113 protein-coding genes and 17 pseudogenes (1 of these 130 running past the window's edge) are annotated in these 112610 nt (G+C 60.2%); 62 read left to right on the top strand and 68 right to left on the bottom strand.

The features are described from left to right. From BLW71_RS37910 to BLW71_RS37880, 7 genes and pseudogenes are all read left to right on the top strand, one after another. Positions 1 to 543, top strand: partial view of a ParA family protein gene (locus tag BLW71_RS37910; protein ID WP_218157157.1) — the 3' portion only. Its footprint begins 390 nt before the window's first position; the window shows 543 of its 933 coding nt (coding positions 391–933); its start codon lies beyond the left edge, outside the window; the stop codon is at positions 541 to 543. After that, entirely contained in the window at positions 536 to 1417 is an 882-nt protein-coding gene (locus BLW71_RS37905; RefSeq protein ID WP_091809563.1) for a ParB/RepB/Spo0J family partition protein, read from the top strand. Before BLW71_RS37910 ends, BLW71_RS37905 begins: the two co-directional genes overlap by 8 nt. Before the next feature lie 560 nt (positions 1418 to 1977). Continuing rightward, positions 1978 to 2253, top strand: coding sequence for a hypothetical protein (locus BLW71_RS37900; RefSeq protein ID WP_502686870.1), 276 nt, complete (start codon positions 1978 to 1980; stop codon positions 2251 to 2253). 568 nt (positions 2254 to 2821) lie between these two features. After that, a pseudogene (locus BLW71_RS42575) lies at positions 2822 to 3011 on the top strand (type II toxin-antitoxin system ParD family antitoxin); the annotation flags it as partial. 452 nt (positions 3012 to 3463) lie between these two features. After that, positions 3464 to 3736, top strand: coding sequence for a type II toxin-antitoxin system ParD family antitoxin (locus BLW71_RS37890; protein ID WP_091809561.1), 273 nt, complete (start codon positions 3464 to 3466; stop codon positions 3734 to 3736). Then, positions 3733 to 4032, top strand: a complete 300-nt coding sequence (locus BLW71_RS37885) for a type II toxin-antitoxin system RelE/ParE family toxin (RefSeq protein ID WP_091809559.1) — start codon at positions 3733 to 3735, stop codon at positions 4030 to 4032. The genes BLW71_RS37890 and BLW71_RS37885 overlap by 4 nt, the downstream gene beginning before the upstream one ends. 125 nt (positions 4033 to 4157) lie before the next feature. Further along, positions 4158 to 6062 (top strand): site-specific integrase, encoded by a 1905-nt coding sequence (locus BLW71_RS37880; protein WP_091809557.1) that lies wholly within the window; start codon positions 4158 to 4160, stop codon positions 6060 to 6062. A gap of 442 nt (positions 6063 to 6504) precedes the next feature. On the opposite strand, the gene BLW71_RS43040 is transcribed toward BLW71_RS37880, so the two are convergent. Then, positions 6505 to 6660 (bottom strand): hypothetical protein, encoded by a 156-nt coding sequence (locus BLW71_RS43040; RefSeq protein WP_177205219.1) that lies wholly within the window; start codon positions 6658 to 6660, stop codon positions 6505 to 6507. Here BLW71_RS43040 and BLW71_RS42570 point away from each other — a divergent pair. Together BLW71_RS42570 and BLW71_RS42565 are read left to right on the top strand one after the other, a co-directional pair. Further along, positions 6596 to 6781, top strand: a pseudogene (locus BLW71_RS42570) (IS630 family transposase); the annotation flags it as partial. The gene BLW71_RS43040 and the pseudogene BLW71_RS42570 sit on opposite strands and share 65 nt — an antisense overlap. A gap of 164 nt (positions 6782 to 6945) precedes the next feature. Continuing rightward, positions 6946 to 7531 (top strand): annotated as a pseudogene (locus tag BLW71_RS42565) (glutathione S-transferase family protein). Between the two features lie 123 nt (positions 7532 to 7654). On the opposite strand, the gene BLW71_RS41880 reads toward BLW71_RS42565, so the two are convergent. From BLW71_RS41880 to BLW71_RS37855, 3 genes are all read right to left on the bottom strand, one after another. Beyond that, positions 7655 to 7801 (bottom strand): hypothetical protein, encoded by a 147-nt coding sequence (locus BLW71_RS41880; protein ID WP_177205217.1) that lies wholly within the window; start codon positions 7799 to 7801, stop codon positions 7655 to 7657. Between the two features lie 197 nt (positions 7802 to 7998). Then, positions 7999 to 8319 (bottom strand): helix-turn-helix domain-containing protein, encoded by a 321-nt coding sequence (locus BLW71_RS37860; RefSeq protein ID WP_091809555.1) that lies wholly within the window; start codon positions 8317 to 8319, stop codon positions 7999 to 8001. Next, positions 8309 to 8677 carry a type II toxin-antitoxin system RelE/ParE family toxin gene (locus tag BLW71_RS37855; protein ID WP_091809553.1) on the bottom strand — a complete coding sequence of 123 codons (369 nt, stop codon included), beginning with the start codon at positions 8675 to 8677 and terminating at the stop codon, positions 8309 to 8311. The genes BLW71_RS37860 and BLW71_RS37855 overlap by 11 nt, the downstream gene beginning before the upstream one ends. 631 nt (positions 8678 to 9308) lie before the next feature. Between BLW71_RS37855 and BLW71_RS37850 the strand changes: the two genes are divergently transcribed. The 4 genes and pseudogenes from BLW71_RS37850 (at position 9309) to BLW71_RS37835 (ending at position 11713) form a co-directional block, all read left to right on the top strand. Continuing rightward, the gene (locus BLW71_RS37850) at positions 9309 to 9587 is read left to right on the top strand and encodes a type II toxin-antitoxin system RelE/ParE family toxin (protein ID WP_091809550.1); all 279 of its coding nucleotides are present in this window, start codon (positions 9309 to 9311) and stop codon (positions 9585 to 9587) included. Positions 9588 to 9598: 11 nt separating this feature from the next. Then, entirely contained in the window at positions 9599 to 9901 is a 303-nt protein-coding gene (locus BLW71_RS37845) for a HigA family addiction module antitoxin (RefSeq protein WP_091809547.1), read from the top strand. Between the two features lie 81 nt (positions 9902 to 9982). Next, positions 9983 to 10745: pseudogene (locus tag BLW71_RS37840) on the top strand (IS110 family RNA-guided transposase); the annotation flags it as partial. A 656-nt stretch (positions 10746 to 11401) separates the two neighbouring features. Continuing rightward, positions 11402 to 11713, top strand: coding sequence for a DUF4148 domain-containing protein (locus BLW71_RS37835; protein ID WP_091809544.1), 312 nt, complete (start codon positions 11402 to 11404; stop codon positions 11711 to 11713). A 503-nt stretch (positions 11714 to 12216) separates the two neighbouring features. Here the strand turns inward: BLW71_RS37835 and BLW71_RS37830 are convergent. Continuing rightward, complete coding sequence (locus BLW71_RS37830; RefSeq protein WP_091809541.1) at positions 12217 to 12738, bottom strand: AAA family ATPase; 522 nt, start codon at positions 12736 to 12738, stop codon at positions 12217 to 12219. Next, positions 12702 to 13031, bottom strand: a complete 330-nt coding sequence (locus BLW71_RS37825; protein WP_177205216.1) for a ParA family protein — start codon at positions 13029 to 13031, stop codon at positions 12702 to 12704. Before BLW71_RS37825 ends, BLW71_RS37830 begins: the two co-directional genes overlap by 37 nt. Before the next feature lie 592 nt (positions 13032 to 13623). Here BLW71_RS37825 and BLW71_RS37820 point away from each other — a divergent pair. Then, complete coding sequence (locus BLW71_RS37820; RefSeq protein WP_091809535.1) at positions 13624 to 14376, top strand: replication initiation protein; 753 nt, start codon at positions 13624 to 13626, stop codon at positions 14374 to 14376. 559 nt (positions 14377 to 14935) lie between these two features. Further along, positions 14936 to 15556 (top strand): DUF2442 domain-containing protein, encoded by a 621-nt coding sequence (locus BLW71_RS37815; protein ID WP_091809532.1) that lies wholly within the window; start codon positions 14936 to 14938, stop codon positions 15554 to 15556. A gap of 74 nt (positions 15557 to 15630) precedes the next feature. Here the strand turns inward: BLW71_RS37815 and BLW71_RS42835 are convergent. Together BLW71_RS42835 and BLW71_RS37805 are read right to left on the bottom strand one after the other, a co-directional pair. After that, a pseudogene (locus tag BLW71_RS42835) lies at positions 15631 to 15741 on the bottom strand (type II toxin-antitoxin system mRNA interferase toxin, RelE/StbE family); the annotation flags it as partial. Continuing rightward, on the bottom strand, positions 15716 to 16186 hold the full coding sequence (locus tag BLW71_RS37805; RefSeq protein ID WP_091809529.1) for an antitoxin PaaA2 family protein: 471 nt from the start codon (positions 16184 to 16186) through the stop codon (positions 15716 to 15718). The pseudogene BLW71_RS42835 and the gene BLW71_RS37805, both read right to left, overlap by 26 nt. A 965-nt stretch (positions 16187 to 17151) precedes the next feature. Between BLW71_RS37805 and BLW71_RS43035 the strand changes: the two are divergent. The 3 genes and pseudogenes from BLW71_RS43035 to BLW71_RS37790 form a co-directional block, all read left to right on the top strand. Then, positions 17152 to 17274, top strand: a pseudogene (locus BLW71_RS43035) (SEC-C metal-binding domain-containing protein); the annotation flags it as partial. Next, entirely contained in the window at positions 17271 to 17528 is a 258-nt protein-coding gene (locus BLW71_RS37795) for a DUF8583 domain-containing protein (RefSeq protein WP_091809523.1), read from the top strand. The pseudogene BLW71_RS43035 and the gene BLW71_RS37795, both read left to right, overlap by 4 nt. Before the next feature lie 6 nt (positions 17529 to 17534). After that, a complete protein-coding gene (locus tag BLW71_RS37790; RefSeq protein ID WP_091809521.1) occupies positions 17535 to 18032 on the top strand; it encodes a DUF6933 domain-containing protein in 498 nt (165 codons plus the stop codon). A 276-nt stretch (positions 18033 to 18308) separates the two neighbouring features. Here BLW71_RS37790 and BLW71_RS37785 read toward each other — a convergent pair whose 3' ends face one another. The 5 genes from BLW71_RS37785 to BLW71_RS43030 all read right to left on the bottom strand — a co-directional run bounded on the left by BLW71_RS37785 (position 18309) and on the right by BLW71_RS43030 (position 20047). Then, a complete protein-coding gene (locus BLW71_RS37785; protein WP_091809519.1) occupies positions 18309 to 18557 on the bottom strand; it encodes a hypothetical protein in 249 nt (82 codons plus the stop codon). A gap of 89 nt (positions 18558 to 18646) precedes the next feature. Beyond that, entirely contained in the window at positions 18647 to 18928 is a 282-nt protein-coding gene (locus tag BLW71_RS37780; protein ID WP_091809516.1) for a type II toxin-antitoxin system RelE/ParE family toxin, read from the bottom strand. Next, positions 18925 to 19431 carry a ParC-related protein gene (locus BLW71_RS37775; protein WP_286162257.1) on the bottom strand — a complete coding sequence of 169 codons (507 nt, stop codon included), beginning with the start codon at positions 19429 to 19431 and terminating at the stop codon, positions 18925 to 18927. The genes BLW71_RS37780 and BLW71_RS37775 overlap by 4 nt, the downstream gene beginning before the upstream one ends. Before the next feature lie 17 nt (positions 19432 to 19448). Further along, positions 19449 to 19724 (bottom strand): hypothetical protein, encoded by a 276-nt coding sequence (locus BLW71_RS37770; RefSeq protein WP_091809514.1) that lies wholly within the window; start codon positions 19722 to 19724, stop codon positions 19449 to 19451. Beyond that, positions 19721 to 20047, bottom strand: coding sequence for a DUF7673 family protein (locus tag BLW71_RS43030; protein WP_091809512.1), 327 nt, complete (start codon positions 20045 to 20047; stop codon positions 19721 to 19723). The genes BLW71_RS37770 and BLW71_RS43030 overlap by 4 nt, the downstream gene beginning before the upstream one ends. Before the next feature lie 442 nt (positions 20048 to 20489). On the opposite strand from BLW71_RS43030, the gene BLW71_RS37760 reads away from it, so the two are divergent. Beyond that, on the top strand, positions 20490 to 21404 hold the full coding sequence (locus BLW71_RS37760; protein ID WP_091809510.1) for an ArdC family protein: 915 nt from the start codon (positions 20490 to 20492) through the stop codon (positions 21402 to 21404). Next, positions 21401 to 21880, top strand: a complete 480-nt coding sequence (locus BLW71_RS37755; RefSeq protein ID WP_091809508.1) for a hypothetical protein — start codon at positions 21401 to 21403, stop codon at positions 21878 to 21880. Before BLW71_RS37760 ends, BLW71_RS37755 begins: the two co-directional genes overlap by 4 nt. 129 nt (positions 21881 to 22009) lie before the next feature. On the opposite strand, the gene BLW71_RS37750 is transcribed toward BLW71_RS37755, so the two are convergent. Beyond that, on the bottom strand, positions 22010 to 22330 hold the full coding sequence (locus BLW71_RS37750; protein WP_091809505.1) for a DUF4148 domain-containing protein: 321 nt from the start codon (positions 22328 to 22330) through the stop codon (positions 22010 to 22012). A gap of 952 nt (positions 22331 to 23282) precedes the next feature. Continuing rightward, the gene (locus BLW71_RS37745; protein ID WP_091809503.1) at positions 23283 to 23534 is read right to left on the bottom strand and encodes a ribosome modulation factor; all 252 of its coding nucleotides are present in this window, start codon (positions 23532 to 23534) and stop codon (positions 23283 to 23285) included. Between the two features lie 236 nt (positions 23535 to 23770). Here BLW71_RS37745 and BLW71_RS37740 point away from each other — a divergent pair, with 236 nt between their 5' ends. Then, on the top strand, positions 23771 to 24406 hold the full coding sequence (locus BLW71_RS37740; RefSeq protein ID WP_091809501.1) for a tyrosine-type recombinase/integrase: 636 nt from the start codon (positions 23771 to 23773) through the stop codon (positions 24404 to 24406). A gap of 238 nt (positions 24407 to 24644) precedes the next feature. Here the strand turns inward: BLW71_RS37740 and BLW71_RS37735 are convergent, their stop codons facing one another. The 4 genes from BLW71_RS37735 to BLW71_RS37725 form a co-directional block, all read right to left on the bottom strand. After that, positions 24645 to 24839 carry a hypothetical protein gene (locus BLW71_RS37735; protein ID WP_091809500.1) on the bottom strand — a complete coding sequence of 65 codons (195 nt, stop codon included), beginning with the start codon at positions 24837 to 24839 and terminating at the stop codon, positions 24645 to 24647. An 826-nt stretch (positions 24840 to 25665) separates the two neighbouring features. Beyond that, positions 25666 to 26007 (bottom strand): hypothetical protein, encoded by a 342-nt coding sequence (locus BLW71_RS37730; RefSeq protein WP_091809498.1) that lies wholly within the window; start codon positions 26005 to 26007, stop codon positions 25666 to 25668. Between the two features lie 888 nt (positions 26008 to 26895). Then, the gene (locus BLW71_RS41875; protein ID WP_177205215.1) at positions 26896 to 27033 is read right to left on the bottom strand and encodes a hypothetical protein; all 138 of its coding nucleotides are present in this window, start codon (positions 27031 to 27033) and stop codon (positions 26896 to 26898) included. 870 nt (positions 27034 to 27903) lie between these two features. Further along, positions 27904 to 28125: a hypothetical protein gene (locus BLW71_RS37725; RefSeq protein ID WP_091809496.1), complete on the bottom strand. Its 222-nt coding sequence runs from the start codon at positions 28123 to 28125 to the stop codon at positions 27904 to 27906. Positions 28126 to 28411: 286 nt separating this feature from the next. Here BLW71_RS37725 and BLW71_RS37720 point away from each other — a divergent pair, with 286 nt between their 5' ends. Then, complete coding sequence (locus tag BLW71_RS37720) at positions 28412 to 28651, top strand: DUF4148 domain-containing protein (protein ID WP_091809494.1); 240 nt, start codon at positions 28412 to 28414, stop codon at positions 28649 to 28651. Between the two features lie 874 nt (positions 28652 to 29525). Here the strand turns inward: BLW71_RS37720 and istB are convergent. The 6 genes and pseudogenes from istB to BLW71_RS37685 form a co-directional block, all read right to left on the bottom strand. Next, on the bottom strand, positions 29526 to 30284 hold the full coding sequence (gene istB / locus BLW71_RS37715) for an IS21-like element helper ATPase IstB (protein WP_091809491.1): 759 nt from the start codon (positions 30282 to 30284) through the stop codon (positions 29526 to 29528). Positions 30285 to 30531: 247 nt separating this feature from the next. After that, positions 30532 to 31023: a hypothetical protein gene (locus BLW71_RS37705; RefSeq protein ID WP_091809489.1), complete on the bottom strand. Its 492-nt coding sequence runs from the start codon at positions 31021 to 31023 to the stop codon at positions 30532 to 30534. Positions 31024 to 31037: 14 nt separating this feature from the next. Beyond that, positions 31038 to 32522, bottom strand: a complete 1485-nt coding sequence (tnpC, locus tag BLW71_RS37700; protein WP_177205214.1) for an IS66 family transposase — start codon at positions 32520 to 32522, stop codon at positions 31038 to 31040. 105 nt (positions 32523 to 32627) lie between these two features. Then, positions 32628 to 32975 (bottom strand): IS66 family insertion sequence element accessory protein TnpB, encoded by a 348-nt coding sequence (gene tnpB / locus BLW71_RS37695; protein WP_179707317.1) that lies wholly within the window; start codon positions 32973 to 32975, stop codon positions 32628 to 32630. Then, positions 32969 to 33382: an IS66 family insertion sequence element accessory protein TnpA gene (gene tnpA / locus BLW71_RS37690; protein WP_091809487.1), complete on the bottom strand. Its 414-nt coding sequence runs from the start codon at positions 33380 to 33382 to the stop codon at positions 32969 to 32971. The genes tnpB (BLW71_RS37695) and tnpA (BLW71_RS37690) overlap by 7 nt, the downstream gene beginning before the upstream one ends. An 80-nt stretch (positions 33383 to 33462) precedes the next feature. Further along, positions 33463 to 34053 (bottom strand): annotated as a pseudogene (locus BLW71_RS37685) (Mu transposase domain-containing protein); the annotation flags it as partial. A 53-nt stretch (positions 34054 to 34106) separates the two neighbouring features. Between BLW71_RS37685 and BLW71_RS37680 the strand changes: the two are divergent. From BLW71_RS37680 to BLW71_RS37670, 3 genes are all read left to right on the top strand, one after another. Next, the gene (locus BLW71_RS37680; RefSeq protein WP_091809484.1) at positions 34107 to 34367 is read left to right on the top strand and encodes a DUF5372 family protein; all 261 of its coding nucleotides are present in this window, start codon (positions 34107 to 34109) and stop codon (positions 34365 to 34367) included. A gap of 176 nt (positions 34368 to 34543) precedes the next feature. Then, positions 34544 to 34996, top strand: coding sequence for a helix-turn-helix domain-containing protein (locus tag BLW71_RS37675; protein ID WP_177205213.1), 453 nt, complete (start codon positions 34544 to 34546; stop codon positions 34994 to 34996). Positions 34997 to 35272: 276 nt separating this feature from the next. Further along, the gene (locus tag BLW71_RS37670) at positions 35273 to 37357 is read left to right on the top strand and encodes a recombinase family protein (protein ID WP_091809481.1); all 2085 of its coding nucleotides are present in this window, start codon (positions 35273 to 35275) and stop codon (positions 37355 to 37357) included. 6 nt (positions 37358 to 37363) lie between these two features. On the opposite strand, the pseudogene istA reads toward BLW71_RS37670, so the two are convergent. Then, positions 37364 to 38128, bottom strand: a pseudogene (gene istA, locus BLW71_RS37665) (IS21 family transposase); the annotation flags it as partial. Positions 38129 to 39275: 1147 nt separating this feature from the next. Here istA and BLW71_RS37655 point away from each other — a divergent pair. Together BLW71_RS37655 and BLW71_RS37650 are read left to right on the top strand one after the other, a co-directional pair. Beyond that, positions 39276 to 39551: a plasmid mobilization protein gene (locus BLW71_RS37655; protein ID WP_091809679.1), complete on the top strand. Its 276-nt coding sequence runs from the start codon at positions 39276 to 39278 to the stop codon at positions 39549 to 39551. After that, the gene (locus BLW71_RS37650) at positions 39551 to 39799 is read left to right on the top strand and encodes a hypothetical protein (RefSeq protein ID WP_091809476.1); all 249 of its coding nucleotides are present in this window, start codon (positions 39551 to 39553) and stop codon (positions 39797 to 39799) included. The genes BLW71_RS37655 and BLW71_RS37650 overlap by 1 nt, the downstream gene beginning before the upstream one ends. Positions 39800 to 39811: 12 nt before the next feature. On the opposite strand, the pseudogene BLW71_RS37645 reads toward BLW71_RS37650, so the two are convergent. The 5 genes and pseudogenes from BLW71_RS37645 to BLW71_RS37625 all read right to left on the bottom strand — a co-directional run. Beyond that, positions 39812 to 40294 (bottom strand): annotated as a pseudogene (locus tag BLW71_RS37645) (IS66 family transposase); the annotation flags it as partial. A 130-nt stretch (positions 40295 to 40424) separates the two neighbouring features. Further along, on the bottom strand, positions 40425 to 41402 hold the full coding sequence (locus tag BLW71_RS37640) for an IS5 family transposase (protein ID WP_091796501.1): 978 nt from the start codon (positions 41400 to 41402) through the stop codon (positions 40425 to 40427). Between the two features lie 52 nt (positions 41403 to 41454). Continuing rightward, a pseudogene (gene tnpC, locus BLW71_RS37635) lies at positions 41455 to 42561 on the bottom strand (IS66 family transposase); the annotation flags it as partial. 30 nt (positions 42562 to 42591) lie between these two features. Beyond that, entirely contained in the window at positions 42592 to 42945 is a 354-nt protein-coding gene (tnpB, locus tag BLW71_RS37630; RefSeq protein WP_086381291.1) for an IS66 family insertion sequence element accessory protein TnpB, read from the bottom strand. Then, positions 42921 to 43382, bottom strand: coding sequence for a transposase (locus BLW71_RS37625; RefSeq protein WP_286162250.1), 462 nt, complete (start codon positions 43380 to 43382; stop codon positions 42921 to 42923). Before BLW71_RS37625 ends, tnpB (BLW71_RS37630) begins: the two co-directional genes overlap by 25 nt. 21 nt (positions 43383 to 43403) lie before the next feature. Between BLW71_RS37625 and BLW71_RS37620 the strand changes: the two genes are divergently transcribed. The 3 genes and pseudogenes from BLW71_RS37620 to tnpC (BLW71_RS37610) form a co-directional block, all read left to right on the top strand. Beyond that, positions 43404 to 43967 carry a transposase gene (locus BLW71_RS37620; RefSeq protein ID WP_091809472.1) on the top strand — a complete coding sequence of 188 codons (564 nt, stop codon included), beginning with the start codon at positions 43404 to 43406 and terminating at the stop codon, positions 43965 to 43967. Then, entirely contained in the window at positions 43943 to 44299 is a 357-nt protein-coding gene (gene tnpB / locus BLW71_RS37615) for an IS66 family insertion sequence element accessory protein TnpB (protein WP_007182524.1), read from the top strand. Before BLW71_RS37620 ends, tnpB (BLW71_RS37615) begins: the two co-directional genes overlap by 25 nt. Positions 44300 to 44329: 30 nt before the next feature. Beyond that, positions 44330 to 45712 (top strand): annotated as a pseudogene (tnpC, locus tag BLW71_RS37610) (IS66 family transposase); the annotation flags it as partial. On the opposite strand, the gene BLW71_RS37605 reads toward tnpC (BLW71_RS37610), so the two are convergent. Continuing rightward, on the bottom strand, positions 45713 to 47812 hold the full coding sequence (locus BLW71_RS37605; protein ID WP_286162249.1) for a recombinase family protein: 2100 nt from the start codon (positions 47810 to 47812) through the stop codon (positions 45713 to 45715). Next, positions 47793 to 47981: a hypothetical protein gene (locus BLW71_RS41870; RefSeq protein WP_091809467.1), complete on the bottom strand. Its 189-nt coding sequence runs from the start codon at positions 47979 to 47981 to the stop codon at positions 47793 to 47795. The genes BLW71_RS37605 and BLW71_RS41870 overlap by 20 nt, the downstream gene beginning before the upstream one ends. Positions 47982 to 48287: 306 nt before the next feature. On the opposite strand from BLW71_RS41870, the pseudogene BLW71_RS37590 reads away from it, so the two are divergent. Then, positions 48288 to 48506, top strand: a pseudogene (locus BLW71_RS37590) (transposase domain-containing protein); the annotation flags it as partial. A 237-nt stretch (positions 48507 to 48743) separates the two neighbouring features. On the opposite strand, the gene BLW71_RS37585 reads toward BLW71_RS37590, so the two are convergent. The 6 genes from BLW71_RS37585 to BLW71_RS37560 form a co-directional block, all read right to left on the bottom strand. Then, complete coding sequence (locus BLW71_RS37585; RefSeq protein WP_091809461.1) at positions 48744 to 49493, bottom strand: helix-turn-helix domain-containing protein; 750 nt, start codon at positions 49491 to 49493, stop codon at positions 48744 to 48746. 412 nt (positions 49494 to 49905) lie between these two features. Then, positions 49906 to 50205, bottom strand: a complete 300-nt coding sequence (locus BLW71_RS37580; RefSeq protein ID WP_091809458.1) for a hypothetical protein — start codon at positions 50203 to 50205, stop codon at positions 49906 to 49908. A 669-nt stretch (positions 50206 to 50874) separates the two neighbouring features. After that, entirely contained in the window at positions 50875 to 52464 is a 1590-nt protein-coding gene (tnpC, locus tag BLW71_RS37575; RefSeq protein ID WP_091809455.1) for an IS66 family transposase, read from the bottom strand. A 53-nt stretch (positions 52465 to 52517) separates the two neighbouring features. After that, a complete protein-coding gene (gene tnpB / locus BLW71_RS37570; RefSeq protein WP_177205212.1) occupies positions 52518 to 52871 on the bottom strand; it encodes an IS66 family insertion sequence element accessory protein TnpB in 354 nt (117 codons plus the stop codon). Continuing rightward, the gene (gene tnpA, locus BLW71_RS37565; RefSeq protein ID WP_091809451.1) at positions 52871 to 53338 is read right to left on the bottom strand and encodes an IS66-like element accessory protein TnpA; all 468 of its coding nucleotides are present in this window, start codon (positions 53336 to 53338) and stop codon (positions 52871 to 52873) included. Before tnpA (BLW71_RS37565) ends, tnpB (BLW71_RS37570) begins: the two co-directional genes overlap by 1 nt. A 364-nt stretch (positions 53339 to 53702) precedes the next feature. Next, entirely contained in the window at positions 53703 to 55475 is a 1773-nt protein-coding gene (locus tag BLW71_RS37560; RefSeq protein ID WP_286162248.1) for a type IV secretory system conjugative DNA transfer family protein, read from the bottom strand. Between the two features lie 1758 nt (positions 55476 to 57233). Between BLW71_RS37560 and BLW71_RS37555 the strand changes: the two genes are divergently transcribed. Both BLW71_RS37555 and BLW71_RS37550 read left to right on the top strand, forming a co-directional pair. Next, complete coding sequence (locus tag BLW71_RS37555) at positions 57234 to 57947, top strand: hypothetical protein (protein ID WP_091809449.1); 714 nt, start codon at positions 57234 to 57236, stop codon at positions 57945 to 57947. Between the two features lie 12 nt (positions 57948 to 57959). Further along, on the top strand, positions 57960 to 58313 hold the full coding sequence (locus BLW71_RS37550; RefSeq protein WP_091809447.1) for a hypothetical protein: 354 nt from the start codon (positions 57960 to 57962) through the stop codon (positions 58311 to 58313). 33 nt (positions 58314 to 58346) lie between these two features. Here BLW71_RS37550 and BLW71_RS37545 read toward each other — a convergent pair whose 3' ends face one another. The 3 genes from BLW71_RS37545 to BLW71_RS41310 form a co-directional block, all read right to left on the bottom strand. Next, positions 58347 to 58760 (bottom strand): type II toxin-antitoxin system VapC family toxin, encoded by a 414-nt coding sequence (locus BLW71_RS37545; RefSeq protein ID WP_091809444.1) that lies wholly within the window; start codon positions 58758 to 58760, stop codon positions 58347 to 58349. Further along, a complete protein-coding gene (locus BLW71_RS37540; protein WP_286162247.1) occupies positions 58760 to 59002 on the bottom strand; it encodes an antitoxin in 243 nt (80 codons plus the stop codon). The genes BLW71_RS37545 and BLW71_RS37540 overlap by 1 nt, the downstream gene beginning before the upstream one ends. A 1285-nt stretch (positions 59003 to 60287) precedes the next feature. Continuing rightward, on the bottom strand, positions 60288 to 60608 hold the full coding sequence (locus tag BLW71_RS41310; protein WP_143048436.1) for a hypothetical protein: 321 nt from the start codon (positions 60606 to 60608) through the stop codon (positions 60288 to 60290). 265 nt (positions 60609 to 60873) lie between these two features. Between BLW71_RS41310 and BLW71_RS41305 the strand changes: the two genes are divergently transcribed. Both BLW71_RS41305 and BLW71_RS37530 read left to right on the top strand, forming a co-directional pair. Continuing rightward, positions 60874 to 61188: a hypothetical protein gene (locus tag BLW71_RS41305; RefSeq protein ID WP_143048435.1), complete on the top strand. Its 315-nt coding sequence runs from the start codon at positions 60874 to 60876 to the stop codon at positions 61186 to 61188. Continuing rightward, positions 61182 to 61631 carry a hypothetical protein gene (locus BLW71_RS37530; RefSeq protein WP_091809440.1) on the top strand — a complete coding sequence of 150 codons (450 nt, stop codon included), beginning with the start codon at positions 61182 to 61184 and terminating at the stop codon, positions 61629 to 61631. The genes BLW71_RS41305 and BLW71_RS37530 overlap by 7 nt, the downstream gene beginning before the upstream one ends. A 171-nt stretch (positions 61632 to 61802) precedes the next feature. Here the strand turns inward: BLW71_RS37530 and BLW71_RS37525 are convergent, their stop codons facing one another. Then, a complete protein-coding gene (locus tag BLW71_RS37525) occupies positions 61803 to 62108 on the bottom strand; it encodes a TrbM/KikA/MpfK family conjugal transfer protein (protein WP_091809438.1) in 306 nt (101 codons plus the stop codon). Positions 62109 to 62482: 374 nt separating this feature from the next. Next, a complete protein-coding gene (locus tag BLW71_RS37515; protein WP_218157156.1) occupies positions 62483 to 62803 on the bottom strand; it encodes an H-NS histone family protein in 321 nt (106 codons plus the stop codon). A gap of 19 nt (positions 62804 to 62822) precedes the next feature. Between BLW71_RS37515 and BLW71_RS37510 the strand changes: the two genes are divergently transcribed. The 18 genes and pseudogenes from BLW71_RS37510 to BLW71_RS37430 form a co-directional block, all read left to right on the top strand. Further along, the gene (locus BLW71_RS37510; RefSeq protein WP_091809432.1) at positions 62823 to 63698 is read left to right on the top strand and encodes a lytic transglycosylase domain-containing protein; all 876 of its coding nucleotides are present in this window, start codon (positions 62823 to 62825) and stop codon (positions 63696 to 63698) included. Next, positions 63695 to 64000, top strand: coding sequence for a KorA family transcriptional regulator (gene korA, locus BLW71_RS37505; protein WP_091809431.1), 306 nt, complete (start codon positions 63695 to 63697; stop codon positions 63998 to 64000). The genes BLW71_RS37510 and korA overlap by 4 nt, the downstream gene beginning before the upstream one ends. 7 nt (positions 64001 to 64007) lie before the next feature. Next, positions 64008 to 64286 carry a TrbC/VirB2 family protein gene (locus tag BLW71_RS37500; RefSeq protein ID WP_091809429.1) on the top strand — a complete coding sequence of 93 codons (279 nt, stop codon included), beginning with the start codon at positions 64008 to 64010 and terminating at the stop codon, positions 64284 to 64286. Then, a complete protein-coding gene (locus BLW71_RS42550) occupies positions 64286 to 64795 on the top strand; it encodes a VirB3 family type IV secretion system protein (RefSeq protein ID WP_286162246.1) in 510 nt (169 codons plus the stop codon). The genes BLW71_RS37500 and BLW71_RS42550 overlap by 1 nt, the downstream gene beginning before the upstream one ends. Continuing rightward, positions 64680 to 67286, top strand: coding sequence for a VirB4 family type IV secretion/conjugal transfer ATPase (locus tag BLW71_RS37490; protein WP_286162245.1), 2607 nt, complete (start codon positions 64680 to 64682; stop codon positions 67284 to 67286). The genes BLW71_RS42550 and BLW71_RS37490 overlap by 116 nt, the downstream gene beginning before the upstream one ends. Positions 67287 to 67296: 10 nt before the next feature. After that, on the top strand, positions 67297 to 68004 hold the full coding sequence (locus BLW71_RS37485) for a TrbJ/VirB5 family protein (protein ID WP_091809425.1): 708 nt from the start codon (positions 67297 to 67299) through the stop codon (positions 68002 to 68004). Between the two features lie 11 nt (positions 68005 to 68015). Then, positions 68016 to 68279 (top strand): EexN family lipoprotein, encoded by a 264-nt coding sequence (locus tag BLW71_RS37480; protein ID WP_091809423.1) that lies wholly within the window; start codon positions 68016 to 68018, stop codon positions 68277 to 68279. 9 nt (positions 68280 to 68288) lie between these two features. Continuing rightward, positions 68289 to 69422: a TrbL/VirB6 family protein gene (locus BLW71_RS37475; protein WP_091809421.1), complete on the top strand. Its 1134-nt coding sequence runs from the start codon at positions 68289 to 68291 to the stop codon at positions 69420 to 69422. 22 nt (positions 69423 to 69444) lie between these two features. Further along, positions 69445 to 69636: a hypothetical protein gene (locus tag BLW71_RS41300; RefSeq protein ID WP_143048434.1), complete on the top strand. Its 192-nt coding sequence runs from the start codon at positions 69445 to 69447 to the stop codon at positions 69634 to 69636. Then, positions 69633 to 70364, top strand: coding sequence for a VirB8 family type IV secretion system protein (locus tag BLW71_RS37470; protein WP_218157155.1), 732 nt, complete (start codon positions 69633 to 69635; stop codon positions 70362 to 70364). Before BLW71_RS41300 ends, BLW71_RS37470 begins: the two co-directional genes overlap by 4 nt. Before the next feature lie 2 nt (positions 70365 to 70366). After that, complete coding sequence (locus BLW71_RS37465) at positions 70367 to 71260, top strand: TrbG/VirB9 family P-type conjugative transfer protein (RefSeq protein WP_177205210.1); 894 nt, start codon at positions 70367 to 70369, stop codon at positions 71258 to 71260. Then, positions 71257 to 72402: a type IV secretion system protein VirB10 gene (gene virB10, locus BLW71_RS37460; RefSeq protein WP_091809419.1), complete on the top strand. Its 1146-nt coding sequence runs from the start codon at positions 71257 to 71259 to the stop codon at positions 72400 to 72402. The genes BLW71_RS37465 and virB10 overlap by 4 nt, the downstream gene beginning before the upstream one ends. Beyond that, positions 72399 to 73430: an ATPase, T2SS/T4P/T4SS family gene (locus tag BLW71_RS37455; RefSeq protein WP_091809417.1), complete on the top strand. Its 1032-nt coding sequence runs from the start codon at positions 72399 to 72401 to the stop codon at positions 73428 to 73430. The genes virB10 and BLW71_RS37455 overlap by 4 nt, the downstream gene beginning before the upstream one ends. Further along, a complete protein-coding gene (locus BLW71_RS37450) occupies positions 73427 to 73909 on the top strand; it encodes a hypothetical protein (RefSeq protein WP_091809415.1) in 483 nt (160 codons plus the stop codon). Before BLW71_RS37455 ends, BLW71_RS37450 begins: the two co-directional genes overlap by 4 nt. Positions 73910 to 73923: 14 nt before the next feature. After that, positions 73924 to 74181 carry a DUF2274 domain-containing protein gene (locus tag BLW71_RS37445; RefSeq protein ID WP_091809413.1) on the top strand — a complete coding sequence of 86 codons (258 nt, stop codon included), beginning with the start codon at positions 73924 to 73926 and terminating at the stop codon, positions 74179 to 74181. Between the two features lie 74 nt (positions 74182 to 74255). After that, the gene (locus BLW71_RS37440; protein WP_143048433.1) at positions 74256 to 74489 is read left to right on the top strand and encodes a hypothetical protein; all 234 of its coding nucleotides are present in this window, start codon (positions 74256 to 74258) and stop codon (positions 74487 to 74489) included. 485 nt (positions 74490 to 74974) lie between these two features. Next, positions 74975 to 75985, top strand: coding sequence for a phosphatase PAP2 family protein (locus BLW71_RS37435; protein ID WP_091809409.1), 1011 nt, complete (start codon positions 74975 to 74977; stop codon positions 75983 to 75985). 84 nt (positions 75986 to 76069) lie between these two features. Further along, positions 76070 to 76561 (top strand): annotated as a pseudogene (locus BLW71_RS37430) (IS5 family transposase); the annotation flags it as partial. Positions 76562 to 76737: 176 nt separating this feature from the next. Here BLW71_RS37430 and BLW71_RS37425 read toward each other — a convergent pair. From BLW71_RS37425 to BLW71_RS41295, 16 genes are all read right to left on the bottom strand, one after another. Continuing rightward, positions 76738 to 77079, bottom strand: a complete 342-nt coding sequence (locus tag BLW71_RS37425; protein ID WP_091809406.1) for a hypothetical protein — start codon at positions 77077 to 77079, stop codon at positions 76738 to 76740. Then, a complete protein-coding gene (locus BLW71_RS37420; RefSeq protein WP_091809404.1) occupies positions 77079 to 77315 on the bottom strand; it encodes a BrxR family helix-turn-helix transcriptional regulator in 237 nt (78 codons plus the stop codon). The genes BLW71_RS37425 and BLW71_RS37420 overlap by 1 nt, the downstream gene beginning before the upstream one ends. Positions 77316 to 77584: 269 nt before the next feature. Next, a complete protein-coding gene (locus BLW71_RS37410; RefSeq protein WP_286162244.1) occupies positions 77585 to 79384 on the bottom strand; it encodes a TadE/TadG family type IV pilus assembly protein in 1800 nt (599 codons plus the stop codon). Between the two features lie 50 nt (positions 79385 to 79434). Further along, positions 79435 to 80118, bottom strand: coding sequence for a TadE/TadG family type IV pilus assembly protein (locus BLW71_RS37405; RefSeq protein WP_286162243.1), 684 nt, complete (start codon positions 80116 to 80118; stop codon positions 79435 to 79437). Beyond that, positions 80115 to 80594, bottom strand: coding sequence for a TadE/TadG family type IV pilus assembly protein (locus tag BLW71_RS37400; RefSeq protein ID WP_091809400.1), 480 nt, complete (start codon positions 80592 to 80594; stop codon positions 80115 to 80117). The genes BLW71_RS37405 and BLW71_RS37400 overlap by 4 nt, the downstream gene beginning before the upstream one ends. Positions 80595 to 80623: 29 nt before the next feature. After that, positions 80624 to 81343 carry a tetratricopeptide repeat protein gene (locus BLW71_RS37395; RefSeq protein ID WP_286162242.1) on the bottom strand — a complete coding sequence of 240 codons (720 nt, stop codon included), beginning with the start codon at positions 81341 to 81343 and terminating at the stop codon, positions 80624 to 80626. A gap of 188 nt (positions 81344 to 81531) precedes the next feature. Further along, positions 81532 to 82494, bottom strand: a complete 963-nt coding sequence (locus tag BLW71_RS37390; RefSeq protein WP_091809396.1) for a type II secretion system F family protein — start codon at positions 82492 to 82494, stop codon at positions 81532 to 81534. After that, positions 82491 to 83465, bottom strand: a complete 975-nt coding sequence (locus BLW71_RS37385) for a type II secretion system F family protein (protein ID WP_091809393.1) — start codon at positions 83463 to 83465, stop codon at positions 82491 to 82493. Before BLW71_RS37385 ends, BLW71_RS37390 begins: the two co-directional genes overlap by 4 nt. Further along, entirely contained in the window at positions 83462 to 84853 is a 1392-nt protein-coding gene (locus BLW71_RS37380) for a TadA family conjugal transfer-associated ATPase (protein ID WP_091809390.1), read from the bottom strand. Before BLW71_RS37380 ends, BLW71_RS37385 begins: the two co-directional genes overlap by 4 nt. Beyond that, positions 84853 to 86073 (bottom strand): CpaE/TadZ family protein, encoded by a 1221-nt coding sequence (locus BLW71_RS37375; RefSeq protein WP_091809387.1) that lies wholly within the window; start codon positions 86071 to 86073, stop codon positions 84853 to 84855. The genes BLW71_RS37380 and BLW71_RS37375 overlap by 1 nt, the downstream gene beginning before the upstream one ends. 27 nt (positions 86074 to 86100) lie before the next feature. Further along, complete coding sequence (locus BLW71_RS37370) at positions 86101 to 86475, bottom strand: CpaD family pilus assembly lipoprotein (RefSeq protein WP_091809384.1); 375 nt, start codon at positions 86473 to 86475, stop codon at positions 86101 to 86103. Positions 86476 to 86497: 22 nt separating this feature from the next. Continuing rightward, the gene (locus BLW71_RS37365) at positions 86498 to 88003 is read right to left on the bottom strand and encodes a type II and III secretion system protein family protein (protein ID WP_502686869.1); all 1506 of its coding nucleotides are present in this window, start codon (positions 88001 to 88003) and stop codon (positions 86498 to 86500) included. A 52-nt stretch (positions 88004 to 88055) separates the two neighbouring features. Next, positions 88056 to 89003: a Flp pilus assembly protein CpaB gene (cpaB, locus tag BLW71_RS37360; protein ID WP_091809382.1), complete on the bottom strand. Its 948-nt coding sequence runs from the start codon at positions 89001 to 89003 to the stop codon at positions 88056 to 88058. 12 nt (positions 89004 to 89015) lie between these two features. Continuing rightward, entirely contained in the window at positions 89016 to 89576 is a 561-nt protein-coding gene (locus tag BLW71_RS37355) for an A24 family peptidase (RefSeq protein ID WP_286162241.1), read from the bottom strand. Between the two features lie 24 nt (positions 89577 to 89600). Next, positions 89601 to 89780: a Flp family type IVb pilin gene (locus tag BLW71_RS37350; RefSeq protein WP_091809377.1), complete on the bottom strand. Its 180-nt coding sequence runs from the start codon at positions 89778 to 89780 to the stop codon at positions 89601 to 89603. Positions 89781 to 91097: 1317 nt separating this feature from the next. Continuing rightward, the gene (locus BLW71_RS41295; protein WP_143048432.1) at positions 91098 to 91373 is read right to left on the bottom strand and encodes a hypothetical protein; all 276 of its coding nucleotides are present in this window, start codon (positions 91371 to 91373) and stop codon (positions 91098 to 91100) included. A gap of 226 nt (positions 91374 to 91599) precedes the next feature. Here BLW71_RS41295 and BLW71_RS41865 point away from each other — a divergent pair, with 226 nt between their 5' ends. Then, on the top strand, positions 91600 to 91776 hold the full coding sequence (locus tag BLW71_RS41865) for a hypothetical protein (RefSeq protein ID WP_177205209.1): 177 nt from the start codon (positions 91600 to 91602) through the stop codon (positions 91774 to 91776). Between the two features lie 253 nt (positions 91777 to 92029). On the opposite strand, the pseudogene BLW71_RS42540 reads toward BLW71_RS41865, so the two are convergent. The 4 genes and pseudogenes from BLW71_RS42540 to BLW71_RS37320 form a co-directional block, all read right to left on the bottom strand. Continuing rightward, a pseudogene (locus tag BLW71_RS42540) lies at positions 92030 to 92164 on the bottom strand (IS66-like element accessory protein TnpA); the annotation flags it as partial. A 522-nt stretch (positions 92165 to 92686) separates the two neighbouring features. Then, positions 92687 to 93398, bottom strand: a pseudogene (locus BLW71_RS37330) (OmpA family protein). Between the two features lie 58 nt (positions 93399 to 93456). Further along, positions 93457 to 94221: a flagellar motor protein gene (locus BLW71_RS37325; RefSeq protein ID WP_091809371.1), complete on the bottom strand. Its 765-nt coding sequence runs from the start codon at positions 94219 to 94221 to the stop codon at positions 93457 to 93459. 69 nt (positions 94222 to 94290) lie between these two features. Further along, positions 94291 to 95535, bottom strand: coding sequence for a Crp/Fnr family transcriptional regulator (locus tag BLW71_RS37320; RefSeq protein ID WP_091809369.1), 1245 nt, complete (start codon positions 95533 to 95535; stop codon positions 94291 to 94293). Between the two features lie 828 nt (positions 95536 to 96363). Here BLW71_RS37320 and iscB point away from each other — a divergent pair. The 4 genes from iscB to BLW71_RS37300 all read left to right on the top strand — a co-directional run bounded on the left by iscB (position 96364) and on the right by BLW71_RS37300 (position 101590). Then, complete coding sequence (gene iscB / locus BLW71_RS37315) at positions 96364 to 97650, top strand: RNA-guided endonuclease IscB (RefSeq protein ID WP_091809368.1); 1287 nt, start codon at positions 96364 to 96366, stop codon at positions 97648 to 97650. A gap of 235 nt (positions 97651 to 97885) precedes the next feature. Next, positions 97886 to 99295 (top strand): flagellin, encoded by a 1410-nt coding sequence (locus tag BLW71_RS37310; protein WP_091809365.1) that lies wholly within the window; start codon positions 97886 to 97888, stop codon positions 99293 to 99295. A gap of 147 nt (positions 99296 to 99442) precedes the next feature. Continuing rightward, positions 99443 to 101272 (top strand): flagellar filament capping protein FliD, encoded by a 1830-nt coding sequence (gene fliD / locus BLW71_RS37305; protein WP_091809363.1) that lies wholly within the window; start codon positions 99443 to 99445, stop codon positions 101270 to 101272. A gap of 18 nt (positions 101273 to 101290) precedes the next feature. Next, positions 101291 to 101590 carry a flagellar protein FliT gene (locus tag BLW71_RS37300; protein ID WP_091809361.1) on the top strand — a complete coding sequence of 100 codons (300 nt, stop codon included), beginning with the start codon at positions 101291 to 101293 and terminating at the stop codon, positions 101588 to 101590. Between the two features lie 116 nt (positions 101591 to 101706). Here the strand turns inward: BLW71_RS37300 and BLW71_RS37295 are convergent. Continuing rightward, positions 101707 to 102076: pseudogene (locus BLW71_RS37295) on the bottom strand (IS110 family transposase); the annotation flags it as partial. A gap of 250 nt (positions 102077 to 102326) precedes the next feature. After that, positions 102327 to 102491, bottom strand: a complete 165-nt coding sequence (locus tag BLW71_RS42060) for a hypothetical protein (protein WP_218157154.1) — start codon at positions 102489 to 102491, stop codon at positions 102327 to 102329. A 161-nt stretch (positions 102492 to 102652) separates the two neighbouring features. On the opposite strand from BLW71_RS42060, the pseudogene BLW71_RS37285 reads away from it, so the two are divergent. From BLW71_RS37285 to BLW71_RS37275, 4 genes and pseudogenes are all read left to right on the top strand, one after another. Next, positions 102653 to 102844, top strand: a pseudogene (locus BLW71_RS37285) (IS5/IS1182 family transposase); the annotation flags it as partial. A gap of 82 nt (positions 102845 to 102926) precedes the next feature. After that, on the top strand, positions 102927 to 103229 hold the full coding sequence (locus BLW71_RS41290; protein WP_143048431.1) for a hypothetical protein: 303 nt from the start codon (positions 102927 to 102929) through the stop codon (positions 103227 to 103229). A gap of 17 nt (positions 103230 to 103246) precedes the next feature. After that, a complete protein-coding gene (locus BLW71_RS37280; protein WP_143048430.1) occupies positions 103247 to 107563 on the top strand; it encodes a beta strand repeat-containing protein in 4317 nt (1438 codons plus the stop codon). 217 nt (positions 107564 to 107780) lie between these two features. Next, a complete protein-coding gene (locus BLW71_RS37275; protein ID WP_091809665.1) occupies positions 107781 to 109595 on the top strand; it encodes an O-linked N-acetylglucosamine transferase, SPINDLY family protein in 1815 nt (604 codons plus the stop codon). A gap of 51 nt (positions 109596 to 109646) precedes the next feature. Here BLW71_RS37275 and BLW71_RS37270 read toward each other — a convergent pair whose 3' ends face one another. Both BLW71_RS37270 and BLW71_RS37265 read right to left on the bottom strand, forming a co-directional pair. Then, on the bottom strand, positions 109647 to 110303 hold the full coding sequence (locus BLW71_RS37270; RefSeq protein WP_091809359.1) for a glycosyltransferase family protein: 657 nt from the start codon (positions 110301 to 110303) through the stop codon (positions 109647 to 109649). A gap of 1072 nt (positions 110304 to 111375) precedes the next feature. Further along, on the bottom strand, positions 111376 to 112155 hold the full coding sequence (locus BLW71_RS37265) for a glycosyltransferase family 2 protein (RefSeq protein ID WP_091809357.1): 780 nt from the start codon (positions 112153 to 112155) through the stop codon (positions 111376 to 111378). Positions 112156 to 112610 lie beyond the last annotated feature (455 nt).

Below are 112610 nucleotides of genomic sequence, written 5' to 3'. Positions count from 1 at the left end.
TATGGCTCACTCGCGCTCGGCAAAGCCGAAGACGAACTGAAGGACGTGACTCCCCGGCCATCTGAAGAACTGCGTAGCAAGCTTGAGCCCGCCGATGGGATCTATGACGTTATCCTGATCGATTGCCCGCCGAGCCTCAAGCTTCTTACAAGCAACGCGATGGCAAGTGCGACGCACATTATCGTGCCTGTCGAGTCCGGCTCCCAGTACGGACTGTACGGTGCGGACGATCTGTTAAAGCACATCGACAAGATCAAACGCATCAATCCGTCAGTAAGGCTGCTCGGAGCACTTCTCATCAAGCACGACGAGCGGCAGACGGTGTGCAAGCTTCTGGAAAGTACCGCTCTCAAGACATTTGGCCACATTCTGCCTGTCAAGATCTCCACCAGTACGAAAGTGAATCAGGCCGCTGTGATGCAGCAGAGCCTTCATGCGCTTGACCGCAGTTCGAAAGTGGCACGCGAGTTCCGTCAGCTGGCCGCCAGCCTGGCGCAGACCCTGGAGCTCAGCGCCGCAGAGGAGGCAGGAAAAAATGAGTAAGAGCCTGAAGGCACTGCTGGCACAGAAGGCGGAGGAAAACACGCAACGCCATCGCGAAGCAAACTATCGCGACGACTTCGATGTCGGTCGCCAGCACATCAAGCTCCCTCTCGACAGGATCGATCCCAATCCGTATCAGCCACGGACCAGTTTTCCAGAAGAAGAAATCCGCGAACTGGCCGTTTCCATTAGCGCGGTAGGCTTGCTGCAGCCCATCAGCGTACGCGCCGTGGGTGAACGGTATGAGTTGATAGCAGGGGAAAGGCGCCTGCGTGCGCACAAGCTTCTGACCAGACCAACGATCGAAGCGCTGGTCATATCAGCTGACGAGGCCACCAGTGCAACCCTTGCGCTTGCAGAGAACATTGAACGGGAAGACCTGTCGGATTTTGAGATAGGGGAGAGCATCAAACGGCTCGAAGAACATTTTCCCAAGCGAACGAAGCTGGCTGAGTCGCTAGGTATTCAACGATCCGACCTCTATCGTTACCTGTCGTTTTCCAGTCTTCCTGACAGTATCCGTAAGCGGTTGGCAGCCCGGCCGAAGCTCCTCTCCCGTTCTGCCGCGGCGGACATAGTCAGGGTCCTCAAGGAAGCGGGCGACGACGAAGCCATCAGCAGGAGACTCGAGGAGGCGTGGGCACTGCTGGAGAGTGGCAAGCTCGACCAGACGAAGTTAGCGAGCTTTCTGTGTAACAGTGCAGCAACTACCTCAGGGATGCGGCAGAAACCGACTCATATCATGAAGCAGGGCGCAAAGGTTGGCACGTTTTCACAGACCCCCCATGAATTCGTAATGAAAGTCGCCAACAACGTGCTGACGGACGAACAAAAGCTGAAGATTCAACAGTTCGTGCTGGAGCTTCTGGCTTAGCGTAGCGCTTGTCCAAACTTTGGACGTTTATGGAGCGTCACCCCGGCAGGGTGACTTCGGTCGCTAGGGCAGCCAGTACCAGCTGATGGCACCGGCACCTGTTTGTGGTATCTCACGGACAGGAGGGCGCAAAGGTTGGCACGTTTTCACAGACCTCTATGAATTCTTAATGAAAGGTGGCCAACAGCGTGCTGATGGAGAACGAAGGCTGAAGATTCAGCAGTTCGTGCTGGAGCTCCTGGCTTAGCGTACCGCCTGTCCAAACTTTGGACGTTTCTGGAGCGTCATCCCGGGAAGGTGACTGTTCTATCGCCAAGGGAGTCAGTACCAGCTGATGGCACCGGCACCTGATTGTGGTATTTCATAGGCGATCTGCGCTTACCGCGCCCCGAAGTGACACAGGCTGGACCTCCTACCAACGGGAGATAACTGGTGCAGCCCGGAAAGCGGTCGCCTGCCGGCTGTGGCCGAAGTGACCAAGTGGTGATTTTTTGAGAAAACGGGTCGTCAGGAGTAGGATCCGCCACTCTCAGGTGAGTGGATTCAGGAACAACAAGGATATGGTACAACTGGCAATCAAAGGGGCGGCAGGCGGAATGAGCCTACTGACGCAACACGAAGTGGAGACGGGGCGACTCTCCCGTTCATTAGGCCTGCGCGCCAGCGAGGATGGTAAAAGCGTGCGACTGGTTGAATCAGTCGCGCGCAAGACCGGAGTTCCGCACGAATACCAGTTTGAAATCACTACTGGCGAACTGATTGCGCTGATTCGCACGCACGGCGCGCTGGTGTCTGAGGAAAAACGCGGTAATCCTGTTCCAGCCAACCCGGACTGATCCGAAGGTGGGCGTACGCTACCTGCGGCTTGCGCAGTCCCACCGCTTGCCGGCTTCCGTTGGGAGCGCTTTGGATCGCTAACCGGAGGTACGGGTACCGCCGGGCACCTCCGTACGCGACACCGCTTTTCGAGAAATTCCGGAGGCACTTCCGGCCCGGCCTTGTCTGCCATTTATGACTGGCGGACCGGCCCTGCGGGCCGGCGAAACAGCGACTATGATGTAGATGTGGTCCGGGCTCACAGCCCGTGACTACCAACGGAGCAGCGGCGGGGCTGGCGGGCAAACTGGCCGCCCGTCGCTGCTCCGCCACGAACCGGTCCGCGCTCACACAACTGAAGCGGGCCGTTTTTTTTCCCTGTTCAGTGGTGGTAACCAGTATTGGCGGCCAAGGAATCCGTCCTGCTGCCACCCGGGCACCGCGTCTGCGCCGTCGCGCCGGCGGTGCGACACGCCGCGCGTCGTGGAAAGGGGGGATCGCCGGGCTGACGCCGCTTTGGTCAAGGTGGCCCCTCCGTGCGATACCCAACTTTGGTATCGATGGACGCGTTTGAGAAGAGGGCCACCCATGTCACGCAACACATCGGTTTCCTTCGACGACCACTTCGCCGAGTTCGTTGACGCGCAGGTGCTGTCCGGCCGGTATGGTCGGTCAGCGATGTCGTGCGCGCCGGCCTGCGCCTGCTCGAATTGCATGAAACGCTGGCGCCCTGCAGGAAGCCCTGAAGGCCGGCGAGGCTTCGGGGGCGCCGGGTCCTGCACCAGCGGATGGACGTTGGGCGTCACCTGTAGGCATCGGCGAAGACGAACCTCAATGCTGCGCGGCCGGCGCGGGAACCCGGCCGGGAGCCGCGTGGCCAGTGAGGCCAGATCGACCGGCCTGCCGCCCGGTTTTTCCCGGTCGATCAATGCCACCTGCCGCCGGCGCATGCTGCCCAGGACAAATCTGCCTAGGTCGTCAACGTCACAGACCTTTGCTAACCGCTCTTCACCACGCCCCACTCGCCGCTGTAGCGATCCCCGTCGCCCTGTGTGCGGTGCATTTTCTGATGCGGTCAATGGTGATAACTGTTATTAGCACCATGCGATTTAATCGGTAGAATACGCGGAAACGGCGTTATGCCCCAAAAATCAGGGGCGTACCGTCCCAACTTGATAACTGTTATCAAGTCGCGTAGGGTGGAGGCGTGGCTATTGTGAGGAGATCACCATGATCAGTGCTGACCTGGGGCAGCAACTGGAAGGCTATGTCGCGCGGCTCGTCGAGACCGGGCGCTACCGCTCGAAAAGCGAGGTCCTGCGCGAAGGCGTGCGGCTCATTCAGGACCGCGAGACGCAGCTTGCTGCGCTCGACACTGTGATCGAACGCGGCCTCGCCGATTCCGACGCGGGCCGGGGCACCCCGGCCGACGAGGTGTTCGACCGGCTCGAAGCGAAGTACCAGGCGATGGCCAGGCAGGCGACGGACCAGCGCGACTCATGATCGTCCGGATTCTGCCCGCTGCAGAGGCCGAACTCGAGGCGATCGGCGATTACATCGCCCGGGACAATCCGTCCCGGGCTGTGAGCTTCGTGCGGGAACTGCGCGAGCGCTGCCTCGGCCTTGCTGACATGCCGCTCGCGTTCCCACTCGTGCCGCGCTACGAAGCGCGCGGCGTGCGGCACCGGGTGCACGGCCATTACCAGATTTTCTATCGCGTCGTCGGTCAGCCCGCGGAGCGGGTCGACGTCATTCACGTGCTGCACAGCGCGCGCAACACCGCCGCGATCCTTTTCTGAGCGACAGTCATGCGATAGCGTGACCGCCCGTTTGCCCGCCCTCCCGCCCATGTCCGTTGCGCCCGGCCCCGCGCCGTGACGGACGTACGTCGGGCAGGCGCGTATCAGGAACTCAGGAGCGCAACATGGCGAACCGTCCTCAACAGCTGACGCTGCCCCTGCCGCGCAGCTATACGCGCACCGATTTCGCAGCGCTGCGCGCGTTCGTGCAGCGCGTGCCGCTGCCGGCCATCGCACGGCTGTACTTCGATCCGGACACCGCGCCGCATGCGGCGGGCGCCGACGCGCTCGAGCGCTACCTGCGCACGATGCGCGATGACCTGGTGCACCTCGCAACCCTGCACGGCTCGTCGGTCCTGGCCGACCACCTGAAAGCGTCGACCCGGCACCACGGCAGCGCGAAGCTCACCGCCGTCACGCTGCGGATGGTCGAGCAGGCATCCCGGCTGGCCGCCGCGGCGCCAGCCGCCACGCACCCGGTCGGCCTGTGGTTCCGCCCGCTGGTCGCCCGGCGTCTGGTGGGGGAGGGCATCCCGACGCTCGGCGCACTGGTGGACTTCTGCAACCGCCGCGGCGGCAGCTGGTGGCGGGCCGTGCCGCGCATCGGCCTGCTGCGCGCGCGGGTGCTGGTCGCGTGGCTGCGCCGGCACGCCGGCACGCTGGGCGTCACGGTGGCTGACGATGTCGATGCCGTCGATCCGCTCGAGGCACCGTCGGGCGCCGCGCGCGTCGCGCTGGTCCCGGCCGGCACCGGGCGCGCCAGTGAGCTGGCGCCGCTTGAGCGGGTCGCGCTGCCCCACGCGCTGTCCGGCGGGGAGGGGTCTCATGGAAACGGCATGCGCGGCCTCAACCGCGCATCGGGCCTGTGCTATCTGCAGGCGCAGCACGACCTTGACGCGGTACGCGCCTGGCTGCACCGCTACCGCGACCGGCCGCAGGCGTTGCGCGCGTACACGCGCGAACTCGAGCGCCTGCTGTTATGGGCGGTCACGGTGCGCGGCACGGCCCTGTCGTCGCTCACGGTCGACGACTGCGAGGCGTACAAGGATTTCCTCGCGATGCCGTCGGCGGCCTTTACCGGTCCCCGCACACGGCGCGATTCGCCACGCTGGCGCCCCTTCGCGCCGGACGGACTGAGCCCGGACAGCCAGCGCTATGCGGTGCGCGCGCTGCGCGCCGCGTTCGACTGGCTCGTCGACGTGCACTACCTGGCCGGCAACCCGTGGCAGGCGGTCAGCGATCCGGTGACGGTCACGCGGGCGCACGCGATGCGCATTGAACGGGCGCTGCCAGCCGACCTGTGGAGCCGGGTGCGCCGGTTCGCCGAAGACCGTAGCGCGAGTCTGGGGCCGGCCGCTACGCGCTGGCGCGCCGCGCGCGCCGCGCTGCTGCTGATGGGCGACTCGGGTCTGCGCAACGCCGAGGCGGCGCTCGCCCGCCGCGAGCAGCTGCGCTACGTGCCGGCCGATGGCGAGGTGCCGGCGAACTGGGAACTGGAGGTGACCGGCAAGGGCCGCAAACAGCGCATCGTGCCGGTCAGCGGCGCGTGCGTCGAGGCGCTGGCCGCGCACTGGCGGGATCGCGAACTGGATCTCGCTGCGCCGCCGCCGTCGGCGCCGCTGGTCGCGCCGCTGGTGATCCCGGCGACGCGGGCGGCGCAGCGCCGGCACGCCGGTGCGCAGGGTGACCGAAGTCGGGAGCGAGAGCAGGATCAGCAGGGTGGGGTGGGCTATTCGGGCAACGGGCTGCGCGAGCTGGTCAACTGGGCGGTGCGGCAGATCCGCGCCGAGCTGGATCTCACCGAGGACGAGCGCCGGCAACTGGCCGGCACCACCCCGCACGCGTTCCGGCATACGTTTGGCACCCAGGCGGCCGTCGACGTGCCGCTTGACGTCGTGCAGCAGGTGCTCGGTCATGCGTCACTGCAGACCACCACAATTTATGTGCAGGCGGAAAGGAAGCGCGTGCGGCGCGAACTCGCCGGCTACTACCAGCGGATGACCGGCGTCGACCCATCGCCGTCGGAATAAGGGTGCCGCCGCGCAACCACTGCCACGCTCGCGATCAACCTCGAGCTCCTGTGCCCGCGTATATGCCGCAATACGCGTGTAACGGACCAGGGCACGAACAGCGCGCGCCTCCCGACCATTCTCACCCTCGCGACATCGACGATCCATTCTGATGGCCATCACCCAATAACAGCAGCCCATAACCGCCCCTGTTGTTGACGTTTCTACTCAACTTTGCGCCGCCATCTAATGATGCTTTTACACTGCCGCTAACAGCCCACGCCGGTTGAGCGCATCGAGCCGATCCCGCGCGTGCCGCGCGGCAATCACGATGAGAATCATTCAGATCGTCGCGCCATACGCGTGAATGCACGCTAACGGCGGCGCAGCTCCACCAGCTTGCTGACGTGCCGCCCGAAGCCGAATGGTTTGCCAATCTGGATAATCCGCGCACGCGTCGCGCCTACAGATCGATCTCCGCGATTTCATGAATTTTGCGGGGATCCGGCAACCCGATGAATTCCGCCTCGTCACGCGTGCTCGGGTGGCGCAAGGTGATCACCGACAAGGCCATCCGCAGAGACTCGTTTGGCTCGGTCAAACAACTGATCACGCGCATCGATCAGTTCGTTTCCCACTACAACGAAAACTGCAAACCAATCATGTGGACCGCTTCCGCTGATTCCATCCTCGAAAAGCTACACAGATTTTGTTCGCAAATCAGCGGAACGGAACCCTAGTCGAGAGTGATCTTTGGGCGTTCCCGGGCCGGGCTCTGAAGACAGCCGCTATAGCCACCCCAGGGCGCTCCGGGAAGTAGGAAAATAGGGAAGTAGTGGAGCCTTCTCTCACCTCACGGCCACTGCTGGCGGCCGTGCTTCACACGCAGGATCGTCACGACTTCATCGCTTGCGCGATAAAACACGATGTAGTTCTGTATTGTATTGCAGGAGAAGGGAATGCCGACGTCGCCCCTGTCGACGTGCGCAGGCATTTACTGCCGGACGGGACAAGCTATTACGATGTATGCGACTTGGGTTACGTGCCGCTTCTGCAACTGGAGGACGGCACATCTCTGCGTGAGGGTACGGTCATTGCCCAGTACCTTGCCGACCAGGCGCCCGAATCGAAACTGGCGCCCGCCCACCATTCGATCAAGCGTTACAGGCTGCTTGAATGGCTCAACATCCTGAGCGCCGAGATTCATAAGGGCTTCATTCCGCTGCTTTACGCGGTGGCCGCCGGAAAGTGGGTCGATACCGCCAGGCCGAAGCTCGAAAGCAGATTTGGCTGGATCGACCGGCAAGCGGTTTCTGATGGGCGATAGTTTCACGATTGCCGATGCTTACCCGTTCGCGTGGACGGGATGGGGGACCGCCGCGTGGATGAAATCGGTGTACAGCGCGAACATCGATCTCAATCATGAGCGTATCAGGGATCGACTGACGGTCCAGCGCGTCCTGCGGGAAGATGGCTTGCTCGCTAACTGAGTCTGGAGCCAGCTTCGCCTGAAAGATTGCCTGGAGGTCGGCCGGCCGATTGTCGCCAACTTGAGATGGCCATATTTGATATGGACTGCGACATAATTAAACGCGGACGCGCCGTGACGCGTCCTAGTGAGTCAAGAAATACGCGCAAACAGCAATTACGCCAAAGATCCCGGCGCACCAGAAGATTCCGCTCACAATCTCGCGGTCAATGCTCTCGGTTGTCGGGGTTGCTTCGATTGCTGCTTTTTTCACCTTGTCATCAACCTGCATAACTTCTTCCTTCTATTTGCCATGCCATCCAAGGCTCTGGGCATGGGCAATCGCAAAAAACGCGCATTCTACAGATAAACCCATACCAATGCTGCCATTCCGGCAGGGGGGTGAATCGGCTTCGGCGAGATTTGCGACCATCTTAAGAAGGTTGCAAACGGGAGTTTTCTGGAGCACCAACCTTAACTTTTATGCGGTCAGGCGAGCATTTCAATCCCGTGCTTCTGGACGATCTGCAGGAGCTTGGCCGCCATGCCGCTGGGCTGCTTCTGGCCGGTCTCCCACTTCTGAACCGTCGACGTGCTCGTGTTCAGATAGAGCGCGAAGACTGGCTGGCTTACCTTGGCTGCTTTGCGAATGAGCACGACATCCTTGGCCTCAAAGTGCGGCGGCTCCTCGATGCAAAACTCGTCGTATTCGCGCATTGTCGTCTTGTCGATCAGTTTGGAACGACGAAGACCGGACGCAGCGCTATGAATCGCCTCGAAAGCGTCACTCTTGAACCGTTTAGCAGCCATGACAGATCTCCAGTAATTCCCCGTCTTTCACCAGCCGGTCCATCTCGTCCGGCTTCAACTTCCCGTAATCCTTGGCGAGCTTCTTGAACGCCTTCAGCTCGTCCTTCTCGATGTTTTCGCGATCGTTCTTCGCAAACAGAAAGACGAAAATCCACCGCACCCCAACCTTGTTCACAACGATGCCGCGGTGTCTGTTCTTGTCGAGGCGCTTTTTCCAAACGTTGCCGCCCAGATCCGTGCCCTGACCCTTCGTCAGTTCCTCGGCCGCCTCGCAGAGCTCCTTATCCGTGATTCCAGCCGCTTTGGCCTCTTTAGCAAACCAAGGAGTTTTGAAGACGCGCGAAGCTGGAGCCTGCATTTATTGTTAGGTACGTGGGAGAGCCAATAACATAGCACCTGGTGCAATACCTTTCAACCTTGCCCCATTTATACGTTTTGACAATATGTCAGTATGGGGTAAACCCATTCCTGACTATCAGCCGATCTAGCAAGCAGTGTCAGAATAGGGCGCTTATCTGTATTTCCTGACACCAATCTATACGCCTCTAGACGTTAATCTGACACTTCATGGGTTGTTTCCGAAAACGGTCGAAACTGTGGAAACTGCCGCCGTGGAAACCCTCGATTTCCGTGCGAACCTGGGGTGCGAAACTCGGCGGTGAGCAGAAAAAAACCCGCACCGGAGCGGGCCAAACACTAGCCTATCTGCCTCAGGACGCACAACCACTCTACCGGCAATCCCCTTCATTGACGCGTGATTGCGCCCCATAAATGCGCACCTGCCAACCCTCCGCGCGATTTGGACTCGTATCGGGTGTCGCAGAACACGACCTCCCGCCGACCGTCTCTCCGCTGCGGATTACTAGCAGCTTGTGTACGAAAACGACCGTTTTCGTGCGCCGTCTTGTTTTGACAGAATATCTGCCGTATAGTGAGGCTATACGCTATACACAGGGAGGTGAGATGGCGGCAACCGAGAACGGGAAACCGTGATCAAGTCTTGGCGACACAAAGGGCTAGAACAGTTCTTTGTTAGCGAACGCAAGGCAGGAATCAGACCTGACCATGCAAGCAAATTAAAACGTCAGTTGGCCCGGTTGGATGAGGCGAAGTCACCTCAGGACATGAATTTACCGGGCTGGAAGTTGCATCCGTTGCACGATGACTTGGAGGGCCATTTTTCGGTCTGGGTCAACGGCAATTGGCGAGTTACCTTCACTTTCGAAGGGACTGACGCCATCCTGGTCGACTATCAGGATTACCATTAGGTAAATACACGATGTCTCGCATTTTCAACCCGCCCCATCCGGGCGAAACGCTCAGGGAGGACGTTCTCCCTGGGCTCGGTTTGACCGTAACCGAAGCCGCAGTGCAGCTCGGCGTCACGCGCGCGGCTTTGTCGCGCGTGCTAAACGGTCACGCCGGCATTTCCCCGGAGATGGCTCTGCGCCTCGAGGCGTGGCTCGGGGAAGAAAATGGGGGGCGTGCAGATCTCTGGGTCGCGCAACAGGCGGCCTATGACCTTTGGCAAGCCCGTTCGCACGGGACTCCAAGGGTGCAGCGGGCACACGCCTGCGCTTGAAATAAACATGAAATGACAAAGGGCGCTTCGGCGCCCTTTGTCATTTGTGGCTTCCGCGGCCGCGGTTTTCACACCGTTGAGCTGAGCGAGAAAGGCTATGACTGCATGGTCTCCGCGCCGTCACTGATTCCCCGGAAACCTGGCGAGCGCGTCAAGACCGACCGACGTGATGCTGCAAAACAGGTGCGTTCGCTGCGCGCCGGGGACCTGTCGCCTGTCCACGTGCCGACCGTCGAGGGCGAAGCGTTCCGTGACCTGGTCCGCACCTGGGGCGCCGCCAGACGGGATCTGAAACAGGCCAGGCAACGTCTGAAAGCGTTCCTGCTCGGCCATGACGTGCGGTATACCGGCCGGGCTGACTGGGGGCCGGGACACCGGCGCTGGATCAGCGGCTACACCTTCGATTCGCACTGGCAGCAGCTTGCGTTCGAGGAACATCGGAGGACGATCGAAGACCGCACTCGCACAGTGCGCACGGCTCGAGACGGCCTTACCCGAGATGGTGGCGCCACAAGAGCGTTTCTATCCGGTTGTCGAAACGCTTCAGGCCCTGCGTGGCGTTCAGTTCACCACCGCCATCGGCATGCTGGCCGAGCTCGGCGACCTCTCACGCTTCGACCACCCGCGGCAGCTGACTGCTTGGCTGGGCCTCACACCATCTGAACACTCGTCCGGCCAGAAACGCCGGCTGGGCAGCATCACGAAGGCGGCCAACAGCTACGCACGGCGCCTCCTCGTTGAAGCAGCGCGGTCGTATCGTCATCCGGCCAAGGTCAGCCCTGCCATCCAGAAACGCCATGAGGGGTGTCCCAAGGCGATCATCGACCGCGCCTGGTCTTCTGAGGGCGGCGCAGCGCGGTCCGCGAGCAACCCGCGATGATCCTAAGGGATAGCGTGCTGACGCTGACTCCCGACCATAGAGCGCGGCAGGCTCACCAGACGGAACCCTGTACGTGGTAACCAACCCACGGATATCAGATTGACCCACCGACTGCGCCGCCCTGAGCAGATTGAACGAAAAGCCTTATGAAATAGCCTATATGAAATAGCAGCCACACCTTTGCGGTACTTGAACGCGAAAGTCATATCAGGATCCATGCTCAAAGAATGATCGATGCTCTCCCGACAATTGGAGGCCTGTGTGCCAAATTACGCTCTTGCCCTTCCTGACCGGCTGGCAACCCTACTTCTTTTGTGGTTGCAGAGGAGAATGCCGGGCAAGTGCTGCGTCACCACGCCACGTAGCGCGATTTTAAATTAGGGTTTACACTCATTTCCGTCTCCTCCATGTCTCCTCGGAATATGGATTACGCCCGCCTCTCGAAGGTGGGCTTTTTTTAGCCGCAGTGCTCATCGCGAATCAGGGTTTACCCAAATCCCGCAACAATCCCTTCCTGACATCTGCCTTAATTTTAAGCGTCTGCTTACCTAGACTGTAATCACTGGTTTACGAACAGGGCTGTTCGTAGCAGGACAAAACAAAGTCTGGAGGTAAGTACCATGAAGTCCCTTATTCAAGCCGTTGTCGTTGCCGCTGCCCTTGCTGCTCCGGTTGCCGTGTTCGCCCAATCGAATGCACCTTTGACCCGTGCGCAGGTGCGTGCTGAACTGGTTCAGCTCGAAAAGGCTGGCTATAACCCGGCTCACGGGGAAGACCCGTATTACCCCGCCGACATCCAGGCGGCTGAAGCCAGGGTGGCTGCGCAGAACGGCGCAACGAGCGGTTACGGCGGTGTGGTGAGCGGTTCGTCGGACGCAGGACGCCCGGCAGTGTCGAAGGCCGACTGGAACGCGATGTACGACCATCCGTAATGTGTTGATGCCCGAATGCCAACAGGCTGCCGAACGCATCCTGTCATTGAGCACCATACTCTGAGCGCGCAGCCCCCTTGCGCGCCCTTATTAAAAGAACTGGCTCGCTAGCGCGGCAATTCCCGGCAGCGGGCCCGTTCCGTATCGAACCTCCTCCAGTGGGCACCCCGTCCCGCTGGATTTGCCCGGACCTTCATGGTCTGGGCGCTTTTTCGCATTCCCGCCGGGCGTCGCGCCCACGCGTATGGCGTGCCGGAAAATTCGGTTCGTGCCGTCGCAACTGGAATTTTCTGGCGTCGCCGTTTATCAAGCGCCTCCGACCTGCCATCTGATCGGCCAATACTGTGTGGCACGCAGGCGCGCCGATGCCATCCGGTTTATCTGCCAGCGCAATGGTGACCAATTGCTGCGTGGCACTTGTTCATTTTCGTTTTCTTTTCTCCTGTCTGAATTTGAAGGTAATCCGCGCCGGCACGGCACTGCAATTCGTTATCGGGCGGGCATCAATCGGCTGTCCTCAGTTCCGCTGCCACTGCGGCAACAGTCGCGCGGCTGGTGTCCAGGTTCGAGACGATCCAACTCCAACTCAAACCCTTCTCCAGAGCGGCGCGGATCGTAGCCCGCCTCTCGGTATCAGCCGGCCGCCCTTTGAACCTGCCCGCGTCTTTCGCCTTGGCGATGCCCTCGGCCTGACGGCGGCGGCGGTCGTCGTAATCTTTCCACGCTACAGCAGCCAGCATGTCGAGCCGCATGCCGTTGACCGCTGCCAGCATGCGGCCGGTGAATGCGTCGGTTGCCTCAGCACGCGCCTCAGCGATGAACCGCAGCATGTCGTCCGTCACGAGCAGGGCGAGCTTAGATCCCGACTCGACCGGCACGAACACTACATCGGCAGCGAAAAGCGCGTTCGCCGTCAGGAAGTTGAGCGCGGGTCGCGTGTCGATCAGGATCACATCGTAGGCGTCGTGCAGCACGTCGAGCGCCTTCTTCAGTGCCGATGTCGACGCGAACGGGCTGGTCTGCATTTTCTCTGCACGCCGTCGAGCAGCAGTGTCGAGTCGACCAGATCAACGCCCTTCACTTGGGTGTCACCGATGATCGCCTGTGCGATCGACAGGCGCCCCTCGAGCACCCGCTTAATTGCGCCACACGGCGCATCATCAAACGAATACAGCAACTTTGTAGCGTTGGCCTGCGGGTCCATGTCCACGACGAGCACCCCGTATCTGTCGCGCGCAAGCGCATCGGCAACGGACGTCGTGATGGTCGTCTTAGCGACGCCACCCTTGTGATTTGCGAAGGCGATGACTTTTGCCACAATTCCTCCTGGTCTCATAATTTTTCGTGGCAATTATCTTTCTTGACTGCGTCAACTCCAATGAAAAATAGCAACGCAGAGCGTTTGGTTTTGATTTTCTGGCTCTCTCCATAGGACAAGCGCAGCGCGTCAGGCCGAAGGCAACGCTCGCGGGGAGACTGTGGGCGAGTGCGGTACCGCGTAGCGGATGTCCACGGCCGTTAGGCGGTGGACATCGCAGTCGTCCACGGGCGAGCGCGGGATGAACGACAAGTCATGCAGACTGATCGGCGCATAGAGAACCGCTATGGTGTACAAATCCCCGGCGTTGCGTAGCGAACCCCTCGTTTTATATCCGTTTTCCGTTTTAAAACGTTTTAGGCGTCCTGCAATCCTTACTTGATAAGCATCGCAGGACGCTAAGGTGTACAGATTCCCGGTCGAAAGGTGGCGGGTTTCCCGGTTAAAGGTGGCAGATTTCCCTGTCTATGGGACAAATTCCCGGCGTTATGCACAGGGACGATTTGTTATCCACAGGTGTACTCGATCTTCAGATTGCCACCTTTTCTAGGGGTGTACATAATCGTGGCGCATCCACCTTTTCGCCCGCGCCATGACGAAGACTCTTACAGCCAAACCTCACAGCCAAACGGCCATTGGCGATCGCCAAGTGACGATGGCGAATATCATCGTCCGCGCATCACACAACCTAAACCTGTCCGAGAAGCGAATGATCGCGGCTGGGCTCGCGGTGAGCGATACCACGGACGGCCGCGCATTGACCGAGGAGAAGTTCTGGACCGTAAAGCTGTCCGCAATGGAGTATGCGGAAACCTTTGATATCAGCCTCGATACAGCCTATGAACAACTACAGAACGGCGCCGACAAGCTGTTGACCAAGCTGATTGTGCGGCCTGATCGCGATCGTAAAGGGGACGAAATCAAGCACGCGTGGCTGTTGCGGGCCAAATACTCGAAGGGACAGGGGACTGTGACCATCACTTGGCACCCCGACGTGCGGCCATACCTGTTTTGTTTGCGGCAGGAGTTCACGACATACAAGCTCAAGCACGCAGCCGCGCTGCGCAGCGTCTATTCGTGGCGCCTATTCGAGAACCTCAAAAGCTGGAACGGGGCGGGAAAATGGGAGCCTACTCTTGAAGATTTCGAACACGCAATGGACGCGCCGCGGAACTACAGGACAAATTTCAAAGAACTGCGCCGCCGCGTCATCGACCCGGCTGTCAAAGAATTGTCAGAGAAGAACGGCCTGATCGTCGATTGGGAGCCGACCAAAAACGGCCGTAAGGTCGTAGGGTTGCGCTTCAGGTTTCGCCCGAATGAGCAAATGCCCCTTGCATTCTGACCGGGGATTCGTACACCTATAGACCCCGTTGCGCACTTGAACCGCACCGATAGTGGTGCGGGCGCGCCTCTAGCCAGACAGCAGGCACGCCTGGGCAGCGCCAATGGTTTTGGCCGACCGGCCGTGCTGCTTGACGTTGTCTACACGCCTGACGCGTCAGGATATGTAGCAGCCGGCGCAGTTCTACACGTTGCTATATAGCACTGCGCCGGCCCGTAGATCGGCGCGGGCTAATACAACGCAGTTATCCACTGCATATGCATTTTCGGGGGTTGTGCACAAAAAAGGTGGATGAACCTGTTGATAACCGCCGGCGAAAACCCGCATGTCCATGATCCCAACGGCCTTTGTTGCACCGCATCGCAGAAAGGCATCAGTGCATAGGCGACCCGTTTAGGCTGATCGGTGGCCATATCCTATCGACGTCGCGCCAGCCAGGCTACAGCGCTAAGCAGTTTCTAGGGAGGACAGAGCAGGGGGCCACGTCCGTTGTATAAACCTATCCGATAGGTTTATTATCAGCACATGCCAACAATAGCAACGATCAACGGGGTACCGCGTGTTTATCTATCCGGCGGACCATCGGCCAGCGCACGTCCACGTGATCGGCGCAGGTTTTGAGGTCGTCTTTGACCTCAATTGTCCAAATGGACCACTGGACGTCAGGAACATCGCCGGAAAGGTTTCAGACCGGACGATCCACCGGATAGCGCACCTCATTGAGCCAGAGATCGTCGCCTTTGTGCCGCATGGAGAAAACATCATGGCAATTACTAAAGAGTCAATCGCCGCAGCACGCCACGCCGGAAAGGACGTCGGCCCGCGTGCTGTTGCCGCGCGCTATCGTCCGTCTATCGGGAAAGTCGAGGTCGAGTTCGACAACGGCGTAACACTTGCGGTACCAGCGCGCCTAATTCAGGGCCTAAGGAACGCAGGCACATCAGGCCTAAGCAAGATCGAGATAACGCCGTCAGGATGGGGGCTGCACTTCCCGCGCCTCGACGCTGAGGTGTACGTCCCGGCGCTGTTCGAAGGCATCTTTGGTTCCAAGGCGTGGATGAAGCAAGCCGCGCGCGTCGCCGGATCGACGCGTTCACCAGCGAAGGCAGCAGCCGCACGAGCGAACGGCAAGAAGGGAGGGCGACCGCGCAAAGTCCCGGTGCACGTGGTGCACGCGTGATGATCCGGGCCTAGTCCACGCATGCGGCCGGCCCGGTACAGCGTCGGATGCTCGCGCAGGCCATCAACCTTGACGCGGATTTTCAGCACCCGCTCAACGGCCGCATCGGGATTGTCGTGGCCGATGTAGTCGAGGATGTCGAAGAGGTCATTTTTCGCCTCAACCTTCCACTCGAGCCTTCGCACCCTTGCCGTTTCGCATCGCCTCGACACGCGCTTCGGCCTTCTTCATCACGTCCTCGTGTGCCACGGCCGGGCGTGGATCGTCGATCGCTTCCTGGACCTGCGCTCGTACCCACCTGTCGTAAGCAGCGGCATCCGCGTGTGTCTGCTTCATCGCCTCGGCGCGATCCGGGCGACTGGGACGATCGAACGCCACTTCATCCGGCCGCCACGCCTCGAGCGAAAACAGGCCCGTCTGCAGGCCGAGTTCGCGGATCACCTCGAGTGCCTTGACCGGGTTGCGGAATGCCCGTGGACGCCGGTTGTTCGACGTGACCAGCACGGCGGTGCCGGCTGTGCGCGTCTCCAGTTCGACGTAAAAGGCACCGCCCTCGGCCTTCAGGATGGCCGACAGGACGCCGCCCGCCTGGGCAGCAGCTGTCGCCTGGGACATGTCCAGCGTTTTCATCGGACGACCTATAATTGTTTCCGTCACGGTTAACAATACGCCGTGGCGCCCTCATCTGTCGATCCTGCGACCTGGTCGACGTAACACCTCTTGGATACGGATACGGATGTGTGACGTTCTCCGCGAACGCCGCCACGCAAGGCGGTTGAAATGCTTCCGGACAGCGCCGTCGAACGATACCATTCACGGATCATTCGAGATGGACCTAATTGATGGAAGCCCGGTATTTTCAACTACTCGCTCAGCTTGCCGATTTTGGTGAGGACCTGTGCCGCTCGCGCATCGCTCCTGACACCTGGCACGAATATTTGCAATCGGGCTTCGACCAGTCTCACTTGCCGGATTTGATACGAATCCTGGACGACGATACGCTGCACGAATCGGAATTTACTGGCATCGCGATGGCCCCGATCCATGCGTGGCGCATTCTCGCCGAGCTGAAAGCTGTTGAGGCGATTCCAGCCTTGATCTCCCTGATACATCGGATAGACGATGACTGGATTGGCGAGGAATTCCCCGATGTTTTCAGCAAGATCGGCCCATCGTCGCTCGAAGCAGTCGAGCTATATGCACGGGATTCCCGAAACGGGGAGTTCGCCAGAATCTGTACGTTTCGCCTGATTGCCAGGATGGGATGTGACCACCCGGAACAAAGAACGCGATGCGTCGAGATTCTGACCGATCTGCTACGCGCCCATGGGACAAACGATCCGGATATCAATGGCTTCCTCGTTTGGGCATTATCCGATCTTGGGGCTCTCGAATCTTTTGCAGTGGTCCGCGAAGCCTACGAAAAGAATCATGTGGCATTGAGTATTCTGGGCGACCTACGTGACGCCGAAGACTATTTCATGATCGTCTCTAAAGACTATGAAGACATCAAAATCGTTAGAGAGGCAAGACTCAATCGCCTCCGCACGTTGTCAGAAGCTCACCCATTCGAGCCGACCCCGATAATCGGGAAATCGCGGCCCATCGTCGCCGGTCACAAGGTCGGGAGAAACGATCTCTGCCTATGTGGAAGCGGGAAAAAGGACAAGGAGTGCCACGGGGTTACTGCGACGTTGCACCAAGGACACTCAACATGACCCTGCAGAAAAGCCGCCAGGCCGCAACAGACTCAAAGCTCAAAGAAATCAAGGACGCCAAACGGGCATCAGACAAAGCGCGTCGTCAGCAGTACCGGCAGACGAGGGCTGATCAGGAACGCCAAGTGGTGCTGGTCGGCGAAGCTGTCATGCGCCGTCTTGATCGTGGCGAATGGGACGAAGCCGATTTCCGGCAGATGATGGATGAGGCTTTATCCCGGCCCACTGATCGTGCTCTTTTCGATCTCGACTGAGCAACCATGCTTTACCTGCACTGTACGAAGAAGCTTCTTGACCGGCTGAAACCCGAAGTGATCGCCGGCGGCACCAGTACGACGGGGCTCGGTAACTGGTATGCCACGGCTTTGCTGTGGAAGCCGCAAATTGCGCTCCTCGTCAATGAACGGACGTTGCTACCGGTCCTGATCCCTTTGGCTCCAGCAGCTGGCATGGCCACCAGATTCCCTCGCGTCCTGGCTTACGTACTCGCGGCCCACGGCATCCGGCCGCCGTTCATCGAGCAGGAGCTATTGCACATGCAGGACGTGCGATATACCAAAACGACAAACCGTAGCGTCGTCGGCATCATGACGCAGTTTTCCCAATTGGCGGAAGGCTATCGCGGCAGCGATGAGATGAACGACCTTGTAGCGTTGTCACTCAGGTTGTCACGTATCCCTTGCAGTCCGCTCTACCGGGGGCCGGTGTTTCCGGACAAGGCACTGCGTGAATTGATTGGCAGCGGATCATTGCAATAGCCGCCCCGGCAAATTGGAGTGCCCTCATTCCGTCTCATCATCGGAAATAGCCCGCAAACCCTTGCTTATCAAGCTGTCCAGTCGTTCTCAGTGTGGAGACTGCGGCAAACAGCTAGCCTCTATGCTGCGCACCAGATGGCGTGCCGCCGCCTTCGCCATGAAAAAGCCCGCACACAGCGCGGGCTTGGTACACGTCAACGAAGACATGGAATGGGTGCGTCTAGGCCTCGAGAAACATCATGCCGAGCATTGCGTTTGCTGAGACGAATCGCGCGCTCAGGCCTTGACGTCGATGATCGCCCCGACTTTCTGGCCACTGCTTTTCACGCTCGGCGTTGCCGCCGTCTGCGTAGCTGCTGCCTTGACCGCCTTTGCGCCCGCATCGTCGCCATCTCCATCGACATCAGGACCGACTTCACGGGCTTCCGATGACGTCGCGCCGCGTTGTGCCGTTTGCGTGTGCGCGGTCTGAACCGGGAGCTGAAGTTGTTGGTTGCCGCCAGCAGAAGAAACGCCGATGTACATGCTATATGACAACTTAGTTGACGATGTCCGCCGAGATGGCCGGCAGGGAAAGCAGGGCAGGGGATAGCCCCCGCCCGTGCGGAAAGCTGCTATTCCGATGTTGGCCACTGCTGCCGCGCATGTAGCACGCGCAGGATCTGCACCACGTCGCCCGTGATGCGGTAAATCAACAGATAGTTTTCGGTGATGACGCACTCACGCGTGCCGCGCACGCGACCTGCGCGGTACAGCTTCGGATTCGTTTCGAGTCGTACGGCCTTGCTCTGGATGTCGGCTGACAGGTTCGCCGCGCCCTGTGGGCTTTCTTCGGTGATCGCGTCGAGAATATCGGCCAGATTGATCAGCGCTGCAGGCTGCCACTCGATTCTCATGCGCGGCCCTTCCGCCTGGGTTTAGCTGCTGGCTTGCCATGCGCAAGCGCACGCAGCGCGGCCGTATCGCCAGACAGCAGCGCTGCGCTGACCTCGCTATGCGGGATCTTCGCAATGGCCGGGTTGTCGGCTTCTTCAATGGCTTTGCGGACCTCGGCGCGCAGCCACTTGTCATAGGCGGCGGCCTGATGCGCAGCTTTCATCTGCTCGCGTGCGCGCTCGGCCCTGGTCTGCGATGCGGTCGACAGTGGCGCGTCCGGATCGTACTGCGCGGCGTCAACGTCAAAGCGCACGATGCCCATTTCACGCAGATAGGACACGATCGTTTCGAAGCGCTTGAACACGCGCACATTGCCCCGCTGTGCGGCAAGGGGCCGCTCGGTCATGCCGTACCTGAACAGCACACCCCAGCCGCCTTTCTGGCCGACGACATGCGCAGCGCGCACCGCACCCGCTTCAACGAGCTGCAAAAGGGTCTTCTGGTCGATGGTTTCGGTTGCCATGGGAATATCCTTCAAAACTAGTCGTAGGCCTTCAGCCGCTCGATGAGCGTACGCATCGAGCGACACACCGCGCGCGACAGATCCGCGATGCGTGAGGTCAGGCGCGGCGTGTCTGCATCAGTTGCGCCCACTTTCACCACGAAGCGCAGCGACACATGCAGCAGCGTTTCGCCTCCAGCGCCGACAGGCCCGGATGCTCGTCGCCTGGGTGCGACCGCGCGCGCGGCATCGAGCGGGGAACGCGACAGCAGGAACGCAGCAAAGTCACGATCACGGCGGTTGAGCTGCTTCACGCCGCGTTATCTGTATCCAGCTCGGCACGCCACGCAAGTACCGCGGCATCAAACTGCGGACCATAGCCCAGCGTGTCGGGGTAGCTCTTCGCGCGCGAGGCGAGCCGGAACACGACACACATATCTTCCATGATGTCGTCATCCACGCCCCAGGCGGGGGGGATGTGGTACTTGCCGCCGCACGCACGCGGGTTCCACCATTCCAGCAGGAAATCCGCGCCGCGCCGGCTCTGACCGCTGTCGCCCTGAGTATGTTTCAGCAGTTTTCGGGCGCCTGACGCTCGGCCGGCATCATCTGTTCGAGTCGCATCATGTCCTCTCAAAAGGGCGGGTAACTTTTCCTGTTTTTTACTGACAGGATACAGGTTAAAGACTAGCAGAATTCAGGATATAGATCATCACTCTACAGGGTATTGATGCCAGTAGGCGAATCTGCCTGCGTCGGACCGCGCTCATTGGCTGACGCTTACCGGGCCTGTAGTCCCGGCCATTCGGTCACGATCCCTTTCGCCAGGTCAAAACCCCAGTCAGTTGGAACGAGCTAAGGGCTACTCGCCCTGGCGCACTCCGGTGCAAGGTCTTCGACCGGACCGGGGGGTCCCCATCTTTCGCAGGCTGCAAGACGGCCTTCGGCCGCCCCTTTCGGGGTGGGCGATCCCCCTCCCCCGGACCGCACCGCCGTTTGCCTCCTCGCGTTCGCCACGTGGCACGGGGCCATGCGCAACAGAAAGCGCAGACCCCTGAAGCCAACTGAGGAGCAAGACCATGAAAATCCAAGCCAGGACCCAGCCCGACGTCTACACCCGCGTCACGGACAAAATCATTGCCGACCTGGAGCAAGGCGTAGGGCCCTGGGTGAAGCCGTGGAGAGGCGGCAATGCAAGCGGCCGCATCACCCTCCCCGTGCGTCACAACGGCATCCCGTATCAAGGCATCAACATTCTTTTGCTCTGGGGCGAAGCGCTGGGGAAGGGCTATCAATCCAGTCGCTGGATGACGTTCAGGCAGGCTTTGGAGCTCGGCGGCAATGTCCGGAAGGGCGAGCACGGTTCCCTCGTCGTCTATGCCAACAAAATCACCAGGACCGGGACCGACGACAAAGGCGACGAGATCGAGCGCGCAATCCCTTTCATGAAGGCTTACACCGTGTTCAACGTCGAGCAGCTCGAGAACCTGCCTGCGCAATACATGCCCACACAGGAGCCCGTCGAAGACGAGCCGATGCAACTGATCGAACGCGCGGAAGCCTTCTTCGCCAGGACCGGCGCCGCCATCCGCCACGGCGGGAACCGGGCTTATTACGCGCCCGCGCTGAATGTAGTGCAAATGCCGATCCCCGAAGCCTTCAACACGGCCGAGAGCTACGCGGCGACCAAGGCCCATGAGCTGATCCACTGGACCAGCCACCAGACCCGCCTCGACCGGCAGCTTGGACAGCGTTTCGGCGACGAGGCGTATGCAGCCGAAGAACTGATAGCCGAGATGGGAGCCGCTTTCGTATGCGCTCAGCTTGGCATCACTCCGGAGGTCCGCGAGGATCACGCTTCTTATCTGGACCACTGGCTCAAGGTGCTCAAGGCCGACAGGAAAGCTATTTTCACGGCCGCGAGCCAGGCGCAACGCGCCTGCGATTACCTCTTCTCCCTGCAGGCTGACGAAGAGCAGCAGGTGGCAGCATGAAGATTTACCACGTCAGCAGCCCGATGAAGATCGGGCTTCACGAATGGCGGCTCAACATCCGCGATTTCAACATCGGCGGACAGATCCATGTCTGCACCGAATACGAATGGCGCGGGTGTAACGACCCGTGGAGAAGTGCAAAAAACTGGCCGACCTATGACCACAACGACACTTACAACGGCCTGCCGAGGAGCCTTCGCAAGCTCTACGAAGCCAATCACGCGGCCGTCGACCTTTTTATCTACGGCAGAAAGCCGGATCAATTGGTCTTCTTCCAATCGAAGCGCCGAGGTGCTGTGGCAGGCCACAGCTCGCCCGGTAGCAATTCGACTATTTTTATCCGGCAAAAATGCCGGGACCGAGCGTTTGGGTCGGTCCGTCTCACCGGCGCGAAAAAGCGCCCAGACCATGAAGGTCTGAGCAAATCCAACAGGACCGGAGCGCCCGTTGGAGGAGGTATCAATACGAAGATATGAAACTGGCCCGCTACCGGGCATTGCCGCGCCAGCGAGGCCAGTTCTTGAAATGGAGCGCGCAGAGGTGCTGCGCGGTCGGCGGGCGATGCTCAGCGACCGGATAGGGCGCCAGCGGCTCGCCAAACGGTTTTAATGACCGGAATAGAGCGACTTCATGCTGTCATTGGACGCAGGCCGAGCTGCAGGTGTGCCCGATGCCGACGAACCGCTCACCACACCGCCGTAACCGCTCGTTGCGCCGTTCTGCGCAGCCACCCTGGCTTCAGCCGCCTGGATGTCGGCGGGGTAATACGGGTCTTCCCCGTGAGCCGGGTTATAGCCAGCCTTTTCGAGCTGAACCAGTTCAGCACGCACCTGCGCACGGGTCAAAGGTGCATTCGATTGGGCGAACACGGCAACCGGAGCAGCAAGGGCAGCGGCAACGACAACGGCTTGAATAAGGGACTTCATGGTACTTACCTCCAGACTTTGTTTTGTCCTGCTACGAACAGCCCTGTTCGTAAACCAGTGATTACAGTCTAGGTAAGCAGACGCTTAAAATTAAGGCAGATGTCAGGAAGGGATTGTTGCGGGATTTGGGTAAACCCTGATTCGCGATGAGCACTGCGGCCAAAAAACCCCCACCTTCGAGAGGCGGGCCCTGCGCAACCTCAAAAAAAACCCGCCGAAGCGGGGCTAACCCCCAGCAGGTCAGGAAGGGCAAGAGCGTAATCGCTGCAACGCAAAAGATGCACCTGACCGTGAACGAACCAAAAAAAGGCCGCCGAAACGGGGCAGTGCTCAAGGCTGTCTGTCCCATTGCCCCCCGGCCGCCATCCGCGCGTTCGACTCGCTGGTATCGAACGGCAAGAGTCGTGAGGGCAGGCTCATGCATCACAGCGCTCGCGAGCGATGAGCAGACGCCGATCAGGTATTCCGAACATCCCGCCTATCCTGGTATTCTGACATCCCGATGCGAGCCGCTGCGGGCCACCCTCTCTCCAGCTGCATGCACGCAAAACAAACAGGCTGAGAAGTGTCTGGCATGTCGCATGTCGCGCCTGCCCCCATCGGGCAACACCGCTTGCAGGCGTACGGCCGTCAAGCGCCAGCCATCGATGAGCACGGGCAAACACCTACCAGCCTGTGCAGACGGCGCGCCCCCTGTGCGATGTGGCGTCGCCTCTTTGCGGCTTGTCCGGAAAGAGCTGTGCGTGCCGTGCTACAGCCGGCGGAGAGAATTGAAACGCGGCCGGAATTGGAGCGGTTGACCCCCCACGTCGCGCAGCGATCCGCCTGCATCCGGCCCGATGCTTACTCGATCGCGACGGCGCCGCCGAACGGGTCGATCTGGAATTTGCAGCGGCCTGCGCGAAGCCGCCACAGTCATTGAGCGCGGCTGGCCGGGGGCGATGCCTGTCGATTATGAGGCGAGGTCGGTTGATGCGCTGTCGTCGCCTTCTGGCGGGTGATCGCTGACGATACGCAGGGGCTTGGACAAGCCTTCGACAAATCCAGAACTCCATGCCCATACCTCAGTACTCCCGTTTTCATACGGGCAGGCATCCAAAGACTTACCACGACGAGCAGCGTTAAAGCCTTCTTGCCAGGCTGTTAAATCAATCGTAATCATGTCGGCGCCTTCGTTCGTCGGCATGTCCTCGCCGATCAGCATGGCTGTCGTGTCAGTCAAGTTTTCCCGCAATAGTTATTTAGCCAGCGACGTGACACCGTGCGCCATCGCTCACAGGCAAAAAAAAGCCCGCGTGAGAGGCGGGCAAGAAACCAGACACACACTGAAGACCGACTCTCCCGCGCCGACAACTGCATGTTCCGGTCGCCGAAGACCGTAGCGCGAGTCTGGGGCCGGCCGCTACGCGCTGGCGCGCCGCGCGCGCCGCGCTGCTGCTGATGGGCGACTCGGGTCTGCGCAACGCCGAGGCGGCGCTCGCCCGCCGCGAGCAGCTGCGCTACGTGCCGGCCGATGGCGAGGTGCCGGCGAACTGGGAACTGGAGGTGACCGGCAAGGGCCGCAAACAGCGCATCGTGCCGGTCAGCGGCGCGTGCGTCGAGGCGCTGGCCGCGCACTGGCGGGATCGCGAACTGGATCTCGCTGCGCCGCCGCCGTCGGCGCCGCTGGTCGCGCCGCTGGTGATCCCGGCGACGCGGGCGGCGCAGCGCCGGCACGCCGGTGCGCAGGGTGACCGAAGTCGGGAGCGAGAGCAGGATCAGCAGGGTGGGGTGGGCTATTCGGGCAACGGGCTGCGCGAGCTGGTCAACTGGGCGGTGCGGCAGATCCGCGCCGAGCTGGATCTCACCGAGGACGAGCGCCGGCAACTGGCCGGCACCACCCCGCACGCGTTCCGGCATACGTTTGGCACCCAGGCGGCCGTCGACGTGCCGCTTGACGTCGTGCAGCAGGTGCTCGGTCATGCGTCACTGCAGACCACCACAATTTATGTGCAGGCGGAAAGGAAGCGCGTGCGGCGCGAACTCGCCGGCTACTACCAGCGGATGACCGGCGTCGACCCATCGCCGTCGGAATAAGGGTGCCGCCGCGCAACCACTGCCACGCTCGCGATCAACCTCGAGCTCCTGTGCCCGCGTATATGCCGCAATACGCGTGTAACGGACCAGGGCACGAAAACCAAAGGTCGGCCGTCAGGATGTCGCAACATCGCCCGCTCCAGCAAGCGGTACCCTTGCCGACGATTCACGCCCGTCGATTGCCCGATCGATTTGGCCGGCTCCCGGCCGCGTAGTCCAGTATTCCCGGGCTTTTTCTTCACACGGGCTTGACTGGCGAGAACGTAATGCGGGGCGCCTCGCAGGTCTGCGCGAGCTCAAGAAGACCCGCGCGGGTCACCTGGCGGACGGTCTGGTCGGCCATCGTGACGCGAAAGTGCGACACGCCGGCCAGCTCGGGAAAGTGTTCCAGCACGTCACGCAGGTGGTCAATACCGATCAGCGCAATGTTCATCTGCGACTCCTCTTGGTAAAAATGGGTTCAGGCCGCACAGCGCGGCAGGCGTGGCGGCGGATTGGCGGGGTATACGCTTCGTTAGCACCGCCGCTGGACGCGTTCCTGAGCTTGTCGGACAGGTTGCGCACCGTCCTTCCAGCGGGATTGATGCGCCGCGCATTGGCCTCGCAGGCCTGTCCTGCCGTGCCCGCCATCGATATCGCGCGCGGTGTAGCTGATGCAGGTCGCCGGATACACCTTTTCGCCGAAAAAAAGTGAAAGTCGCGCCAGTTGTCCGCCATGCCGGGTAGCCGCCCGTCCTGCCAGATCCGCAGCGCGGGCCGGCGCGGCGTGGGGGAATGCGTACCGCGCCCGCGCATCAATCAGGGTGGTGCGGTGCGCGCCGACACGTTGGGCGCGAACGCGTCACCGACGCACCGGACCGCATGGTCGATCAATGCCCGAGCTTCTTCGGGGTCCGGCGAAGGTGGTTCATACGGCCCCTTGCAGGCTTGCATTCCTCAGGCAGAAAGATTGAAACGGTTTCGCATTATGCAGGATGCGACTGTGCTTTTTCCGCCATGAGTAGTCATGGCGCCAAACGATAACGCTGTCCGGGAAATAACCTCAAGTCGCCTAATAGCAATTCGCGAGCGAACGATCCGGAGAATCTTTTATTAATCAGATGGCAATAAAGTGACGTGAAGTCATCCTGTTTGGTTGACAGGTCGGTTGCAAACGTCGCGTGCATTTGGCCAAACGTTTTGAAGTCCTGATATACCGTCGCCCTTCTCATACAACGCAGTCGCCACGAAGTGCGGCGCTCACACGCGGCAGCGTGCGCTTACCGCTCATGGAACGTTTTGCAGTTTTCGCAATAGCGATTAAGTACATCATTCTGGATATACGAGGTCTGGTGGCAGATGGTGCAGCGTATCGCAAGGCCGCCATCCATCATGACACAAGTCTTCCCGTATTCGCGCGGACGTTTCGGGCCTTCGGTCCAATGCGTGACGCGTCGACCCTCGCCGTGGTTCTTGACCCACGTCCCGCTTGCTGTATCGTATTGATCGGCCTGCCAGAATTCAACGCCGTTATCGCACACGATCCACACGACGACATAGGGCGAAAAGCTATCCCCTGCTGTGGCTCGCGGCGTCTTTTCCGTCACGCTGAACCAGCGCATTATGGGAAAGCCCTCTCAAATTCAAGCCCGCGCCTGTACGTTTTCGACGTCTTGTCGTATTTCATGTTATGTGGCTCAATCTGTTGATCGTCCCGAAGTCGTGCGACGCTTGCGGCATCGACAGCGCAAAGAAAGAACAGATCGCGCTGCGGTTGATCGTGCCGTACCCGGCTAACAGGAAGTCAATAAAGCGCAAGCTATACGCAAGCGCAAACGTGAGTCTGTTTTTGTCCATTCTGCCTCGCTTTTACCCGGCGCCGTTAATCAGGAGTGGCATGCGGTCGGTCCTTAACGCCCTCAATCCATGGGGCATCATCATCGTTAACGGCATATATCCAGCGGCCTTGAATAACGACTGTGTTTCTTCCGCCATGAGTAGTCAGGTGCCAAACCGACACAGGATGTCCGGGAAATGACCTCAGGTCGTCTAAACAGAAAATTCGAGAGCGAGCGATATTGGGGATTCGTTATTAATCAATTGGTGCAGTAAATTGACGCCAGTTCGTCCTGTTTTGGTTGACAGGTCAGCTGCAAAGTGGACGTGGTCAAAAATTTTGTAGTCCGGATATATCGTGCGTGGTCGCAGATGAACCATGCGAACCCTACGCGCGTGAAGGTTAGGTTCCTGCCGTGCCATCGAGGCCCCGTTACTATCTTCACTTCCCGACAGGATCGGGTTCTGGGACCGCGCCTCGACCATTTCGGCCTATCAACCGGAATCAGCCCCTAATGCTTGACGAATCACATAGGGGTGCCCCCAGGCTTATCGCATCAGAACCAACCACATCTCTGGCATGTGGAGAAGACGTGAGCGCTTGGGACGCGTCGGAACCCGGCATTTCATCTCCGTGCGGCGGTCAGCCTCGTGCGCAGCGAAAGCCATACTGTCTATGGTAGCATCGTGATCAGCAGAATTGCCAAGGCCGCGACCAGCAAGGCGGTCAGGCCCAGCATGGCGGCAAGGAGGATCACGTCCCAGTCCAGCTGGCTAACCCGGCTTCTAAGGGTGTCAATCAGCTGCGTCAAAGGATCAGGTTTCATCGGATGAAAAAATGGCCGTCCTCACGCGTCGGCCTGATATCTTAATATCGTATGAATTCAATGCCTATTCAAAGCATCTGCGCCGGGGTGCTGCTGGCGGCTCGTCAGCAGTGCTGCGACGCTCAAAAGCTGGCGCATACGCTGTGGTTCCGCGGGCGGAATATGGCCCGCGGACCATCAGACCATCATCAACGCGCAAGATTTCAGGGCCAAAACATCGGACAAAATACCCGATTGGGCGTTTGTTACGGCGTGTAAGAGTTGCGCACGCCCAGCGATCTCCGGGCGTGTGTGATTCAGAGCCGCGGCTATGACTGCGGCTTCTTTTTTTGGTCCGTCATCTACGCGAGAGGGGCGGATAAAAAAATGCCCGCGGGTATGGGCGGGCTTCAAAATTTCACTCGGGGTTTTGTCTCGCATCGACGAGACGCCATCAGTCTATCGGCAGTCGCTTAAGCCTCTCACCAGTGTAAACCTGGCACGAATGATGACGAACGCTTGATCGTCGTAGAACGCGCGCCTCCGGGGCCCGGCTTCGTGACTGTTTCACGGGAATTTTCGTCATTGCATAACTTGAACGCGTATTACCAGTGTTTCACGAAGAGCCACGCTGAAAAGCAATATCCCATCAAAATGAGAAGCCAGGCGAGGGCGGTAGGCGCGGTGTTAAAAGCACGTTCCTTCAGCGTCCTGAAAGGGCGAGCACGGCCTGGTGGGTCGTCGGTCGAGTAGCGTCCAGCCTGCTTGTTCGAGAAGCGCATACCCAAATTGGCGTCAATGGCAAAGCCAGGATCTTACGGATTTCGACGTTAGGCATTCGTTCGGGAATTGCAAAAGTGTTTGTGGTAAATGTCATTAATCTGTGATAGCGATTTCAACTGATAAAGGCATGGCCACCCTGAATTCACGAGTGCGGCCCGCGCGGACGTCAATGAGCAGGCGGTCTATCGCATCCAGTTCTTGCAGCCTCATATCGGCATCGCGAACCCGCAGGTCCTCAATCTCATCTGGCATCGCGCGACGCGCCTTGAGCAGATATGCGATAGCGCTCGCTCGCGTCATAAAGAAACGTTCCATCCTGCCCAGTTCCATAATTCCAAGGGGCAGGATGTTACTTGATGGAGCGGATGGCGCGCTTCTCGATCGGTGCCAATGTCGCGGCGACCTTCTCCTTGCAGGGTCGACATGCGCCGGATAGGGGGACTGCGGACGGCACGAGGGCACAATTATTGATGCGGCCTGACCGATGATCCTTGCTGATACCTGCACGATTGCAGAAACGAGGCCTAGACTTTGAGGAGCGACTATAAGTATGCGCGGCTTGCAGTCAGTGCAAGGGCCAGCAACGAGGAGGTAAGCCATCATGAGGTCGTTAATCCATGCAGTCTCTGCCGTGGCGCTCGTCGCCACCCCGGTTGTGTCGTTCGCCCAGTCGAACGCCCCCATCACCCATCCGCAAGTGTGGGCCGAACTGGTCGAGCTCGAACAGGCTGGCTATTGGCCATCCACAGGTGAGGATCCGAATTATCCGCAAGACCTCCAGGCGGCGCTAGCGCGAGTGGCTGCAAAACAGGCAGCGACGCGGGCGCCTGATCTGCAGTAGACCGGTTCACGGGATCATAACTGGGTTGCCGTCATCGGACCGCCTCGCCAGATTGTCGGCGCGCTGCGCGTTACCCCCCCGTCGACGTCATATGCAAGGCGCGCGGCGTCGAACTCGATGCACTCGATGAGGCCATGGTCGACAGTTGCTGCGGAGCTCATATGAAGAGTACCTTGACGGCGGCAGTCCTGTTGCTGATTCCTTTGACGCGTAGCGGTCGTCGCGTCACGGGCGACAGAGCTGCGTTCGTGAGCGCGAGCGGGTCGTTGACTTGCGGGACTCTGGTCGAAAGAAAAAAGCCCCGGCGGGTAGTGCCGGGGCTCAGTGCCTGCCGCGCCGCTCCATGCAAGCCGCAGGCTCTGCGGGTTTAGGGGCGAAAACCGGGCACTCACGCAGTAATCCCAGCGCTTTCTGGGCCGAATGTCGGTGGTTACTCCCAAGGCGCGCCAACCGACGCAATTATGACGCGGAGACTAAATTTCTGCGTGGAGGGAAATCGACGCTTTGCAGGCTTGCCGGTGACGTATCCAATGGCGCCCTGCTGTTTAGACGTCTCATTGCCGGTCGACATTGAGTCCGCCGCGTACGCGCTCGTGGCGCGATGGCGACGAGGAGTGACGAGTGACGAGGCGATGAGGTGCTTCGTTGCCCGGTTCCCGGTTTTTTCGAATCTGGGCGCGGGGTTGTAATGGCATCCCGCGCGGACCATCTGGGGCAGTGGGAGCTCGCCCGTTACATCCTCCGGCTCCGATGAGGTGGGCGTCCGTTGCGTGCGTATTTCGGGGAAGCTGGACACGCGTTTCGCGTGAAGGCGGACAGGTGTTTCGCGCGAAGCTGGACAGTCGGAGCGCAGCGACGCAGGGGTTTTCTGTTTTTACTCTGCCTGCAGGTTTTCGGTCAAACTAATTTTTTGTTTTCGCATCGATTCGCCCTTCATGTTGATCCGATACGTGTTGTGAACAAGCCGGTCGAGAATGGCGTCGGCAAGTGTCGGATCACCAAGCGCGCCATGCCAGTTTTCGACAGGAATTTGACTCGTCGCGATGGTTGAACGGCGACCGTGGCGGTCATCAAGTATTTCGAGCAGGTCGCGCCGGGCGCTGTCAGGCATTGGTGCCATCGCGAAGTCATCCATCAACAGTACGTCCGTTTTGGCCCACTGCGCGAGCGCTCGCGCGTATCGGCCGCTGCCGTGCGCAATAGCGAGTTCCTCTGTGAGTCGCGGCATCTTGAGATAGGCCACCGTGTAGCCTAAGCGGCATGCCTGATTGGCAAGCGCGCATCCGAGCCAGGTCTTACCGAGGCCGGTCGCGCCGATAATCAGCGTGTTGTGCTTCTCCCGAATCCATTCGCCGGTCAGCAAGCGGCCCATGAGTGCGCGATCGAGCCCGCGCGGGGTGCGGTAGTCGATGTCTTCGGCCACGGCATCGGGGAACTTCAGCTTGGCACGCCGAAGGCGCGATGAGGTTTGCCTAGATTCGCGCTCGCTTGCTTCGCGCTCCACAAGCAAGCCCAAGCGCTCTTCGAAACCCAGCGCTTCGATATCGGGGTTATTCTGCTGTTGCGCCAAGGCGGCTGCCATGCCGTTCAGCCTCAGCGCGTGAAGCTTGTCGATCGTTGGATGGTTGAGCATGCGTCCTCTTCAATGGTAGTAGTCGGGGCCGCGCACATTGGGATGTGTGAGCGGTAAGCTGGCCTGATCCGTTTCTGTCTGAGGCGACTGGTCCAGACCGTTCTTCAGCGTCGAGCTAATGAAACGGTAGCTTGGCGCCTTCAGATCGATGGCGCGGCAGCACGCGGCTTCCAGCCGCGCATTGCCATGGTCTTTGCCGAGGCGAAGCGTATCCGTCAGCGGAACCCGTGTTGACGGTGTCGCGCGGTTAGATGTCGACGATCTTCCGCAACAGAGCGTAAGAGACCCGCCAATGGCCTTCCAAATCATTAACAGCGATGGACGCCGTTTTTGCGTTGAGGCGGACGATGATGCCGACCCGCTCACTCAGATGTTTGTCGGTGAAGCCGACGGTGTCGCCAATGAAGAATTCCTCTCGCTGAGCTCGCGGTGGCGGCGACGCAGGCGCGTGAGTTGGGCCGCTCGCAGTGTCAGGGATAACCGCCGCGTATAGCACCGACCAACGCTGACGGTTCTGGTTGTCCTGGATCACCGCCTGGGTTTGCCTCAGCTCCACCACCGTCCCGTGCGAAGGTGGTGCGAGCGGATCGCCCCCGATATAACTGACCTCCATTCCCAGATGCAAGCGTTGACGTACCTCGAGAATGCGTCGCGGGTCGTCCAGCATTTTGCCGATGGCGAGATAGAGGCGATACAACTCGGCGCTGGGCGCCTGCCGAAGCGAGTCGAGAATGTCCATGAATGTGTAGGCGTTTAACGGGCGAGCGGCAACAGTTCGTGCACGCGGTTGACAGGATACGACGGCAACTTCTGAAGTGTGTCCTTGAGCCATGCATAGGGCTCGAAGGCGTTCAGCCGAGCCGTGCCGAGTAGCGAGTACATCGTGGCGGCGGCCCTGGCGCCACGCGGCGAGCCCGCGAATGTCCAATTGGCTCTCCCCAGGGCGATAGGGCGAATTTGACGCTCGAGAGCATTGTTATCAGGCAGCAGGATACCGCTCTCGGTGTAACGAACGAGCGCCGGCCAATGGCGTAACGCATAGCCGAAGGCTTTCGCGAGCGGCGCCTGAGCTGGCAAACCGATAACGTTGCCTTCCAGCCATTGCCGGAACTGGGCGAGCACCGGCAGCGCATCGATTTGCCGCGCCGCATATTTGAGATCAGGTGTTTGGTCCCGGATCCGCGACTCGATCGCATACAGGCTGGCAATCCACTGCAGCGCCTGCGCCGCAAGTCCCGGTTTGCTCTGCGCCTTCGCGATTTCGAAGAAGCGTCGACGGCAATGCGCCCAACATCCGACCTCGACGATGTCTCCGGTTTCGTAGAGTGCGCCATGTCCACTGTACGCGTCCGCCTGCAGATAACCTTTGTACTTCTGCAGGTACCGCAGCGGATGCGAACCGGAGCGCGATTCGGCGAACTCGAACACGACCGCTGGCGGGTGGTCAACCCAGACGCCGTTCTCCTCGCGCTGGCCCGCGCCCAGGTATCCCCATAATCGTGCTGTGCGCGTCGCCGTGCGACCCTTCTCGAGTAATGGCAGCGTCGTGTCGTCGACGTGCATGCGGGGTGCCTGCAACTGGTGAGCCCGTAGCGGTGGCAGCAGCACTTCGAGCAGTTCGGCTGCCGCCAGCTTCCATTCGCACAGCGTTGCCCGGGGCAGGTGCACACCACGTCGTGCATAGCGCATCTCCTGCCGGTTCAAAGGCAGGTGATCGACGTAGGTGTTGACCAGGATGTTAGCCAGCAGGCTCGCGCTCGCATTGCTCTTCGGCAGCGGCGAAGGCTGGGCACTTGCGGTCACGATGGTCGACTCGCCATCCTTCTTCGCCGCGTACTTGAAGCGGATATGTTCAATGACGGTGAGCCTCGACGGCTCGTAGTGCAGCGTCTCGCTGCGCTCCTCGCCGATACGCTCGAGCGAATCGAATGCGGCTTTCTGTTCGTCCTTCAGATCGTATTCAACGCGCTCGCGCGGCAGGTCCTTCGGCAGCGCCGGACGGCCCTTGCGGGTGTGGCCCGCGACCGGAACCTGCGCCGGCTCAGGAGGAATGGGCAACTCCGTGGCGGCGTCGAACAGTTCCGCCTGACCCGCCAGCCGCTCGGAACTGACGCCGAAGCGCGCACGGTTCGCCTGGGCAATCTGGTGCTGCAGCGCTTCCAGCTGCTCCCACAGCACGCATGCCAGCCGGTTCTGTTCGAGCGCGAAGGCTTGCAGCGCGTCGGGCTCGACCGGCAATTCCGCGACAGTGATGGCGGTGGGCGGCATGGCTATCATGATGCCCAACTCGCGCTACGTTTACAAGATCGGGGGAGCGTTGTATCTGCGCAGGCGACAGCGAGTTCAGCTCACGCGCGTCACCGCGACGGCGCGATGTGGCTCGCGTGCCGGGATCTCAATACCTTCGAGCCAGGCGTTGAGTTCGGCGAGCGTGAAGCCGCGTTGCGCGAGCGCTAACGGTGATGGAAAGCGGCCCCGTTCAAGGCGCTTGTACCAGAGCGCGAAGCCGGTGCGATCCCAGTAAAGGCATTTGACTTTCGAGCGGTCGCGCCCGACGAACACGAACAGATTGCCGGAGACAGGGTTCTGGGCAAGCAGTGGTTCGACCAGATACGACAGGCCGTCGATGGATTTGCGCATGTCGACCGGCTCACGGCAGATATACGCACGAACATCGGCTGCGATCAGCACCGGCTACCTCCGAGCTGTCCGAGCACGAAACGCACGATGCGCTCGGCATGAGCACCGGTCAGCTCGATGCGAACACCGGCGAGCGACAACGTCACCCGATCACGCGAAGATGACAAAGCGTCCGCCGTCGACGGTGGCGCAGGAGTGGCTGGTGCGGTGTCCGGATGAGAAACGATAAATGCAGCGTCCGGGGTGACCGCGAGCGGGTGCGCGCCTGCTCGTGCCTCGCCAGAGAGCTTCTTGCGCCACAGGCCGAAGGTACTGACGGCGAGCCCCTGCTCACGACAGAAACGTCGAAGGCCCAGTCCGCTTGTGGTCCATGCCATGACCATCTCGCGCCAGAATGCTTCGCCTTGCCGGGGGCGCCGTGCGCCCGTCGGTACGGCCTCGCTCGTTGCGTCGTCCATTGCCTTGCTCCGTCGTTACGATGCCATCACCTTCGCACCGCGCTTACGCGCGTTCAAGACGGGATGCGCTGACGGATACGGCGAAGCACGCCAAGGCAGGCGCGATAGGCTTGTTGAGGATGCTGTCGGCCGCCGAGCAAGTGCTGGATCACGGCGGCGGTATGCGGGCCGATACGCATGGCCCAGTCGTACAGGCGCTGTGCTCCCCATCCGCTGACCTCTTGATGGTGAGGCGGCATGTGCGCATTAACCGTAGTGTGGTGACCACGTCGAGTGCTTCGCGCGTGGGCGGCGATACGCGTGCCTCGGTGGAAGATCTCGACTGTCCCGTTCGTATATCGAACGTCGACCTGTTGACGCGCGAAGCGATGCGGTACAGAGTAATAGTGAACGTCAATGTCGACGTGGTAGTCGAGTCCCACGCGCGCCACCTTCCAGTCAGCATATTGATAGCGCAGCAATGGAAGCGCCTTCAGCGATGAGCGTTCGAATTCATCGAAGGTGCTGCGGCGCGATCCCGGCAGCTTCTTGAAGGATTTGTTGTTCAAGTCGACCAGGAGTGACGCGATCGCAGAGTTTGCCTCGGCCAGGCTAAAGAAACGGTGCTTGCGAAGTCGGGCGAGAATGTAGCGTTGGACAAGGAGCACGCCTTGCTCGACCTTGGCTTTATCGTAAGTCAGCAACTGCTTGTCATGACGACAATCGCGCAGTTGTAACGCTCAAGATCACTCATCCGTTCCATCCTCAGCGCGGGGCGCACGTCGACGTGGTTACGCGCCGACAGAACTGGGGTGAGGACCGTGTGATGTTTTACGACGCCAACGGCCGGCTGGCGTCGATGCTGGCGTCCTGGACCAATGTCGACGAGCCGGACGCTTTCGCCCAGGCGGCCGCGGGCCGCTCCTGGTTTCGTACTGACGATCTGCGCCGATTGCGCGCGTTGATCGACGATCTGATGCCGGGAGCTGCGAACCATGTCAAATAAATTATGCCGTGAGTGTAAATTTAACTATGCCGCGACACGTTTCAATCGGTGCCATGACGTGCGGCATAATTCGCCGGAAAACGGTGATATACGTCATCCCAAGCACATCGTTTGTCTTGACGTTTCTATATATACGGCGTATTTTAATTTACATAACATCCAGTGTGAACAACGCTTTGAAGAAACCCGATCCGAAGCTCGAACGCCTGAATCGTCTTGGCGTGCGCAATCCTCATCCAGAACGCGTTCGCGCGCCGTGGTTTCACTCCGGCGACTTCTTCGATGCGAACGATCTCATTCAGGTCAAATACGAGATGCTCCGCCACGTCCACGTCGATGGCGCATCCAAGGCCGAAGCCGCAGCGCTGTTTGGGGTGTCTCGCCCGACCTTCTATCAGGCGGAGGAGGCGTTCGCGCGCGATGGATTACCCGGGCTCATGCCGAAGCAGCGCGGACCGAAAGGCGCGCACAAGCTCAGCACCAATGTGATGGTCTTCATCGAGAAGCGCATCGAAGGCGTTGGACCAGTTCACGCTCGTGCATTGGCCGGGCAACTCGAAACCGAACTCGGCATCTCTGTTCATCCCCGCAGCATCGAACGCGCAATAGCGCGCAAAAAAAAACCGTAAATCCCGCACTCGCTGGCGCATCCCCGGCGCGAGCGACAATCGCCGCGTACGAGGCGTTACGCACCGCTGTGATCGACGGTGCGCCTCGTCCAGAGGGCGTTGCAGCATTGCGTTACCACGGCATGCTGCACGGCCTTCCCATGCTCGCTGAAACGGCGGCGACCCAAAGCACTCCCGCTCCTGGACACGAACCCATCGCGTATCCACTACAGGCGGATGGCGAGTTTGTTCGCCTGTTAGCCAGTCTCGTGCTGCACACTCATTCGGAGCTCGTCCATGTCTACTGATCGATACCAGAAAGTCACGGCTGACCATCTGCAGCGCGACGCCTTTCTATACGTGCGGCAATCTTCGCTACGACAGGTATTCGAGAACACTGAAAGCACCAAGCGCCAGTACGCGCTGCGCGACCGTGCTGTCGCGCTAGGCTGGCCGATCGAGCGCGTTCATGTCATCGATTGCGACCTTGGTTTGTCAGGAGCCAGCGCGCAGCAGCGCGACGGCTTCCAGAAATTGGTGTCGGAGGTTGCTATCGGCCACGCTGGAATCGTACTCGGGCTGGAAGTATCCCGTCTCGCACGCAACAACGCAGACTGGCACCGTCTGATCGAGCTCGCAGCGCTGACCCGCACACTCATTCTCGACGAAGACGGTGTCTATGATCCGGCTTACTTCAATGACCGTCTTCTCCTTGGCCTGAAGGGCACCATGAGCGAAGCGGAGCTGCATGTACTTAAGGCGAGACTGCAGGGTGGCATCCGCAACAAGGCGAGGCGCGGTGAGCTCGAAATGCCGCTGCCCATCGGCTTGGTCTACCACCCCAATGGATCGGCTGTGCTGGACCCCGATAAGCAAATTCATGCGAGTCTGCAGTTGCTGTTCGATACCTATAGGCAGACGCATTCGGCCAGCATGGTGGTGCGCCGGTTTCGCCGCGAGGGTTGGGTCTTCCCCCGCAGAATCCTCCGCGGCATCGGTAAGGGTGAAGTGCATTGGGGTGAGCTGAACACGTCGCGTGTCCTGCAGATCCTGCACAACCCCAGATACGCCGGCGCATTCGTGTACGGCCGAACACGAATCGCGCGCAAGGCCGATTTGACAAGTACACAACTTAAGGTCGCCCAGCGTGATTGGGAGGTATTGATCCGCGACGCGCACGCGGGTTATATCGACTGGGACGAGTTTGAGCGCAATCAGGTGACGCTCAAGCAAAGCTCTAGCAGTTTCTCTGATGGCAGCCGGGGCGCTATGCCGCGCGAAGGTGTCGGGCTGTTGCAGGGACGCGTGATGTGCGGCGTATGCGGTCAACGCATGCGCGTCCGGTATCAGAGGGTGACCAGCACACTCGAGCCGTACTATGTGTGTCACGCCGCTGTTGCGCATCGTGCAGGCAAGCCGTGTCAGTCAATACGCGGGTGCGATGTGGACTTGGCGATCAGTTCACTGCTGCTACAGACTGTTGCGCCCGCGGCCATCGAAGTCGCTCTCGCCGTCGAGGACGAGATTGCTGGGCGCATTGAACAGGCGAACGCGATGCGCAACCGGCAGCTGGAGCGGGCGCGTTACGACGCCGAACTCGCCCGCCGACGTTATATGAATGTTGATCCTGCCAACCGCATGGTCGCTGACGCTTTGGAAGCCGACTGGAATGCCCGCCTTCGGCAACTGGACGATCTGCAACAGGAGCACGACCGCCAACGCATGGCCGACCAGCGTTTGCTTGCCGACGAAGCGCGTGCGCGCATTCGAGCACTGGCTGCTGACTTCGCCGTGGTCTGGAACGACACGCGTGTTGAACCCGTCGAACGCAAACGGATGCTCGGTCTGCTCATTGAGGACGTCACACTTTTAAAAAATGAGCAGATCGCGATCCATGTTCGCTTCCGTGGCGGTCAAACAACCTCACTGATGGTCGACAAACGCAAGCCCATCGCTTTGATTCGCAAGACGCTGCCAGAGGTTGTTGCGAAGGTCGACGAATTGCTCGAAACCTGTTCGGACCGGCAAGTCGCCAAGCACCTCAACGAGCTCGGCTACAAGAACTGGAAAGGTGAGGCCTTCACCCACAAGAAGGTCATCGTCATCCGCAACGCCTATAAACTTAAGAGCCGCTTTACGCGCCTACGAGAGCGCGGCATGCTCACCGCCGACGAGCTCGCCGCCCAACTCGGCGTGTGCGCGACCACCATCTACCAGTGGGGGCAAAGCGGATTCTTGCGCCAGCATCGTTACGGCAACCTGCATCGCTGTCTGTTCGAGCCCGTGGGCAATGTCGTCCTCGTCAAAGGGCAAGGTGGGCGCTACAGTTCGACTGCTCCGACGCTTAACGCTGTTCAATCAACCACACAAGGTGCAATATGAAGCCTATGCCTTATCACGGGGCTTTTTACTTCGGGCCGGGATGACAGCCAGAGAATAATGCGAGGCCATTTCTCCGTATGTTCGATTGATAATGGGATCGTAAAAGCTCGGCTTGTGCACACCCGATTTAAGGTTGTCGGGCGTGACGATCTCAGGACAACCGCCCATAAATTCGAATGTTCGAATGTGAGAGCCAATCCAGTCAGAACTCTGCTGAGTCCAGGTCGCTTCCGCATACGTATAGTTCGAGGCTCCCAGCACGGCCACGAACAACTCAGCCTCCCGGATTTCGCCCGTATCCGCATTGATGATCGCAACCTTGTCGCCTGAGTAGTCGACGAACAACTTCTCGCCCGGAGCGTGTGTTTGCCGCAAGGTTAGCGGAAGCGCATTCGCCCATTCGCTGTATCGTGTGCAAAACCAGGTGTACGCGTAACCGTCGGGGTGCTCGGCCTTGTACTCGTTCCAGAGCAGGTCGAGCGTCACGCCTTTGCGGGCAAGCTCCCGCCTCACGGTCGGCCAGTGCGGTGCGGGACGTTCTCCTTCCACACGCGGCGGCGGCGGAAACAGGCGTGCCTCGAGTTCATCATCGCTGAGCGTTAGCGGCAGCGGGTAGCTTAAGCCTGCCCGTTCCAGACGGCGGACATATTGCCCAACGGTTGTGGGCGACGTGCCCAACGCCCGGCCGACTTCCCGATGATTAAAGCCGCATTCGAAATGTAGGCGCAACGCTTCTCGAATTTTACGCATGGTCAACTTTGGAAATGCCATGTAGACGCCCCGACGAAATCGTCAAGGGTGCCACGGTTGACCTGCGTCGCTACTTTACGACCTTACTGTCCAGCCTGGCGCGAAATCGCTGTCCAGCTTGCCGTGAAATCCGTGTCCAGCTTCGTGTGAAAAGCCTGTCCAGCTTGCCGCGAAATCCTTGTCCAGCTTGGTGTGAAATACGCACGTTGCGCTAGCTGGCGCCGTGCCGCTCCATGGTTTCGGGCCTGTGGTGCACAGCCGAATCGTTATTTGCCCAGCTGGCTCGCGAACGGCTGCTTACGCAGCGGCCGCCCGTCAATATGGGCTTTTGCATAGGAAATGGCAGAGTGGCAAGCGGCGATTTCTGAGGCAAAGTAACCTAAGACCGGGAATCCTCGGCGTCTGCCTGCGGAGCCTGCAATAAACACCTTCGCAGCGTATCCACGATCGGACAGGGAAGCGAACGGTACAATGACATTGTCTTTGTACCGCACCGGCGCAGTGTGCATAGGGATGCGTTCAGTAAGGCGGGCAAAGTGCACGTTACTGCAAATTGCGCGACGCCAACGTTCGGTAGTTGACGGATGATGTCACGGTCGCGGAGTTCGTGGGCGTTACGTTACCGAGAGCAGGCTCACCAAGCTGAGGAGCGTCAACGAGATCCCCGGTCGAGATGCGCAGCCGCCGCAGCGGCCATTCTTGCTCACCGACTCGCGCCTCGCCTCTGTCCCAGATATCGTCCAGTCCACTATCCCATCTTCGCCCAGAAGGATCACGGCTAGCTGCCCTGACCCGTTCCCGGCTACTTGTGCGACTTCACCGATGGTTTGCTTCGGCATCCGGTTGTCCGTGAAACTCACCCGGTATTATCCCGGCACTCAGGGGCGCGCGTCTATCCACTCCATAGCTGGCACCCACTGACATCTGGCGTAACCCGCCCGCGCTTCTGCAGAGCTGGAAACGTTGTCTGGCGGATTTTTGCCAACACCGACAAACGCCTGAAGCGCAACGCTATTCCTGCCGATAAAGTGCACAGAGTAACCCCTTGACCGCCTCCCGAAACAGCCGAAAATGTACATGCCATGTGCATGTGCATGTGCATGTGCATGTGCATGTGCATGTGCATGTGCATGTGCATGTGCATGTGCATGTGCATAGGAGTATGGAAATGGCTGCAGCAACGGAGCGTATTGTCGTGCAGGTAACGACGGTTCAAAAGCGCGCAATCGCGAGTACCGCAAAGCGTCTCGGCATGAACGTGAGTGAGCTGATGCGCCAGGCTGCGCAGGGCTTTACCCCGTCCGACGACGAACACGAAATCAATGCGCTGATTGAGCGCGTGAATGTTTCCACCAAAGAGGCGAACGACGCGCTGGATGATGCGCTGTCGTTCGTCGCGGAGTCGAACAGGCGGATTGCCGCAATGTCAGAAGGCAATCGCTAATGGGCATCACTGACAAGGTGTGGGACGCGCTCACGACCGTGATCAAGATGAATGACAAGGTGGTGTCACTGGCAGGCACGGTCAAGGAACAGCAATTGAAGATCGAGGGCTTGACTGGACGTGTCATCCGGCTCGAAGCGACGCTGGAACTCATGCTGCGCACCGGCGGCACCAGGAAGCTCAAAGGTATGCGATCCATCAACGACGCCTGTCTGAGGGTGCACGCCGTTGCAGCGAGGATGGTGTAGAGGGAAGCGCAATCAGGGAATGTCGACCGGCATCCTCCAGGGAAGCAGCGCGTCGTATTCATCGACGGTATTTGCAAGTGGCAACCGTTGAAACAGCCAGGTGAGGTAGCGATATGGATCGATGCGGTGGGCGCGACAGGTCTCCACGATTGAGTAGATGTTAGCGCTGGCGTTTGCGCCTGCAACGGTGTCTGCAAAGAGCCAGGAACGGCGTCCTACACAGAATGGGCGAATTGAGTTCTCACAAATATTATTCGAGATGGGCCAGTTGCCGTTCTCGATGTAGCGAGCCAATTTCGGCCACTGTCCGCGCAGGTAAGTTAGCGCTTTGCCAAGCGGGCTGTTCGGCACGACGCCAGGAGATTGCTCGATCATGAGCTTGTAAATGACATCGAGCACGCGCCTACAGTACCGTTGTCGCAATCGCTGTCGCCGATCGACGGCCCATTGTGCGCTGCGTGCCTCGACGGCGAATAACTTTCCGATTAAGGCTACGCTGAAGAAGCCACCGTTTTCGCCGACAGCTTGATGCTGAATTCCGGAATGTGAGATCAGCGATGCGACCGGTTCGATTTCCCGGCCCTGAAGGGCCTGGCAAGCGGGGCTCTCGACCCATTTCGGCTGCTTATGGACGCACCTGTGCCATCAGCCGCGCGCGGCTCATGTAGATGTTGGCCAGCGCGAGTGCAGTAAAGGCACGCGTGGCGTTCTTCGCGAGGCCGCGATAGCGCACCTTGCCGAAGCCCCACAGCCGCTTGACCACCGCAAAGACGTGTTCGACCCGGGCACGAATCTTCGACTTGTTGCGGTTTTTCGAGCGCCTGGTTTCATCGACTTCACCACTGCGATTGCGCACACGCTGGTTGGTGAAGTCCTTCGCTTTCGGCGCCTTGCTGGCGATGAGTTCCTTCTGGCTCGCATAGGCGCTGTCGCCGTACACACGCCGCTCGTCGCCGTGCAGTAGCGCCGGCAGCGGATGCTTGTCATGCACGTTTGCCGCCGTCACTACCGCGCTGTGTGCCAGTCCCGTCTGGCTATCCACACCGATGTGCAGCTTCATGCCGAAGTACCACTGCTGGCCCTTCCTCGTCTGATGCATTTCGGGGTCTCGTGCCTTGTCCGCATTCTTCGTGGAACTGGGCGCACCGATGATGGTGGCATCCACGATCGTGCCGGTGCCAACCTTCAGCCCATGCCCTTGCAGTACTTCGCCGACCTTGGAGAACAACTGCTCGCCGAGCTTGTTGCGCTCCAGCAGCCGGCGAAACTTCAACAGCGTCGTGCCATCGGGAACCCGCTCGCGCCCCAGGTCAATCCCGACGAATCGCCGCAATGCGGTGCTGTCCAGCAGCGCCTCCTCGCACGCCTCATCCGCCAGGTTGAACCAGTGCTGCACAAAGTGCATGCGCAGCATGCGCTCCAGACCCACTGGCGGGCGACCGCCTTGACCCTTCGGATAGTACGGCTCGACAACCTCGCACAATTGCGCCCACGGCACGATCTGCTCCATCGTCTCAAGGAACACATCGCGTTTGGTTGGCCGACGGTACTGTTCAAATCCGGCGCCTTGATCGGCCGCCATCGCAAGGGTCTGTTGTTTCATGCACATCTAACGATTGAACGCCCAATGCCGTTGACCTTTTTCAGCGTAGCCTTAACTTGATGAAGCGGGTGGCGAGCAGATCGGGCGAGCGCGCTGCTTTGGGCACATTTTCCTCTGCCTTGATGAAGTATCGTCTCGCGTGAACCCAGCATCCAAGATGAACAAGCTGGTATCGCTCGGCGAGGCCGTTATAGGGTTCATAACCGTCCGTCATCAGGACCGCACCTTTACGAATGCCCGTGAACAGCTTGTCAGCCAGGTGCGCACCGCGACCGGGCGTGTAGGTGAAGCAGCGGATTGGATTTCCTGAATCCGTCATCTGCGACCAGAGATAGCTCTTCGTCTGAGGCTTACGCCCCTTCTCCTTCAGGACCTGGAATGTCGTCTCGTCGCAGTAGACCAGCTCCGCATCGAGCAGTGCATCGCGCATCAGGTTAATCACGGGCTGTATTGCCAGACCGACGCGAACCATGCTCGCGGCGATCGTGTTGGACGAGATGTCGCCGCCGAAGCGCCGCAGCAAACCAGCCTGACGATAAAGTGGCATCCCGAACTGGTACTTGCCCGTGGCAATCCACGCAAGCGCCGATTCGGTGAGTAGTCCGCGAGGGATGATGCGCACGGGCGCCGGCGTGACCTTGATGCCGAGATCGCAGCATGGGCACGCATACTTGACGCGCTGGTACTGGATTACGCGAAGCTGCTCTGGAATCACATCGAGCTGCTCGCTGATCTCTACGCCGATTTCCACGAGCGCGTGACCGTCGTTCGTGCAGAAGCGCTCAGCCTCGGGTAGATCATGTCGCACAACCTCGCGCGGCAGATTCGGATCGAGCGGTTTGCGATGACCACGCCGCTTGCGCTTATGGGTACCAACTGTCGTCTCCGGAGTGTCTTCCAAGGCGGCCGTGCTGTTCGCACCGAGCGCTTCGGCTTCGTTGAACAGCCCCAGTTGATCGGAACCCCGCGCTTCGCTCTTCGCGCCAAACAGTTCACGACGGTAAGCACGAAGCCGCTCCTCGGCAAGATCGCGTTCCGCTGTCACAAGCCGCAACGCGCCACGTAGCGCTTCCTGTTCTTCTCGCAGTGCGCGAGCGGCCTCGCGCTCAGCGAGCAGCTCTTTCAATTCGTCGGCGGTGATCGTGACCTCGATCGGCATACTGCTTCGACTAGTATGCCAAGGGCACGTTCAGCTAACGCGGAGATATTCTTGCTTTGTATGTCGCCGGATCGCCGTAATGTCATCGCCGTCGAGCAGCGCGTGCAGGACGTCGCTTGTCATCGTCACGACCTCGGCCTTGTTGTCCGGCCAGATGAAGTGGCTCGTCTCCAATCGTTTGATCATTAGCCAGAAACCGCTACCATCCCAGAAGAGAATCTTGATGCGGTCACGACGCCGATTCCCGAAGATGTAAAGAGAGGAGTCCATCGGGTTCAATTGCATTGACTGCTCAACGAGGATCGACAGGCTGTTCATACCGTAGCGGAAATCGACAGGGTCCCGATGCAGGTAGACCTTCAGCTTTTCGTCAAACCTGAACACGGCAACCTCCCTAAGATCTGAACTACGGTGGTCAGCTCGTCGATGGTCGCAATCGAGCTGCCCAGATCAAGTTCGACGCCATTCGACAGACGCACATGGAGCGCCAGAGACATCGTCATCGAGGGTGGTGCTGGCGAAGGCGGTGTCGCCGTATGGACGAGCGCAACAAACGGCGCAGCATGACCGTCGGACGACATTGTGAACGCGGTAGGCACCGGAGTGTCCATCGTCACTTCGTCCGACACCTCTGAGACTTGAGCATCCGACTCCTTGGCGGCTTCCCTCTGTCGATATTGGGTAACCCAGGTGCGCAGCAGATTCGGGTTGATATCGTGTTCCATGGCTGTCCGCGCGATCGATACGCCTCGCTTCAAGGTAAGCGATCCATATTCGGCGCCTACACAACGACGCTCTGAGCGAGGAGCATAGGTGTCCACCTATTTTGGAGGTGGACACCTATGACTGGCAAAGACTCAGAGTTGAAAGTAGTTCGTCAAAGCCGCGACGGGCGCCGTCGCTATGACGAGGGAGGCAAGCGCGTACTGATTGAGGCCGCCTTGCGACCAGGCGCGTCAGTCGCCCGTTTGGCACAGGAGCACGGGATCAACGCTAACCTGCTGCGCAAATGGATCACGAAGTATCTGATGGAGCGCGAGAAAGGCATCGCATTGGCATCGCAGGAAACGCGCGCCGACGAGCGCGATCTACCGTCATCTGCCGTCGACGTAATTGCCCACGAGGACTTCCGTCGTGGCGTGGATGACGCATCGATCGACGTTGCGGGCTCAAGTAAGCACCTCCTGTCCGCACCGTCTACCTCTGCATTTGTGCCGGTCGTCTCAACACCATCGGTGCCGCCGTTGCCACTCGTGTTGACTGCAACTGCGCCGATCACGCTTTCGCTGCATGTGCGACTGTCGAATGGCGTGGAGCTTGATCTCAGTGCAGCGAGCATCGAGGAACTGAGCACCGTGGTCCAGATGTTCGGGAGGATGCCGTGTTCCGGTTCGACGAAAATCTGAAGGTGTACCTGCACCGCGATCCCGTTGATTTCCGGTACGGAATGAACAGTCTGTCGATTCTCGTCGAACAGGCGATGCGCCTGAATCCGATGGATTCCTCGCTCTACGTTTTTACCAACCGGCGATGCGATCGCGTCAAGATCCTGGGCTGGCAGGACAACGGTTTCTGGCTCATGCTCAAGAGACTCGAGGCCAATGATCGCTTCGTCTGGCCTGACAGCAAAACCGAAGTCGTGACGTTGACCGTCAATCTGCTGCACTGGCTTCTCGAAGGTGCTGACATTGCTGCTCTTCAGCGGCATCCGAAACGCCATTATGCTCGCGTGAGTTGAACACGTTATCGGCGTGCCGGTCTAAGTGACATGCCGATCAACGTGACCATTGACGCCGACGAACTCAGGATGCTCCTCGCGATGCGTGAGGAACATGGTGCCGTTCAGAAAGAGCGCGACGAGTTACGCAGTGCACTGCGCCTCATGACGGCGGAGCGCGATCTCGCCGAGGAACGACTGCGTGCTTACCGTCGCGAGCTATTCGGCGCGAAGAGCGAAGCGCGATCCGCTGAGCAACCCGGTCTGTTCAACGAAGCCGAAGTGCTCGGCGCGAACGCGACACCCGCGCAGGAAGATACTCCCGAAACCACGATCGCCGCGCATACGCGCAAGAAACGCGGTCATCGCAAACCGCTCGATCCCAATCTGCCGCGCGAAGTCGTTCGGCACGAACTTCCCGAAGCCGAACGTTTCTGCAACCACGACGGACATGCACTCGTCGAGATCGGCGTCGAAACGAGCGAGCAGCTCGACGTGATCCCCGAACAGCTTCGCGTCATCCAGCACCAGCGCGTCAAGTATGCCTGCCCGTGCTGCGATCTTGGCATCAAGGTCACGCCAGCGCCGCTGCGCATCATCCCGCGTGGACTGCTGACGGAATCGGCACTCGCGTGGGTCGCCTCCGGCAAGTATCAGTTTGGCATGCCGATCTATCGCCAGGCGGGCCTGCTGCGACGCTTCGGTGGCGACATCTCGTCGAACACGCTCGCCGCGAGCATGGTCCGCGTCGGTCTCGCGACGCAGCCCGTTATCAACCTGATGCGCGACGCGTTGCTCGATGCTGACGTGATCTACTGCGACGAGACGACGTTCCAGGTCCTGAAAGAAGAAGGGCGCAAGCCGCAAACGAAAAGCTATCTCTGGTCGCAAATGACCGGATCGGGAACGCCCATCCGCTGTTTCGCCTATACGGCTGGTCGCGGCGCGAAGCTGGCCGACAAACTGTTCGCCGGCATCCGCAGGGGCGCGGTTCTGATGACCGACGGATACGAGCCCTACAACGGCATTGCGCAACAGTATCAACTCGTGCACCTCGGATGCTGGGCTCATGCGAGACGGTATCTGGTCAAGGCCGAAGATAACGTGCCCAAGGCGGCACGCTCCCCCGATCTGCTCGCCACACGCTTCATCAAACTGATCGGCAAGCTGTTTGCGGCGGAGGCGCGCAGTGAAACGTGGCCGGCTGAACGACGACAGCGATTGCGACGACGATACAGTGCACGCGTGCTCGATGCCATCGAAACGCTGATGCTTGAACAGTTGCCCGGCGTCGTGCCGCAAAGTTTACTCGGCAAGGCCCTGACCTATCTGCATGGGCAGTGGCCCAAGCTGATCCGATACATCGAGAACGGCAACTGGCCCATATCGAACAACCCTTGCGAAAATTCCATTCGCCCGTTTGTAATGGGGCGTTCATTGTGCACCTCCTTCCGAAACCTCGATAAACATTGGGATTTGACCTTCGGTATTGTCGCGACACGGGCGATGTTTGCGGGCCAACGCAGCTGTGACCGCTTCGGTGTGCAGGTCACTTGCACGGATCTGCCAAGGGGCGTCGGGTACCACCTGGCCGGCAGGCAGAACCTTATCCCTGATCAGGCGTCGAATCACGTGGCTGCTCACGCCGAGCAGGCTGGCAGCCTCCGACATCGTCAACCATTCGCCGTCTTTCTCCGCCGACCGGTAGGCATGAATGTCGCGCACGCGCCGCATGGAGCTGACACGGTGTGCTGTCCATGTCTTACCCTGTCCGGTGCGTATTCCCATCCGGTTTAGCGACGCGGCGATGTCCTGATCGGACCACCGGGCTGCCATGCTTCGCATGACCGCGAGCGCTTCATCAGGCGTGCGGCACTCGTGTTCCCCCGGCCGGGGCTTGCGGATCCGCAACTGTGAGTGCTGGCCACCTTGCCAATGAATCGTCAGGATGATTTCGTGCGTCACCTCATCCACATCGGCGATGATGTCGGCGATCAATGCACGAACGAGTTGTTGACGTACGCGCATCGTGACGTCAGGCGCATTCCATGCGGTATTCAGATCTCCGGCAAGTCCGGTAAAGTCAGGGACGACAGTGGGATCCGGTGTCGTCGTGCCGATTGTGTCCAGACGCATCTGGCAGGTTTGCACGCGACGCAGGGCAGTTTCCCAGACTTTCTCCAGTTGCGCTGCAATCAGACGGTTCTCGGGGTCGCAGGCAGCATAGCGCCGTTCCGCGAGCGTGGCTTCGTATTGTGCCTGCTGCAATTCCAGTTCTACGATCCGGCGCTGTTCTTCGAGGGTTTCCATATGCATCCGTTCAGCTTGCTGAGCGGCCTCAATCGCCAACGGCTCGACAACGCGGACGAGTTCTCTGGCGAGTGCAGCATCTACACGCGAACCGCCGAAGATAATGCATTGAGGCGTTCCGGCGGGTAACTCAAGGCGCATGCACCGATAGACTGGATGACCTGGCGCGCGCCCCGAATAGCCTGTCGACATACGTTTGCCGCACCGCCCGCATGCGAGCAGGCCGGCCAGCAAAGCTCGTCCACCGCGCCCAGTCTTGACGTCACCAGCCTTGCCATAAGCGTTGGCAGCGAGCTGCTTCTGGTTTCGCTCGAACTCGTCCCAGCCGATGTAGCCGTCGTGGTGTTCCTGGAGCATAACTTTCCACTCCCCACACGGCTTCGGGTGTTTATAGCTCTTGCGCGCGCGGCCTTCCACGACAGACGTCCGCACCTCATTTTTACCATAGGCGTAGACCCCGGCATAGAACGGATTCTTGAGAACCGCGATCACGTTGCGGTAACGAATCAGCGTCCAGTCGAAAGTAATCAGTGATCGACCGTCAGAGGGCCGCGGGAAGTGGATCTGTTCGGCCCGCATGGCCAACAGAACCTGCCGCGCGCTGCCCAGTTCGCGAAACCGTGCAAAGATCGTCCGTATCACTTCCTGTAGCCGAAGATCTGGATCGAATCCCAGACCCGCCTCACGATGCCACACGTAACCAATGGGTACGCTGATGCGCAGTTCACCACGGCGGGCCTTGGCGTGGCGCGCGTCGTGCATACGTGTACGCAGCACGTTGAGTTCGAATTCGCTGATGCTGCCTTTCATTCCAAGCAGGAGGCGGTCATTCGGGTGGCCCGGGTCGTATACGCCGTCCAGATCGATGACCCTCGCCTCGACGAGACCGCATAGTTCAAGCAGATGATGCCAGTCTCGACCGTTGCGCGCCAAACGCGAAGCATCCAGACACAGCACCGCTCCGACCTCTCCGGCACAAAGCCACCCGACGAGTCGCTCGAAACCCGGCCTGGCCACCGTTCCGCTCGCCGAACGGCCCAAGTCGTCGTCGATGACCTCGACGTTGCGAAATCCCCGGCGCTTCGCTTCCTCAACAAGCTCGTATTGACGACGCTTGCTCTCAAGGTTCATCTGGACCTGCGCCTGGGTCGACTGGCGGACATAGACAACCGCTTTGCGTTTGAGTAGCGCGGCGGGCAAACGATCAGTGTTCGTCATCGTCATGCCCCCTTGCTACGATGCCGGCGGCCTGCAACAACAGGCTGGCAAGGCAGTTCGTCGCCTTTGTACGCTGGGGAGCGCTCATCCCCCGAAGCTCGGCGGTGTCGAACGCCAGGTTCATCTGGTGAGGAGTCTCTGGCGACAGATTTGATGGAACGACCTTTGTATCCATTGCGTTTCTCCCGGACGGTGTTGGAATCGTCCGGTGAGTTTCCACGCAAACCTCGCTCAACGAGTAGCTGATGCAGTTCGCCCAACGCTGCTACGGTCACTCTCGGGTCACCGAGTTCCATCCCTGCACACATGACAGAATCGAGCATCCAGCCCGCTACTATCCTGACTACGCCAGCACTCGCTTCAACATGGACAACGCGGTCGCCACCGCGTTGTTCAATGTCTCGAACCTTGACTCGGCGGCCATACAGCGGGTGCCAACGATAATGGACTTCCACGTCCTGCCCGATATGGGCAGAATGAACGGGCATGTGTCGTCGCACGCAAAAGCTTCCTGTTTGCCGATACAGTTGCTGGCGCACATGCGAGTGCGAATCTTTATTCGCTGGTCGAGTCAGCAAAAGCCAACGGCATCGATCCGTATCGCTACCTCACCTGGCTGTTCCAGCGGTTGCCTCTGGCAAAGACGGTCGACGACTACGACGCGCTGCTTCCCTGGAAGCTGCCGGCCAACCTACGCTGATCCGCGTTCCTACCACACGTCACGCGCTCCGCCACCTGAATTGAGGGGCGTCGCTGATGGACCGCATACGCTTCAAGCAAAGGCGGATAAGTTCATCACGCGCGTTGTCATCGTATTCGCGTCGGCCATCGCGCTTCTGGCCAATCACCAAACGGCTTCGCAAGTCGTTTTCTTCTGTCATCGGTGCAAATCCTCTAGGTGTCCACGTGGACACCTAGCATCAGAGTGCAGCGATTTCTACACAAGGGCGCTACTGATGGATCGCATACGTTTGATTAGCGCTTGCACATCGCGATTCCTCCACAGTTCCGATTCGAAACCGTGGGCGCGTGGTCCTTTTTCCAGCGCAACTTTCAACCATCTAAGCGCTTTAGAATCAAGCGTCGAACGGTGGCCGCGGGTAGCCAACTCATCCAGTGCCTCAACTCCCTTCCTGTCCACCAGTGATCCATAACCCTTGACAGTTTTTAGGCAGATATTCAGCGCTTCCGCGACCTGCTCCGCACTCTGGCCTGCCAGGAGCATTTCTGCGGCGACTCTTCTTCGGGCCGCATCTCTGTCGTTAACGGGCCTTTGTCGTCGCTGGGCGTGTGCGTCGGCCGCCGGATAGGTGAGGCGATAGGCAAGTCCGCGTTCTCGAACTATATGGGCGACGTGCGATTCGGAATAGCTCACTCCGAATCGTTGCAAAATAAGGCTACGCACCTGCTCGACAGTCCAGGCGTTCGCTGCAATACCATGCAGCGTTGGGGAATGTTTGATAGCGCTGACGAGCCAGCTCAGAGCTTCATCATTCAACTGTGACCTCGAGCCGTATTCCTTCATCTGCGCAAGCGCGTTCGGGCCCTCACTGTCCAGCAGCGCCCTGTATTTCCGTATGGTAGGGAAACTCAAGCCGGTCTTGCGGGAGATGTCCGTGGGACGCACTCCCTTCAGAAGCAGTTCTGCCGCCAGCGCTCTGCGGCGTGCGAGCGGAATCCTTTCCATGCGGCCGAGATCTTACGCTTATTGATGTCACCCGGACATTCTAAGCGTGCAAACGCGCGGAATGGAAGCGCAGTGATGGAGCTTTCCGTTGCACAGGCCGGGACCGGGTCGACATGTGTCTCCCAGAGATAGGCTATCGGGATCGCTTTGTCTAATTAGCATCGACCGTGTCGGCCATCTACTACCGTTCGCACGAGTTTTCATGCTGACATTCGAACGGCGGCGTTGCATAGCTAACGGACCTGCGTGCGCCGATTCTTTTCGGCACGTCCTCGGCCAAACCGGCGTTCGCGCTGTTATCAGTCTGTGTGCCGGAGACGGGAACGAAGGCTAACCGAGACGGACGACAGGTGCGTTCGAGAGGCCGACAGTCGGGTTGACACTCTCGACCGGAATGACGGTCGATATCTGCTTATGCATCAGGCAGACCGAGTATGGTGAGGGCCGCTATACGGGTTTCGTCGTTTGCATAAAGCAGAACTACGATGTCGTCCGGTTTCGCGTGAGTCAGTGGCTCACTGATGTGATCTGCTATTTTTTGTACACTGTCGATCGCAACGGTAAGCAAACTTTGGCTTTGACGAGCGATTATTTTGCCCAAAGAGTGCGTCTCAATCGCAGAGCGTAGATGGATGAAGATCCTCTTGCCGTCCACCACGGAAATGACTTTTCCTTCGTGAATACCTCTTCCCCATTTGCTTTTAACCTTCATATTTTCTCAGGCCTTTTTCATATTTTTCGAAAGGAACCGCAATACCGCGCCCAGTAAGCGTCGCTCTTTCGCCAACGCCCGGACTTTCTGGCCGAGGTGCAGGTACTGCGGCAACGGCGTCTGGACGACTCGGACTCGGCTGCAGCGTGCCGGCATTTCGCAATGCCGGATCTCGATCCAGGCTTCCCCGCCTGCATCTGCAGACCGCTGCGCGCGCCAGGCAGCCAGTTGTCGCGCAACTCAGCGACATGCGTGTTTCACCGCCTATCTCAAATAGACAGAACACGCCCGATCCGGCCAGGAGCACGTTAACCGCAGAAATTCCAGATGAGCAGGGTGATTACCTCAAGGTTTTTGACAGCCTGCATGACTAATGCCTCCATCAAGGTCGGATGAAGAGGTAATTCCCCATTACCAGAGCCCGACCGTAGAGCCGATACTCTAACCCTGTTGTCGGCGAGAGGCATGCGATTCCAGGATAAAGGTAACGTTTACCTGGTTAAACGTTTGCCAAAGAATTTTTGCCGACCTCCCCGGCGAGTCAGTATAGATCCATCTTTAAACGGGCAGGTCAGACCATGGTCTGTGAGTTTCAGATGATGGATCGTAAGCGCGCGATTTAGCACACCGAGGTTGGAAACGTGCGCGAGGGTAGATGTGTCGGGCAGATCAAGCTCGAGGAGTGATGGTGGCGGTGAGCTTTGCGAAGTTGAACGGCAAGAGGTCAGTCACGTCGGCATCCGGTGCACGCTTCGGTAATTCGGTAAGTACGTGCACGAGATAGGCGTAGGGTTCGACGTTGCAGGCCCTGCAGGTCAGCATAAGGCTGTAGATCATGGCGCTCGCCTTCGCGCCGGCAACCGTGTCACTGAACAGCCACGAAGCCCTGCCTGTACAGAATGGGCGGATGTCGCGTTCGATGACATTATTGTCAACTGGGGCCCGCCCATCGCTCACGTAGCGACACAAATACGCCCACTGGTTGCGCGTGTATGAGATCGCCTTGCCCAGCAGACTTTCTGGCAGGACCTGCGGCGCCTGTTCGTCCAGCCACTGTCTGAACGCTTCAAGTAGTGGCACGCTGTGTTGCTGACGCAGCCGGTGCGTATATTCAACGCGCGTCTCGCCTTCGGGCGGATCAGCTTTGGCGAGCGCCTCGACCTGGTACAGCGCCTCGAAGTATTCCAGCGCCTGCGAAGCACGGCCGCCCGGTTTCTTCATGCCCTTGAGCGCGTCGACGAAGCCTCGGCGCGCATGAGCCAGGCAGCCCAGGTGGGTGGGGCCTTCGAGCGTGCGCCAGGCGGCGTATCCGTCTGTCATCAGCAGGCCTTTGTAGCCGGCGAGGAACGCTTGAGGATATTCCTGCCCGCGCCCCGGCCGATAGTCGAACAGCACGACCGGCTGCGCACAGTCTTCGGCACTACGGTAGACCCACATGTATGACGTGCTCTGCGCGGCGCGGCCAGGTTCCTTGAGTACCTGTATTGTTGTCTCGTCGCCGTGAATCAGTGACTGCGACAGCAGCGTCCCGCGCAAGGCCTCAAAGAGCCGGCTATAGTGCAGCTCAGCAGGCCGGATGATCCAGTTCGCCAGCGTGCCGCGTCCGACTTCGATGTCGGCGCGACCCAATGCGTTAGCCATCCGGTATAGCGGCGTTCCGTCGACATACTTGCCGGCCGTCACGGTGGCGATCATCGCGGCACTCGCATTGCTGCCGGGCAATGGCTGCGGCGGCATCGGTGTGGTGATCACCGGCGTGCGTTCGGCGTGGCGCTCGCAATGCCTGCATGCGTACTTGAAACGCACATGCTGCAGCACTGACGCCTTCACCTCGATATGCAACTGTTCGCTGATCTCTTCGCCCATACGATGAAGCTCGTGTGCGCAGCACGGGCATATCTTCTGGTCATCGGGCAGGTCGTATTCGATGCGCTGACGTGGCAGATGCGCCGGCAGCGGTTTGCGTCCAGGACTGCGCGGTGGCGGTTGCGGCACATCCGGCAAGCCAGTCTCGGGCAGCGTGAAGGTGTCGGCCGCGACGTCATCGTCATGCGCTTCAGTGGCAGCGATCTGTTCAGCCTCGTCGAAGACCCGATCACGCAGCTTCTCGCTGCTGGGCGCGAAGCGTTTGCTCTGTGCCAGGCGAAACTGCTCCTCCAGCTGGGCGATGCGTTCGCCAAGCTGACGGTTACGTGACTCAAGCTCACGGATATAGGCCTGGGCGGCGGGCGGCAATCGGGAGAAGTCGTCTTCATTCATGCTCCCAGGATAGCCCAATGCAACGCGCTACAGGTTTACGGAGATTTGTAACATCAGCTGGCGTGGCGGTACCGCCGTGCGGGATGACGGCGCATTGCCTCGATATCGATACCCTCGAGCAGCCAGCGCAACTGCTCGGTCGTCAGCTCGATGACCGCCTGTTGCCGGCGCGGCCAGATGAAGTGATCTTCCTCGAGGCGTCGCAGCATCAGCCAGAAACCGTTGCGCTCGTAAAGCAGCAGCTTGATCCGGTTACGTCTGCGGTTATGGAAGGCGTACACGGCACGCGCAAGCGGGTCCAGTTGCATGGATTGCTCGACCAGCGTCACCAGACTGTTGATGCCGGCCTGGAAGTCGACTGGTTCGCGGTGCAGGAACACCTTCAGATCAGCTTCGAAGCGAAACATCAGCGCCGTCCCAATGCCGCGATCATGGCGCTCACGAGGGCGGTGTCGCGCTCCGAGCATTCGAGCTCGAGTTTCACCCCATTGGGCAACTGGGCCGACAGCCATGCGGATGTCGGCGAGCGCGAAGACAGATGCGATGAGTGCTGTTCTGGCTGCACGCGCACGGAATGCATCGAAGCAGGCGCCGGCGCTGGATCGGCGATCGCGATGACTGGCACGAACGCCGACGGTGACGCGTCCATATCGTCGTTACTTGCGCGCGTTTGTGCCTGCCGGTGCAGTCGAACCCATTTGCGCAGCTGGTTGGCGTTCACCCCGGCCTTCAATGCCAGGCCCGACAATGACGCGCCTGGCTGCTGGCAGGCCTCCACTAGCAGGCGCTTACCCGTCACATCGAAGCTGCGCTTGCCACCCACGCCCACGCGGGTCACCCGCAAAGGCAAAAACGAAAGGTCATCCCGGGTCATAAATTGCGTCCGCAAGTTAGAGGTTGCGGACGCAATCGTGGCTCTTGATACACGCAAAAGCTAGGTGGGGGAAATTGCGCGCTTACGATGGATCACATAATCCGGGCCTCTCAGATTTCAGCCGGCATGCCCCTCGGCATAGCCGGAATCTTCAGCCGACGCAACACGCCGGCTTTTTTCAGTTGCGCGTACAACGAGATTTGGACCGGCCGGGTAGGGGCGCCGGAAGAGTCATGCCAGTCGCAGAATCTGCGCAAGGCATAGCGATCGGATAGCCGTGACGCATTAAAATGCCGCAGCGGCATCGCCGGCAGGTGCCCTGCCGTCCGACAAATGTCTAGCCCGGGGGGTGTGGCACTCGAATTCACGGTGCCGGGGCCGCTTCCGGCGCCGGCTCGGTGCCGGCGCGGCCGTTTTCCCACGATGCGACGCTGCGGTCAACCCTGGCCGGGCTCGTGAAAATCTTCGAGGGGCTACGGTCGGGCATATAGACGATGCCGACGCGCGGCGGCAGATTCAGCAGTGTGTTGCGCGAAATGATCGCGTGTTCGAGCCTGGTGATCGTTCGCGTACCTTCCCACTGTTCGCCGCCGTGGACGTTCGCCTTGACGTTTTCGCGCTGCGCAATGTCGAGCCATTGCGTACCGGACAGGTTTTCCGCCCACTCTGCGGTGCGTTCATCCTGCGCGCGGTAGACCAGCTTGATGTGCGTATTGACTTCGAATTCGCGCGCAAGCGCCTTGCCGTCGAGGCGTTTATCGTCCGGCGCTTCAATGTTCGCGATCGACTGGGCGGCCAGCAACAGATTCGCGTCATAGCCCGCGATCGCGGCCAGCGCGCTATTGATTTCCGCACACGCCAGGAATTTCAATTCATCGACGCCGACCGTAACATGCGAGGTCCGTTTCAGGTGCAGGCGCTTTATTTCAGCGACCAGTTCGGAGATATACGCTTTCGTCGCGGCCTTGATAACAGGGTCGTCCAGGTCGCCGCGCACGTACACCACAGCGTTATTCGTCAGGCACGCTTCGATTGAATGACCCTTGCGACGCGCAGGCTGCGAGAACGTATCGACTCGCGCCCACTCGCGCAATGAGTCGCGTAGCGTAGACAGATCGCGGTCGCCGGCATTACCCTTTTCCGCCACGTAGGCCGACAGTGATCTGATCGTGCCATCGGTGGCTTCGAGCGCGTCATCGAGCAGGGACCGCTCTTTCGCCTTGTACACATCCGCATCCGTGCCGGCGGATTCGAGATTGTAGGCGCGCACGATCCGCGTGCGCCGCTGCCGGAAATCGCCGCCAAGGAACGGATGCCATGTCCCTTTCCCGCCCGGATTCAGGTCGAGATAAACGAAGCGTCGGCCGGCCGCTTCCGCTTCGTTTTGCAGCAGGTAAGGGAGGTAATCGTCGCCCTTCGGATCGATATAGAACACCGTGAAGCCAGCGCGGATGCACTGTTTATAGATCGCCTGTAACACCACGCCTTTACCGTAACGGGTCGGCCCAAGGATCGCGTGGTGGATTTTTTTGAACAGTTCGAGCGCTATCCTGATCGGCTCGCCCAGCTCGTTCAGACCATAGAACATCGAGCCGCGCAGGAAGAATTTTTCCGGCTCGAAATCCTTGGCCGCAAGGCTTCCGGCTTCGTCGCGTGCATCGACCGGCTTGTCGGCTTCCTGCATGACGCGCATCGAGCGCCAGTAAGCGGACAGCCTGGGCGAGACATGCCGGTCCCACACGAACCGCAGTACGAGGCCATAGAGGATCGCGCCGGCCACGAGCGGCCAGTATTGCCCGAACCGACCGGCGAGCCACGCGTCATAGCTCGACACGGCGTCAGGAAGCGGCATTCGGGCCGTGGCGAAGAACATCACGAACGCGACGAGCGGCAGGAGAAAGACCAGGACGCCAAGCGCGGATACAGAGATTCGACGCGCGAGGAACGTCACCAGGTCGGCCACTGTCGGATCGTTCGTGCGGAGCCTCCACGGCACCGGATGCAGAAGCGACACCGTAAAAAGCGGGATCGCCAGAATGATCCAGTACCACGGACTGGACCACTGTAACGCGCGCTCGACCATGACATAGGCTGATGACTGCGCATTGTAAGCGTTGGCAAGATCAGGAAAAAGCACGGCCTCCTCCAGAAATCAGGGGGAACCGGAGAGACTTTCGTCTCTCCGGTTTAGGGTCGGCGTGTGCAGAAGCACGAACGGATTGCCTAAAAAGGCGCACCATCCAGCCGGCAGATACGGTCTGCGGCCGCACAGCAATTGAGGGGTTCCCACACCCTCAACCTTGACGCCATTGACGCAGGCTTGTGGCCTGTTTGTTGTTTGACATACCGGAGTTAAACCCCGGGTTGCCACAGCGAAGCCGACGCAATAACGCCGCTTCTCTGGTTGTCACCGGTCCGAAAGGGACTGTTTTGATCACCGGCCTGAGCGCTGCCGGGTTGACTTGCGCGCGCCGAGGCGCGCGACCTGTTGCTGACTTCGGCCCCGTGCAGCGGGCCGATCTGCCTGACGGCCCAACTTCGGCCGGATTGTGTCCGGCTTTGTGGGCCGGCGATTGCACTGCGTTCTGCTTCCACGACAAGCTCCTTTTCAAAGGTTAATTACACGTTGGAGACCCCGGGAGACCAATCCCAGGACGGGCGTGGGTACCAGCCGCGCCCGTTCCAACATCCCACTGCGGGAACCACCCCGCATCTTCACGCTTACGTGTGCCGTGAACTTTCGGACAGGCTTGCGCCTGCTGTTTGCGCTTCAGACGAATCGCGACAAACAGCTATGCGGCTTGCGCGGCACGGCCCTACTGATCCACTCTCCCTCGCATAGCCATCGGGTTACCAGCCCGGTATTGGCCTTAGCGATTCCCGCGTTAGTGCAACGCTACTGAGGCAAAACCACGCCCCAGAGCATCACGCCTGCGCCTCAAGCAACAACAGTGAGGTGTTCCCTCTCACCCATCAGGTTTTCAGCGGCCCGAGATTCCAAAGCGGCTCGCTTACCTGTTGTGCCGTCAACGGCTTCGTCTTCAGACAGGCCTGATGCCCCACCACATAGCATCCTCGACGGATGCATTTACACGCTTAAGCTATACAGCGACCCCCCCAGCTTTCGCCGGAAGGTGCCACGTGCGCCAGGTTTCCCCTTGCACGCCTGCGCCCTTTCGGAACGCCTCGGCAGCCTACGTGTGTGGCACAGGTTCTACGGTCTCCCGCAGCCCCTGGACGGTCCTGACGACAGCAAAGCTGTCTCCCGTTTTCACGCTACACAGGAACATCGCGCATTTCCTCGCGATGCCCGTTTCCGTGTCGCCCAACCTCGTTCCCCGTCCTGCCGGGGGATTGAGTCGAAGGACGGAGTTACACCGTCCAGCGCTCGTCGTAGTCGTACCAGCGCCATTACGCGCATACGACTTCAGCACACTCGGTACGGTTGGTAGCCGTGCCTTGAGCCTGACGGCTCGCGTGAAGTGATGGAATCCAGGGGTGGTCAGCCCCGGACTACTGCGGTGGTGGCTGCCCCTGTTCCGTGTAACCGCTCGCGCGATACACCACTTCGGGCAACCGGGTAATGCAAAGGGTTGGTCGCCCTCGTGCTGCGTGGCTGGCCGCTTGTGGCGACCCTCGCAACGCAGAGTGATGCATGCGCGTTAAGGGCCACTTGTGGTGGCCAGCAGATGCATTGTAGGAAATGTGTATGAGGAAAGCGCGCTTCGCGCGCGGAATCTCTTATAATTATCCGGGAATGCGAAGCATCCAGGATAACTGGAAAGCCTTGCGCAGAAATGGTTCGCATTATCAATGAATGGAGTCCTACCGAATATTCAATCCGCATAAATGATTTGATTCAATCCGCATAAATGATTTGATTCAATCCGCATATATGAGGAAGATTCAATCGCAGGTCATCCGATACAAGACGTTGCTCATGCAGCGGCTTCTCGATCTGGTCAGGCACGGCTACCGGCATCACGCGTCAGGCGTGGTCAGTGCGGAGCGCGCGCAGGCGCTATGCGACAAGTTTCAGGCGCGCTACGAGGTATGCCTGAACATGAACCAGCGTGCCTACCGGAAGGGGCTAGGCAAGGCTAACGCGCGGCTCATGCTCGCCGATCTTGAGCGGGGCGATTCGTTGCACTGGTTTCTGATGGTCACCGACGGCGAGCATGCCGCACACAAGCTGGAAAAGCTGAAAGATGCGCTTGCCCAGGGAGAGCGGATACACGTCTCCGGTTACGAACTGCTTAAACTGTCGCACTCGAAGGCGGCCGGCGGCGGCGTTCGGCTCACGTGGCGGATGACGACCGAGACAGAGCGGCAGTGGCGTTTCCAGATCCGCTCGACGGTGCGTTCCAGGCGCGCTGACGATCTTGTCGCCGGGCTGGTGCGGTCGCTATATCAAACACCGGGATTTCACACAACCCGGTATCAGGTCGGCAAGCTCGTGGCGTTCCTGTCGGCCGAGTGGGAGCGTTCAGGACGGAAGGCCGAGACGCTGCCCCTGCCAGGCGCGTTGCCCTACGTGCGTCGCATGGCGGACGAAAATTTCACGCTGGATGACTGGCTCGCCGCTCACGCGGCGCGCCACGACAACTGATCGAGGTGACGCATGAGCGATGTTCAGAAGCAGCCCGAGCTGGTGACGTTCACCGAGCAGGAATGGCGGGAGGATGATGCGTCAGAGGCGTTCGGTGTGCGCAAGGTCGTGCCGAAGAAGAAGGAGCCGACGCCGGGCATGAAAGCCGTGCTGGTGTTCGATGAAAGCTTCCGGAGCGCGAAGAAGCAGATGAAGGCGTATCCGGCTTTCCGGCCGACGCTTGACCTGCCCGAGCTGATCAGCGCGATGATCGACGTGTGCGCCGCGGATCCGGCGCTCATGGAGCGCGTCATCCGGAGTGTGGTGGAGCGCCGCAAGGCGCAGCTCGCCGCGATGGAACCCAGCGCGACGCCGGCGACGCCGTGACGCAGACCGACGGCGGCACGGCGTGCCGTCGCCTCAGGCCGGACTGCGGACCAGCCAGTTTTCGGTCCGGAGACCTTGCACACGGGAAAATTCGTCGGTGTTGTCCGTAACGACCACGGCGTCGATCGCCAGCGCATGCGCGGCGATCAGCATATCGTTCGCGCGGATCAGCTGGCCCCGGCATTCAAGATCGGCGCGCAGCTCTCCATAGAAGCGGTCGGCGTCGCTTCTCAACGCCATGACCGACAGACTCGCCAGCGCGCGATCGACGCGGCCGGTCAATTCGGGTGAGCCTTTCTTTTCCGCGCCGAAGCGCAGTTCAGCCGCGACGATGATCGACGTGCAAAGGCTCTCCGGTGCCTCTTTCCCTATCCGGGCGGCACAGAAACCGCGCGTGTTCCGGATGGCGTCCAAGATGATGTTCGTGTCGAGCAGGTACAGCGGCATTACAGGTCCGCCGGCTCGGCTGGCAGGCTGTCGATATCAGGAAAAGCTTCATCGAGCGGCGACCACTGCGCCAGCAGCTCGCGTAGCGGCGTGGCTTTCACTGGCTCGATGATGAGACGCGCGCCTTCCCTGCGGACAATGGCTTCGTCGCCCGGAAGTTCGAGCTCGCGCGGGATGCGGATGGCCTGGTTGCGGCCGTTACGGAATAGCCGGACATGCCGGCCTTCAATGGTTGTCGTCACGATATTCTCCTTGGCATATGCTAAGGCATATGCCTTGTTCTTTGCGACGCAATCGGTCGATGCATTCTGACAAAAACGTGGTGAGCCTGACATGTGGTGTTTGCGTCAGAATAGTTTGCCTTGAGGGTCCGGCTTGACTGCCTGTTTTTTAAGCAGCGACCACGAAAATGTCAGACTAACCACGAAAAAGGCGGACTACCACGAAAATGTCAGAATCCCTCCCGGGAAAGCCTTGCCCCCTATGATTTTCCGGGCGTTTACAAGAGTTTTTACAAGAGGGTTTGTAAATATTTTTACAAGGCGCGAACTCGATCGCTTGTGGATAAGTCACTTCCAATGCCTTGATTCGCCAACATTTGTGGACAATCAGGACAGCAAACCCCACCCATGTCCGCACGGCAGCCACCACGTGAAGGGAAGTCAATTCCCCCATCCGAACACAAGGGTTCGCGAGCCAGTGGCCTACATGCTAGCCTCGGCGGGCTACGAGGTCTACCGACCCGCACCTGCCGGAGTTCCGATGCAGACACAGTCTCCGTTACTCTGACGCAAAATAGTTCGGCAGAAGTGCGCCGGTGACACCTCGAAAACCATACCCAGCATCGGTTTCCGGCCCCGCAAGCGGAGGCACGCACGGCGCTCCGCTCCTTGACGACCCTCAGCACCCCACTCTTTCACAACGGCCGGCAGGAGCCTTGGTCTAAGCCGCTGACGGGGCAAAGCCCCGCCACCGACTAAGACCGGGATAAATCGCGCCCGGGCCGGCCTTCGCCCGGCCCGACCACTCAACCCGGCCCCTGTGAGGGCCCGCGGCTGAAGTTCTCCTGATTCACCACGGCCAAAATTGTCTACAGAAAAGAGGCCCGTCGATGATACCCCCGGTTTGCGGGCGTTTTCCGGGCGCTGGTGGCGTTTCCGGAAGGATGGTGGTGCGGGTTGGTGCCTGGGCCAGCCAGCGGCTTGTAGGGCGTTTTGGGCGATGTGTGCCGGCGCGGGCCGGGTCAGGGTTTTCTATCGCACCTTGGGGCAAGCCGCAGAGCGGCGCGTCAGGCCCGAAGGGCGCGCTCGCGGAGAGCCAGTGGGCGGGTGCGGTTTCCCGGCCGGTCGGGCCGGGACTGTCCACGCCCTTGTGGTGTGGGCAGCGCAGCCGTCCACCGGCGGGCGCGGGTGAATCGACCACGTTGGTAGAGCACCGCTGGGACCGCGTAAGCCAGCTCGTTATTCTGTGGCGTAGCCGCCTGTTTGCGACGCCTTCGCAACGCGGGACGATCGACAAGCCTAGATTCTACGGAGTGAGGATCGTCGAGGCGCGGATGCATGCGACGGCGATCTGCGCAAAAAATGATGCGCCGCACGATGGCCGGGCGGTGCAGTTATAAAGTTGCAGCGTTACAAACTTAGGAGTTTTCTGGTTCCTTTCGGGTGAGCCTGCCTCATCGGCGTTATAGATGGCCATTGCGTCGTACACAGGTGAACGCGGCCGGCCGGCAAGATCGAGCCATTTGCGCGAGGTGCAAACGGTGTCGGCGTAGCCGCATTCGGCGCACGTGCATTTGACGTGTCGACGGGTCCGCTTCTTCGGAGCAGTGGTTTCGTGCTCGTCCACCCTCCTTGGCCGCGTTTGCAACGCCGTCGCTACGCTGGCCGTGACATCGGCGAAACGCGAGCGGAAAACCATGACAAAGAAGGACGCCGCGAAGAAGGAAGCAGCCGAGACTATGCAACTAACGGTCCGGCCCACGCGGGTGCTTTACGGGTGCTATGTGGCAGCGGCGGCGGATCGGAGCCGGCAGGTGCCAAGGGGAAAGGGGTGTGGTGTCAGCCCAAGAAATCATACGCGAAATTCTTGAAAAATCTGAGCAGCATCGTCTATGTCGGCACACAAGGGCCGCACGATCAAGACCACGACGTCGCATCTGATGTGCCTTGGTGCGATCCTGAGAAAGCAAGCCGACCGCCTATGTGCTGACCGATCCGCGTCGAGGTATCAAGGCAGAGGGCGGCCGGATGACGTCCTGGACGGCTGCGACGGCACCGGCCTGGCGCAGATCATTACCGCGGGCTTGAGTATTTCCGCCTTTTGTCCTACCTTTGCCATGTCGAGAGACGATCCGCGCTATCCGTGGATCGTCTCCCGACGCTCCCGGATGGCCTTTTTCTACTTTGAAGGAGGTTCATCATGTTGACCGAAACCAGCCGTACTACCGCTGTTCTGTTCCCCGTGGACGAGGAACACACCCGCGAGAATGGTCCGCTTTTCACGGGGTTTATCAAGCTCGATGGTGAGTCGGTTCCGTTGTCGGCCTTTCTCAAGGATGCAAAGGGATCGGACAAGCGTTTTCTCGACCTGTCGGTCGGCGCGAAAGGGCAGGTGCATTACTCGGGGCGTCTGTTTCGCAACGAGGAAAAGAAGACGGCCAGGTCGCCGGAGTATTCTGGTTACCTGGTAGTCCTGCCCCTTAGCCCTGACGTACGCGACGAGTATTCGCAGGAAGAGTGGGATGAAGCACCGCGTTTGAACGTGTATGGCCGGCGCGTGCGTAATGCCGACAACACTGTACGGATTGCGCTCGATGTCGTGCCGCCGCGCTCGGATGTGCCCGTAGACGATGATGAGGTAGCATTCTAGGGAGCAGGCTCGAATAGCCGACGCAGCAAAGGAAAGGGGAGAGAAGGCAACTTCTCTCCCTTTTTTGTTGACATTTTCAAGCAGGATACGGGTCAATAAAAAATGTTAGATATGCCAGGCATGCAAAGCGCATAAGACTTGCAAATCTTTACTTTTACATTCGTCCCCGCATTACTCCATCGTGCCAAATCGGCTGATAATCTCGTCTACGCTGCTGGAGTTCTGTTGCTGAGAATCTGGACATTCGTTTAGAAACTGACGGCGCGCGTCACTCGTTGGGCCCAGATCGAGGTGGCCGTGATGGTAGCGCTTGATGGCAAAGAAGTCCCTGATAGCCTGGTCGCAGTCGCTTCCGCCTGACTGGCCCTGGACTTGGCCGGCCATGCAGATAACGGTATTGCAGGACGATGCGGATGCAGAGACCGTAACGGCCAGACCCAGCAGAAGCGCGAGAAGCGTTGAGAGATCTTTCTTCATGAGCGTTATCTCCAGAGGGGGGCGTAGTCATGCGCACGGCGTTCCAACCGATACAGTGCTTCACGCAGGCCCAACAATGCAATCGCCGCGCACGTCGCGATGATCGCGGTCCGAGGGTGCGGGCAGTGGTGGAAGCACTCGACGCCGAGTGCGACGAGTGCAACCAGGACAGCACACGTTAAAGCGAACCGAATATAGCGGCCAAAAAGACGAAGACCGCCGGCGATAAAAAAACACGTGGTATCAAGCAATAGGCGACCAAGTAAACGAACCGCGCCGGCGCAAGCCGGGGCAACCCGTTCGCGCGCCGCTGCGAACCGTCGCATGCGGCCTACACGCTTACCCGTTTCAATTGGAATGACCTGTCCCATGTCTCAGATCCTTTCGTTCGTCACTTCAAATTCCTCCAGCTTCCGGCCGGCTTCCAGGTACGTCAACAGCCAGGTCGGCCGCCTACCGTAGCCGGTCCACGTGTTGCCGGGGTCGGCTGGATCGCGATATCGCGCGGTCATGACCCGTGGCGGTGCGCCAGGGATCTCGAACTCTTTAATAGAGCGTCCCTGCTCAACGTATGCCGCGAGCCATGAAGGCCGCTGTCCGCGCCCCGACCACGTGTTGAGCGGGTTAACGGGATCGCGATAACGAGCTTCGCCTTTCGGTGTCGCTTGCGAGGGAAACGGTACGAATTCGATCACGACGCCGTCTTCCAGATTGATGAGTCGCCGACCTTCATTTCTCTCCGTAGTTGACACGACTGAGGGTTCCTTTATCATTTATAACAGTAGCAAAAACATCACAAATGTGAATGTGAAAAAATTATCGATGCTCGTCGTGTGCTTGTCGGCCGTTGTTTCGGTCTTCGGGTACGCACACGGGAGCCTGTCTTCACAGGTTCTCGCGTTGGCACGCACGTGCGCGCCTGACGTGCATCCGCTTACGGTTGCTTACCTGGTCAGTGCCGAGTCGCATAACAATCAGTTCGCCATCAACGTGAATGGCGGCCAAAGCTTGGATCGTCAGCCCACCACCGAGCAGGAAGCCCGCGATGCGCTCGCCAAGCTCGATGCGCGCGGTTGGAATTATGACGTTGGCTACGCGCAGATCAATTCGGCCAATTTTCGCAGCCTTGGCCTCACCGGTACACAACTGCTGGACCCCTGCACGAATCTGCGCGCCGGCGCACAGGTTCTAGGTGGCTGTTACGCCCGTGCTGTCCAGCAGGTAGGTGAGGGACAGGCGGCCTTGCAGCGGGCGCTGTCCTGCTACAACACCGGCAACCAGCAGAAGGGCTTTGCAAACGGCTACGTAAAGCGTGTCGTCGCACAGATCAAGCTGAAAATTCCCGCCTTGTTCGACGGGCCAATCGACCCGAACGCTTCGAGCAGCGGCTCGAGCTCGAGCAACGTCATCGACCCGGCCGGACCAGCGCCGGGCGCCGCAACGCTCACGCAGCAGCAGAACCCACCCGCATCTAACCAGCGCACGCAGCTTGGCGAGCCTGGCGCGGCAAATCAGATCGAAGCGGGCGCGTTCGCCCATCCCGAAATCGGCGCGTACATACGCCGGGCCTCAACGAAAGGTGACCAATGAAAAAGAAAGTCGTTTATCTGGCGATGCTCGGCCAGCTCGAAAGCATCTTGCGTGAATGGCGGGTCGTGCGTGTCGCAATCCGCCGTATCGAAAAACGCGAGTGGATACCGTTTCTCGACATCGAGAACGATTCCGGCCAGGCGTACACGTGCGCGTTCCGGGTCAAGAAGAGTCTGGAACCTAGAACGTGGTCCGACCTGCGCGCCCTGGTCGATTGGCTCGATACAAAAGTCGGCGTCAAAGAGTGCCTGTTGTCCTTTTCGGATTTCGAGTGGGAAACCGAGACTTTAACCCTGGAGTGAGCCTGAGATGAAAAAGCGCGTTCAAGCTGCACAAATCGTCGTGGGCGCCTTCGCACTGGTCGCGGCGAGTCAATCCTTTGCCGTTGACACTGGCGCGTCCTCGTTGAACTCGATGCACTCGTGGGTGATGCTCTGGATTCCCGCCGCGTGCATTCTCGGCATCGTCGCAATCGGTGCCGGCATCTTCTTCCATCTGATCAAGGTCCATCAGGTGGTCAACCCGGTGCTCGGCCTCATCATCATCGGCTCCGCGTCGGCGATCGTGGGTTTCTTCGGCCTCGTCTGATGGCTAAGAAATTCCCACTCTTCAAGGGGGCGACGCGCGTAGCGACATGGTTGCTGGTGCCCCGCAACGTGTTCGTCCTGACCTTCATGTTTTCGGCGTCCCTGTTCATGGTGATCCATCTGTGGGCGCTGCTTGTGTTCGGCATGCTGTGGCTTATCGAGTGGGGCATCACGAAACACGATGACCGCATGTTTCGCATTATCGGTTTATGGCTGAAAACGAAGGTTCGCAACATGTACGAATCCGCCTTCACGCGGCTGTGGGGAGGGTCCAGTTACTCGCCGGTCGATTACAGCGCGCCGTCGATTAACGACATTCGAGATGAGGTATGGCATGGCGCTCGCTATCCGGAATATCAGCGAAACCAAGACCTTCAAGAAGGAGCCTTCCTTCGTGAAGAACATTCCCTATTCGCAGCACCTCACCGAAACCATTATCAGCACGATCGGCGCGGAATATCTGATCGTGTTTCGCGTCCCCGGCCGCACGCACCAGAGCGCCCACGATGAAACGCTCAGGTCGTGGGTTCTCGACCTCAACCACGTCGCAAAGCAGATCGGCAACGAACACGTGAAGTTCTGGACGCATCTGCATCACCACAAAACCGAGAGCTATCCGGCCGCTAGCTTCAAGACCCGCTTTGCGCGCGAGCTGGACGCGAAATATCGCAAGAGCTTCGAGAAAACGCCGCTGATGACGAACGACCTGTATCTGACGGTCGTTTATAACCCTGTCGGCGACCTCACGCAAAAATTTCTCGCGCGGTTCGACCGGCCCTCGCGCGAGCAACTGGACGGGAGGCAAAAGCAGGCAATCGCCGCGCTCGAAGATATCGCGACCCAGCTAACCGGTGCGATGCGCTCGTATGGTATCGAACCGATGGGCCTGTATTACCGCGACAAGAAAGGCAACCTGATCGAGGAACAGGACGACACGACCGACGACGCCGACGAGCTGGACGACGATATCGAAGGCGACCTTCTCGCCAACCTGCCGGCCGACGATGACGGTGCAGCACCGAAGCCGGTGCCGGCGACGCAGCGCCATGTGTTCTCGCGTGCGCTGGAATGGCTTGGGTTCCTCGCGAACGGCGAATGGTCCCCGGTGCCGGTGTGCCGGGGACGCATCCGTGATTACCTGATGACGAATCGCCCGGTCAGTTCGCTGTTCGGCGACGTGATCCAGATCCGGACCATCGACCGCAACCTTTTCACGGCCGCCGTCGAGATTCGCGAGTACGAGGAAGAGACGGAGCCGGGGCAGCTTAACCTGCTGATGGAGGCCCCGTTCGAATTCGTTCTCACGCAGGTGTTTTTCTGCATGTCCAAGGCGGCCGGCCGCATCTTTCTACGCAACCAGCAACTGTCGCTGATCGAAACCGGCGATCCAAGCCATTCGCAGATCAGTCAGATTACGGATGCGCGCGACGATCTTGTTTCCGGCCGGTTCGTGATGGGCTTTCACTATGCGACCATGCATGTGGTCGGCGACACGGCCGAAAGGGCTCAGGCACTGGCACGTCAGGCCAAGGTCATGCTCAATCAGTGCGGCGTTGCAGCGGGCGCGGTCGGCATGGCATCGGAGGCAGCGTATTACAGCCGCCTGCCTGGCAACACGGCGTTCATGCCGCGCCCGGTGCCGGTCAATAGCTGGAATTTCTTCTGCTTCTCGTCGTTTCACAACTTCCTTTCCGGCAAGGCCACTGATAACCCGTGGGGCAGGGCGATTGCCCTGTTTCGCGCCGTCAGCGGTACGCCGGCTTTTTTCAGTTTCCACTCGACGCCGAAGAAGGAGCGTTCGTTCGGCAAGCGACCGCCAGGCGTGACGGGCATATTCGGGCGTATCGGCTCTGGCAAGACGACGCTCCTGGACCTCCTGTTGACCTTCGCGACCGAGCGTTCCATTGATCCCCGCATGGCGATCTACGATCGCGATCGCGGCATGTATCCGCTTGTCAAGGCACTCCACGGGCGTTACACGGTGCTTAAGGACGGCGCGCCGACTGGATGGCAACCTCTCCAGCTCGACCCCACGCGCATCTACATCGCATTCGTGAAGCGTCTGTTGCGCGTGCTTGCCGAGACCACCCTGAACGGCGAGCCACTTGAGCAGCACGAAGTAGACGACCTGTCGGCGGCCATTGATGCCGTCATGGGGCCGCCCATCGATGATCCGGAGGCTCACCGGGGCGAACAGACGCTCATTCCGCTTGCCGACCGGTCCATCACCGCTGTGGTGGAGCATTTGCCCGATCCCTATCGCGGCCCAGGTGCGCGCATGACATTGGCAGCCATGCTCAGGCCGTGGACGCGCAACGGCGATTACGGATGGCTGTTCGATAACGAAGCCGACACGCTCGACTTCAACACGCGCGATATCAACGCATTCGACCTTACGGAATTCCTCGTCGCGAAAGACGAGGTTGCGCCTGTCACCCGCACGCCAATGCTGATGTACCTCAACTTCCGCGTGCGTTCGACTATCGACGGCAAGCGTCGATTCATCCAGGTATTCGATGAATTTGCACAGTATCTCGATGACCCCATCATGGTCCGCGAAATCAAGCGGGGCATCAAGAACGACCGCAAGAAAGACTGCATCTACGTGTTCTCGACGCAGGAGCCGAACGACGCCATTTCGAGCAGCATCGGCAAGACCGTTATCCAGCAGATGGTGACGTTGCTCCTGCTCGAAAACCGCGATGCGGACCCGGAAGATTACACCGGTTCCGCAGGCCTGAAGCTCGCGCCGGCTGAGTACGACGCGGTCAAGTCCATTCCCGAACACAGCCGCCAATTCCTCATCAAGCAGAGCGGCCAATCCGGCGTTGCCGTGATGAAGCTCGACGGCATGGACGAAGAGCTCAGCATTCTGTCCGGCACGCCGGACAACGCGGATCGGCTCGAAAAGCTCATTCGCGACCTTGGCTCCGATGATCCGGACGTGTGGTTGCCGCGTTACTACGCGGCTGTCGTCGGTAAGAAATCGCGCCGTTACTAGGAGAACCACCGTGAAGCTCTGGAAACAAACCGCAATGGCAATCGCGCTGGCCACCTCGTGCGCCGGCGCGCACGCGCAGATCGTTGTCACCGATCCAACGTCACTCGCCCAACGTGCCGCAAATTTCCTTCAACAGATTGGGCAGATGAAGGCGCAGCTCGACCAGGCGAGACAGCAGTATGAAGCGATGAGTGGGACTATCGGCAGCTACAGCAGCATGCTACCGACAAGCACTTCGACCCTTCGCAACAACCTGCCGCAGAACTGGAGTGCGGTCTATTCCGACGCGATGAACAGCACCTCCAGCGTGTCCGGGTCCGCCTCGTCCATCCTGTCTCAGTTCGACAATCAGATTCGTGGCATGGGCCGCGGCGACGCGCTCAAATTCATCGACGAGAAGCTACACGAGAAGGGAGCCTATGACCGCGCGATGACCGAGCAGGCCTATGACAACCAGATGCGCGAGCTGAACGACATGCAGTCGCTTACGCAGCAGATCGGGCAGGCCACGACGCAAAAGCAGATCGAAGATTTGCAGGCCCGCATCGGGACCGCACAGGGCGCTATTCATGGCGAGCAAACGAAGCTTCAGCTCATGGCGATGGGTCAACAGGCGCAAGAGCGCCTGTTGCGTCAGCAACAGGCAATCGCCCAAAAGCGATACCTGCTTGGCGACGACAGCGAAACCAATACCGCACCGAATCTCACCGGCAATTGAGGATCACCACCATGAAGAAATCTTTGCTCATTCTCGTAACTCTCGTTCTCGCAGCCTGCAACAACAAGGAGGAAAGCCACACGCGGAGCTGGTATCGCGACCATGACGCGGAACGGAAAACAATGGTGGCTCAATGCAAGGACGACGCCGCGAAAGCGATGACTCCCGAGTGCATGAACGCATCCAATGCCGAGTCCGACATCTATATCAACGGCAAGGACTATTACAAGAAAGGCGGCGAGACCAACAACGCGCCCAACTTGACCAACAAGTAGGGGAAGGCAATGGCCTACGATGGCGTAACACAAATATTCACCTACATGGACGCGGTAACGACGCAAATCGTAGCCGCGAACGTGAGCAGAATTATCGGATGGGCGGCTCCGCTCGCTGCGCTCGGTCTTGTCATCATGCTCACAGTGGATGGTCTTGCAATCATGTTGCGGCCGACCGGCGAGCCTCTATCGCAGCTCGTGGAGAAGTTCATCAAGTATTTCGCCATCGTAGCTATCGCCGGCGCGGGCGGCCTGTACGCAACGACTTTGGCGAGCACTGCCATGCACTTGCCGGACGAGTTAGGGTCGGTGCTGTTGTTGAATGGCTCTACAGCGAGCGGCAGCTCAAGCGCCATAGCGAGCATGATCGATTCGGCGATGGACCACAGTCTTACAGTCATGCGAACATTGTTCGACCAAGCCGGCATCACGTCCGAACGCGGGTTGGTCGCGCTGGTACTTGGCATTGTCGTAATCATTTCCACGCTACTGATTTGCGGCATTGGGGCTATTTCGATCCTGCTTGCGAAGTTCCTGCTGGCAATCACCGTATGTTTTGGGCCGTTTTTCATTCTGCTCTTGATAGTCCCGCCGCTTGTTAGCTTCTTCGGAAACTGGCTTGGCTCAGTCCTTAACTACATCCTTCTCATTGCCATGACGGCTATGAGCTTCGGCATTTTCATGCACTTCTTCGACAACGCTATTTCAGCAGCGGCGAATCCCAATCCGAACTCAGGCGCGCTGATGGCAATTATCACCGCCGGCATCATCACCGTCATGGCCGTTGTGCTCTTGAAGTCCCTGCCCGACCTCGCCGCGCGCTGGACCAACGGCGTCAGCACCAAACTCGCCCAGCACATACGGCAGGCCCCGTCTCCGGCTGGCAACGGCGGTGGAAAGGGCGGCGGAGGCGGCAGCGTTGGCCGTACCGAAAGCGGGTCGGGTTCCTCCAGCGGATCGTCCGGCCCCTCCAGCGGTGGCAGCGGCGCCTACTCCTACGCCCGCGGTTCCCAGGGCAGTGGGTCATACGGCGGCAGCTCGTCGTCATGGGGCGGCAGCGGTAGCTCATCGTCATCGAGCAGCGAAGGCAGCGCGAGTAATGTTTCCGCGCGCGGCTCCCAAGGCTCGCAGAGCAACTCCTGAAACCCGTCCAAGGGATGAATCCATGAACACTCGCCACATTGCTATCGGTCTGCTGGCGTTGGCTTCACTGGCCGGATGCGCTCACGTCACGCCCCCGCCCGAACCTGACATGACCAGGCTTGTTCCAGTCAACAAGACCATTCCCGACGAGCTGCAGGGCCGCGTCACCCCGCAGTCGCTGATGTCGAAAAGTGCAGGAGGAACCGCACGATGATGAATCTGGCCCTTGGAAAGTCGGGGAAATCGGGCGCGACGCCGATCACCGCAAACGACATTGAGAAGTACAAGGAAGAGCGTCAAGGCCTCGAAGTCGATCTGCTCGATGAAGTCCTGACCTCACGCAGGCGCGCGTGGCAAGTGAGCGCTTCGGCCATCGGCTTCGGGTTCCTGTCGCTCGCGCTGGCCGGTTTCGTTATCTGGCGCTACAGCCAGCCGATTCCGGAACACATGCTCGTCATGGACCCGAAGACCGGTGCGGTCCAGCAGGTGTCGCTGATGCCTGGCGAAACCACGTCTTACGGCGAGGTTGTCGATAGCTACTGGATCGTTCGGTTTGTCATCCATCACGAAGGCTATGAGTTCTATTCGTCGCAGGCCGACTATGACTTTATTAACCTCACTGCGACGGGCGAGGTTGCCGACAGGTATCAGAAGCTCTGGAATGGCGCGGACGCGCCCGACAAAAAGCTGGGTGATACCGAAATGACCCGGGTGAACGTTTCGTCGGTCATTCTCGATCGCGATCATGGCATCGCAACGGTGCGTTACAGCACAACCAGGAAGTATCGCGCCCGCCCGGGCGATGAACCGACGAAATACTGGATCGCGACGGTTGCGTACAAGTATGCGGCCAGGCCCATGACCGCGAAGCAACGATTCATCAACCCGTTTGGGTTGCAGGTGTTGGCCTTCCGGCCGAACGCCGAGGCTACGGAGAATTGACCATGCGCCTTGCCATGATTCCCCTGCTCGCCGCGCTCGCGTTCACGGGCATGCAGCACGCATGGGCCATCGGCCCGAAGAAAGATTCACCCTACGACCGTCGCATCAAATCGGTCACCTATAACCCGATCGATACCGTTGAAGTCAATTGCGTGATTGGCCTTGCGTTGACGATTACTGTAGCGCCCGGCGAGCGGTACGTTACCCACGCCTTCGGCGACCAGGCCGCGTGGGCGCTTTCCCAGAACGGCAACCATATCTTCGTGCAGCCGACACAGGCCAACAGTGACACGAACCTCGTGCTGGTTACCGATCGCCACGTGTATCACTTGCTGCTGCACTTCATTGGCTCGAAGAAAGCCAACGATGGCAGCGCCGGCAACACGGCCGACAGCTTCATCAAAACGCCATGGGCGATGCGTTCGGCCACGATCGCGCTGAACTACAACTACCCGGACGACGATCGACGTGTGGCGCTCGCGAAGACGAACGCGCAGCGCGTCAAGGATGCACTCTCGACAGCTTCCGACCAGGGCCTGGTGAACATGAGCTACGACCGGTCCTACGATCCGGCGATGAACGATATCGCTCCGGTCAACGCGTGGGATAACTACCGGTTCACATCTTTCAAGTTCCTGCCTAACGCCGAGTTGCCGACGATCACCTACATCAGCGCGAGCGGTAAGGAAACCGTTCCTAACGTGCATATCGAAGGGCCGAATCACAACATCATCGTCGCCGAGCTGGTCGTCAGGGAATGGCGCATCCGGTCGGGCAACAAGGTAATCGGCGTCCGCAACCAGAACTTCAATCCCGCGCTCGGCGCGAACCCGGGAGGTACGGTTTCGCCCTACGTCCGGCGGGCGCTCAAGCAGGACAATGGAGATAACCAATGACCGACCGTATCGATACGCCAGAATCCGTACCGGACGGCCGGCAGCCGTTCGTGGCCGGCCCCAGGAGGTCGGTTCCAGGCCTTGCGGCCTTTCTTCTGCTGATGGTCGTGCTGGCTCTCGCACTGATTGGTTTTCTCGCGTGGCACGCACTGCACCCGAAGCCACCCGATGGGGACCAGACTGGCGCGAAGCGCGACCAGACGTTTTCCGGCGTGCTACCTCAACGGCACTTCACCGAGACACCGGCCAGTGCCGTACCGACCAGCTCACCGGACCCAGCCAGCGCGCCGGCTACCGGCACGAACAGCGCTGCACCAGGCCAGCAACAGGCCTCACCGGAGGAGCTGGCGAACCTGCGGCGGTTGGGCCGAAGCCAGGGCGGCTCAGGCAATGCCCAGGGCGCCGGCACCGACGCTGGCGCAACGCCCCCTGCGTCGTCGGGCGGCTTGCCAATCCAGCGCGTCAGCCAGAGCAGTGAAACACTCGACCGGACCACGACGGCCGCACGGCCGCAGGCCGTCAAGGCGACCATGCTCGCGCATCCGAACCTCACGGTGCCGAGCGGCGTAATGATCCCGTGCGGCACGAAAACCGAGCTGGACACCACGCAGCCCGGTATGGTGTCGTGTCAGGTCAGCAGTGATGTTTATTCGGCCGATGGCAAGGTGAAATTGATCGACAAGGGCGCACACGTCGACGGCGAAATCTCCAGCGGCATCAAGATGGGCCAGAACCGCGTGTTTGTGTTGTGGACTCGCGTACGCAATCCGGACAACGCCATCGTCAACATCGACAGCTCCGGGACGAACTCCCTTGGCAGCTCCGGTATCCCCGGCCAGGTCGATACCCATTTCTGGACCCGGTTTGGCGGTGCCATGTTCATTTCGGTGTTCTCAGACGTGGGCCAGGCCCTCGTGCAGCTCGCGGCGAACCGGGGCAATTCCAGCGGCGGCAACACGAATATCAGCCTGGACAACACATCGAATACCAGCAACCAGCTTGCGGCCGAGGCGCTGCGCGCAACGATCGACATTCCGCCGACGTTGTACGACCAGCAGGGCGACCGCGTGATGATCTACGTTCGCCGTGACCTTGATTTCAGTGACGTGTACACGCTCTCTATGGATGAGCCTCAACAATGAACGCTCCTGCAAATCTCAAGTATTTCGACAACCGTTCGTTGCTCTCTACGTTGGGGCCACTCAATGAGTACATGAACGACCCGAATGTCTTCGAACTGCGCGTGAACCGCTTCGGGCAGCTCGTGTGCGCCACCACCAAGGGCCGGGTCCTTATCGACGCGCCGTTTCTCACCAGGTCGTATCTCGAAAAGCTCACCAACACGTTACTCAGCGCGAACGGCTTGCCGCGCCAACCGGTCAACGATGTGTTGTTGCCGGACGGTTCGCGCGGCGTCCTATGCTGGCCGCCGGCCGTTCTCGAAGGAACAGTGCTGATTGCGATCCGGAAGCATCTGGCCGTAGACAAGACGCTCGAAGAGCTTGATGCGGAAGGGCGCTTCAGGAAACTACAGATCCGTACATTTGCGGACTCCCTGAAGCTCACACCGTTCGAAGAGGAAATGACTGCCCTGCGCGACAGGGGCGACATTACGGGTTTCCTCAAGGCGGCCATTACCGGAAAGCTGAATGTAGCCGTCGCCGGCGCGACCGGTTCAGGCAAATCCACGTTCACTCGGACGCTGTTGAAGTACGTACCGCGTCGCGAACGGGTGCTGATTCTGGAGGACACGCACGAGGTTGGCTCCGACGATCACGACGAGATTGGCTACCTCGTATACGGCGAACAGGAGGGGCGTCTGTCAGCGCGGGAGTGCCTGAAAACCACCATGCGCCTGTCGCCCGATCGCGTTTTCCTGACCGAGCTGCGCGACGATGCCGCGTGGGACTACATCAAGAGCGCGAACACCGGCCACCCCGGCGGCATCTTCTCGACGCACTCCAATAGCGCGGCCGAGACGCCGAGCCGGATCGCGGACCTGGTGAAATCGTCCGAGGTCGGCCGGATGCTCGACTACGACATGATTCTGCGCACGATTCACGCGACGCTCGACCTCATCATCTACATGAAGGATTGGGACGTTGTCGAGCTGCTTTACGACCCGCTTTTCAAGAAGCAAAACGCCGCGCGAGAAGGAAAGAAGCCATGAACCATTCGATTCATACCCTGTTCATCAATAGCTTCTGGATCGTCGCGGCCGCGATCGCTGCGACGGCCGTATACCGGAAGGTCGCGCCCTATCTATGGGGCCGCAGGAAGGGCGAACCTGTTCTCGCGCACGTCCAGCGCGTCGCCCATCAACAGGAGCAATACCAGCTCAGGCAACGCGACCTCAACATGACGAGACAGAAGGCCGTACGCGTGCGCGCGATCAACGCCGGCGTCCTGATCGGGGTCATGTGTCTCGCGAGCTACCTCATGCGTCGGGTGGGCTTCGAAGTAACGAACAACACCATCCTGTCGTTCGGCGGGTATGTCGTGATCGGCCTGCTCGCCTGTTCGTTCGCCAAGGCCGTGCCCGCCGAGCTGTTCGCGGGACTCAACTGGCACAGTCGAATCGATGTGCGGCTTTATTGCGTGTGGCTCTGGCCGCTGCATGTCATCAAGGCGATCCGTCGCAAACACTGAGGACTTGAACAACCATGTCTGAAAAAAACACCCGCAAATTGTCCGCGCGCCTGCTGCTGCCGATCGTCAAACGTGAGCCTGAGAAAACGAAGCTGCCGGTCAACCTGTCGCAGGACGTGCACGCCGACTTGCTCGCCTACCAGCAGGCCTATCAGGATATGAACGGTGCCGAGGTGTCGTTCGACTTCATCATCGAGCACGTACTCGTGCAGCACCTGAAACGCGACAAGGCGTTCCAGGCGTGGAAGGCCACCCATAAAAACGGCAATTAATAAAAGCAGAAACGTGCGAGGTGACCGTCCGTAGGTTCATACCTGCTGACCATCAGAGTAACGTGGGGAAGATAATGCCAACCCAAACTTATGAGGAACTCATCGCGGAGCGCGACGCAATCCAGCGAAAAGTGGACGAAGCTTTCGCGCACAAGAGCGAGCAGGCGTTCGCCAGGATTCGAGAGCTGATGCAGCAGTACAGTATTCGCGTTGTCGATCTGACGCAGCGCTCACGTTTCAAGCTCAGCGAGCCGAAGATGGGGTTTGAGGTGCAGCGGAACGGAAACCGGGTTAAGCACTTGCTCTAAATCGCCATCTGCCGGATCCCGTAGCCAAGATTAGTACATTTCAATTGGTTATTTCTAAGCCGCAAGCCGATAACGTCGAGATCCGATGTTGTAGTAATTGTGGCTGCCGCCTATTTGGCTATGTATCCTGGCTGCCGGGTTCAGTAGGAAAGCACCGTCGCTAACCGGCCTAAGCCGCCGCTGGCTTACCCAATTGTTTGGACATTCAAACGACGACTTCTCTCAGAAAGCAGCCTATCTGGCGCGTCGCAGGCATTTCCCCCGTGCGAAAGCGATTACTCAAATGTCTCTCGGCTTTTGCGTGATGTTCCGGCTGGCGACGACGGGCGTGACGGTGACCGTAAAGTTTCCTGGCTACCCGCCGTTAAATACTCGAAGCGCAGCTATTCCGTCTCCTGCCGCCGGTTCTTATCTGAAAGCAAAGAAAAGTACGGCCGGGTAACTGTTCTGAAAAAAACACGACAATTGCGAGGAGCAAATAGCGCATGGATCATGGCCAAGATACGTTTCTCCGCGACCGCGATATGCACAGAAATTATTGGCTGCGATACATAACTGGATGGGCCGCCGTGTTGGCGATCATTCTGGTCGATATCGCGTGGTTTCGTGTGGAATCCTATTCAATAAATGGCGAACATCTACGTGATCCCGCGAAAATTGCCGGGATTTTTATAGGCATCGCAGTGGCGCTAGGATTGGTCGCAAACATCCCGCGCTATCGGAAAATAACGAGGCGGCTACGCTATGCTGAAATATCGGACTTACTCGCGTGGCTTACGATGCTTTCATGTTTCACGTGGGCGGGTTCGCTCCTGTCTTATCTTTGCGTGACTACGAATGCCCCGCTCATCGACAATTCGCTTGTTCGGTTCGATCTCGCGCTTGGCTTCAGATGGCCGTCTGTCTACGAGTGGGTGCATTCCCATCCTGCCGTTCAACGCGTGCTTGCATGGGCTTACGCTAGCGGATGGTGGCAATTAATTGGGACGCCCGTAGTTCTTGCGTTAACGAGGCGCCGCGAGGAGTTGTCAGAATTTGCACTGCTCTTTATATCGGCAACCATTTTTGCGCTCCTTATTTCAACACCATTTCCTGCGGCAAGCGCCTTTGTTCATTTCAACGTTACCGATCCGAACACTGCATCCAGCGTATCCGACTTTGCTCTATTGAGAAGCGGCACTTTGCGCGCTTTCGATCTGAGATCGGCGCAGGGTCTGGTGTCCATGCCGTCATTGCATACAGCCCTCGCCGTTCTGTTTGCCTACTCGCTTCGTCATGTGCGAATTATTTCCATCATTGCATGCTTGCTCAACCTTGCGATGATCGCTTCCACGCCCACGCAAGGAGGGCACTACCTTGCAGACGTCTTTTCAGGTTTGGTGCTCGCATTTGGCGTGATCTGGCTTTCGAAGTCTCTGCGTCAACGGATCAGTTCGGTTCTTTTCGAGGAGAGTCTGTCACGGAGAACCAGAGCATCCGTGGCAGAAACACTCTAACAACCTGTCTGGGGCGGCAGTCCCAGGCTCTGTTCACATTTAAAGAAATGTGTCTACATCCTGTCTTTTGCGCTGCGAGACAGGATGGTACGAACGCTTCTGATCGACGAAGTATGGAACAAAGTCCAAGCTATCCTGCCGGGCAAGGAAGGTGACCGAGGCCGAACGGCCTCCGACAATCGCTGGTTCCTCTAGGCGTTGCCTGGATTGCCCGCATCGGCAGCCCATGGCGCGATCTGCCCGCGCAATTCGGCCGGTGGCATAAGGCATAGATCCGTTTCTCGCGCTGGCGAAGCAAGGGTGTGTGGCCGCGGGTGGCGAATGCTTTGGCAGGCGAGACGGAAATCGAGCACGTCCTCATCGATTCGACGGTCGTGCGAGCGCACCAGCATTCGGCCGGGGCCTTAAAAAAGCGGGCCGCAAGCGCTCGGACGTTCCCGAGGCGGACTGAGCACCAGACTGCATCTGGCGGTGGATTCGAAGGGGCGGCCGTTGAGACTGATCGTCACTGAAGGACAGGTCGCCGACATCTCGTGCGCCGCGCGACTGGCTGAGCATCTGCTCACCGGGTCCGTCGATCGTCAGTCCAAAGCGGAATACGTCCTCTCCCATGTGGGGCAAAGCATGCCACCTCGGACGCCAACTGATAGGCAATAATCGGCGCGGCGGCGATGCACTTCCATTCGCCGTCGCGCTTCTCATGCAACGCAGCCGCCACGAAGTGCGGCGCGCTCACACGCAGCAGCATGCGCTTACCGCCCATGGAACGTTTGGCAGTTTCCGCAATAGCGATCAAGGACATCATTCCGGTTATACGAGGTCTTGTGGCAGATGGTGCAGCGTATCGCGAGGCCGCCATCCATCATGACATAAGTCTCCCCGTATTCGCGCGGACGTTTCGGGCCTTCGGTCCAATGCGTGACGCGCCGACCCTCGCCGTGGTTCTTGACCCATGTCCCGCTCGCCGTATCGTATTTATCGGCCTGCCAGAATTCGACGCCGTTATCGCACACGATCCACACGACGACATAGTGCGAAAAGCTATGCCCTGCTGTGGCTCGCGGCGTCTTTTCCGTCACGCTGAACCAGCGCATTATGGGAAAACCCTCTCAAATTCAAACTTGCGCCGGTACGTTTTCGACGTTTTGTCGTATTTCATGTCATGAGGCCCAATCTGTTGATACGTCGCGAAGTTGTGCGACGCTTGCGGCATCGACAGCACAAAGAAAGAGCAGATCGCGCTGCGGTCGATCGTGTCGTACCCGGCTAACAGGAAGTCAATAAAGCGCAGGCGATGCGCGAGCGCAAACGGGAGTTTTCCTTTGTCCATTACGCCTCGCTTCTATCCGGCACCGTTAATCAGGAACGGCGTGCGGTCATCAACGCCTGCAATCCATGCGGGCACGCGCGCCAGCCCCGACCAGGTAGCTCCGATTTCGGGGTCGCGATCAACTGGTTGCTGGTAAAGCATCTGCGCCTTAACGATGCATCTGTCAATGCCATCAAGGAGTCGCAAAAGACGTCTTCGTTGCACGTGTCGACGTCCTGATTCTTTCTCACGCAAAACCCCGGTGCCGATCGACGCACTGCCTTCCTCCCTCACTGGGTCAATCGAAGCACACCGAGGCTGCTCGCGATCTGCTGGAAGATCGCGTTCAGCGTCGCGTTGGTCGGCGCGTGATAGTAGTTCCCCGGTGACGCGCAACTTTGCATCATGGCCTGGGCAGCGACACTGGTCGCGTCGGTGCCATACGTGCCGAACGTGATCGCGTAGATGATGATGCCGTCGTTTTTCATTGCCGTGCAGACAGCGAGCTGGAACGCGTTGACGTCGCTCACCGATGCGGCCGAGCCATTGGAGAGCGAGCTGCCGTCCGTCGGGCGCGTCACGGTGGGCGCTTGCAAAGCACTGTTTCCCACCCCGGTCAGACCGTTGAACGAGGGCATCGGCATGATGCCGTTAGCCGAGCCCGGATCGTTCTCGCCGTCGGTCAGCACGATTGCCACGCGCTGCAAGCCCTGGGTCGTCTCGGGAAGCGGCAGGTTGTTATTCGTGGAGACCCAACCATTGCCGCCCGACACGGCGTTCGACCAGCTCGACGACAACATCCGCCAGCCCCACAGCAGACCCGTCGGAATCAGCGTCGAGCCTGCCGCCTGCATGTTGTTGATTGCGGTGGTCAGCGTAGTCGCCGATTGAGTAAGGAATTTGACCGGCGCAATCGTGCACGGACTACCCGATCCGTTGATGTTGCCGTTCTGGTCGTACACGTAATAGCTGGGTTTGGTCGTGGTGGGCTGGGCCCAGGCGGCGGCGACCCCCGAGCCGGTACCCACACTGCAGGCCGTGGTCGAACCGTTGGTCTGGATGCTCAATGGAACGCCGGCGACCTTCGTCACATTCGATGCAACGCAACCCTTGGTGGCGTTTTTGCCGGAACCTACGGTGGCGCTCAAGCTGTTGACGGTGCTGACGGTGAAGCCCGTTTTCGGCACGTTGTAGTAAAAGGGCGTGAAGCCTGGATTACTGGCTGGCGCATAGGCCAGCGGATACATGTTGTTCGTCTTGTTCTCGCGCGGCTCGACCGGGCAGCCACCCCAGCCCGATCCGGTCACGCCCGACTTCACGGCCATCGACACACCGGTCGGGTTATAGCTGAAAGTCGGCGACAACCAGCTTCCGCTGGAAAGCAGCGCGCCGTTCACGTTCACCATGGTCGTGAACGGCACCAGCCCGACATAGGACTGGTTATTCGCCACGCCCAGCACGCTGCTCACCAGATTGGCAGCGGCCGTGCGCAGGCCCGCGATCTTAGTACCTTGGGTTTTGTCGGTGCTGGCGTTGTCCGCCATCGAGCCGGTGTTGTCGAGTATCAGCGCCAGTTCGAGCAGGCTGTTTGGCTGGCGTAGCACGGTGTTGCTGGCCGCGATGGTCACGTAATCGCCCGACGGGCCCGAGCCCGAACCTGAACCGGAGCCTGAACCGCTGCCCGCCGAGGCCGTGCCGAAGATGATCGGAGCAAGAAGCGGTGCGGAACCCGTCGCGGAAAGCTTGATGGTCTGTCCAGTGGAAGGCGTGCCGCTGAGCGTCGCCGAAAACTGCGCGTCCGGCATGCTGAATTCCATATAGCCGGACGGCATGTTCGCGTTGTAGTAGGCGCGCGCATCGGCCTGCCATTGTGAGACGGACAGGCCGGTATGCGTGAGATCGACACCCGACGACAGCGAGGCGACATCGAGCGCCATCTGCACGCGCGTTTGCGTGATCTCATAGTGAATAGTATCGATCGCCGTGCACATCGAGCCGACCATCAGCGTCGCGCACAGCGCAAACATGACGGTAATCGCGCCTTCGTCACCCTTGAGCAGGGACGAGACGGTTCGTGGCTGTTCGGGCACCTGGTAAACGCCAGATCGCGAGGCGCGCCGCGGTGAAATGACACGGCGCATCATGATGCCGCCGCCAGTTTGAACGGCGCGGCCACGCGCGGACGCACATAGACGCGTTCGTAGATGGTCTGCATGCCAGGCGCTTTTGTCCAGAATGGCAGGGTCATGGAAAACGGCGTGTAGTTATAGAACACCTCGACCACAATGGCTGAATCGCCGTTACGAAACGGCCATGTGGCCGGCAGCAGATTGCCGGTGGTTTCCCGCGACTTCATCCCGGATAAGGTCCACGGCGCAGCCTGCTGCCATAGCTGCATCGGCGTGCCGGACGCCATCGTCGGATTGGTCACGGGAGCACAGCCGCTCCCTGAATCGCAGATCGACGTAACAATCACCCCTCCATTCGCCTTCAGCGCAGCAGGCGAGGCAATCAACGTCGCCGCGTTCCAGATCGAACCCAGATTGTTCGACGCACTAGTGGACGGATCGTTGATGACCTGTTGCATCTGTCCCAGCGAGTCAGCCAGCGTGAAAGCCGTGTGTTCAACCAGGCTCACGGTCCGCATATACAGGTAGATCTCGCTGAAGCCAAGCATGACCAGCAGCATCAGCGGCACGATGAACACGAACTCGAAGGCTACGACGCCGCGATCCGAGCGCAGCAGCAGGCGCAAGCCCACGCGCAAGCGTGCGGACAAAGAGCGATGGGCGCGGGGCGGCGGGGTGTTTGACGTGCGTTTCATTTTTCGTTCTGCACGAGATAGATGCGTTGGAACACCATCGGCATGGGCACACCAAAATATTTCGGCAAGCCGGTGAAGCCCTTCGGCAGGCTGACGACGATCTGATAGGACACGACATCGCCCAAGCCGCCCAGACCGGTTTGATAGTTGGGCGTCCCGACGTTGTTGTAGCTCCCGTAGTCGAGTGTGGTGATGCTCACCGTGGCGCCGATGTTCTTCCAGAGTCCCAGAGTGGCCATCACGATGGCCTGCGCCTGACTCGCGCGCGTCCCCGTGGCTGGCGCGGTCGTGGTCAGGCCCATACGTGATGCGTTTTCGGCTGCGATCTGCACGGACGCGTCGACGATCATGTCCAGTGCGAGCTCGACGGTGCCGAGCACGAAGAAAAACACGAACGGCGATAGAACCGCGAACTCGATGGCTGAGCTTCCGCGATCGTCTGCCCACGCACCCGGCCAGCGTAACGAGCGCAGCATGCGACGAGAGCGCCACCAGGCCGGGCCCTTCATGGCAATGCCGATGTCTGCACCGCCGCGTTCGGCACCGCCAACGCGCCGGTCTTGCCGGATTGCGACGAGAGCCTCGCGCGCTGAATCGCGTAGAAGCGCAAGTTGTCCTGCACCGACGCCTTCGGCAAATCCTGACTCAGGATTTCCGCGGCCGCCTCCGTGTTGCCGAGCATGCCATAAGCCAGCGCGAGGTCCTGCCGGGCCTGCGAGGGCGCCGCCGGATAACGCGTCACGTCGAGCAGCACGTTGGCGCCTTCGCGCGGATTACCGCTCAAAATCAGCGACAATCCGAGATTCACGCTCAGCATCGGATCGCCAGGGTTTTTGTTCAATGCGTCCCGCAGCACGGCCTGCGCGCCCAGGTGATCGCCTGTGAGGTCGAACGCTGCACCGAGGCCAGCCAACGCCATCGGATCGTCGGGTGTCATCTTAAGAACGCGCTGATAGGTGGCAATTGCGGCGTCGAAGCGGCGCTGGTGAATAGCGACACGTGCCATGCCGATCAGCGGCGCGGTCGCCGCCGGATCGATCTGGCTCGCGTGGTCGTAGTAGACCCCGGCCCGCGTGAAGTCGCCCACCGCGTAAAGTGTATTGCCGAGCCCGGTCAAGCCCTCGACCGAACGCGGATCGGCCTTCACGATCTTGTCGTACAGCGTTGTCGCCAGTTCGAGGTTGCCCGAGTCGAGTGCGGTATCCGCGATGCGAAGCTCGCTCATGCTGCTCGGCGTCGAGTTCCGCGTGACGGGCCGCGTCTCGAAGACACGCTGGGTCGTCGTGGTACAGGCAGCGGTTGCCGTCAGCAGTGATACGCCGCAGGCAACCAGCCCAGTGTGCCGGGCAATGCGCAGGAGCTTTGCTCCCCGCGCGGAGAGTGTATGTCGGGCGACGGTGAGGTGAGCGTTTTTCATTGTTTGGAGAGCGCGTCCATCAGTTGAATAACGGCCGGGCCAGCCGCGATCGCGACGACTGCGGGAAGAATGAACAGCATCATCGGCACGACCATCTTCGGCGCGAGCTTGGCGGCCTTCTCTTCCAGCGACACAATGTGCGCGAGGCGCTCCGTACGCGACAGCGTGCGCAGTGCCTGCGTGATTGGCGTGCCGTAACGCATGGATTGGGTCAGCGTGGAAATCAGCGCGCGGATCGACGGCAGGTTGATGCGCTCGGCTAACCCGTGCAGCGCGCGCGTGCTGTCGCCGGAAAGTTTCAGCTCGTCGGCGGTCAGCGCAAATTCGCTTGCGAGCGGCGGACAGATTGTCTCGAGTTCGTCGGCGACGCGCCGGATGCTCACGCCGAGACTGTTGCCGGCGTTCGTGCAGATCACGAGCAGGTCGAGCGCGTCGGGCAGGCACCCCGCCATCGCCTTGCGACGTCGCGATGCACGAAACGCCATGATGTATTCGGGGATGATCATCCCGGTGATGAACACGAAGAGCATCATCGCGCCGCGAATGGCCGGATACGCGCCAATGACCGGAATGTGCGAGCCCAGCATGACCGTCAGCGCGGCACAGATCAGGCCGACCGCGAATTTGACCGCGAGCATGATCGATACGGCGGCCCGACTGCGATAGCCGCTCTGCAGCATTTCCTTCTGCAGCTTCAGGCGGTATTTCGCATCGAAAAGCGGAAGGCGGTCGCCGATGATTGTCAGGCGGCGCACGAGGCGATGACGAAACGCGCTCCCGTTCTCAATTTCCTCAATTGCCGTACCGTCCACGCGCTGGGTGATCGCGGCCTGCCGGGCGCGCTCGGCGATCTTTCCACGCCTGCCGCCGTGCTTTGTCGCCCACCAGATCGCAAGCGCGGCGAACAGCGCGAGCAGCATGAGCAGGTTGATCAATGTTTCGACGTTGGCCTGGCTCATCGTGACGTATCCAGTTTGGACATCTTGCCGATCAGCAGCAGCCCGAACATCATGGAGATCGCGCCGAAGGTCAGGAGTTTCTGTCCTGGCTGCGTTTTGAACAGAATAAAGAGATAATTTCGATTCAGGGCATACATGGCCAGCATGATGACCGCCGGAATGCAAGCCATGATCTTGGTCGTGATGCGGGCTTCGCCGGTTAGCGCCTTCGTTTTCTGGCGGATCTCGCGCCGGGTCCGGACGATCGTAGCCAGACCCTCGAGCGTCTCGCCGAGCTGGCCGCCCGTTTCACGCTGCAGCAGCAAACAGACGCAGAAGAACGAGAAGTCTGCGATTTCGATGCGCCTGACCGCGACCGCCAGCACTTCTTCCAGATCGAGACCCATCTGGAGCGAATCGCTCATCAATTTGAACTCGTGACCTATCGGCTCGGCGCACTCGCTCGACACGGTACCGATGACCTGCGTCACTGGGACGCCCGCCCGCACCGCGCGCACGATCAGATCGATCACGTCCGGAAAACCATCGAGAAAGCGCCGGCGAAAGCGCTGGACCAGAAAACCATACGAGCGGACTACCGCGAACGCAGGTAACCCGAGAACAAGCAGCGGCCTGGCAAAGACGGGTAGCGGCATGAATTGCGTCATCAGCAGGGCGACCAGTTCGCCAGCCACACCTGCCGCAAACACGACGCGAATGCCGTTCTTCCCGGCAACGGTCCGAAGGCGTGCCGCCTTCGGACCGTACCAGTGGCTGAACACGTTTTCTCTTTTGCTGACCGTGAACAGGTCCGTGTCGTATGCCTTGACATCCCTGGTTCGGACGCTATGTGCGGAGAACGTCGCCTCCATGCGCGCCTTGATCCTCGCGTGCGGCTGCTTTTTGCGCATGTCCTGCGCGGTCAGCCACATCACGCCGAGCATGAGTACAAGGATGAAAGCGCAAACCGTCAGGAGGTCGACCCGGCTCATGGCTTCATCGCCTCCAGCAACGCGTCCTCGAGCCCGTAATACGCCGCGCGCGCGGAGAACGCCGGCCGCACCAGCGCCGATTCGTAAACGCCCTTGACCTCTTCGCTATAGGCAGTCGCGTCGTAGCGAAACGTGAACAGGTCCTGGGTAATGATGACGTCGCCTTCCATGCCGACAAGTTCGGTGATCCGCGTCACGCGGCGCATGCCGTCACGCATCCGCTCGATCTGCACGATCAGGTGCACTGCGCTCGCGATCTGCCGGCGTATGGACAGAAGCGGCAGATTGCCGTTCGCCATCATCACCATGCTCTCGAGGCGCGTGATACCGTCGCGCGGCGTGTTCGCATGGATCGTGGTCATTGAGCCATCGTGGCCCGTGTTCATCGCCTGCAAAACGTCGAAGGCTTCCGGGCCGCGCGTTTCACCGAGGATGATCCGGTCGGGCCGCATCCGCAGCGCGTTACGCACAAGATCGCGCTGTGCGACACCGCCGAGCCCTTCGGCATTCTCCGGCCGCGTCTCGAGGCTCACGACGTGCGGCTGCACGAGCTGCAGTTCGGCCGCATCCTCGATGGTGATGGTGCGCTCACCGAGCCCGATGAAATGCGACAGCGCGTTGAGCAGCGTCGTCTTGCCGGAGCCCGTGCCGCCTGAAACAATGATATTGAGCCGGCAGGTGCTCGCAAGCTTGAGCAGGTTCGCCATTTGCTGCGACATGTTGCCCTGCTGCGCCATCCGGTGAAGCGTGATGTTGCGCTTCGAAAACTTACGGATCGAGATGGTCGCACCATGGATCGCGAGCGGCGGAAGCACGACGTTGACCCGGCTGCCGTCTGCCAGACGCGCGTCGACCATCGGGCTGCTTTCGTCGACGCGCCGTCCGACCCCTGCCGCGATCCGCTGTGCCACGTTGACCACGTGCGTGTTGTCGCGAAACTTGTAGGGCGTGAGTTCGAGCCGGCCGTGGCGTTCGACGTAGACCTGATCCGGTCCGTTGACGAGCACGTCAGTAATGGTTTCATCGGCGAGCAATGGTTCGATCGGCCCCAGACCGAACATGTCGTTCAGCAGTTCACCGACGATCTGCCCCTGCTCGGAAATCGTGATGTTCAGATGCTCGCGCTCGGCAATTTCCAGCACGAGCTGTTCGACACCGGGCTTCATCTGCTCGCGCGTCCTGCCGACTGCGGCGGAGGCGTTCATCAAGCTGAAAACGCCGGTCCGGATCGTCTTGAACAGCTCCGACCTGACCAGCGTCTCATTGCCGCCCGGCGCGTGGACAGCAACCACGGCGGGTGCCGCCGTCGCTTCGATCACGGCGACGGTTTCCGCGGCTGCAGAATCGTCTGTCGTGGCGGACGTGCGTGTCTGTTTTTGCCCGAACATCAGCTTCTCCTGAGTTTGAGTTTCTGGAAGAAGGTGCGTTCAGCCGCCGAGGGCTGACCGGTAAGGTCATGGCCGATTCGCGTGATGGTCTGGTTGAAGCCGTGCGGCACCTTTTCGATCGGCGCCTCGCCAAGGTTCTCCGCAATCGAGATCGCCCTGGCTTCGAACGGAATCTCATACAATGCGGCACGTCCGACGGCCGACGTAAAGTCGGCCGCCTGAACCTTGCCGGCGCTCGCGGCGTTCGGGTTGTTCAGCAGCAGCGAGGTGGGCGGATTGTTGTCGCGGTCCTCGATAAAGCGCAGCAGGCGGATCGTCTCGCGAGTCGAGTGCACTGAACGGTCGGCGATCAGATAGACGCGCGCCGCAAAATCGAACGCATCGCCCGCAAGGGGATCGGTCATCTTGTCGACGTCGAGAATCACATAATGGAAGCTGTCGCACAGCAGCTCGAGCACGCGTCCGAGCGCGTCGCTCTCGAAAGGCTGGACGCTCCCGTAAGCGAGTTCGGCGGATAGCATGAAGAGCCGCGCGCCTTTCGCCACGAGCGTGCGCTCCACGTATTGCGGATCCAGCCGGTGCACGTTTTGCAGCACGTCAGTCAGGCCGTTGTTGCTCTGGATGCCGAGCATGCTGTTCGCCGCCCCGCCGTACAGGTTCAGATCGACATAGGCGACCCGGCGGTGCGTGTCCTCGGCTAGATGCCGGGCCACGTTGAGCGCGACCGTCGTCGTGCCGACCCCGCCGCGCGTTCCCGCGAACGCGATCGTCTTACCGGCACGGGCCAGCATTACGGGGCTGACCTTGCCCTCGGTGACGTTCACGGTCCGCTTGAGCAGTTCCACCGTGAGGGGTTTGACCAGATAGTCGCGTACGCCGATCTTCAGCAGACTGCGGAACAGGCCGACGTCGTTGCGCTCCCCGAGCGCCACGACCTGAACCGACGGCTCGCACACTTCCGCCAGCCGGCCGAGGTCCGAGAGCGGCATCACCGAGTCGTGCAGGTCAACCAGCAGGAATTGCGGCGAGCGTTCAATCTTCGACAGATACGCAATCGCGTCGCTGACACCGCCGATCGCGACATGCGTATGCGGCATGGCCTGATCGAGCACGAAGCTCCTGAGCACCTGTTCGGTCTTTCGATCGTTGACGAACGCAATGAAATCCGCGACCCGGGTGGCGGTGTTGCCCTTGGTGAGATTGAAGTCAGTCGTGCTCATGCTGTTCTTCCGTGAGTGTTGCTTGCGTCACTTGGAATCGCGCGACGTGCCGGTGTCGAGCGGAATCACATGGCCGGTTTCGTAGCGATGCACCGCGCTCGCCGCGACGGCAGCGTCGGCTGGACCGAGCGGCTGTGGCTTGACGAGGTCCTGCGGATGTGCGACCTGCGCCGCGAGATTGGTGTAGGTCGCACACCCCCACTCCATGCTCGGGCGGTGCCAGCCCGCATCCGTCAACACCGAAGGGCGCGAAAGGCTCGCGCAATCGGGTGGCAACGCGGAGCGGCCGTCGAAGCCTATCGCCGACTGATCGGGCATGCTGCGCGGCGGCTTGAAGCATCCGCTGACACTGGCCGCACCAGCGCAGGCGAGAAAAAGCGTGAGAAGACGGACGGTTTTCATGATGTCGGACTCGATAAGCGGCTCAATAGACGTATCCGGCCGCGCCGACCAGACGCGGTTGGTCAGACGCAGAAGGTCCGTCGCCGGCCTGACGCCTGTAGCTGTATTCGATGTCGCTGCTGGGCGACACAAGCGATTCGAGCGGCGTGCGAAGTTTCGACGGATCGGTCGGCTCGACCAGATACGGCGTCACCATGATTACGAGCTCCGTCTTGTTGTTCTGGTAGTTCGTCGACGAAAACAGCTTGCCCAGGATCGGAATGGAACCCATACCCGGAATCTGCGAAATGATGTCGGTAGTATTGCTCTGCAACAGGCCGCCGATTGCGAAGCTCTGGCCGCTCCCCAGCTCGACGGTCGTATCCGCGCGGCGCACACTCAGCCCCGGAACCGTGATGCCCCCAGTCGTCACGCTCACCGATGTGTCGATCTGGCTCACCTCCGGACGTACCTTCAGACTGATGCGGTGATCGTTCAGCACGGTCGGCGTGAAATCGAGCTTCACACCGAACTGCTTGAATTCGACGGAGATCGCACCATTGGTCTGCGACACCGGAATGGGGAATTCACCACCCGCGAGAAAGCTGGCCGTCTGCCCAGACAACGCGACGAGATTCGGCTCCGCGAGAACGGTCAGCAGGCCTTCCTGGTTCAAAGCATCGACAAGCGCCTGGATATTGACGTTGTTGGTCTTGAACGCGCCGAACAGCGAAAACGCGTTGTTCGACGGGAGGTTCACCGGAAAGGTCGTCTGGCCCGTGGGTCCGACGATCGGCTGGTTCAGGTTATAGATCGGACGCCCGCTAAAGATGCCGCCGTAGAAATTGCCGACCGCACTGCCCATCGCCTGCCAGTTGATCCCCAACTGCTGCGTGACGTTCCGGTCCACCTCCGTGATGCGCACGCGCAACTGCACTTGTAGCGGACGGTCGATCGTCATCCGGTTGATCAGGACTTCCTTGTCCGCCAGATAGGGCGTGACGGCCTGCACGACGGCATCGGCGTCAGCGGGGTTGGCCGCTTTGCCGGAAAGCTGCAACGAGCCCTGACCCGTGCTCATCTGCACGTTCATGCCAGGAAAGCGAGCGGCGATCATGCTACGCAGGCCGTCCATGTCGCGTCCGACGACGACCATGCGCTGCACCAGTGTCCTGTTATTCGCGCCCAGCACATAGAGCGTCGTCGTACCGGTCTTCTTGCCCAGCACGAACACGGCCTTCGGCGACGGGACGTGAACGTCCGCGACCGTCGGGTCGGCGACAAAGACCGAGGTGGCGTCCTCGTTCAGACGTACCAGCGTGCCTTTGCCCGCGCTGATGTTCAGCGGCCCCGACGCGTAGTCCGGCATCCCGTCCGGCGCCACCGCGACAGTCCGGGCTACTGCGGCGTGCGACAAAGCGGCTGGCACCGCGCGGGCGGAGGTGGCGTGCGGCTTGACCGCATACGGGGGAGCCGCGAGCGCCGGTGCCGCGCACCATACCGCGCAAGCCATCACCCATGTTGCTTTGCAAATCGGACTGAACGGCATCTGACGTCTCTCTATCCTGGCGAATGGATCTGGTCCAGCGGTTTGAACGGCATCAGCGCGACGCGGGCATGGAAGGCAGCGGCGGTGACGCGCTGTCGCCTCCCGCGGCCGCGCTCGTCGTCGCGTCGGATTTCTCGGAGCCTCTGTAGATCGTGACCGGCCGCGGCGCGACGGGTGCGGGCGCTGCGGCGGCGACCTGGACCGCGCGCGAGCGCGGCAGATCGCGCACGGCGCGCGAGATGTCGCCGGCCCAAACCGGCGCAGGCTGCGCCGCGGAAGCAGCCATCGGAACCGCGGGGTCGCGCGAAGCCGTCGCGAAACTGCGCAACGCGAGCGACAGACTGCCGAGCCGCGCCGCGACGGACACGACCTCCCCCATCCGTGGCGTGACTTCCAGCGTGACGGTGCGGGCACGGTTGCCGACTACCTCCGGCGTGTCGCTGTTCTTCGGCCGCTTGATTTCCGACCCGACCGCCAGTACCCGGACGTGCTCGACGACGGTTTCGCTCGACACCGCAAGGTCAGGTAAATCGGTGCGGCGATCCATCTGCTGCGTCAGCAGCAGATCGACGTAGTCGCCCGGCTGGATCAGACCAGCGTTACCGGACACGTCGTCGACGGCCACCGACACGGCGCGCATTTCAGGTTTGAGCGTCGCCGCGAGAAAACCGGGGGCGCCCGGCAGGATCACGTCTTCGGCCACCAGAACGGTGCCGCTTGCTGCCGCATGGCGCAGCAACGCACCCTTCAGTTCCAGGGCGTCCGGCGCACCGGACACGATAGCGCCCGGCGGCACTTCCGCGACCGGCACTGGCTTCCAGCCGAGATCCTCGTCGCGCAGCAGAAGACCCTGCGGCAGGTCGGCCGCGCTGACCAGCACCTTCTGCGTATCGACGATGGGCTTCGACCGATGCGAACCGCTCGCGACGACCACGCGAACGATCAGCGCGATCATGAGCGCACCGACGATAAGCACGGCGAATTTAATGATGTTTGACATGGAGACGCCGTCCTATCGCTTCAGAATCAGGGGCAGCACGGCAGGCAGCACAATCACCAGGCCGCCGCCAAAGGCAAGCGCTACGCCGTACGGAACACCGCGCGCTCCCGAAAACATTGCCAGTGCCCGCAACGGCCACGAACGCTGCTCCGGTTTCATGTTTCGCGTGGCAAGACTGATCAGGGACACAACCGTCCCGATCATTGAAATCAGCGTCAAGGCCGGGAGCGCGAGACGCAGGCCGACCCACAGGAAAATGACTGCGGCAAGCTTCGCGTCGCCTCCGCCAAGCATCTTTGCGGCGAAGAGCGCAGCACAGACGAGGAAGACGCCTAGTGCCAACCCTAGATGGACCATCACCTGATCGAGGGTCAGCCGAAGGGTTGCCGCGTCCGCGAAAAACAGCGCGCCGACCGCCAGCACGACCCTGGTCGGCAAGCGCCGCGAATGAACGTCGATGACCGCGAGCCAGAGCAGCGCGCTCAGCACGACCAGACGGATGGCGAGAGACAATAGGTGCACAGTGTTGGTGGCATGAAATGAGGGAAGACCAGCGGAGGTCCGAACCAGCAACGCCCGGACCTCCGGCTTCGCCCGTTAGGGATTGCTCGCCGTTTTGATATTGGAGAGCAACGTGGTAAACAAGCCTTGGACGCCGGTGTTGAACGCCGTGCCAACCGCCGTCAGCGCCACCACAATGATGCCTGCCAGAATGGCGTATTCGATGGCGCTGACGCCACGCTCGTCACGAACAAATGCTTTAAGAAGTTTGCTCATTTAATTCCCCGAAAACAGATGGAAGGATTCGCCCGGGAAGACCAGGAACCGGGCGTTGCCAGCCGCATCCCACGCCCTTCTCGTCCAGATAAAGTGAATCGGCGAAAAACCACTGTTTCGCAATTCGAGCCGGGACGGCCAGCACAGGTTCTAACGGCAATGCAGAAAGAAACTTTAGCGATTTTTAACGAGAATTTCTTGGGCCGACGATATTTCGGGTAACTTTGCAAATCGTTCAGGAGTGTAAATCTGATGGTTTAACGTTTGCGAAGTCCATCCTGCCTGGAATATCCCAGTGAATAACCCGCGGCAAGTCAGTTCGGAAATTCGGAACGGATAAGTGTTTATCCTGGTGCGAAATCAGGACCATGAAGTTGCGCTGCCTTCGGCGGCCGGCAGATCATTTCGGATTTCTGCGCTTCAAAACGGAGTCAACGATTTCGCCTTGTCGGGTTCCGAGCGCAAACCCGACTGACAGGCAGCAGGGGCCCAGGCGACGGCGCGAGGTGTAACAAGGGGGATGGACAGAACATTCGCGACTTCGCGTGACAACCAGTGACGCCCGGCCCTGGCATCCTGGACTCGACGGGGGCCAATCAACGCAGGCATGGAACCCGCGATCATCAATCCCCTCAATCGAGCCATGCACAGATGAATAACGATACGCAAAACGTTTGCGCCAGCCCGTTCTGCCGACAACAGAGCCGGCCGGGCCAATAGCTGATCGAACATGGCGAACCTCCATGGTTGCGCGGATGTTCGACCACGAAACTGAGTTACTTATGTTGTGTCAAGTCACAAGATTGAGGCCACTATCGGGACCGTCGCACTCGCACGCAACATAAGTTTCTGCGCCATATGCCCGGCAACTGCATCAGCCTACAGCGCCCTTCATTTGAAGTCCTTCAGATCTGCCTGCGGGTGTTCGCCGGAGCGACTGGGCTGTATGTGAACCAGGCCGCTGGCGGCTCCTAATAGTACAGATTGTACAGTCGATCCCTGTAAAGGATGGCTTCGTCACACGACGTCGCTTCGTAGATGAGCCGGCCGTCGTACATAACGCACCTGTCCTGAACCATAAGTAATATTCCAAGGTCTCTTTGTGGGCTACCTGCCGCCGGATGCACCAGAGAGTGGATGTTGCTCCCGGCTTCAGTTAATTCGTTGCTCTTATTTGCGGAACCTGTTGAGTCTTCGCCCATCGAGTGATCACTCATCCCCGCGACATCATCGATTATTCGTTCTTTTATTGTCATTTTCCTTAGCCGCCTATAGAAAGGTCCGCATTCAGAGAACCGCCGCCACGTTTGCAGGAGCCTAGGTGGACGGCGTCCCCCGCGACATCACCTCAAGCTCGCGCCGCGCCCGCGCCAGTTCGCCACGCAGCTGCTCGCATTCCTGCACCAGCACGTCGTGGGTTTCGGTAAGAGTGGGGACGTTTTTCGTTACGGTAACGGATTTTGTGCGGGCGCCGTGCCGTGCCCGCCACGCGGCCTGACGTTCAGCGTTCGACAGCGCATCCGGTTTTCGTGGCCGGCCACGACCCCGTTTTTCCATGGTGCCGGTTACCTTGTCGCTTGCCGGTGCGCGCATGATCTGTCCTGATGTAGTTGACCATCTCTATTTTACGTTATTAGTAACGGAAATTTGATATTGTTACTAATAACGTTAATGTGGAGAGCGTCAAGCAGGACGTCCGCTCACCAGGTTTTATGTCACATCCGACGGGCTAAGCCCGGTCCGAAACATGACTCAGGTCGGCCGTTCAGCGTTCGGTCCACGCATCTAAAGTTTGGGTTGCTGGTGTCGTTAAAGTGACATGAACATCGATCCGCCACCCATTTCCGACGCACTTCTCCTTGAGCTCGGGGCCGTGATTACGACGCAGGAAGCGATTCGCAAGGCGAAGGGTTTCGGCCCGATCACGGAAAAGTCCAGTGAATTGAACGCGGAGGTCGTGAAGCTTCTGATGGCGTTTGACTCCAACTCACTATGACGTTCGTGCGTGTTCTCCTCATGACTAACGAAGCAATCCTGGGGGGAGCCTGTCCGCATCGTCCTGGCGGGACAGGTACCTTCAATATGCCGCGCGCTTGACAGACCGTGTATCCCTACGGCCGCCACTGGCATGGCTGCGGCCATAGTTAGCGACAGACTTTCTGTGGCGCGGCTTGCGCGTCGGTGTCGCTCCGCAATCGTCGGTATCTCCGCTCAAATTCCCCGATCCCGAGCGGTCGCTGAAAGAGGAAACCTGGCCGCAAGCACGCCTCGATCAGTCGGCGCTTACCCTCAGGGTCATACCTGCGCTTGCCGTTGGAGCATTCCCGAATGACCCGAAGTGGCAGAAAGTCAATCTCATCGTCGCTCATGGTTTGCGTCCGCAATGTAGGTTGCGGACGCAATCGTCGCCCTTAGAAGCCGACGAAGCCAGGTGTCCTCTGTTTGGCGCTTACCCGCCATCTGTAATAAAGGACCGGCTTAGCGATCTACGGACGCATGGCTCTTTGACTGTTCGCACAGCGTATAGCCGGATCATGATAATGCCGCGTCACTAGCATGTCCCCAAGCCGACGATCGTAAGGAAAAATGTGGGACGGCGTTGCGCCGCTCAGAGGGGAAATGTCTCCACCATGGTCCTTTCAGACTACCCGTTGAAGGGACGAAAAAAGCCCGCCGAAACGGTCATGATTGTTTTTGCAACCCAGCAATTACATTCTGCGGCGGATCGGCATTTCTGGAGACTTTGCGGTCCAGCATTGGCACGGCGGGCTGCGGTAGGTCCAGGGCGCTGCCTGCAGCGTGTGGGTGGCTTCGACTGAAAATCTGGCACGTGCTCGCGGCGGCGCCTGGCTATCTGACGCGGCACGGTCCGATCACTGAGGCATCTGATCGGGTCACGCATCCGTTCACCCGGGTCCATACGACGCGCTGCTGCCCTCCATGGCTTGATCCTCCACGAGGATGGTCACGCGGCGATTCGCAGCACGCGCGGACGCAGTATCTCCGAGAATCAAGGGGAAATTATCAGCCCGGCCAATTGCGGCCATCCTGCGGGCTTCGATTCCTTTGTCGGCGAAGAATCGAACTACAGATCCCGCCCGTGCCGACGACAGCTCCCAGTTGGATTCGTATTTCGCCGTCGATATCGGCGAACTGTCAGTGTGTCCCTCTACGAGAATGTTGTTTGCGGAATGATCGCGCAGCACCACCGCAACCTGATTCAACACCCCAACAGCTTCCGGCAGCAAGCGTGCGTCGCCGGAGTAAAACAGAACCTTCGCGTTGATTGCGATCTCGATGCCGTGGCTGGCGCTCGCAAGTGTAATCTGACCGGTGTCGCGAAGCGGTTCCAGAAGAGCGAGTAGCTGCTGCCTTGCCGCATCAGGCCTGGGCGAAGGCGTCCTTCGTTCTTTCCCTGGCAATGCGTTGCTGGAAAGTTTTCATTTCCAGCTCTTTGTAGCGGGCAAGTTGCAACGCGTATAGCGTGAGGAACAGCACCATCAGCGTGGTGATGAGGTCCGAGTAGGAGATCAGCCATCGCCCGGACTGCGCCTCGACGTCGTCTTCGTAGGCAGTCCCGTCCGAGGCGCCGCGCCTGCTGGAAGAGGAGGTGTTCATCGACTAAAGTCTGCTTTGGAAGCGATTGAATGGTATGCCAGCGCGAGCCTGACGCAGCCTATCCCAGCAACTCAGCCGATCTTTCGCGCACGTCGCCCGCCAGCCGGGTTTCGATCGTATGGGGCGATTCCTTACGCGATATCGCCAGCAGGCCGTCGAGATATAAACGCCGGAACCGCAATTCGCTATCCACTTGCGCCCTGATCTTCCCGTACAACGGCAGAAAGACCAGGTTCGCCAAAGCGAGGCCGTAAAGCGTGGCGACGAACGCAACCGCGATGCCGGCGCCGAGTTGCGCGGGGTCGAGCAGATGACCGGTGACCTGAATCAGGCCGAGTACGGCACCGAGGATGCCGAAGGTCGGCGCATACCCGCCCGCCTGCTGCCAGATTCGCGCGCCCGCCATGTGATTGCGCTCGTAGGCATCCAGCTCTCTTTGCAAGGCGTCTTCCAGCACCGGGGTAGATACGCCGTTGGCCAGCAATTCCAGCCCTCTTCTGGCAAACGGGTTGATGCCGCCGACTTCCATCGACTCGAATGCCAGCATGCCGTTCAGCTTCGCCTGATCGCCCCATTCGAGCAGAACCGCCAGACTTTCGCGGTCGACCTGGCGCGCTTTCACAAAGGCGAGCCGCAGTTGCTTGACGCCGTCATAGAACCTCGCCCAGGTGTTCTGAATCATCACCGCGCCGAGGGTGCCCCCAAACACGACGACGAACGCCTCCATCTGAAAGAGGGTACTGAATTGCCCACCCTCGAGCAGAAATCCGGCGACGACGGCCGTCCCACCGAACAATGCGCCGAACAGGGTCAAAAGATCCATATATCCTCTCCAACGGCCGCGCGTACCGCCAGCCCAAACCGGAATAAGCGGGTGTCCGCGAACCGGGTATCAGGCACCCAGACTCGAAAATGATGCTGTGTTGCCCGCAGGAGCTTTGATGGCCCGCACCGTATCGAGCAATCGCTCCTCGATCCCGGCAATCTCGAGCGGATCGATCCTGATGTCCCGCCGCATGACCCACGACACCTCTTTCTTTCTCGCCTCGGTCATCACCGACAGCAGGCGCTCACCAACAGGCTGGCCGGTCACCGCGGAGAGCAGTTTGGCGAGGTCATAGGTGTCGAAAGCATTCACAGCTTCGAACAGGGTCCGCTGGTCGACGAACTCCAGATCGTCAAGCGATTTCAGATCGCTAGCGTCACGTGAATTGCGTCGTGAAAAATACGCAATGCCTTTTTGCTCGACGTAATTCAGGACTTTAGTCTTGCGGAATGCAAAAATGTCTTCCGCGATTTCCGCGTGGGACAGCTTGTTCAGAATCAGCTTCTTATCGACGCCGATCAGCGCTTCCAGGTCAGGCAGTTCGATCAGCTCGAGTTCGCTGCTAATGGAGATGTCCAGTTCCTGGTCTGCCACCTGTTGGGCTCGATCTGTGATCCGGATCGAATCGAAAGTGACGAGCTGCCGGCTGGTCGCGCCGTCTTGCGCTGAATATCGCGTTGACATGCTGCTCAAGCGGTCGGAGCGGCCAGGTTCGAGCGTGACCAGGTTGAGTTTCTCCATGCGCTTGAGCATCGCCATCACATGCGGCCGGGAATGGCCGGCAATGGCATGGCACTTCCTGATGACTTCGGGCAAAGGCACCGAGAACTCTTCGCCTGGCGCGCGGCGTATACGTGCGTCAGGCCGATCCGCGCTCTCGCTGCCCGCCATCAGCGCCAGAACGTGTGCGTATGAAACGACTCCCGGCAGAAAATCAGCGTGCGTGTAAGTGGCAAGGATGTCGTCCTTCTTTTTGGCCCGGCGGATCATGGTACGCACGATATGGCGCAGCAGCGGCGACACTCGCTCAAGTTCCTCTTCCACGACGTCGGCCGAGATAACGGTCAACTGACAGAAGCTCAGTGCTTTCGCGCTGTGTGCTCGGGGTTCGGAAGACAGCAGGGCTGCTTCGCCGAAAAATTCGCCTTTGCCCAAGGTGGCGAGGACGACCTTCTTTTCGTCGCAATAGGTGGAGATTTCGACTTTGCCGTCTGCGATCACGAAGATAGCGGCATCGCCTGCGTAACCTTCAGAGTAGATGACTTCGCCAGGGGCCGCGGTGCGGGACCATGACGATCGTTGTTGATTCAAGATTCATTCCCCGAAGAGCTTATTGCCTTGTTCAGCCGGCGCCACGCTGACGCACAGGCATGTCAGATGGTCTCTGCTTATCTGATTGGTTAACGACATGCAATACGCAAATCTTTACCCTGCTACCCGGGCACCGGGTTGTAGAGCCACCCATGACCGGCCAGCTACTGTCCATTGCGGTGCTTCCCACGCGGGAATGGGACCAGCGTAGCATCGCGGACGAGATCTGGACGGGCTTGCTCCCGGCATGCGTGCGCCGCTAGTTGCCAGATCATGGTGATCCCCTGCGAACTGGATGCGGATAGCCTTCGCCGGCCAGTCTGCGGCATAATGTGGCCCTCTCAGGTTCTGGCATGGCCCTCGGAATGGCCAGAATCCTTCGCCGACCCCTAACCCGGTCGGTTTTTTTTCGTCTGGATCAGGTCGCACGAGCCCGTCGAGCGGGATCAGGTATTTTGTCAAATCTGGTGCAAACAGCAGAGACGACCCGCTGAGAATATTATCTTGGACACGACCCTCAAGTTCGCTCTGTTTTTGCCGAAATCCTAGAATGAGGCGGCCAGCAGTCAATCGCTCCGGCCTAAGGCCGAGGCTTGCAAAAGCCCGAGGTTGACCAGCCAGAGCCCCGCAAGGGGCTACGTTGTGCAGAAGTTCAAGACCCACTCCGCGATGCTTCCTCAGTTGCGGACCCTGGAACCTGCGGCAGTAGACACGCTTCGAGCAAGCACGAAACGGGTCGCAGGGTAACGCTGCTGTACAACTTTGGCGAGGGGAGCGGAGCCCAGGTGGCTCCCGTAACAAGGTTCCGTAAGGGACAATTGAGAACACATGGCAGTATTCGTACTGGATCGACGCGGTAGACCATTAATGCCGTGTTCGGAGAAACGGGCTCGGCTGATGCTCGAGCGTCGGCGCGCACGCGTTCATCGCGTGATGCCGTTTGTCATTCGCCTTACAGACCGACTCCTCGAGGAAAGTAGGTTGCAGCCGGTGCGCATTAAAATTGAACCGGGGAGCAAGATAACCGGACTCGCACTGGTGCGCGAGGATGGCGAGTCGACCGCCGTTCTTAACCTGTTTGAACTGATACATCGGGGGCGTCAGATCAGCGAGGGCCTGTCTGCCCGCAGCAACTTCCGCCGACGCAGGCGCAGCGCTAACCTGCGGTACCGGGCTCCGCACTATGCCAATCCCGCACGAACCAGTGGCTGGCTCCCTCCCAGCCTGAGACATCGGGTCGACACGACAAAATCCTGGGTGACGCGTTTTATCCGTTGGGCACCAGTAAGCGGACTTGCTAACGAACTGGTGCGTTACGACCTCGCGGCGGCAGAAAGTGACGAAAGCGCCCCCGACAATGAGGAGCATGCTGAAATCGCGGCCCACGAGATTCGCGCGTATCTCCTGGATAAGTGGGGACGTCAATGCGTCTATTGCGATTCCGACCGCCAGCATCTGCAGATTGACCCGATCGATCTTCGTACGGCAGGCGAGCCGGCGAGGCACATATCCGGTTTGATCCTGGCCTGTACTTCCTGCATCGCGCGGCGAGCTGGGCGTGACATTGGCGAGTTCGTCACCGATCGGGCGCGGCTCGTGCGGCTGCGAAACTGGACAAACGCGCCACAGAGAGATCGCGCGGCGGTCGACGGCACGCGTTCGGCCATCGCACAGTTCCTCGCAACGACTGGGCTCCCTGTCGATCTGTCCAGCGGCGGACGCACGAAATGGAACCGTACACGCCTTGCTCTTCCCAAGTCGCCGGCTCTGGATGCGGTATGTGTGGGCGCAGTCACGGCTGTCGTCGGCTGGCGCATTCCCGTCATCAAGATAAAGTGTACGGGCCGAGGCCGATACCAGCGAACACTTGTGAATGCATATGGCTTCCCCCGTGCCTATCTGATGCGCAACAAGCGCATCCATAACGTTCAGACCGGTGATCGCGTTCGTGCAACTGTCCCGACCGGCAAGAAAGCCGGCATCCATACGGGGCGAGTGGCGGTCCGCTCGCGTGGCTATTTTGACGTGCACAAGCCAGACGGACCGGTTACTGGGATCCACCATCGATACTGCGTCGTTCTGCAGCGGGCTGATGGATACAGTTATTCGATGTGACGGGTTATTGCTGACGGCGGTGTCGGCCTACCGTTAACCTTGGCAAGCTACCTTGACAGGTGGCGTGATGAACCGAATACCGGTCTGTTTCCGGTTTTTGATTTTAATTTACCCGATGAAATCTAAAGTTTCGTGATCTGAGGCCGACATCTCCTAGTGAGGTGGCTAGCAGTGAAATGCTTCCGCCGATGCCAATGTGGCATGTAAGGCTCAACGCCTATACAGGAGATTTTCCATGCTCGGAATCAATAGCAATATCAACTCGCTGGTTGCCCAGCAGAACCTCAGTGGCTCGCAAAGCGCCCTCTCGCAAGCCATCACCCGCCTGTCGTCGGGCAAGCGCATCAACAGCGCGGCGGACGATGCAGCAGGCCTGGCCATCTCGACCGGCATGCAAACGCAGATCAACGGTCTGAACCAGGGCGTGTCGAACGCGAACGACGGCGTCTCGATGATCCAGACGGCCAACAGTGGCCTCGCACAGATCACATCGAGCCTGCAGCGTATCCGTACGCTGGCAGTGCAGGCGTCGAGCGGCGGTCTGACGAATGACAACCGGGCAGCGCTGCAACAGGAAGTGTCACAGCAGATTGCCGAAGTGAACCGGATCGCATCGCAAACGCAGTACAACGGCAAGAACATTCTGGACGGTTCGGCAGGCAGCGTGTCGTTCCAGGTCGGTGCGAATGTTGGCCAGACGGTCGGCCTGAATCTGGGACAAAATCTTTCGGCGGCTTCGATCGGCAACGGCGCGGTACAGGCCGGCGCAACGCTCGGCACGCTATCGGTGTCCGTCGATTCCAACGGCGCGCAATGGACGGCCGCCAGCACCGGCAATGAAATCACGCAGGTCAATATCCAGGCAGACGGCAAAGGCGGCTACACGTTCACCGACCAGAACAATCAGTCGGTCGGTGCTCCGGCCGTCACCGCCATGTTCGACCTCACCACTACGCCTCCCTCGACCCTGGCTGGCGGCACCCTTGATCCGGCCAAGGTCATGGCCTCGATCGGCACCAACAACAACACGACGTTGGCCGCCGGCACGACCCTTGGCACTATCGGTGGTCTCGACATTGACTCTACCGGTACCGACAACTCCGGTACTGCGACGATCCCGCTGCCGTCGAGCGCGATCACCGCGATCACGGTGAAGTCGGATGGCAACGGTGGCTTCCAGTTCTCTGATCAGAACGGCACTGCGCTTTCCAGCACTGTCGCTAACGCTGTCTTCAAAGTCACCGCGCCCGCTGCTGCCGGTAGTCCATCGACGCTGGCTTTTGTCGCCACGCCGGGTACGGTCCTGAACGCCAATTTCACTGGCAACACGCAAGCCGTCTCAAGCATCGACGTCAGCACGACGAACGGCGCGACCCAGGCGATGGAGTCGATCGACAACGCGCTGACGACCATGAACAACATCCAGGCAAGTCTGGGTGCAGCACAAAACCGATTCACGGCGATCGCCACGACCCAGCAGGCCCAGTCGACCGACCTGTCGCAAGCACAATCGAACATCACGGACGCCAACTTCGCGCAGGAAACGGCGAATCTGAGCAAGGCGCAAGTGTTGCAACAGGCTGGCATCTCGGTGCTGGCACAAGCTAACTCGCTGCCGCAGCAGGTTCTGAAGCTCCTACAATAAGGCTTCTTGCAGTAAAAAGCCTACGCGTCGCGCGCATCATGCGGTGCGTAGGCGATATGTTCAAGGTTCACGGGAGGCACGGCCTCCTGCCCTGCATTCTGAATAAACAACAACGTATCTGAGTCATCTACGCGAGGGAGCCGTTCCATGTCAACCGTCTCGACAGCATCAGCTGCTGCCGCCGCAACCGCGAGCAACAATGCCGCGCTTCAGCAAGCCGCACAGTCGGTCATCAGCGGTTCCACCGGCAATTCGTCACTCGATGTCTCTTCGTTGGTCACCGCGCTGGTCAACTCGAAGACGGCCGGCCAGCTGTCGGCATTGACTGCGCAGACAACCGCGGACAACACCAAGATCTCCGCGATCGGTACGCTCAAGGCGGCCATGTCGGCATTGCAGGCCAGCTTGACCAACCTCGCGAACGGCACCACGCTGGCGTCGTACACGGCGACGACAAGCGGCTCGGGCCTGAGCGCGACCGCCGGCGTGGGCGCTGTCGCGGGCAGCTATGCCATCTCGGTCCAGCAGATCGCGCAGGCACAAACAATTTCCTCGGGCGCCTTCAACGCGACCACCGTGCTCGGCACCGGGACACTGAGCGTCTCGCTCGGCAGCCAGTCGATGAGCGTCAACATCGACTCGACGAACAATACGTTGAGTGGCATTGCCGCGGCGATCAACTCCGCGACCAATAATCCGGGTGTTTCGGCCACCATCGTCACCGGCACGGACGGCGCGCACCTCGTGATGCGCTCGACATCCACGGGTGCATCGAACACCATCAGCGTGTCCACCAGCAACGTGCAAAGCGATGCCGGGCTGTCGAGTCTCGGTGTCAAGTCGTCGCCGTCGCTCACGTCAGGCACGTTCAGCGCGAGCCAGGAGCTAGGTGCCGGTACGATAACTGTGTCGATCGGCGGCAAGCCGATGAGCGTCGCCATCAGCTCACCGAATGACAAGCTAAGCGACATCGCATCGGCGATCAACAAGGCGAGCGATAATCCAGGCGTGACCGCGAATATTGTCACCACGGCGAACGGTTCACAGGAGCTTGTGCTGAGTTCGTCCAACGGCGGTTCGAACGCCGTTAGCGTGTCCGTGAGTGGCGCGCAGGCAGGGGACGGGCTGTCGAGTCTTGGGAGCATGACGGCCTCGCCAGTCACTTCGTCGGGTGGCGTCGCGTGGAACCAGACGCAGGCGGCGCAAGATGCGCTCTTCACCGTAGACGGTACGCCGGTCAGCAGTTCCGCCAACACGTCGACGACAGCAATCGCAGGCGTCACGCTGAACCTGACCGCCGCCGCGCTCGGCACCACATCGTCATCGGGTGTCACGACGGGCAACGCACAGACGCTGACCATTGCGTCCGACACGACCTCCGAGGCAACGGCGATCACCAACTTCGTCAGCCTGTACAACACGCTGGTCACGACGATGGGCGCGCTCACGTCGTTCGACGGCACGCAGGCGCAAGGGTCGCAGGCCGGCCCGCTGCTGGGCGACTCGATGGCCAACACGATCCAGAACTCGCTTGCTAGCATCGTGAGTGGCGGCGTCAAGAGCGGCAATAGGTCGCTCACGCTCGCCTCGATCGGCATCACGTTAAATGCAGATGGCTCGATGGCCACAGACAGCAACGCGCTCAACACTGCGCTGACAAGCTCGCCGGCGACCGTTGCCTCGCTGTTCAACTCGACGAACGGTATTGCCGCCCAGTTGAACAATAGCATCACGAACCTCACGCGGACTGGCGGTATCATGGATACCGAAACGACTACCATCAACGCCGACCTCACGAGCATCGCCTCGCAGCAAACCACTCTCACGGCCTACACCGCTCAGCTGACGAGCCAGTATCAGGCGCAGTTCACGGCGCTCAACACGTTGATGGCGACGATGAACAATAACTCGCAGTACCTGACGCAGCTGTTCGGCGGCACGAACAGCGCGGGTGCACTGGCCAACGGTAAGAACTGAGCGTAAGGGTTATACGACATGACATCGCGCGAACTGGCCGAAAGTCTTCTTGCCTTATCCCAGGCGATCGAACATGCGGCCCAACAGGCAGACTGGCCTGAGGCCGCCCGGCTGAGCGAGCGGCGCTCGCCGTTGCTAATGTCGCTCACAGGCGACGTCGATGACGAGACCCTAAAGCTCGTGCGTCGCGTTCAGAAAATCGACGAAGCGGTGCTTGCGCTTGCGACCAGGGGCAAGTCTGAATTAGAGGGCGGACACTTCAAAGCGATGAACTGCGCCGCAGCCACTCGCGAGTATCACCGCGTCGCCAGATACTGATGGTCCAGGTTGGCGGAAATAAGGAGTTTGTGATTCCCGCCGGCCTGAGAAATCTGCGCAAACAGACAAATCCCTGTTTACAGGCATCGACTTCCGGGTTGATGCTGGGGCGCGGGTTGTTCGCGCGTCCGGTGTAGCGCCAGCATCGCTTGCTGCATCTCTGTCTTTACCGCGACCGGCTTGCTCGATTGCTGCACTGCTAGCCAGATCGCCGGGCGTCCGCCGCATCGCTCTTATTGCGAATGTTGAACATTTTCACGAACTCCGCCGGCATCAGCTTCACCTGATGCCCCATCTTCGTGAGTTGCCGTGCCCAGTGATGCGCACCGCCGCAAGCCTCCATCCCGATCAGGCACGGCGCGCGGTTCGCGAAATACTCGAGGAACTGCGCACGTTTGATCGGCTTGTTCACAACCTCCCCGGTCTCTTCATCCACGTAGTGCACCTGCATGACGTTCTTCCGATCCCAACGGGCGTGAGCTTCATGAGAGTCCTCTGGCTTGGCTCTGGAAAATCTCTATGATCTTCCGTTTTGGGCACTTTGATGCCGTCGCCCCGTGAGGGCCCAGCTTCCTGCCTTCAACTCCTACCGCTCACGGGTGGGAGGCGCTCATTCCATTCCTCCGGTTGCCCAAAGAGTGTCGGGCCTGCCGTTCCTTGCGCAGGATCTCGACTTCCATAACCAGCTCGCCAATGCGCCAGGTGGCCTCGCCAAGCTTTGCCTCCAGCGGATCGTTCAGCGCTCCTTGAGGCCGGCATCCATACCGGCCAAGGCTCGCTCACGCCATTCTTCGAGCCGGTATATCGGCACCGACACCTCGCGCGAAATGGCGACCGCCGGCTCGCCGCGCAACAGGCGCAGGACGACTTCTTTCCTCCTGTTGACGGACCACCGTTTCACTTCGGCGCCCGCGCCTGGGGCGCTTCCAGTCGCGCTACGCGCTCCTTCTACCGCCCCACGCACAGCATCAGCGACTTTCGACTTGTTCAGCATCTTCGAACCATTTCCAGACACAGGTTTTACCCCAAATTCGTGTCCAGAAAAATCGGAGGCGGTTCACGCAAAACACCTCGGGGCGGCGTTCGGCCGTGCCCGATACGATTGCCTTGAGCGTGGGTTACGCCATTTCGCGGCAAAAGCGCACGCTGATCGAACAAGGTTTCAGGTGGGCGAAGACGGTGGGGCGCATGCGCCAGGTGATGGTGCGCGGGTTGGAGAAGGTGGACCAGATGTTCGTGTTGAACATGGCCTAGTGGCGGAAAACTCGGCAATGGGGGCCACAAATTGGCCTCAAAACACTGAAAAAAGACGTTGAATTCGCATTGAAATTGCACAATGCGAAAAATCTTACGGCGAGAGCCGCAAGAACGGAGTGAAGCAGCTTCCGCTGGGGTCTATTTCAGCAGCCTGCTGGAAGGAGCCGCAAAACAGGTTTTCGAATATTTCTTTCAAATCATTGCTTTCATCGCGCGAACGAATTTGTCCGATGAAACAGACAGATTATTACCGGGCCTTTCTAAAGTTTCTGATCGTTATGTCGTTAATGAATTGGGGCCGGGGAGTCGTGCTGGCCGGCCGGATGTACGGATAGAGCGGCGCACGGTACGTATCGAAGAAGCCCGTTCGAAACAAAATTAATCTAGACAGGATGAAGCATGACTTCGATCGTAGCGGGGATGATTACGGCGCAGATCGCTGCCTTGACGACCACACAAGCTCGGGCGTTGACGTCGGCGGACCTTAGCGCGCTGAGTACGGATCAAGTCGAGGCGCTGACGACGGACGCGATTGGGGCGCTCACTACCTCGGCTGTGGTTTCCCTTAGCAGCGCAGGCATCGCCGCCCTGACTTCCGAGCAAATCGGCGCACTCAGCGTCACGGACATTGCGGCGCTCAAGACGGCACAGATCACCGCGCTGACGACGGGCCAGCTGAGCAACCTTTCGACCAACCAGATCCGTGCGCTGACCACGGCGCAGATCGGCGCGCTCACGACCGATCAGGTCCAGAACGGCCTCACGACCGATCAGGTCCACGCGCTCACGGCCGGGCAGGCCGGTGCGCTGACGACCGGTGACATCTCGGCGCTGACAACCGGCCAGCTGGATGCGCTCTCCACGGCTGACATTGCGGGTCTCAAGCCGACGCAGGTTGCCGCGCTGACGACGGGCCAACTGGTCGCGCTGACGACCGACCAGGCTCATGCGCTCACGACGGCCCAGGCTGCCGCGCTGACGACCGATCAGGTGAGCAAACTCACGACGGACCAGCTCAACGCGCTGACGACGGCAGCGGTCGCGGCGCTCAAGCCGACGCAGGTTGCCGCGCTGACGACGGGCCAGCTGAACGCGCTGACGACTACGCAGACGCACGCGCTCACGTCCACCCAGGTGGCGGCGCTGACGAGTGACCAGGTCAAGAGCGGCCTGACGACCGACCAGGCCCATGCGCTGACGGCGGCGCAGGCCAGTGCGCTCACGACGACCGACGTTGCGGTGCTGGGTACCGACCAGCTCAACGCGCTGACGACGGCAGCGGTTGCGGCGCTCAAGCCGACGCAGGTTGCCGCGCTGACGACGGGCCAGCTGAACGCGCTGACGACTACGCAGACGCACGCGCTCACGTCCACCCAGGTGGCGGCGCTGACGAGTGACCAGGTCAAGAGCGGCCTGACGACCGACCAGGCCCATGCGCTGACGGCGGCGCAGGCCAGCGCGCTCACGACGACCGACGTTGCGGTGCTGGGTACCGACCAGCTCAACGCGCTCACGACGGCAGCGGTTGCGGCGCTCAAGCCGACGCAGGTTGCCGCGCTGACGACGGGCCAGCTGAACGCGCTGTCGACGACGCAGACGCAGGCTTTCACGTCCGCCCAGGTGGCGGCGCTGACGAGTGACCAGATCAAGAGCGGCCTGACGACCGACCAGGTGCACGCATTCACAGCGGCGCAGGCCGGCGCGCTCACGACGGCTGACGTTACCGCGCTGTCGACCGACCAGCTCGACGCGCTCACGACGGCGGCGGTTGCGGGTCTCAAGACGCAGCAGGTCGCCGCGCTGACGACGGGCCAGCTGGTCGCGCTGACGACCGACCAGGCTCATGCGCTCACGACGACCCAGGCCGCCGCGCTGACGACCGATCAGGTGAGCAAACTCACGACGGACCAGCTCAACGCGCTCACGACGGCAGCGGTTGCGGCGCTCAAGCCGACGCAGGTTGCCGCGCTGACGACGGGCCAGCTGAACGCGCTGACGACGACGCAGACGCACGCGCTCACGTCCACCCAGGTGGCGGCGCTGACGAGTGACCAGATCAAGAGCGGCCTGACGACCGACCAGGTGCACGCATTCACGGCGGCGCAGGCCGGCGCGCTCACGACGGCTGACGTTGCCGCGCTGTCGACCGACCAGCTCGACGCGCTCACGACGACGGCGGTTGCGGGTCTCAAGCCGACGCAGGTTGCCGCGCTGACGACGGGCCAACTGGTCGCGCTGACGACCGACCAGGCTCATGCGCTCACGACGACCCAGGCCACCGCGCTGACGACCGATCAGGTGAGCAAACTCACGACGGACCAGCTCAACGCGCTGACGACGGCAGCGGTCGCGGCGCTCAAGACGGCACAGATCACCGCGCTGACCACGGGCCAGCTGAGCAACCTTTCGACCAACCAGATCCGTGCGCTGACCACGGCGCAGATCGGCGCGCTCACGACCGATCAGGTCCAGAACGGCCTCACGACCGATCAGGTCCACGCGCTCACGGCCGGGCAGGCCGGTGCGCTGACGACCGGTGACATCTCGGCGCTGACAACCGGCCAGCTGGATGCGCTCTCCACGGCTGACATTGCGGGTCTCAAGCCGACGCAGGTTGCCGCGCTGACGACGGGCCAACTGGTCGCGCTGACGACCGACCAGGCTCATGCGCTCACGACGGCCCAGGCTGCCGCGCTGACGACCGATCAGGTGAGCAAACTCACGACGGACCAGCTCAACGCGCTGACGACGGCAGCGGTCGCGGCGCTCAAGCCGACGCAGGTTGCCGCGCTGACGACGGGCCAGCTGAACGCGCTGACGACTACGCAGACGCACGCGCTCACGTCCACCCAGGTGGCGGCGCTGACGAGTGACCAGGTCAAGAGCGGCCTGACGACCGACCAGGCCCATGCGCTGACGGCGGCGCAGGCCAGTGCGCTCACGACGACCGACGTTGCGGTGCTGGGTACCGACCAGCTCAACGCGCTGACGACGGCAGCGGTTGCGGCGCTCAAGCCGACGCAGGTTGCCGCGCTGACGACGGGCCAGCTGAACGCGCTGACGACGACGCAGACGCACGCGCTCACGTCCACCCAGGTGGCGGCGCTGACGAGTGACCAGGTCAAGAGCGGCCTGACGACCGACCAGGCCCATGCGCTGACGGCGGCGCAGGCCAGCGCGCTCACGACGACCGACGTTGCGGTGCTGGGTACCGACCAGCTCAACGCGCTCACGACGACGGCGGTTGCGGGCCTCAAGACGCAGCAGGTTGCCGCGCTGACGACGGGCCAGCTGGTCGCGCTGACGACCGACCAGGCTCATGCGCTCACGACGACCCAGACCGCCGCGCTGACGACCGATCAGGTGAGCAAACTTACGACGGACCAGCTCAACGCGCTAACGGCGGCAGCGGTCGCGGCGCTCAAGACGGCACAGATCACCGCGCTGACCACGGGCCAGCTGAGCAACCTTTCGACCAGCCAGATCCGTGCGCTGACCACGGCGCAGATCGGCGCGCTCACGACCGATCAGGTCGATAACGGTCTGACGACCGACCAGGTCAAGACGCTGAGTTCGACACAAGTCGCGGCACTCACGACCGCGGACGTGGCCGGCCTCTCGACGGACCAGTCGAGCGCAATCGCCGCGTCGTCCATCGGCGGGTTGACGACGGCACAGGTCGCGCACATGACGACCAGCCAGTTGCTCAATCTGACGACGGCGCAGGCAGCTGTGCTGACCTACACGCAAGTGGCGGCGTTCACGACCGATCAGGTCCAAAATGGCTTCACGACTACGCAGATCAAAGCGTTCAGCGTGAGCCAGGCGGGTGCGCTGTCGACGGCCGCCGTCGCGGCGCTCACAACCGATCAGGCCTCGGCTCTGAGCACGGCCGACGTGGCGGCGCTCAAGACCAGCCAGATCACGGCGCTGACGACTGATCAGGTCAGCAGCATGACCACCGATCAGGTCCACGCGCTGACGTCGGCACAGGTTTCGGCGCTGACGACCGATCAGGTCGCGTCGCTCACGACCGACCAGGTCAACTCGCTGACGTCGGGCGCCTTCGGGGCTCTCAAGTCCACTCAGATCCAGGCGCTGACGACCGATCAGCTGAGCCATCTCTCCGCCACCCAGGCGGGGACGCTGACCACGGCTCAAATTGCCGCGCTGACGACCGACCAGGTGAAGAACGGCCTGACGACCGACCAGGTCCATGCGCTCACGACGGCCCAGGCGGCGGCGCTGACCACAGCGGACGTGGCGGCGCTGACGACGGATCAGGCGAGCGCGCTTGCGACCGGCGACATCTCGGCGATGAAGGGCTCGCAGATCTCAGCGCTGACGACGGCCCAGCTGCGCAACATGACGACTTCGCAAGCGGCTGCGCTGACATACGCGCAAGTGGCGGCGCTGACGACCGACCAGGTGAAGAACGGCCTGACGACCGACCAGGTCCATGCGCTGAGCACGGGCCAGGTGGCCGCGATGACGACGACCGAGGTCGTTGCGATGACGACGGCCCAGGTTGTCGCGCTGACCACGCAGTCGATTGCCGCGATGAAGACCCAGCAAATCGCTTCGCTTACCACCGACCAGATCAAGGCGTTGACGACGGATCAGGTGGCGGCGATGACGACGGCCCAGGTGCATTCGCTGCAACCGGCCCAGGTCATTGCGATGTCGACGGACCAGACCAGCCAGCTGGCGCTGTAAGGCTGGTCACGCTCCGGCGCGCGTCACGATTCAGTGTATCGGGATCGGCCGCGTCCGGAGCGGGATGGAAAAGTGTCAGTGGCCGCTTCAGATTAAACTGTGGCGGCTCCGATCGGGGCGCGAGCTGGCCGGCGTAGCCGCCCGCGCCGCTTTCAATGCAGGTGGCCGCCTGAACTCTGGCGGCCGTAAGTTGTTGTGCAAGCATGCGAGTCGACTCATGGCGTCCTCCCAAACGGGTTTTGAATCTCTAGTTCTGCAGGCCTGGCACGGCAAGCTCGATATGACCGGGCTGCTCGAACAGACCAATCGCTTCGAGGCGGACCGCCAGTTCGAGCTCGCGGCCGTGCTTTATCAGACCTGGCTGGCGCGCAACAGCACGCCCGTCAATCATTTCGTTTATTTCAATCTCGGCGTAGCGCTATTCAACGCCGGGGATGCCGAGGGGGCGAAGGCCGTGTACAGGCGGGCGATTGAGCTCGCGCCGAACTTCGTCAATCCGCATTTCAGCCTCGCCGTCATTCACGAGTGCACGAACCAGATCGACGAGGCGATTGCCGAGTGGACCTGGGTTGCGGAGCATGCGTCGCCCGACATTGCGGACCAGCGGGCGCTGCGCGTGTCCGCGCTGAACAATCTTGGCCGCGTGCACGAGAACGCACGGCGCTACGACGAAGCGCACGCTGCGCTCACGAAGAGCCTGCGCCTCGCGCCGATGCAACCCGACGTGCTGCATCATTGGGTGTTCCTGCGCGCCAAACAGTGCGAATGGCCGGTCTACGCGACCATCGACGGCGTCGATCCTCAGGCGACGCGCGACGCGACCTCCGCGCTGGCGATGATCAGCCTTTCCGACGATCCCGCCATGCAGCTCGCGGCCGCCCGGAACTACGTCAAGGCGAAGATCGATCTCGATGTTCCCGCGCTCACGAACCGCTCGGCGTATGGGCACGACAAGATCCGCATCGGCTATCTATCGTCGGACTTCTGTCTGCATCCGGTTTCCATGCTGACGGTCGAGCTCTTCGAGCTGCACGACCGCGAGCGCTTCGAGGTTTACGGCTACTGCTGGTCGCGCGACGACGGCTCGGCCCTGCGCCAGCGTGTGATCGGCGCGATGGACCACTTCGAGCGCATCGACCACCTCAGCGACGAGGCAGCGGCAAGGCTGCTGCGTGAGCACGAGATCGACATTCTCGTGGACCTGCAAGGCCAGACTCTCGGTGCGCGGCCCCAGCTGCTCGCGTATCGCCCTGCGCCGGTGCAGATCACCTATCTCGGTTTGCCCGCCACGACGGGGCTGCCGTTCATCGACTACGTGATTGCTGATGAATTCCTGATTCCGCGGGACTCGGCGCAGTACTACGCGGAAAAGCCGCTGTATATGCCCGACGTTTATCAGGTCAGCGACCGCAAACGTATCAGCGGCCCAGCTCCGTCGCGTGAGAGCTGCGGTTTGCCACGCGACGGCTTCGTGTTTTCCTCGTTCAACAACAATTACAAGTACACACCCGAAGTGTTCGCGGTGTGGATGAACATCCTCAAGCGGGTGCCGGGCAGCGTGCTGTGGCTCCTCGCGGACAATCCGTGGGCACAGGCGAACCTGCGCCGCGAAGCGACGCGGCTCGGCGTGGACGAGGCGCGCCTCGTCTTCGCACCGCGTGTGTCGCCGGAGAACTATCTCGCGCGTTATGCCACGGCGGATCTCTTCCTCGACACGTACCCGTTCAACGCGGGCACGACCGCGAACGACGCGCTGTGGATGGGGCTGCCCGTGCTCACATGCACGGGCCGCACCTTCGCCTCGCGCATGGCCGGCGCGCTACTGACCGGTGCGGGCATGCAGGAGCTGATTACTCGCGACCTGGGCGGGTACGAAGAGAAGGCGGTCGTGCTTGCGAATGACCCGGCGTACTGCCGCAAGCTGCGCGAGCAGCTTGGGCGGGTGCGGGAAAGCGGGGTGTTGTTCGATACGCCGCGCTTCACTCGCCATCTCGAAGATCATTTCGTCCGGCTCGTCGGCGAACTGGGCTGACGGACGGGCCGACTAGCGCAAAAACGGGCTGCCCCTGGACAAGCGCCCGGTTCAGCCGGCTTCGCTGTCAAGCACGCCATGGGGCGCCACCGTGTTCCTGTCGAGCCAGGGAAGGCCGTCTGGATAGCGCGCGTGCATGGCGAAGTTTTCGCGCACGAGTAAATTAATTACGGCATCCTGAAGATCGCCTCGCATGCGATAGTTGACCGTGTATTGACCGGTCGTGCCGTAATTTGGCGCGCCCTGGCTTAGTGCCGCGTAGAACGCGCGGTCCTGCCTCAAGCCGCCGTGCAAGTGGCTCGCAAAACGCTGAGCTACGCTCATGCGCAGGCAATAGCAGTTCGTGTCGACGAGCTTGTGCGGCGAAGTCTGGTTCCACGGGCCAACGCTTTGCCACTCGTCGTGCACGAGAAACGCACCGTCGGAATCGACCACATTTCTGAAGACGAAAGCCCAGTCCCAGGCGTTCGTCTCGATGGCGTCGAGGAGACTCGCCACATGATCCGGCTCAAGCCAGTTGTCCTGATGGAGAAAGCAGATGAGGTCGCTGTCGGTCAGGTGCGAGAAGACTGCATAGACGCGGTGCCCGTAAAAGCCATTGCGGCCGACGTTAGCCGTCAGCGCGCAGATGTCCGCGCGGCGCATGTCAAGCCTGGCGATCGCGCTGCGGAATGGCTCGATGTATTCGGGCCCGTCGATGACGATCACGGGCTTGACGTCTGCATGACGTCTGCCTCAAAACGGACTCGACGCACGCGCCGAGCAGCGAGGTCCCAGTGGGCGGGATGATGACGGAAACGGTGGGCACGCCCAGCTCCTCGTAGTCTCTTTTTCGAATGAAAGGTTCTGGGATCAATGGAACAGCGAACCTACTTACTGTAAGGGTTGTGCTATCCGCTGGGAAGCCCCGTGAGTGCGGCATCCCGCATGGTCGGACTTGCACAAACCAACGTTTGTGCATCGTCTACGTTCAGTCCGCCAGGTAAGGCGGAAACCGTTGCAAAACCCTGTTGCCAAATTGTTTTCGATGGCGATAGGTTTATGCATCTCAACGAAATCCGTCTTATGTCGGTTCGCTGTTCCATTGCCGGGTCGGCCGGCGGAATTTCACCACCAGCCGCCCACAGATCCGTGCGTAAATCTCTCGATTTACACGGCTCGTCCCAGTCATTCTCTTGCCATCTCGCAATGACAAATCGACGCGGAAGACAGATGCTCATCCCGGTTTCCCGGTTGGCGATAGCCTTCTTTGAACTGAGTCATCCCCTTCGCTCCACGCTCATTACAAGCGCTTCATCGCTACTACTGGATGATCCGCCCCCTTCACGTGCATCGGTACTTTCCCCCTTCGTGGTTCACACTTATAAGGTTTTCCCTTGGCATCACATGAAGAGTTCCCAAGTTCCGTATCTGAGCCTGAATTGGAGTCACGCCACCTATACACCGGACACCGCATGGCCAATAAGCAGGTTCCCGCCATGCTGATAATGAGAAGGGATCCGTCTCAGTTTCGATGTCGCCTAAAGGGTCTTTCGATGCGTCGTCAGTGGTTCGCTTGCGCTCGTCTCTCTAATTCATACATGCCGAGGTCTAACCCCGGCTTTTAACCATAACGTTCACCACCGCAGCCTTTCGTACTGAAGCAGCTTATGGCTGTTTGGAGCCCGTTCCTACAAACCGACTCCGAAGGGCCTACCTTCATCTCAGATACAGCATAGCGCTCAACAAGCGAGCGCTTTCATGGCACAAGATCCCCGAACCCCAATGATGAGCGCGCAGCTCAGAAGCTGTCGAGGTCGAGCGAGAGCCCGGCGGACGCCATCAACGCCAGGCGCTCGAGCCGTATTGCCATGCTGGGCGCCGGATGTCGCCGGTAGAGTTCGAGCATCGTCGCGCCGATGAGATCGTCGCGCGAGTTGCCGCGGCGCATGTTTTCCGGCGCGCACGCGCGGCTCTTGTGGATGGTTACCGAGTCGACTGGCATGTGCACGAGCGTGCGACCACGCAGGCACGCGAGCAGAAAGTCCCAGTCTTCGTAAAGCCTGAGGCCGGTGTCGTGGCGTACGTCCGCCACGACGTCGCGCCGGTAGACGATGCAACTGTTCGGCACCCGGTTGAGCACGTAGACGCTATCGGCCGTTACGCCCGAGATCGACACGGGCTCGATCGATTCGACGCTTGGCGGCTCGGTCGTGCGGTCTTCATGGCAGACCTTGAAGTCGCAGTAGAGCAGCTCGGGCGAGCCGTCGCCAATCTGGCGTGCCACGGCTTCGAGATGACCGGGTTCGAGCGTGTCGTCGTCATCGAGGAACATCACATAGCGTGACTGGGCGAGCGCGAGGCCCAGGTTGCGGCTTTCGCCCGGGCCGGACGTGCCGCTGCGCACGATGTAGGTATAGCGGCTCTGGAGCTCGCTCAGCTCGGCGTAGGGCGGCAGGTAAGTCGAGGAGTCCGACACGACGATGACGGCGAACTCGCGCCACGTCTGCGCGATGAGCGACTTCAGCGTGCGACGCAGGAGCAGCGGCCGGTCATGGGTGGGGATGATGATCGTGAACACAATGGGTCGCCGAAGGGTTGGGCCGTGCCAGGTAGTCTACGGGTGCACCGAAACAGACAAAGAGGCGAGCAAAGACGCGATTTGCCCGCAATTCGCGCGGCACGCGTGGTGTGTCTTCTATCAACGTTTCAAGCGCTTTCCGCGATGACGTGTCCACCGGTATTTCAGCAACCTGCTAACTAATGACCTGTGGGTTGCTCGAAAAAACGCAGCGGATGCCTGATCGGTTAATCAGGGGGCGTCCAAACTTTAAAACAGACGGCATAAGCGCAGCCCTTTCGCCGCCTAATCGGGAAGGGGATAAACAGACGGAGAAAATAGGCTCCCATGTCCCCGGGGAACCCAGGAGGCCACCAGCCCCAGTGACACTTCTTGCGCTGCTTGGCAGGGTGGCGACGAGCGAGCAAATCCTTTACCGCCGATTTTTGTAACCCAACTCAAGTGTTGAACGTCCG

The sequence above is a fragment of the Burkholderia sp. WP9 genome (genome assembly GCF_900104795.1).
In the GTDB taxonomy this organism is placed as follows: Bacteria; Pseudomonadota; Gammaproteobacteria; order Burkholderiales; family Burkholderiaceae; genus Paraburkholderia.
Note: the sequence above shows the minus strand (reverse complement) of the source record. Positions and strands in the feature narration are given on the sequence as shown.

Excerpts from the sequence above, each read along its gene's own strand:
- BLW71_RS37905 (WP_091809563.1), top strand. The coding sequence starts at position 536 with ATGAGTAAGAGCCTGAAGGCACTGCTGGCACAGAAGGCGGAGGAAAAC.
- BLW71_RS37900 (WP_502686870.1), top strand. The coding sequence starts at position 1,978 with ATGGTACAACTGGCAATCAAAGGGGCGGCAGGCGGAATGAGCCTACTG.
- BLW71_RS37890 (WP_091809561.1), top strand. The coding sequence starts at position 3,464 with ATGATCAGTGCTGACCTGGGGCAGCAACTGGAAGGCTATGTCGCGCGG.
- BLW71_RS37885 (WP_091809559.1), top strand. The coding sequence starts at position 3,733 with ATGATCGTCCGGATTCTGCCCGCTGCAGAGGCCGAACTCGAGGCGATC.
- BLW71_RS37880 (WP_091809557.1), top strand. The coding sequence starts at position 4,158 with ATGGCGAACCGTCCTCAACAGCTGACGCTGCCCCTGCCGCGCAGCTAT.
- BLW71_RS43040 (WP_177205219.1), bottom strand. The coding sequence starts at position 6,660 with ATGCGCGTGATCAGTTGTTTGACCGAGCCAAACGAGTCTCTGCGGATG.
- BLW71_RS41880 (WP_177205217.1), bottom strand. The coding sequence starts at position 7,801 with ATGCAGGTTGATGACAAGGTGAAAAAAGCAGCAATCGAAGCAACCCCG.
- BLW71_RS37860 (WP_091809555.1), bottom strand. The coding sequence starts at position 8,319 with ATGGCTGCTAAACGGTTCAAGAGTGACGCTTTCGAGGCGATTCATAGC.
- BLW71_RS37855 (WP_091809553.1), bottom strand. The coding sequence starts at position 8,677 with ATGCAGGCTCCAGCTTCGCGCGTCTTCAAAACTCCTTGGTTTGCTAAA.
- BLW71_RS37845 (WP_091809547.1), top strand. The coding sequence starts at position 9,599 with ATGTCTCGCATTTTCAACCCGCCCCATCCGGGCGAAACGCTCAGGGAG.
- BLW71_RS37835 (WP_091809544.1), top strand. The coding sequence starts at position 11,402 with ATGAAGTCCCTTATTCAAGCCGTTGTCGTTGCCGCTGCCCTTGCTGCT.
- BLW71_RS37830 (WP_091809541.1), bottom strand. The coding sequence starts at position 12,738 with ATGCAGACCAGCCCGTTCGCGTCGACATCGGCACTGAAGAAGGCGCTC.
- BLW71_RS37820 (WP_091809535.1), top strand. The coding sequence starts at position 13,624 with ATGACGAAGACTCTTACAGCCAAACCTCACAGCCAAACGGCCATTGGC.
- BLW71_RS37805 (WP_091809529.1), bottom strand. The coding sequence starts at position 16,186 with ATGAAAACGCTGGACATGTCCCAGGCGACAGCTGCTGCCCAGGCGGGC.
- BLW71_RS37795 (WP_091809523.1), top strand. The coding sequence starts at position 17,271 with ATGACCCTGCAGAAAAGCCGCCAGGCCGCAACAGACTCAAAGCTCAAA.
- BLW71_RS37790 (WP_091809521.1), top strand. The coding sequence starts at position 17,535 with ATGCTTTACCTGCACTGTACGAAGAAGCTTCTTGACCGGCTGAAACCC.
- BLW71_RS37785 (WP_091809519.1), bottom strand. The coding sequence starts at position 18,557 with ATGTACATCGGCGTTTCTTCTGCTGGCGGCAACCAACAACTTCAGCTC.
- BLW71_RS37780 (WP_091809516.1), bottom strand. The coding sequence starts at position 18,928 with ATGAGAATCGAGTGGCAGCCTGCAGCGCTGATCAATCTGGCCGATATT.
- BLW71_RS37775 (WP_286162257.1), bottom strand. The coding sequence starts at position 19,431 with ATGGCAACCGAAACCATCGACCAGAAGACCCTTTTGCAGCTCGTTGAA.
- BLW71_RS37760 (WP_091809510.1), top strand. The coding sequence starts at position 20,490 with ATGAAAATCCAAGCCAGGACCCAGCCCGACGTCTACACCCGCGTCACG.
- BLW71_RS37755 (WP_091809508.1), top strand. The coding sequence starts at position 21,401 with ATGAAGATTTACCACGTCAGCAGCCCGATGAAGATCGGGCTTCACGAA.
- BLW71_RS37750 (WP_091809505.1), bottom strand. The coding sequence starts at position 22,330 with ATGAAGTCCCTTATTCAAGCCGTTGTCGTTGCCGCTGCCCTTGCTGCT.
- BLW71_RS37745 (WP_091809503.1), bottom strand. The coding sequence starts at position 23,534 with ATGCTGATCGGCGAGGACATGCCGACGAACGAAGGCGCCGACATGATT.
- BLW71_RS37740 (WP_091809501.1), top strand. The coding sequence starts at position 23,771 with ATGGGCGACTCGGGTCTGCGCAACGCCGAGGCGGCGCTCGCCCGCCGC.
- BLW71_RS37735 (WP_091809500.1), bottom strand. The coding sequence starts at position 24,839 with ATGAACATTGCGCTGATCGGTATTGACCACCTGCGTGACGTGCTGGAA.
- BLW71_RS37730 (WP_091809498.1), bottom strand. The coding sequence starts at position 26,007 with ATGCGCTGGTTCAGCGTGACGGAAAAGACGCCGCGAGCCACAGCAGGG.
- BLW71_RS37725 (WP_091809496.1), bottom strand. The coding sequence starts at position 28,125 with ATGGAACGTTTCTTTATGACGCGAGCGAGCGCTATCGCATATCTGCTC.
- BLW71_RS37720 (WP_091809494.1), top strand. The coding sequence starts at position 28,412 with ATGAGGTCGTTAATCCATGCAGTCTCTGCCGTGGCGCTCGTCGCCACC.
- istB (WP_091809491.1), bottom strand. The coding sequence starts at position 30,284 with ATGCTCAACCATCCAACGATCGACAAGCTTCACGCGCTGAGGCTGAAC.
- BLW71_RS37705 (WP_091809489.1), bottom strand. The coding sequence starts at position 31,023 with ATGGACATTCTCGACTCGCTTCGGCAGGCGCCCAGCGCCGAGTTGTAT.
- tnpA (WP_091809487.1), bottom strand. The coding sequence starts at position 33,382 with ATGGACGACGCAACGAGCGAGGCCGTACCGACGGGCGCACGGCGCCCC.
- BLW71_RS37670 (WP_091809481.1), top strand. The coding sequence starts at position 35,273 with ATGTCTACTGATCGATACCAGAAAGTCACGGCTGACCATCTGCAGCGC.
- BLW71_RS37655 (WP_091809679.1), top strand. The coding sequence starts at position 39,276 with ATGGCTGCAGCAACGGAGCGTATTGTCGTGCAGGTAACGACGGTTCAA.
- BLW71_RS37650 (WP_091809476.1), top strand. The coding sequence starts at position 39,551 with ATGGGCATCACTGACAAGGTGTGGGACGCGCTCACGACCGTGATCAAG.
- BLW71_RS37640 (WP_091796501.1), bottom strand. The coding sequence starts at position 41,402 with ATGAAACAACAGACCCTTGCGATGGCGGCCGATCAAGGCGCCGGATTT.
- BLW71_RS37620 (WP_091809472.1), top strand. The coding sequence starts at position 43,404 with ATGACTGGCAAAGACTCAGAGTTGAAAGTAGTTCGTCAAAGCCGCGAC.
- BLW71_RS37605 (WP_286162249.1), bottom strand. The coding sequence starts at position 47,812 with ATGACGATGACGAACACTGATCGTTTGCCCGCCGCGCTACTCAAACGC.
- BLW71_RS41870 (WP_091809467.1), bottom strand. The coding sequence starts at position 47,981 with ATGGATACAAAGGTCGTTCCATCAAATCTGTCGCCAGAGACTCCTCAC.
- BLW71_RS37585 (WP_091809461.1), bottom strand. The coding sequence starts at position 49,493 with ATGGAAAGGATTCCGCTCGCACGCCGCAGAGCGCTGGCGGCAGAACTG.
- BLW71_RS37580 (WP_091809458.1), bottom strand. The coding sequence starts at position 50,205 with ATGAAGGTTAAAAGCAAATGGGGAAGAGGTATTCACGAAGGAAAAGTC.
- tnpC (WP_091809455.1), bottom strand. The coding sequence starts at position 52,464 with ATGAATGAAGACGACTTCTCCCGATTGCCGCCCGCCGCCCAGGCCTAT.
- tnpB (WP_177205212.1), bottom strand. The coding sequence starts at position 52,871 with ATGTTTCGCTTCGAAGCTGATCTGAAGGTGTTCCTGCACCGCGAACCA.
- tnpA (WP_091809451.1), bottom strand. The coding sequence starts at position 53,338 with ATGACCCGGGATGACCTTTCGTTTTTGCCTTTGCGGGTGACCCGCGTG.
- BLW71_RS37555 (WP_091809449.1), top strand. The coding sequence starts at position 57,234 with ATGAGGAAGATTCAATCGCAGGTCATCCGATACAAGACGTTGCTCATG.
- BLW71_RS37550 (WP_091809447.1), top strand. The coding sequence starts at position 57,960 with ATGAGCGATGTTCAGAAGCAGCCCGAGCTGGTGACGTTCACCGAGCAG.
- BLW71_RS37545 (WP_091809444.1), bottom strand. The coding sequence starts at position 58,760 with ATGCCGCTGTACCTGCTCGACACGAACATCATCTTGGACGCCATCCGG.
- BLW71_RS41305 (WP_143048435.1), top strand. The coding sequence starts at position 60,874 with ATGTCGGCACACAAGGGCCGCACGATCAAGACCACGACGTCGCATCTG.
- BLW71_RS37530 (WP_091809440.1), top strand. The coding sequence starts at position 61,182 with ATGTTGACCGAAACCAGCCGTACTACCGCTGTTCTGTTCCCCGTGGAC.
- BLW71_RS37525 (WP_091809438.1), bottom strand. The coding sequence starts at position 62,108 with ATGAAGAAAGATCTCTCAACGCTTCTCGCGCTTCTGCTGGGTCTGGCC.
- BLW71_RS37510 (WP_091809432.1), top strand. The coding sequence starts at position 62,823 with ATGAGTCGCCGACCTTCATTTCTCTCCGTAGTTGACACGACTGAGGGT.
- korA (WP_091809431.1), top strand. The coding sequence starts at position 63,695 with ATGAAAAAGAAAGTCGTTTATCTGGCGATGCTCGGCCAGCTCGAAAGC.
- BLW71_RS37500 (WP_091809429.1), top strand. The coding sequence starts at position 64,008 with ATGAAAAAGCGCGTTCAAGCTGCACAAATCGTCGTGGGCGCCTTCGCA.
- BLW71_RS42550 (WP_286162246.1), top strand. The coding sequence starts at position 64,286 with ATGGCTAAGAAATTCCCACTCTTCAAGGGGGCGACGCGCGTAGCGACA.
- BLW71_RS37480 (WP_091809423.1), top strand. The coding sequence starts at position 68,016 with ATGAAGAAATCTTTGCTCATTCTCGTAACTCTCGTTCTCGCAGCCTGC.
- BLW71_RS37475 (WP_091809421.1), top strand. The coding sequence starts at position 68,289 with ATGGCCTACGATGGCGTAACACAAATATTCACCTACATGGACGCGGTA.
- BLW71_RS41300 (WP_143048434.1), top strand. The coding sequence starts at position 69,445 with ATGAACACTCGCCACATTGCTATCGGTCTGCTGGCGTTGGCTTCACTG.
- BLW71_RS37470 (WP_218157155.1), top strand. The coding sequence starts at position 69,633 with ATGATGAATCTGGCCCTTGGAAAGTCGGGGAAATCGGGCGCGACGCCG.
- BLW71_RS37465 (WP_177205210.1), top strand. The coding sequence starts at position 70,367 with ATGCGCCTTGCCATGATTCCCCTGCTCGCCGCGCTCGCGTTCACGGGC.
- virB10 (WP_091809419.1), top strand. The coding sequence starts at position 71,257 with ATGACCGACCGTATCGATACGCCAGAATCCGTACCGGACGGCCGGCAG.
- BLW71_RS37455 (WP_091809417.1), top strand. The coding sequence starts at position 72,399 with ATGAACGCTCCTGCAAATCTCAAGTATTTCGACAACCGTTCGTTGCTC.
- BLW71_RS37450 (WP_091809415.1), top strand. The coding sequence starts at position 73,427 with ATGAACCATTCGATTCATACCCTGTTCATCAATAGCTTCTGGATCGTC.
- BLW71_RS37445 (WP_091809413.1), top strand. The coding sequence starts at position 73,924 with ATGTCTGAAAAAAACACCCGCAAATTGTCCGCGCGCCTGCTGCTGCCG.
- BLW71_RS37440 (WP_143048433.1), top strand. The coding sequence starts at position 74,256 with ATGCCAACCCAAACTTATGAGGAACTCATCGCGGAGCGCGACGCAATC.
- BLW71_RS37435 (WP_091809409.1), top strand. The coding sequence starts at position 74,975 with ATGGATCATGGCCAAGATACGTTTCTCCGCGACCGCGATATGCACAGA.
- BLW71_RS37425 (WP_091809406.1), bottom strand. The coding sequence starts at position 77,079 with ATGCGCTGGTTCAGCGTGACGGAAAAGACGCCGCGAGCCACAGCAGGG.
- BLW71_RS37420 (WP_091809404.1), bottom strand. The coding sequence starts at position 77,315 with ATGGACAAAGGAAAACTCCCGTTTGCGCTCGCGCATCGCCTGCGCTTT.
- BLW71_RS37405 (WP_286162243.1), bottom strand. The coding sequence starts at position 80,118 with ATGAAACGCACGTCAAACACCCCGCCGCCCCGCGCCCATCGCTCTTTG.
- BLW71_RS37400 (WP_091809400.1), bottom strand. The coding sequence starts at position 80,594 with ATGCTGCGCTCGTTACGCTGGCCGGGTGCGTGGGCAGACGATCGCGGA.
- BLW71_RS37395 (WP_286162242.1), bottom strand. The coding sequence starts at position 81,343 with ATGAGCGAGCTTCGCATCGCGGATACCGCACTCGACTCGGGCAACCTC.
- BLW71_RS37390 (WP_091809396.1), bottom strand. The coding sequence starts at position 82,494 with ATGAGCCAGGCCAACGTCGAAACATTGATCAACCTGCTCATGCTGCTC.
- BLW71_RS37385 (WP_091809393.1), bottom strand. The coding sequence starts at position 83,465 with ATGAGCCGGGTCGACCTCCTGACGGTTTGCGCTTTCATCCTTGTACTC.
- BLW71_RS37380 (WP_091809390.1), bottom strand. The coding sequence starts at position 84,853 with ATGTTCGGGCAAAAACAGACACGCACGTCCGCCACGACAGACGATTCT.
- BLW71_RS37375 (WP_091809387.1), bottom strand. The coding sequence starts at position 86,073 with ATGAGCACGACTGACTTCAATCTCACCAAGGGCAACACCGCCACCCGG.
- BLW71_RS37370 (WP_091809384.1), bottom strand. The coding sequence starts at position 86,475 with ATGAAAACCGTCCGTCTTCTCACGCTTTTTCTCGCCTGCGCTGGTGCG.
- BLW71_RS37365 (WP_502686869.1), bottom strand. The coding sequence starts at position 88,003 with ATGCCGTTCAGTCCGATTTGCAAAGCAACATGGGTGATGGCTTGCGCG.
- cpaB (WP_091809382.1), bottom strand. The coding sequence starts at position 89,003 with ATGTCAAACATCATTAAATTCGCCGTGCTTATCGTCGGTGCGCTCATG.
- BLW71_RS37350 (WP_091809377.1), bottom strand. The coding sequence starts at position 89,780 with ATGAGCAAACTTCTTAAAGCATTTGTTCGTGACGAGCGTGGCGTCAGC.
- BLW71_RS41295 (WP_143048432.1), bottom strand. The coding sequence starts at position 91,373 with ATGCGCGCACCGGCAAGCGACAAGGTAACCGGCACCATGGAAAAACGG.
- BLW71_RS41865 (WP_177205209.1), top strand. The coding sequence starts at position 91,600 with ATGAACATCGATCCGCCACCCATTTCCGACGCACTTCTCCTTGAGCTC.
- BLW71_RS37325 (WP_091809371.1), bottom strand. The coding sequence starts at position 94,221 with ATGGATCTTTTGACCCTGTTCGGCGCATTGTTCGGTGGGACGGCCGTC.
- iscB (WP_091809368.1), top strand. The coding sequence starts at position 96,364 with ATGGCAGTATTCGTACTGGATCGACGCGGTAGACCATTAATGCCGTGT.
- BLW71_RS37310 (WP_091809365.1), top strand. The coding sequence starts at position 97,886 with ATGCTCGGAATCAATAGCAATATCAACTCGCTGGTTGCCCAGCAGAAC.
- fliD (WP_091809363.1), top strand. The coding sequence starts at position 99,443 with ATGTCAACCGTCTCGACAGCATCAGCTGCTGCCGCCGCAACCGCGAGC.
- BLW71_RS37300 (WP_091809361.1), top strand. The coding sequence starts at position 101,291 with ATGACATCGCGCGAACTGGCCGAAAGTCTTCTTGCCTTATCCCAGGCG.
- BLW71_RS41290 (WP_143048431.1), top strand. The coding sequence starts at position 102,927 with ATGCGAAAAATCTTACGGCGAGAGCCGCAAGAACGGAGTGAAGCAGCT.
- BLW71_RS37280 (WP_143048430.1), top strand. The coding sequence starts at position 103,247 with ATGACTTCGATCGTAGCGGGGATGATTACGGCGCAGATCGCTGCCTTG.
- BLW71_RS37275 (WP_091809665.1), top strand. The coding sequence starts at position 107,781 with ATGGCGTCCTCCCAAACGGGTTTTGAATCTCTAGTTCTGCAGGCCTGG.